The organism is Frankia sp. BMG5.60, from assembly GCF_059428125.1.
Genome location: NZ_CM182091.1, coordinates 5,466,892 through 5,582,234, shown reverse-complemented (window position 1 = coordinate 5,582,234; position 115,343 = coordinate 5,466,892). Strand labels below are relative to the sequence as shown.

The 115,343-nt window shown below is 73.0% G+C and carries 83 protein-coding genes and 1 tRNA gene (1 of these 84 running past the window's edge); 41 read left to right on the top strand and 43 right to left on the bottom strand.

Annotated features, from left to right (window positions below; translation table 11 throughout):
• Nucleotides 1-126 precede the first annotated feature (126 nt).
• The 9 genes from AC5R91_RS22860 to mfd all read right to left on the bottom strand — a co-directional run bounded on the left by AC5R91_RS22860 (nt 127) and on the right by mfd (nt 13,752).
• Nucleotides 127-951, bottom strand: coding sequence for a uracil-DNA glycosylase (locus AC5R91_RS22860; protein WP_495393367.1), 825 nt, complete (start codon nt 949-951; stop codon nt 127-129).
• A complete protein-coding gene (locus tag AC5R91_RS22855; RefSeq protein ID WP_495393366.1) occupies nt 948-2,309 on the bottom strand; it encodes a Ppx/GppA phosphatase family protein in 1,362 nt (453 codons plus the stop codon). Before AC5R91_RS22855 ends, AC5R91_RS22860 begins: the two co-directional genes overlap by 4 nt.
• Complete coding sequence (locus AC5R91_RS22850; protein WP_495393365.1) at nt 2,306-2,893, bottom strand: DUF501 domain-containing protein; 588 nt, start codon at nt 2,891-2,893, stop codon at nt 2,306-2,308. The genes AC5R91_RS22855 and AC5R91_RS22850 overlap by 4 nt, the downstream gene beginning before the upstream one ends.
• A gap of 123 nt (nt 2,894-3,016) precedes the next feature.
• On the bottom strand, nt 3,017-3,391 hold the full coding sequence (locus AC5R91_RS22845; protein WP_495393364.1) for an FtsB family cell division protein: 375 nt from the start codon (nt 3,389-3,391) through the stop codon (nt 3,017-3,019).
• Between the two features lie 5 nt (nt 3,392-3,396).
• Entirely contained in the window at nt 3,397-4,680 is a 1,284-nt protein-coding gene (gene eno, locus AC5R91_RS22840) for a phosphopyruvate hydratase (RefSeq protein ID WP_495393363.1), read from the bottom strand.
• An 807-nt stretch (nt 4,681-5,487) separates the two neighbouring features.
• Entirely contained in the window at nt 5,488-7,761 is a 2,274-nt protein-coding gene (sppA, locus tag AC5R91_RS22835) for a signal peptide peptidase SppA (protein ID WP_495393362.1), read from the bottom strand.
• Between the two features lie 67 nt (nt 7,762-7,828).
• Complete coding sequence (locus AC5R91_RS22830; RefSeq protein ID WP_495393361.1) at nt 7,829-9,226, bottom strand: nucleoside triphosphate pyrophosphohydrolase; 1,398 nt, start codon at nt 9,224-9,226, stop codon at nt 7,829-7,831.
• Nucleotides 9,227-9,284: 58 nt separating this feature from the next.
• The gene (locus AC5R91_RS22825) at nt 9,285-10,052 is read right to left on the bottom strand and encodes a SurA N-terminal domain-containing protein (protein WP_495393360.1); all 768 of its coding nucleotides are present in this window, start codon (nt 10,050-10,052) and stop codon (nt 9,285-9,287) included.
• Nucleotides 10,053-10,134: 82 nt separating this feature from the next.
• Entirely contained in the window at nt 10,135-13,752 is a 3,618-nt protein-coding gene (mfd, locus tag AC5R91_RS22820; protein ID WP_495393359.1) for a transcription-repair coupling factor, read from the bottom strand.
• A gap of 566 nt (nt 13,753-14,318) precedes the next feature.
• Here mfd and AC5R91_RS22815 point away from each other — a divergent pair.
• Entirely contained in the window at nt 14,319-14,756 is a 438-nt protein-coding gene (locus tag AC5R91_RS22815; RefSeq protein WP_495393358.1) for a MerR family transcriptional regulator, read from the top strand.
• 73 nt (nt 14,757-14,829) lie between these two features.
• Here AC5R91_RS22815 and AC5R91_RS22810 read toward each other — a convergent pair whose 3' ends face one another.
• On the bottom strand, nt 14,830-16,092 hold the full coding sequence (locus AC5R91_RS22810) for a glycoside hydrolase family 26 protein (protein ID WP_495393357.1): 1,263 nt from the start codon (nt 16,090-16,092) through the stop codon (nt 14,830-14,832).
• 3,035 nt (nt 16,093-19,127) lie between these two features.
• Between AC5R91_RS22810 and AC5R91_RS22805 the strand changes: the two genes are divergently transcribed.
• Genes AC5R91_RS22805 through AC5R91_RS22785 form a run of 5 tightly spaced genes read left to right on the top strand, consistent with a single transcriptional unit; the run spans nt 19,128 to nt 23,864 of the window.
• On the top strand, nt 19,128-19,958 hold the full coding sequence (locus AC5R91_RS22805) for a sugar phosphate nucleotidyltransferase (protein ID WP_495393356.1): 831 nt from the start codon (nt 19,128-19,130) through the stop codon (nt 19,956-19,958).
• Nucleotides 19,959-19,981: 23 nt separating this feature from the next.
• Nucleotides 19,982-21,385: a DUF4910 domain-containing protein gene (locus AC5R91_RS22800; RefSeq protein ID WP_495393355.1), complete on the top strand. Its 1,404-nt coding sequence runs from the start codon at nt 19,982-19,984 to the stop codon at nt 21,383-21,385.
• Nucleotides 21,378-22,205, top strand: coding sequence for an IspD/TarI family cytidylyltransferase (locus tag AC5R91_RS22795; RefSeq protein ID WP_495393354.1), 828 nt, complete (start codon nt 21,378-21,380; stop codon nt 22,203-22,205). The genes AC5R91_RS22800 and AC5R91_RS22795 overlap by 8 nt, the downstream gene beginning before the upstream one ends.
• The gene (locus AC5R91_RS22790; protein WP_495393353.1) at nt 22,168-23,094 is read left to right on the top strand and encodes a phytanoyl-CoA dioxygenase family protein; all 927 of its coding nucleotides are present in this window, start codon (nt 22,168-22,170) and stop codon (nt 23,092-23,094) included. The genes AC5R91_RS22795 and AC5R91_RS22790 overlap by 38 nt, the downstream gene beginning before the upstream one ends.
• Entirely contained in the window at nt 23,091-23,864 is a 774-nt protein-coding gene (locus AC5R91_RS22785) for an SDR family oxidoreductase (protein WP_495393352.1), read from the top strand. Before AC5R91_RS22790 ends, AC5R91_RS22785 begins: the two co-directional genes overlap by 4 nt.
• A 255-nt stretch (nt 23,865-24,119) precedes the next feature.
• Here AC5R91_RS22785 and AC5R91_RS22780 read toward each other — a convergent pair whose 3' ends face one another.
• A complete protein-coding gene (locus tag AC5R91_RS22780; protein WP_495393351.1) occupies nt 24,120-25,532 on the bottom strand; it encodes a glycoside hydrolase family 26 protein in 1,413 nt (470 codons plus the stop codon).
• Nucleotides 25,533-26,014: 482 nt separating this feature from the next.
• Between AC5R91_RS22780 and AC5R91_RS22775 the strand changes: the two genes are divergently transcribed.
• Together AC5R91_RS22775 and AC5R91_RS22770 are read left to right on the top strand one after the other, a co-directional pair.
• Entirely contained in the window at nt 26,015-27,370 is a 1,356-nt protein-coding gene (locus tag AC5R91_RS22775) for a hypothetical protein (protein ID WP_495393350.1), read from the top strand.
• Between the two features lie 64 nt (nt 27,371-27,434).
• Nucleotides 27,435-28,106: an O-methyltransferase gene (locus AC5R91_RS22770; protein WP_495393349.1), complete on the top strand. Its 672-nt coding sequence runs from the start codon at nt 27,435-27,437 to the stop codon at nt 28,104-28,106.
• A gap of 260 nt (nt 28,107-28,366) precedes the next feature.
• Here the strand turns inward: AC5R91_RS22770 and AC5R91_RS22765 are convergent, their stop codons facing one another.
• From AC5R91_RS22765 to AC5R91_RS22730, 8 genes are all read right to left on the bottom strand, one after another.
• Entirely contained in the window at nt 28,367-29,938 is a 1,572-nt protein-coding gene (locus AC5R91_RS22765; RefSeq protein ID WP_495393348.1) for a Wzz/FepE/Etk N-terminal domain-containing protein, read from the bottom strand.
• A gap of 234 nt (nt 29,939-30,172) precedes the next feature.
• Nucleotides 30,173-32,491 (bottom strand): hypothetical protein, encoded by a 2,319-nt coding sequence (locus AC5R91_RS22760; RefSeq protein WP_495393347.1) that lies wholly within the window; start codon nt 32,489-32,491, stop codon nt 30,173-30,175.
• 1,978 nt (nt 32,492-34,469) lie between these two features.
• Complete coding sequence (locus AC5R91_RS22755) at nt 34,470-35,789, bottom strand: methyltransferase domain-containing protein (RefSeq protein ID WP_495393346.1); 1,320 nt, start codon at nt 35,787-35,789, stop codon at nt 34,470-34,472.
• A gap of 294 nt (nt 35,790-36,083) precedes the next feature.
• Nucleotides 36,084-36,725 (bottom strand): dTDP-4-dehydrorhamnose 3,5-epimerase family protein, encoded by a 642-nt coding sequence (locus AC5R91_RS22750; RefSeq protein ID WP_495393345.1) that lies wholly within the window; start codon nt 36,723-36,725, stop codon nt 36,084-36,086.
• Nucleotides 36,722-37,750 carry an NAD-dependent epimerase/dehydratase family protein gene (locus AC5R91_RS22745; RefSeq protein ID WP_495393344.1) on the bottom strand — a complete coding sequence of 343 codons (1,029 nt, stop codon included), beginning with the start codon at nt 37,748-37,750 and terminating at the stop codon, nt 36,722-36,724. The genes AC5R91_RS22750 and AC5R91_RS22745 overlap by 4 nt, the downstream gene beginning before the upstream one ends.
• Nucleotides 37,751-38,177: 427 nt before the next feature.
• On the bottom strand, nt 38,178-38,930 hold the full coding sequence (locus tag AC5R91_RS22740) for a serine O-acetyltransferase (RefSeq protein ID WP_495393343.1): 753 nt from the start codon (nt 38,928-38,930) through the stop codon (nt 38,178-38,180).
• A complete protein-coding gene (locus AC5R91_RS22735; RefSeq protein ID WP_251747740.1) occupies nt 38,920-39,156 on the bottom strand; it encodes an acyl carrier protein in 237 nt (78 codons plus the stop codon). The genes AC5R91_RS22740 and AC5R91_RS22735 overlap by 11 nt, the downstream gene beginning before the upstream one ends.
• Entirely contained in the window at nt 39,156-41,327 is a 2,172-nt protein-coding gene (locus tag AC5R91_RS22730; protein WP_495393342.1) for an HAD-IIIC family phosphatase, read from the bottom strand. The genes AC5R91_RS22735 and AC5R91_RS22730 overlap by 1 nt, the downstream gene beginning before the upstream one ends.
• A gap of 561 nt (nt 41,328-41,888) precedes the next feature.
• Here AC5R91_RS22730 and AC5R91_RS22725 point away from each other — a divergent pair.
• Complete coding sequence (locus AC5R91_RS22725) at nt 41,889-43,511, top strand: S8 family serine peptidase (RefSeq protein ID WP_495393341.1); 1,623 nt, start codon at nt 41,889-41,891, stop codon at nt 43,509-43,511.
• Nucleotides 43,512-43,520: 9 nt separating this feature from the next.
• Nucleotides 43,521-44,810, top strand: coding sequence for a tyrosine--tRNA ligase (tyrS, locus tag AC5R91_RS22720; RefSeq protein ID WP_495393340.1), 1,290 nt, complete (start codon nt 43,521-43,523; stop codon nt 44,808-44,810).
• A gap of 40 nt (nt 44,811-44,850) precedes the next feature.
• On the opposite strand, the gene AC5R91_RS22715 is transcribed toward tyrS, so the two are convergent.
• Together AC5R91_RS22715 and AC5R91_RS22710 are read right to left on the bottom strand one after the other, a co-directional pair.
• A complete protein-coding gene (locus AC5R91_RS22715; protein WP_495398035.1) occupies nt 44,851-45,762 on the bottom strand; it encodes a glycosyltransferase in 912 nt (303 codons plus the stop codon).
• An 89-nt stretch (nt 45,763-45,851) separates the two neighbouring features.
• The gene (locus tag AC5R91_RS22710) at nt 45,852-47,075 is read right to left on the bottom strand and encodes a glycosyltransferase family 2 protein (protein ID WP_495393339.1); all 1,224 of its coding nucleotides are present in this window, start codon (nt 47,073-47,075) and stop codon (nt 45,852-45,854) included.
• 285 nt (nt 47,076-47,360) lie between these two features.
• Between AC5R91_RS22710 and AC5R91_RS22705 the strand changes: the two genes are divergently transcribed.
• Entirely contained in the window at nt 47,361-48,566 is a 1,206-nt protein-coding gene (locus AC5R91_RS22705) for a glycosyltransferase (protein WP_495393338.1), read from the top strand.
• Between the two features lie 13 nt (nt 48,567-48,579).
• On the opposite strand, the gene pth is transcribed toward AC5R91_RS22705, so the two are convergent.
• From pth to AC5R91_RS22665, 8 genes are all read right to left on the bottom strand, one after another.
• Nucleotides 48,580-49,173, bottom strand: a complete 594-nt coding sequence (gene pth, locus AC5R91_RS22700) for an aminoacyl-tRNA hydrolase (protein WP_495393337.1) — start codon at nt 49,171-49,173, stop codon at nt 48,580-48,582.
• A 68-nt stretch (nt 49,174-49,241) separates the two neighbouring features.
• On the bottom strand, nt 49,242-49,865 hold the full coding sequence (locus AC5R91_RS22695) for a 50S ribosomal protein L25/general stress protein Ctc (RefSeq protein ID WP_495393336.1): 624 nt from the start codon (nt 49,863-49,865) through the stop codon (nt 49,242-49,244).
• A gap of 178 nt (nt 49,866-50,043) precedes the next feature.
• Complete coding sequence (locus AC5R91_RS22690; RefSeq protein WP_495393335.1) at nt 50,044-50,637, bottom strand: alkaline shock response membrane anchor protein AmaP; 594 nt, start codon at nt 50,635-50,637, stop codon at nt 50,044-50,046.
• Nucleotides 50,634-51,398, bottom strand: coding sequence for a DUF6286 domain-containing protein (locus AC5R91_RS22685; protein WP_495398034.1), 765 nt, complete (start codon nt 51,396-51,398; stop codon nt 50,634-50,636). Before AC5R91_RS22685 ends, AC5R91_RS22690 begins: the two co-directional genes overlap by 4 nt.
• Nucleotides 51,399-51,606: 208 nt before the next feature.
• Nucleotides 51,607-52,005, bottom strand: a complete 399-nt coding sequence (locus AC5R91_RS22680) for an Asp23/Gls24 family envelope stress response protein (protein WP_495393334.1) — start codon at nt 52,003-52,005, stop codon at nt 51,607-51,609.
• Entirely contained in the window at nt 52,002-52,190 is a 189-nt protein-coding gene (locus AC5R91_RS22675; protein WP_495393333.1) for a DUF2273 domain-containing protein, read from the bottom strand. The genes AC5R91_RS22680 and AC5R91_RS22675 overlap by 4 nt, the downstream gene beginning before the upstream one ends.
• Before the next feature lie 654 nt (nt 52,191-52,844).
• On the bottom strand, nt 52,845-53,369 hold the full coding sequence (locus AC5R91_RS22670; protein WP_495393332.1) for a hypothetical protein: 525 nt from the start codon (nt 53,367-53,369) through the stop codon (nt 52,845-52,847).
• Nucleotides 53,366-53,884 (bottom strand): Asp23/Gls24 family envelope stress response protein, encoded by a 519-nt coding sequence (locus AC5R91_RS22665; RefSeq protein WP_495393331.1) that lies wholly within the window; start codon nt 53,882-53,884, stop codon nt 53,366-53,368. The genes AC5R91_RS22670 and AC5R91_RS22665 overlap by 4 nt, the downstream gene beginning before the upstream one ends.
• A gap of 532 nt (nt 53,885-54,416) precedes the next feature.
• Here AC5R91_RS22665 and AC5R91_RS22660 point away from each other — a divergent pair.
• Both AC5R91_RS22660 and AC5R91_RS22655 read left to right on the top strand, forming a co-directional pair.
• Nucleotides 54,417-55,451: a 4-(cytidine 5'-diphospho)-2-C-methyl-D-erythritol kinase gene (locus AC5R91_RS22660; protein WP_495393330.1), complete on the top strand. Its 1,035-nt coding sequence runs from the start codon at nt 54,417-54,419 to the stop codon at nt 55,449-55,451.
• A complete protein-coding gene (locus tag AC5R91_RS22655) occupies nt 55,448-57,364 on the top strand; it encodes an ABC-F family ATP-binding cassette domain-containing protein (protein ID WP_495393329.1) in 1,917 nt (638 codons plus the stop codon). The genes AC5R91_RS22660 and AC5R91_RS22655 overlap by 4 nt, the downstream gene beginning before the upstream one ends.
• 34 nt (nt 57,365-57,398) lie before the next feature.
• Here AC5R91_RS22655 and AC5R91_RS22650 read toward each other — a convergent pair whose 3' ends face one another.
• Entirely contained in the window at nt 57,399-58,430 is a 1,032-nt protein-coding gene (locus AC5R91_RS22650) for an acyl-CoA desaturase (RefSeq protein ID WP_495393328.1), read from the bottom strand.
• A gap of 848 nt (nt 58,431-59,278) precedes the next feature.
• Between AC5R91_RS22650 and glmU the strand changes: the two genes are divergently transcribed.
• The 3 genes from glmU to AC5R91_RS22635 all read left to right on the top strand — a co-directional run bounded on the left by glmU (nt 59,279) and on the right by AC5R91_RS22635 (nt 63,395).
• A complete protein-coding gene (gene glmU, locus AC5R91_RS22645; protein ID WP_495393327.1) occupies nt 59,279-60,922 on the top strand; it encodes a bifunctional UDP-N-acetylglucosamine diphosphorylase/glucosamine-1-phosphate N-acetyltransferase GlmU in 1,644 nt (547 codons plus the stop codon).
• Between the two features lie 370 nt (nt 60,923-61,292).
• Nucleotides 61,293-62,267, top strand: a complete 975-nt coding sequence (locus AC5R91_RS22640; protein WP_495393326.1) for a ribose-phosphate diphosphokinase — start codon at nt 61,293-61,295, stop codon at nt 62,265-62,267.
• A gap of 102 nt (nt 62,268-62,369) precedes the next feature.
• Nucleotides 62,370-63,395: a tryptophan--tRNA ligase gene (locus AC5R91_RS22635; protein ID WP_495393325.1), complete on the top strand. Its 1,026-nt coding sequence runs from the start codon at nt 62,370-62,372 to the stop codon at nt 63,393-63,395.
• A 140-nt stretch (nt 63,396-63,535) separates the two neighbouring features.
• Here AC5R91_RS22635 and rsmA read toward each other — a convergent pair whose 3' ends face one another.
• Together rsmA and AC5R91_RS22625 are read right to left on the bottom strand one after the other, a co-directional pair.
• Nucleotides 63,536-64,315, bottom strand: a complete 780-nt coding sequence (rsmA, locus tag AC5R91_RS22630; RefSeq protein WP_495393324.1) for a 16S rRNA (adenine(1518)-N(6)/adenine(1519)-N(6))-dimethyltransferase RsmA — start codon at nt 64,313-64,315, stop codon at nt 63,536-63,538.
• Between the two features lie 107 nt (nt 64,316-64,422).
• On the bottom strand, nt 64,423-65,247 hold the full coding sequence (locus tag AC5R91_RS22625; RefSeq protein WP_495393323.1) for a TatD family hydrolase: 825 nt from the start codon (nt 65,245-65,247) through the stop codon (nt 64,423-64,425).
• A 114-nt stretch (nt 65,248-65,361) separates the two neighbouring features.
• On the opposite strand from AC5R91_RS22625, the gene AC5R91_RS22620 reads away from it, so the two are divergent.
• On the top strand, nt 65,362-66,486 hold the full coding sequence (locus tag AC5R91_RS22620) for an ABC transporter substrate-binding protein (protein ID WP_495393322.1): 1,125 nt from the start codon (nt 65,362-65,364) through the stop codon (nt 66,484-66,486).
• A 284-nt stretch (nt 66,487-66,770) separates the two neighbouring features.
• On the top strand, nt 66,771-67,325 hold the full coding sequence (locus AC5R91_RS22615; protein ID WP_495393321.1) for a YdcF family protein: 555 nt from the start codon (nt 66,771-66,773) through the stop codon (nt 67,323-67,325).
• Between the two features lie 151 nt (nt 67,326-67,476).
• Here the strand turns inward: AC5R91_RS22615 and rsmI are convergent, their stop codons facing one another.
• Entirely contained in the window at nt 67,477-68,622 is a 1,146-nt protein-coding gene (gene rsmI / locus AC5R91_RS22610) for a 16S rRNA (cytidine(1402)-2'-O)-methyltransferase (RefSeq protein ID WP_495393320.1), read from the bottom strand.
• 40 nt (nt 68,623-68,662) lie between these two features.
• Between rsmI and AC5R91_RS22605 the strand changes: the two genes are divergently transcribed.
• Nucleotides 68,663-70,483 (top strand): dolichyl-phosphate-mannose--protein mannosyltransferase, encoded by a 1,821-nt coding sequence (locus tag AC5R91_RS22605; protein WP_495393319.1) that lies wholly within the window; start codon nt 68,663-68,665, stop codon nt 70,481-70,483.
• 378 nt (nt 70,484-70,861) lie between these two features.
• Nucleotides 70,862-71,062: a hypothetical protein gene (locus tag AC5R91_RS22600; RefSeq protein ID WP_009741926.1), complete on the top strand. Its 201-nt coding sequence runs from the start codon at nt 70,862-70,864 to the stop codon at nt 71,060-71,062.
• A gap of 33 nt (nt 71,063-71,095) precedes the next feature.
• On the opposite strand, the gene AC5R91_RS22595 is transcribed toward AC5R91_RS22600, so the two are convergent.
• Nucleotides 71,096-71,659, bottom strand: a complete 564-nt coding sequence (locus AC5R91_RS22595; protein WP_495393318.1) for a hypothetical protein — start codon at nt 71,657-71,659, stop codon at nt 71,096-71,098.
• A 416-nt stretch (nt 71,660-72,075) separates the two neighbouring features.
• Here AC5R91_RS22595 and AC5R91_RS22590 point away from each other — a divergent pair, with 416 nt between their 5' ends.
• The 6 genes from AC5R91_RS22590 to AC5R91_RS22565 all read left to right on the top strand — a co-directional run bounded on the left by AC5R91_RS22590 (nt 72,076) and on the right by AC5R91_RS22565 (nt 80,834).
• Nucleotides 72,076-73,860, top strand: a complete 1,785-nt coding sequence (locus AC5R91_RS22590) for a glycoside hydrolase family 15 protein (protein WP_495393317.1) — start codon at nt 72,076-72,078, stop codon at nt 73,858-73,860.
• A 234-nt stretch (nt 73,861-74,094) separates the two neighbouring features.
• On the top strand, nt 74,095-75,615 hold the full coding sequence (locus AC5R91_RS22585; protein WP_495393316.1) for an FHA domain-containing protein: 1,521 nt from the start codon (nt 74,095-74,097) through the stop codon (nt 75,613-75,615).
• A gap of 117 nt (nt 75,616-75,732) precedes the next feature.
• Nucleotides 75,733-76,734: a DUF305 domain-containing protein gene (locus tag AC5R91_RS22580; protein WP_495393315.1), complete on the top strand. Its 1,002-nt coding sequence runs from the start codon at nt 75,733-75,735 to the stop codon at nt 76,732-76,734.
• 321 nt (nt 76,735-77,055) lie between these two features.
• Nucleotides 77,056-78,693, top strand: a complete 1,638-nt coding sequence (locus AC5R91_RS22575) for a SulP family inorganic anion transporter (RefSeq protein ID WP_495393314.1) — start codon at nt 77,056-77,058, stop codon at nt 78,691-78,693.
• A 66-nt stretch (nt 78,694-78,759) separates the two neighbouring features.
• The gene (locus AC5R91_RS22570; RefSeq protein ID WP_495393313.1) at nt 78,760-79,971 is read left to right on the top strand and encodes a family 43 glycosylhydrolase; all 1,212 of its coding nucleotides are present in this window, start codon (nt 78,760-78,762) and stop codon (nt 79,969-79,971) included.
• Between the two features lie 104 nt (nt 79,972-80,075).
• On the top strand, nt 80,076-80,834 hold the full coding sequence (locus tag AC5R91_RS22565) for a YceI family protein (protein ID WP_495393312.1): 759 nt from the start codon (nt 80,076-80,078) through the stop codon (nt 80,832-80,834).
• 204 nt (nt 80,835-81,038) lie between these two features.
• Here AC5R91_RS22565 and AC5R91_RS22560 read toward each other — a convergent pair whose 3' ends face one another.
• Nucleotides 81,039-82,811, bottom strand: a complete 1,773-nt coding sequence (locus AC5R91_RS22560) for a regulator (RefSeq protein WP_495393311.1) — start codon at nt 82,809-82,811, stop codon at nt 81,039-81,041.
• 18 nt (nt 82,812-82,829) lie between these two features.
• The gene (locus AC5R91_RS22555; RefSeq protein ID WP_495393310.1) at nt 82,830-83,576 is read right to left on the bottom strand and encodes a cysteine hydrolase family protein; all 747 of its coding nucleotides are present in this window, start codon (nt 83,574-83,576) and stop codon (nt 82,830-82,832) included.
• 505 nt (nt 83,577-84,081) lie between these two features.
• Here AC5R91_RS22555 and AC5R91_RS22550 point away from each other — a divergent pair.
• Nucleotides 84,082-84,957 (top strand): acyl-CoA thioesterase, encoded by an 876-nt coding sequence (locus AC5R91_RS22550; protein WP_495393309.1) that lies wholly within the window; start codon nt 84,082-84,084, stop codon nt 84,955-84,957.
• A gap of 115 nt (nt 84,958-85,072) precedes the next feature.
• Here AC5R91_RS22550 and AC5R91_RS22545 read toward each other — a convergent pair whose 3' ends face one another.
• Nucleotides 85,073-86,698 carry an MFS transporter gene (locus AC5R91_RS22545; protein WP_495393308.1) on the bottom strand — a complete coding sequence of 542 codons (1,626 nt, stop codon included), beginning with the start codon at nt 86,696-86,698 and terminating at the stop codon, nt 85,073-85,075.
• A 120-nt stretch (nt 86,699-86,818) separates the two neighbouring features.
• On the opposite strand from AC5R91_RS22545, the gene AC5R91_RS22540 reads away from it, so the two are divergent.
• Entirely contained in the window at nt 86,819-87,652 is an 834-nt protein-coding gene (locus AC5R91_RS22540; protein WP_495393307.1) for a TetR/AcrR family transcriptional regulator, read from the top strand.
• An 87-nt stretch (nt 87,653-87,739) separates the two neighbouring features.
• A complete protein-coding gene (locus AC5R91_RS22535; RefSeq protein ID WP_495393306.1) occupies nt 87,740-90,490 on the top strand; it encodes a hypothetical protein in 2,751 nt (916 codons plus the stop codon).
• On the opposite strand, the gene AC5R91_RS22530 is transcribed toward AC5R91_RS22535, so the two are convergent.
• The 4 genes from AC5R91_RS22530 to AC5R91_RS22515 form a co-directional block, all read right to left on the bottom strand.
• Complete coding sequence (locus AC5R91_RS22530) at nt 90,477-91,022, bottom strand: hypothetical protein (protein WP_495393305.1); 546 nt, start codon at nt 91,020-91,022, stop codon at nt 90,477-90,479. The genes AC5R91_RS22535 and AC5R91_RS22530 overlap by 14 nt on opposite strands.
• Before the next feature lie 151 nt (nt 91,023-91,173).
• A complete protein-coding gene (locus AC5R91_RS22525; protein WP_495393304.1) occupies nt 91,174-92,553 on the bottom strand; it encodes a winged helix-turn-helix domain-containing protein in 1,380 nt (459 codons plus the stop codon).
• Between the two features lie 58 nt (nt 92,554-92,611).
• Entirely contained in the window at nt 92,612-93,592 is a 981-nt protein-coding gene (locus tag AC5R91_RS22520) for a zinc-binding dehydrogenase (protein ID WP_495393303.1), read from the bottom strand.
• 196 nt (nt 93,593-93,788) lie between these two features.
• Nucleotides 93,789-94,301 carry an NUDIX hydrolase gene (locus tag AC5R91_RS22515; RefSeq protein WP_495393302.1) on the bottom strand — a complete coding sequence of 171 codons (513 nt, stop codon included), beginning with the start codon at nt 94,299-94,301 and terminating at the stop codon, nt 93,789-93,791.
• Nucleotides 94,302-94,539: 238 nt separating this feature from the next.
• Here AC5R91_RS22515 and AC5R91_RS22510 point away from each other — a divergent pair, with 238 nt between their 5' ends.
• From AC5R91_RS22510 to AC5R91_RS22500, 3 genes are all read left to right on the top strand, one after another.
• On the top strand, nt 94,540-94,947 hold the full coding sequence (locus tag AC5R91_RS22510) for a TOBE domain-containing protein (RefSeq protein WP_044883345.1): 408 nt from the start codon (nt 94,540-94,542) through the stop codon (nt 94,945-94,947).
• A gap of 137 nt (nt 94,948-95,084) precedes the next feature.
• The gene (locus AC5R91_RS22505) at nt 95,085-96,149 is read left to right on the top strand and encodes an ABC transporter permease (protein WP_495393301.1); all 1,065 of its coding nucleotides are present in this window, start codon (nt 95,085-95,087) and stop codon (nt 96,147-96,149) included.
• On the top strand, nt 96,146-96,880 hold the full coding sequence (locus AC5R91_RS22500; RefSeq protein ID WP_495393300.1) for an ABC transporter ATP-binding protein: 735 nt from the start codon (nt 96,146-96,148) through the stop codon (nt 96,878-96,880). The genes AC5R91_RS22505 and AC5R91_RS22500 overlap by 4 nt, the downstream gene beginning before the upstream one ends.
• Nucleotides 96,881-96,922: 42 nt before the next feature.
• Here AC5R91_RS22500 and AC5R91_RS22495 read toward each other — a convergent pair whose 3' ends face one another.
• Both AC5R91_RS22495 and AC5R91_RS22490 read right to left on the bottom strand, forming a co-directional pair.
• Nucleotides 96,923-97,714 (bottom strand): DUF1918 domain-containing protein, encoded by a 792-nt coding sequence (locus AC5R91_RS22495; RefSeq protein ID WP_495393299.1) that lies wholly within the window; start codon nt 97,712-97,714, stop codon nt 96,923-96,925.
• 120 nt (nt 97,715-97,834) lie between these two features.
• Complete coding sequence (locus AC5R91_RS22490) at nt 97,835-99,367, bottom strand: phosphoribosyltransferase family protein (protein WP_495393298.1); 1,533 nt, start codon at nt 99,365-99,367, stop codon at nt 97,835-97,837.
• Between the two features lie 1,215 nt (nt 99,368-100,582).
• Here AC5R91_RS22490 and AC5R91_RS22485 point away from each other — a divergent pair.
• The 9 genes from AC5R91_RS22485 to dpdJ all read left to right on the top strand — a co-directional run.
• Entirely contained in the window at nt 100,583-101,281 is a 699-nt protein-coding gene (locus AC5R91_RS22485; RefSeq protein ID WP_495393297.1) for a hypothetical protein, read from the top strand.
• 96 nt (nt 101,282-101,377) lie between these two features.
• Nucleotides 101,378-101,451, top strand: a tRNA-Ala gene (locus AC5R91_RS22480).
• A gap of 1,389 nt (nt 101,452-102,840) precedes the next feature.
• The gene (locus AC5R91_RS22475) at nt 102,841-103,317 is read left to right on the top strand and encodes a transposase domain-containing protein (RefSeq protein ID WP_495393296.1); all 477 of its coding nucleotides are present in this window, start codon (nt 102,841-102,843) and stop codon (nt 103,315-103,317) included.
• Entirely contained in the window at nt 103,310-106,552 is a 3,243-nt protein-coding gene (gene dpdE / locus AC5R91_RS22470; protein WP_495393295.1) for a protein DpdE, read from the top strand. Before AC5R91_RS22475 ends, dpdE begins: the two co-directional genes overlap by 8 nt.
• On the top strand, nt 106,545-109,061 hold the full coding sequence (dpdF, locus tag AC5R91_RS22465; protein ID WP_495393294.1) for a protein DpdF: 2,517 nt from the start codon (nt 106,545-106,547) through the stop codon (nt 109,059-109,061). The genes dpdE and dpdF overlap by 8 nt, the downstream gene beginning before the upstream one ends.
• Entirely contained in the window at nt 109,061-109,990 is a 930-nt protein-coding gene (gene dpdG / locus AC5R91_RS22460) for a protein DpdG (protein ID WP_495393293.1), read from the top strand. Before dpdF ends, dpdG begins: the two co-directional genes overlap by 1 nt.
• The gene (gene dpdH, locus AC5R91_RS22455) at nt 109,983-113,018 is read left to right on the top strand and encodes a protein DpdH (protein ID WP_495393292.1); all 3,036 of its coding nucleotides are present in this window, start codon (nt 109,983-109,985) and stop codon (nt 113,016-113,018) included. Before dpdG ends, dpdH begins: the two co-directional genes overlap by 8 nt.
• The gene (locus AC5R91_RS22450) at nt 113,015-113,698 is read left to right on the top strand and encodes a hypothetical protein (protein ID WP_495393291.1); all 684 of its coding nucleotides are present in this window, start codon (nt 113,015-113,017) and stop codon (nt 113,696-113,698) included. The genes dpdH and AC5R91_RS22450 overlap by 4 nt, the downstream gene beginning before the upstream one ends.
• Nucleotides 113,695-115,343, top strand: the 5' end (the start) of a protein-coding gene (gene dpdJ / locus AC5R91_RS22445) for a protein DpdJ (RefSeq protein ID WP_495393290.1). The gene runs 2,788 nt beyond the window's last position; the window shows 1,649 of its 4,437 coding nt (coding positions 1-1,649); the start codon lies at nt 113,695-113,697; its stop codon lies off the right edge, out of view. The genes AC5R91_RS22450 and dpdJ overlap by 4 nt, the downstream gene beginning before the upstream one ends.

The following is a 115,343-nucleotide window of genomic DNA, read 5'->3' as shown; positions in this document are numbered from 1 at the left end:
GAGCCGGCCGGCCCCGCCTATTCCGTGACGCAGGACACCAATACGGACGACCTTCGGCCCATCTTGTCGCCGGCGGAAGAGAGTGCCGTGGCTCACGTGCTGTGTCCGTGGCCACAAGGCGTGGACTTAGTCGATCCGCCCAACCACTTCCGCCAGCGAGGCCGCGGAACCGAAAACCGTGTCCAGCATCACCTCGGTGACCCGACCGGTGAAGGTGTTCTGCTGACTCGGGTGATAGCAACCCACGACCCGGACCCCCGTCCCGGGAAGTTCGACCCAGGTCCCGTGGCCGAACGGCACCCGGGGCGCCGGGACGGAGTACCCGGCCTGCACCAGGGCCGGCCAGAGCGCCGTCCACGCGAACCCGCCGAGAACGACGACGACCCGCAGCGTCGGCCGGACGAGCTCCAGGTCCCGGACCAGCCACGGGCGGCAGGTGTCCCGTTCCGCCGTCGTCGGCTTGTTCGCCGGGGGTGCACAGCGGACTGCCGCGACGATCCGGGTGGCCGGCAGGCGCTGGCCGTCCCCGGCGGAGTGCGACGTCGCCCGGGTCGCGAGCCCGACCCGGTGCAGCGAGGCGAACAACCAGTCGCCGCTGCGGTCGCCGGTGAAGATGCGCCCGGTGCGGTTGCCGCCGTGGGCGGCGGGGGCGAGGCCCACGATCAGGATCCGGGCGTCGGCCGGGCCGAACGAGGACACCGGCCGCCCCCAGTACGGCTGGTCGGCGTACGCGGCCCGACGGACCACCGCGACCTCCTCCCGCCAGGTGACCAGGCGCGGGCAGGCCCGGCAGACCGACATCCGGGCGTCGAGCGCGCCCGTGTCGGCGGCGCCGGCGGCCAGCTCGCGCACCCGCGCGCCGGTCGCCGCGACCGGGGTGGTCGGGTCTGCGAGGTCCCCCGGCCAGCCGCTGCCCGGCCGCGCCGGACCGCGCTGCGGGCCGGCCGTCATCCCGCGGCGGGACCGGCCCCGGTCGGCAGGCAGGGCGCGGGCGGCAGGGAGAGCGCGGGCGTCGACGGCGGCGCCGCGAGGCTCCCGGCCGCCGAGCCGCTCGCGGCCGGCGGGGAGAGGGCCAGGGCCAGCGCGATCCCGTCGAGGATGTCCCGTTCGCTCGCGACGACCGCCGTGGCGCCGGTGCGTTCGACCAGCGTGCGCAGGACGAGCGCGCCGGACGCGATGACGTCCACCCGCCCGGGGTGCATCACCGGCAGTGCCGCCCGCTCGTCGTGCGTCATGCCAAGTAGCCGCTCGGTGACGGCGGCAACCTGTTCGGCGCTCGTCACCGACAGGTGGATGCGGTCCGCGTCGTACTCCGCCAGCCCGGCGGCGAGGGCGGCCACCGTGGTGACGGTCCCCGCGACGCCCACCAGGGTGGCGGCCTCGGTCAGCGGCACCGTCGCCGCGGCGAGGTCGAGCGCCGCGTGCACGTCGGCGACGATCGCCGCGGCCTGCGCCGGGGTCGGCGGGTCGTCGCGCAGGTGCCGCTCGGCCAGTCGGACGCAGCCGACGTTCACCGAGCGGGCCGCCCGCACGCCGCGCGCGTCCCCGAACACCAGCTCCGTCGAGCCTCCGCCGATGTCGGCGAGCAGGATCGGCGTGGCGACCGACGACGAGCCGCCCGTTCCGGACAGTCCGATCTTTCCGAGCTGGCCGATCTTTCCGAGCCGACCGGGCGTTCCGAGCTGGCCGGACGTCCCGAGCTCGCCGGACGTCCCGGGCTGGCTTGGCGTCCCGGGCTGGCTTGGCGTCCCGGGCTGGCTTGGCGTTCCCGCCGGGCCTGGCGCGCCGGGCTCGCGGCCGGATCCTCCGCGCGCGTCCGAGGGACCGGGATCGCCGGATGTTCCGAACTGCCCGGGTCCTCCCGACCGGTCGGATGCTCCCGGCTGGCTCGGTGCCCCCACCCGACCCGGCGCTCCGAACTGCCCGGATCCGCTGACGAGGTCGCCGATGGCGCCACCGAACGACAGCGCCGCCTCCTCGTCCCCGCTGATCACCTCGGGGTCGACCCCGAGGATCGCGCGGACGCCGGTGACCAGCTCGTCTCGGTTGCGCGCGTCGCGGGTCGCGCTCGTGGCCACCATCCGCACCCTGGTGGCACCCAGGCGTTCGATCTCGGCGGCGTAGTCGCGCAGCGCGGCGAAGGTCCGCGCCAGCGCCTCGGGGGCGAGCTCACCGGTGCGGTCCACCCCGGCGCCCAGCCGGACGATCTCCATCCGGCGGGTCAGCTCGTGCAGCCCGGACCCGTCGTAGTCCGCCACCAGCAGGCGGATCGAGTTGGTCCCGCAGTCGATCGCGGCGACGCGGTTCACGCCGGCACCTCCTCCGTCGTCCCCGCGGAACCCGCCGCGGTTCCGCCCGTTCCGCCCGCCGCGGCCGGGCTCGCGGCCACGCACGGCCCCCGCCGACCCCAGTCGTCGACGGCGGCGAGCGCCTCATCCCCGAAGGGGTTCACGCCCGGGCCCGCCGCCAGGCTGTGCGCGACGAGGACGTGCAGGCACTTGACCCGCTCCGGCATGCCGCCGGCGCTCGGGGTGCCGGGCAGGACCTCGTGGGCGTCGCGGCGAGCGAGGTAGTCCCGATGCGCCGCGGCGTAGGCGGCGGCGAGATCGGGGTCGTGGGCGAGGCGCGCCGTCATCTCCCGCATGATCCCGGCCCCCTCCAGCCGCGACACCGCCGCCGCGGCGCGCGGGCAGGTGAGGTAGTACAGGGTGGGAAACGGCGAACCGTCGGGCAGCCGGGGAGCGGTCTCGACCACGTCCGGCAGCCCGCAGGAACAACGATGGGCGACGGCCAGGACCCCGCGCGGCGCACGGGACAACTGCCGCCCGACGATCTCGACCTCCTCGGCCGTCACCGCCGTCACCGCCGTCGACACCACGTTCTCCTCCCGCACCGCGACGCTCTCCTCCCCGGGACGGCGACCGCGCACCGGCACCGCCGCCTAGCATCGCAGATCCACGAAGCATCGCAGCTCCACGGGCGGGCCCAGGACCCGGGCCCGCCCGCCGGCGCGCCGCTAAGGCGTCGCGATCTCCGACCACAGCCGCCCGTACCAGGCCGAGCCACCGGACGATCCACCGCGTTCGCCCTCGTCACCGGGCGCGGGGGTGGGCGCGGCGGGCATCAGGTACGCCCGCTCGCCCGGCTTGATGTAGTGCAGCCGGCGACGCGCCTCGTCGGAGACCCAGGCCTGGTCGTCGTAGCGCCCGACCGTGGAGCGCAGCTCGTTGACCCGGGCCTGGGTCTGCGCGTTCGTCCGCGCGAGCTCCGAGAGCTTGCTCTGCTGCTTCAGGTACAACCGCAGCGGATAGGCGAGGGTCAGGACCAGCACGCAGATCACGACGGCGAGCAGGGTCGCCCTCGTGGTCAGCGCGGCGCGCGGCGGCGGCATGCGGATCAGGCGGGCTGCCCGTGCCGCGGGAAGGCGGCTGCGCCGGCGAAGCGGGCGGCGTCGTCGAGCTCCTCCTCGATCCGCAGGAGCTGGTTGTACTTCGCGACCCGCTCGGTGCGGGCCGGGGCGCCGGTCTTGATCTGGCCACAGTCGACGGCGACGGCGAGGTCGGCGATCGTGGTGTCCTCGGTCTCACCGGAGCGGTGCGACATCATCGCCCGGTAGCCGTTGCGGTGGGCGAGGTTGACCGCGTCGAGGGTCTCGGTGAGCGTGCCAATCTGGTTGACCTTGACCAGCAGGGCGTTCGCGGCCTTGGCGGCGATCCCGCGGGCGAGCCGCTCCGGGTTGGTGACGAACAGGTCGTCCCCGACGAGCTGCACCTTGTTGCCGAGCCGCTCGGTCAGCGCCACCCAGCCGGCCCAGTCGTCCTCGGCCAGCGGGTCCTCGATGGAGACGATCGGGTAGGCACCGACCAGCTCCGCGTAGTAGTCGCTGAGGTACTCGGCGGTGCGGCTGCTGCCCTCGAAGGTGTACGAGCCATCCGCGTAGAACTCGGTCGAGGCGACGTCGAGGGCGAGCGCGACGTCCGAGCCGAGGCGCAGGCCGACCTTGTCGACGGCCTCGGCGATGAGGTCGAGCGCGTCGCGGTTGGTGGGCAGGCTCGGGGCGAAGCCGCCCTCGTCGCCGACGCCGGTACCCAGGCCTCGCGCCTTGAGCACGCTCTTGAGCGCGTGGTAGACCTCGGCGCCCCAGCGCAGCGACTCGGAGAAGGTGCTCGCACCGATCGGAGCGATCATGAATTCCTGGATGTCGACGTTCGTGTCCGCGTGCGCGCCGCCGTTGAGGATGTTCAGCATCGGCACCGGCAGCAGGTGCGCGCTCGGCCCGCCGAGGTAGCGGAACAGCGGCAGCCCGCTGGCGGCCGCGGCCGCCTTGGCCACCGCGAGGCTCACGCCGAGCAGGGCGTTGGCGCCGAGGGCGGACTTGCCCGGGGTGCCGTCGAGGTCGATGAGCGTCTGGTCGAGCAGGCGCTGCTCGGTGGCCTCCAGCTCGATGATCGCCGGGCCGATCCGCTCGATCACCGCGGCCACCGCCTTGCGGACGCCCTTGCCGCCGTAACGGTCCTCCCCGTCGCGCAGCTCCACGGCCTCGAAGGCGCCGGTGCTGGCCCCGCTGGGCACTGCGGCACGGCCCAGCGTCCCGTCCTCCAGGACGACTTCGACCTCGACGGTGGGATTGCCACGCGAGTCAAGGATCTCGCGGGCTCCGACAGCCTCGATGGACGGCACGGCTAGGACCTCCGAATGCGACGACTCGAACGCGACGACACGATGGCACCGAACGGACCGCCGCGGACCGGCGCCCAGCGAGCAGCACCGCGCCGGACCCCGCGGCACACCCGACGGCGTGGCGGACCCATACCGCGGGACGAGCAGGGCCGTCCGGACGAACCGGTCGGTGCGAGACTACCGTCGCGCCCCCGCGGGACGGCGCTGATCCCGGCGCGTCGCGGAAGGTTCCGGCGAGGCCCCGCCACGCGACCGGCCCTGGCCGGCCAGCCAGCCCCGACGCGGGCAACGCGGTGTCACGCATCCCACAGCCCCGCAGGCCGCGACCCGCCGCGGCCCCGGGCACCCAGGTGGGGTCGGGCGGGCGCCCGGCCCACAGCCGACCTGCCGGCCATCGTGAGGTTTCCGCGGAACCGTCCCGCCAGCCCGATCGATCATGGTGTTCCCGCGCCAGGCGCGCCTGTCCAACTCCCTCGGACGCGGCAGCGGCCTGCCCCGTACGACCCACGGCCGCCAGCCGGACGCCGCCAGCCGGACGCCGCCGGTTCGCGGCCTGCCGGCAGCCGCCCCCCGGCAAGCCCGGTTCCGGCCAGATCGAGGCCAGATCGAGGCCAGATCGTGCCGAGGCTTCGGTACGGTTTTCAGGCCAAAAACCGTACATACCCCTCGGCACGATTCTGTGCACAGAAGATTACGGAAAGGCGCGACGGCGGCGGCCCGGTAGCAGGGACGCCGAGCCTGCCCGGCAACCCCGTACCCGTCGCCCGATCAGACCGCAGGGCCACGGACCACCGTGGACCGAGTCCCCTAGTCGATACGCCCGAGCGGCGGCATCATCAGCGGCCCGCCGACGGGCAGGCCGAGCCGCGCGGCCAGCGGCGCCCAGGGTCCCCAGCCGGCGGCGAACCCGCCGAGCCCGCCCACACCACCGAACGCCCCGGAACCACCGAACGCCCCGGAACCACCGAGCCCGACGGAACCGAGGAGCCCGCCGAGCCCGCCCGCACCGCCGAACGCCCCGGAACCACCGAGCCCGGATCCGGCGCCGAGCAGGGCGGCCAGCCCCCCGGCCAGGATTCCCGGCCGGGCCGTCGCCGCGGCGCCGCGGTCCTCGCTGGACTTCGGCGTCCGGACCCGTTCCAGTACCGACGGCTTGGGCGCCAGCCGCACCCGCGGCGTGTCCCCCTCGGGCAGCCCGGCGCGCGTCCAGGCCAGCCTGAGCGCGTCCGTCAGCCCGCCGAGCTCGTCGACCAGGCCGTAGGCGTGGGCGTCGGCCCCCGTCCACACCCGGCCCCGGGCCAGCTCGTGCACCTGCTCCCGGGTCAGCCGCCGGGCCACGGCCACCTTGTCGACGAAGTCCGCGTAGACGCGGTCGAGGAACTCCTCCAGCTTCTCCCGTTCACCCACCGTGAACGGGCGCCGCGGCGACATCATCAGGGCATGCTCGCCCTCGGCGACCGCCCCGAAGCCGACCCCGACCTTGTCGAGTAGCTCCCGGACCACCTGCTTACCTGCGAACACCCCGATGGACCCGGTCAGCGTGCCGGGATTCGCGACGATGAGGTCCGCGGCGAGGGAGACGAAGTAGCCGCCCGACGCGGCGACGTCCCCCATCGACACGACCAGCGGGCGGCCGCTGGCCCGGAACCGCTCGGCCTCCCGGCGCACCAGGTCCGAGGCGACGTAGGAACCCCCCGGGCTGTTCACCCGGAACACCGCCGCCGCCACGTCCTCGTCGCGGGCGGCGGCCCGGAACGCCGCCGCGGCGGCCTCCGCGGCGAGCACCGGGCTGGCGAACGGCCCCGGGCTGCCCTGCCCGAGGATGACCTGGCCGGTGCCGTGGATGAGCGCGACGACCGACCGGCGGGGGTCGCGATGCGGCGCGGTGACCGACGGCGCCAGCGGGACGCCCTGGGTGTCCGCGGTGGCGCCGTCGTCGGGCGACCAGGCGCGGCCCCCCGCCGAGTCCGTGCCGGCGTCGGCGGACCGATGCTGCGGCGTGGGCGAGGTCTCGCGCAGAAAGAAGGCACCCGGACCCCGCGCGGTGAGGGTCGCGACCCGCCGCACCGGCGACTTCTCCCGCCGCTCGGCGAGCCGGCGGTACGCCGTGGCGTACATCAGCACCGGCTCGGCGCCTGCGTCCCCGGCCGCGGCCGCGGTCGCGGTCACGCCGCCCGGCGGGCCGGCGGCGGCGAGGTCGGTGTCCGTCGTGGGGGCGAGGTCGGGGTCGGCCGCGCCGACGACCGGGAACCCGCCGACGACCGGGGACCCGCTTCCCGCCGGGGACCCGCCAGCCGCTGAAGACCCGCCGCCCGCCGACGAGCGCCGGACCCGGGCCCGTGCGGCCGCGTACACCTCGTCGCGGTAGCCGAGGCGGTCGACGAGCCCCACGTCGAGGGCGACGGTGCCGGCCAGCGGGCCGAGGTCGATGAGCCGGCGGACGCGGTCGGCCGGCATCCGGCGGCCCTCGGCGATGCCCGCCACCACCTGCTCCGAGCTGGACTCGATGATCCGGCTCACCGCCTCCAGGTGCGCCGGCGTGAAGTCCCGCTCGACGAGCGTGTTGACCGCGTTCTTGTATTCGTAGCGCTGGCCGATCTCGACCGCGACGCCGAGCCGGTCCAGCGCGCCGCGCAGGAACGGCGTCTCCATCCCCAGGCCGGTCAGCCCGCAGTCCCCGGACGGGGCCAGCCAGATCTCGTCGAACGCGCAGGCGAGGTAGTACGGGCCCGTGCCGCCGCCGAACTCGCCGAACGTGTCCGCGTAGGCGATGGCGGTGCCGCCGGCGGCCCGGAAGTCGCCGATCGCCGCCCGGATCTCCTGGATGCGGGCCAGCGGCGTCCCGGCGGCGCCGATGTGCGCGACCACCACCGACACCCGCGGGTCCTCGGTGGCGTAGCGCAAGGCCTCCACCAGATCGCGCAGCGTGGTGCGCCGGTGGGCGAGGGCGAGGGTGACCGGGTCGCTGGGAACGCCTTCGAGCGGATCGACCGTCAGATCGAGTTCCAGGACGATCGGAGCCGTCCGCCGCGCCGCGATCTGGCGGACGTCGGCCAGCGCCTTACGTGGGGTGGCAGCCATGGTCAGAGGCTAGTACCACCGACCGTCCCAGTTCCTCGGTCGTGTCAACCTCACGGTCGTCCTGCCGTCACCCATCCGGCGCAACGCGCTCACCCGAGCCGGCCGGGGCGACCCAGAGTTCCCGCCAGCGCGCGCCGGGCAGCACCCCCGGAGCGAGGCCGTCCACCCGGGCCGCACGCTCGGCGGCGGCCAGCCGGTCCCGGAAACGGCGCGCCGACGTGCGCAGGGCCCGCTCCGGGTCGACCCGGGCCGCGCGCGCGAGTGCGACGGCGGCGACGAGCAGATCGCCGAGAACGTCGTCGGCGGCCACGCCCGGCCGGCCGAGTGCCGCGACGGCGTCGGCCGCAATCGCCGCGACCCGCTCGCCGGCCTCGGCTACCCCGCCGGACCCCGCCAGCCCGCCGGCTGCAGCCACCTCACCGACCGCAGCCACCTCACCGACCGCAGCCACCTCACCGACCGCAGCCACCGTGCCGACCGCAGCCACCGTGCCGCCCGTCCCATCGGTGACCCCGGCCAGCGCGAGGTCCGCCGGCACGCCGATCCCGCCGGCGCGCTTGAGCAGCTTGGCCGCGAGCGTCAGCGCCGGCTGGGACAGCGCCACCCCCTCGGTCACCGAGGCGCGGCCCTTCTCCTCCGCCTTGATCGCCTCCCAGTTGACGGCGACGTTCGCCGACCCGTCGACGACCACGTCGGCGAACACGTGCGGGTGCCGCCGGATCAGCTTCGCGACCAGCCCCGCCGCCACGTCGTCGACGTCCCAGCCGTCACCCGCGCGCTCGGCGGCGATGCGGGCGTGGAAGAGCACCTGCATGAGCACGTCACCGAGCTCCTCGCGCAGCTCCGCGAGGTCGCCGTCCTCGATCGCCTGGTACGCCTCGTAGGTCTCCTCGATCAGGTAGGGGGCGAGGGACTCGTGGGTCTGCTCGGCGTCCCACGGGCAGCCACCCGGGGAGCGCAGCCGGTCCATCACGGCCACGGCGTCGAGCAGGATGGACCCGGGCAGCTCCGCCGTGCCGGCGAGGGTGTCCACCACGACGCCGACGGCGGGCGGCGCGGCCGCACCGGCGCCGGCCGGCGAACGGGGCTGAACGAGCCGGTCGAACACCCGGTCGAGCGGCGTCGGCGCGGACGGGTCCGGCAGCCAGACGACCTCGGTCGCCGCCGGATCGGGCAGACCGGCCCGCAGGAAGGCAGCCAGATCAGCCCCTGCCGGATCGACCCCCGCCAGATCGACCGCGGCGAGATCGACCGCGGCCGTCTCGACCGCGGCCGGGTCCCACGCGGGCGGGTGGCCGTCGACGACGACGACGGTCGCGCCGGCGGCGCGCAGGGCGGCGAGCTGCGGGTGGGCCGGGGCGGCGGTCAGCACGGGCACCCGGCGCATCAGGTCCCACGCCGGCGCGGTGAGGACACCCGGCGCGACCCGCGGGCTGGTGACGACCACGGTGATCCGCAGCAGCATGACCTCATCCACTCGCTTCGGCTGATCGGGACGGGACAGGGCGGTCAGGACAGGGCGGTCAGGACTGGGCGGTGAGGTCCACCGTGGGGGTGGGCTCCGGCCGGCTGGCGATCGACCCGTCCGCGGCGATCACGGCGAACTGGCCGGTGTTCCAGGTGCCGAACCGCGGATTGATCGAGATCGGGTCCTTCTTCTCGGCCTGCGCGAGGACGGGCCGCAGCTTCGCGGAACGCTCCTGGCTGACGATGAAGCGGGCCAGGTACGGCTTCGCCTGCGCGTAGGTGAGCGGGATCCGGCCAACCTGGTCGACGATGCTGTCGTACTGCTCCCGGGTCTCCGCCTCGGTGGCGAGCAGGTGCGGGCTGACCCGGTCGCTCAGCGCCGACTCCAGCGCGCCGGAGCGCACGATCACGGAGACGTCGCGCGGCGCGAACCCCGCGGCGGCCGCCCGCCGCTCGAATGCCTGCACACTGCCGAACTGCAGGATGGCGTACGCCTGGTAGTAGGAGGCGACATCGCCGGAGCTGAGCGTGACGCCGCGCCGGTCGGCCTCGGCGGAGAGCAGTTGGAGCTGCACGAGGGTGGTCAGCGTGCGGCGTTGGAGGTCGAGGCGGTTGAGGGCGCTCGACGCGGTCTGCCCGGACTGCGAGACCGGGACGCCGTCGGCGGCCGCGAGCCCGCGATCGACGATGCCGCGTAGCTGCGAGGTGTCGATGGACTGCGATCCGACCTGGGCGGCGGCCCCGGCGTGCGTCGTGCAGGCCGTCCCGGCGGTCCCCACGAGCACGACAAACCCGACGCCGGCCAGGAGGCGGGAGAGCTTCACGACTCCAGACGCTATCCGCTCGCGTGTGGCGAAGCACACCTCACCCGCCCGACACCGCCGAATTCGCCGCCCCGGCCGCCACTCAGCCAGCGGCCGCCGCGGCGACCGAATCGCCGGCGACGGCGGTCAGGAGCTGGCCGGCCCACGCGAGCAGCGTCTGGTCCCGCAGCGGCCGGGAGCCGATGCGGCCGGTCTCCGTCGGGGCCGGCACCAGCACGATCCGCACCGCGGGCTTCACCACCGCGCCCTTGTAGAGGCGGGTCAGCCGCAGGGTCTGGCTCTCCCGCAGCTCCAGCGGCGCGAAGCGGATCTGCCGGCCGGCGGCGGTGATCTCGGTGACGCCGAAGCGGCGCGCGAGCACCCGCAGGCCGGCGACGGCGAGCAGGTTCTCCACCGGCTCGGGCACCGGGCCGAACCGGTCCACCAGCTCCCCGCGCACCTCGTCGATGTCGGCGTCGGTGACGGCGCCGGCGAGGCGGCGGTAGGCGTCCAGGCGCAGCCGCTCGCTGGGCACGTAGTCGTGCGGCAGGCTCGCGTCGACGGGGAGCTCGACCTTGACCTCGGGTGGCTCCTCGACCTTGTCCTGGCGGTACTCGGCGACCGCCTCGCCGACCATCCGCACGTACATGTCGAAGCCGACCGAGGCGATGTGCCCCGACTGCTCCCCGCCGAGCAGGTTGCCGGCGCCGCGGATCTCCAGGTCCTTCATGGCCACGGCCATGCCGGCACCGAGGTCGTTGTGCTGGGCGATGGTGGCGAGCCGGTCGTGGGCGGTCTCCGTCAGCGGCTTGTCCGGCGGGTACAGGAAGTACGCGTACGCGCGGTCACGGCCCCGGCCGACCCGGCCGCGCAACTGGTGGAGCTGGGACAGGCCGAACACGTCGGCCCGCTCGACGACGAGGGTGTTGGCGTTGGAGATGTCCAGCCCCGACTCGACGATCGTCGTGCAGACCAGGACGTCGAACTTCTTCTCCCAGAAGGAGACCATCACCTGTTCGAGGGCGTCCTCGTTCATCTGGCCGTGCGCGGTGGCGATCCGCGCCTCGGGGACCAGCTCGCGCAGCCGGGCGGCGGCCCGGTCGATCGACTCCACCCGGTTGTGGATGAAGAAGACCTGCCCCTCCCGCAGCAGCTCCCGGCGGATCGCGGCCGCGACCTGCCGGGTGTCGTAGGGAGCGACGGAGGTCAGCACCGGGTGGCGCTCCTCCGGCGGGGTGTCGATGGTCGACAGCTCCCGGATGCCGGTGATCGACATCTCCAGGGTGCGCGGGATCGGGGTGGCGCTCATCGTGAGCACGTCCACCGCCGTGCGCATCTTCTTGAGCTGCTCCTTGTGCTCGACGCCGAAGCGCTGCTCCTCGTCGACGATCACGAGCCCCAGATCCTTGAACCGGTTCTCCCCCGACAGCAGCCGGTGCGTGCCGATGACGACGTCGACGGTGCCGTCGGCGAGGCCCTCCTGGACCGCCTTCTGCTCGCCGGCCGAGTTGAACCGGCTCATCGCCTTCACGATGACGGGGAACGCCGCGTACCGCTCGGAGAACGTCTGGAAGTGCTGCTGGACCAGCAGCGTCGTCGGGACCAGCACGGCGACCTGTTTGCCGTCCTGGACGGCCTTGAACGCCGCCCGCACGGCGATCTCCGTCTTGCCGTAGCCGACGTCGCCGCAGATCACCCGGTCCATCGGGACGGGCTTCTCCATGTCGGCCTTGACCTCGTCGATCGCGGCCAACTGGTCGGGGGTCTCGCGGAAGGGGAAGGCGTCCTCCAGCTCGCGCTGCCACGGGTTGTCCGGGGCGAAGGCGTGCCCGGGGGCGGCCATCCGCGCGCTGTAGAGCCGGATCAGCTCCCCGGCGATCTCCTTGACCGCCTTGCGGGCCCGGCTCTTGCGCTTGGCCCAGTCGGCACCGCCGATGCGGTCCAGGCTCGGCGCGTCGCCGCCGACGTAGCGGGTGATCTGTTCGAGCTGGTCGGTGGGGACGTAGAGCCGGTCGCCCCGGGCGTACTCCAGCAGCAGGTACTCGCGCTTCGCGCCGGCGACGGTGCGGGTCACCATCTCGACGTAGCGACCGACGCCGTGCGCGTCGTGGACGACCATGTCGCCGGGGACCAGGGCGAGCGGGTCGATGCCCTTGCGCCGACGGCTGGGCATCCTGCGCATGTCCTTGGTGGTGACCCCACGAGCGCCGGCGATGTCGCTCTCGGTGAGAACCGCCAGGCGCAGCGTGTCGCTGGTGAAGCCGGTGACGAGCTGCCCGCGGGTTACCACGGCGACCCCGGCGGCGAGCTCGGCGTCCTCGGCGTAGCGGGCGCCGAGGTCGGCCTCCCGCAGCATCTCCACCAGGCGCTGGGCCGGGCCGTGCCCCTCGGTCACGAGCAGCACGCGCCACGACTCGGCCAGCCAGCCCTTGACGTCGGCGATGACGGCGGCGGTGTCACCGTGGTAGAGCGGCGCCGGCCGCAGGCTCGCGACCACCGTGTCGTCACCCTCGACGACGAGCCCGCCGGCCACACCCGCCACCGCGTCGGCCAGGTCGGGGCCCGCGGCCTCGGCGCCGGTCGGGGCCGAGGTGAAGGGGGTGACCGACCACCAGGGCAGCCCGAGCGCACCGGCGCGCTCGCGGACCTCCGCGATGGAGCGGTAGGCCGCGGCGCCGAGGTCGATCGGCGCGCCGCCGCCGAGCGCGGCGACGCTCCAGGACGCCTCCAGGAACTCCTGGCTCGTGCGCACCAGCTCGCTGGCCCGCGAGCGGACCCGCTCCGGGTCGCAGACCAGGACGTGGGTGCCGGCGGGCAGCTCGTCGAGCAGCAGCGACATCCCGTCGACGAGGACCGGGGCCAGCGCCTCCATGCCCTCCACGGGAATGCCGCCCGCGATCTTGTCGAGCATGTCCACGAGCTGGGGGTAGCGGGTCGCGAGCTCGGCGGCCCGGCCGCGGACGTCCGCGGTGAGCAGCAGCTCGCGGCACGGCGGCGCGAACAGCCCACGCCCGCCGGCGCCGGCCGGCCCGGAGTCACCATCCGGCAGCGCCCGCTGGTCGGCGACGGCGAACCGGCGGATGTCCTCCACCTCGTCGCCGAAGAACTCGACCCGCAACGGGTGCTCCTCGGTCGGCGGGAAGACGTCGAGGATCCCGCCGCGCACGGCGATCTCGCCGCGCCGCTCCACCAGGTCCACCCGGTGGTAGGCCATGTCCACCAGCCGGGCGACCACGTCGTCGAGATCGGCGGTGTCGCCCGCCGCGAGGCTGACCGGGGCGAGCTCGCCGAGCCCGGCGACCTGGGGCTGGAGCACGGAGCGAACCGGCGCGACGACGACCCGCAGCGGCGGCCGGCCGGTGCTCGCCGGATGGGCCAGCCGACGCAGCACGGCCAGGCGCTGACCCACCGTGTCCGCCCGGGGTGACAGCCGCTCGTGAGGCAGCGTCTCCCAGCTCGGGAAGACGGCCACCACGTCGGGACCGAGCAGGCCGGCCAGCGCCGCGGCCAGGTCCTCGGCCTCGCGGCCGGTGGCCACCATGGCGAGGACGGGGCGCCCGGCTCCGTGGGCGGCGGCGAGGGCGGCGGCGGCGAAGGGCCGCAGGGCGGCCGGACCGGCGAGGTCGAGCGCGGGTTCGCCCGCGGCGCCGATCGCCCGCCCCAGGGCGGGATCGCCGCCCGGCCGGGCGATCAATGCGTCGAGCAGCGGCGCGAGAGTCATGGTTGCGTCCGGTGTGCCTCTCGGAAACGAGCGGAACGGAACAGGCATGGAGCAGACGCCGCGGCACGAAACCGCCGCCGCGGAACACGACGACCTGGCGCGACGGGGCCCACCACGGCCCGGACCCGCTCGACCGAGGGGCCGGCCCGCCGCCCGACCCGCCCCCGGAGATGACCCGGACGGTCGGCCGACACCGGCCCGACCCCGTCGGCACAGACGATATGACCAGCCTACGACACCGATGCCCGCCCCACCGCCGCGCCGACCGCGCACCGCGACAGGATCCCGTCCCCGCAACCCGCCCGCACCCGCGCACACGCACCCACCCGCACAGCAGGATGCGTACCCCTGCCCCGGCACCCGCCCGCGCACCCGCACCTGTACCCGCAGTTACACCCCCGCACCGCCGCGGACCTGCGCCGACGTCCGCCGCCGGCGGCCGGGTGGGCGTCGGACGGGCCGGTAGGGCGAGCGCGCCCGGCCGGCGGGTCGACGTACAGTCGACTGCCTGGCGTCCAGTCCGGCCGCCCGATACCTACGCTGACGTTAGGGTCGAGTTGTCCAGCATGCGTCGCAACGTTTCGAGATCGGACGCTGCCCGCGGCGACGTCTACCAGATCGGAGACGTCGCCGAGCGGGTCGGCCTCTCCCTGCGAACAGTCCGCTACTACGAAGAAGCGGGCCTGCTCATGCCGGTGGGGCGGACCGTCGGTGGGTTCCGCCTCTACGACGTGGACGCGATCGAGCGGCTGCTGCTCATCAGGAAGATGAAGCCGCTGGGCTTCACCCTGGAGGAGATGCGCTCCCTGCTGATCCTGCGCGACGAGCTGGCCACGCCCGGCCTGGCCGCGGACACCCGCGCCGCGTTGCAGGAGCGGCTTGGCACCTGGGTGCTACTCGCCGAGGAGAAACTTTCGACGCTGCGGGAGCAGGTGAGCGTGGCGGAGTCCTTCGTCGGCGGGCTACACGACGATGCGGAGCGCACCGGCGGCGACGCAGGGTGACCCGCCGCCGGCTCGGCGCCCCGCGCGACCACGAGGGGACACGCGGGGACACGCGGGGCGCCACGGCGGAGCCTCAGCCCCAGAGCCGCTGGTAGACGGCCGCCGAGGCCGGATTGAGATCGGGATTCAGCAGCGAGGAGCGGACGTTGCCCTCCTCCGCGTCGGGGAAGTACGCCTCGTAGGCGAGGATGTCGGCGTTGCGCGAGAACGTCTCGTACATCTTCTCCATGTAGGCGGGATTGTCCCCGCCGGCGGCGCCGCCCCGCCCGGCCTTCGTGCCCTGCTGGCTGACCACTCCCCACTCGGGCACCGAGAACAGCTTGTGGTGGGTCCGCGCGAAGGTGATGACCTGGCAGAGCCCCGCGTCACCGTTGCACTGGTTGTCGAAGTCGGCGTAGGTGGGGCTGGGCGGGTACTGGTCGTAGCTGTCGATGCCGATGACGTCGACGTACTGGTCGCCGGGGTACAGGTCGAACGCGCCGACCGGCGTGGTCGACCCGTGGGCGTTGAGGTTCCAGTCGATGCGAACCTTCGGGCTGGTCGCCCTGATCGCCGACGAGGCGTTGCGGAAGCACTGGATCCACTGCTGTGGATCCGTCGCCGACCAGGCGAACCACAGGCCGTTGAACTCCCAGCCCAGCCGGACGAACGAGTCGCCCCGACCCATGTTCACCAGCCAGCGCCCGAACTGCCGCCAGTCGGCGTCGTAGTTGCCCGCCGCGCAGTCGGCGAGGTTGCCCTTCTCCGGCCCCGAGTCGGGGAAGAGCGGCTGAGTGATCACCCAGGTGCCGGCGTACCCGGAGAAGGTCGACGCGCTTCGCCCCATCCACGGGTTCGTGACGTCGCTCCAACTCGACCGATCGGTGTACATCACGACGACGTCGTTGGGCCGGCCGCGGAACCTCGCCCAGGCATTCGCCTGGGCCAGGGTGTGCGCGGCGACGCCGGTCGGGAACAGCCCGGTGGTCGCGGCCCGCTCGACCTGCGGGACGGCGGCCGCCGGCACCCCGCTCTGGGTGGGCCGGGCCGCTGTGCCCGGCCGACCGGTCGGCGACGCGCCCTGCCCCGCGGTGGTGGCGATGGGATCCGATCCCCCGTCGCTGCCGGAGGGCACCATCAGCAGCGCTGTCACGGCGACCAGGGTCAGCACCGCCGCGACCGAGACCGCGATGACGGGCAGGTGCGGGAGGCGGCTGGCGTTCCCGCCCCAGTGGGCGGTGATCCACGACGCCGCCCGGGCGCGCCGCCCGGAGGCCGGCGCCGCGCGGTCGTCAGACCGGCCGGTATGGCGGGCGCCGACTCTGGCGGCCTTGTCGGCCTTGGCGGCCTCGGACACACGCGCCGAGCCGACCTCGTCGGACCAGACCTCGTCGTCGGTCCAGGCGGCCCGGCCGCCCCGCCCCGATCCGCGCTTCTCTGCCGCGCCCCGACCCGAGCCGGCCTGACCCGAGCCGGCCTGACCCGAGCCGGAACGACCAGATCCGGCTACGACCGAACCCGACCGGCCTGCCCGAATCCGCTCCGGCGCGATTCGACCCGGCCCGACCCGATCCAACGCGACCCGATCCGGTACCCCCCGATCCGGCGCCCCGCGATCCGATCCCCGGTCCGCCCGAACCCGGTCGGACGCACCCCGGTCGGACGCACCCCGGTCGGACGCACCCCGGTCGGACGCAGCCCGGTCCGGCGCTGCTCGGTCCGGCGCTGCTCGGTCCGGCGCTGCTCGACTCGGCGCCGCCCGATCCGACGCCGCCCGCTCCGACGCAAGCCGGTCCGACGCAAGCCGGTCCGACGCAGGCCGGCCCGATCCGCCTCGATCGCTTCCGGTCCGATCCGAGCCGCCCCGAGCCAGGCCGGTCCGGGGGGCCCAGCCCTCGGCCTGCCGGCCCCCGGGACCGCTTCCGGCCGGGTCCGTCCGAGGGCGCGAGCCGTCCCCGCCGGGGCCGCGGGCGGCCGCGGGGCCGCCGGCAGCAGGGGCACCGAAGGCGGGACCGGACGGTTGTGACGGCGCCCACCGGCCGCCGCTGCGAGGATCATCGGCCAGCCAGGCGTCGCGGGCGGCAGACCAGGCGCCGGTGCGCGCAGTCCCCTGGGCGGGCCCATGGTCGTCCCGCCTCCCGGAGCGACGATCGTCGCGGTCCACGGCGTCGCGGCGACGACCGTCGCGTGGCGGGGGAGCGGTCTCGGACCAGCGCAGGGCGCCCGTCTCGTCCGCCGGGCGCACGGCGTGGGGTGGCGTCCGCAGCGGCGGGGTCGGGGGCGCATGATCCGGCGGGGACGAGGGCGGGTCCGCCCGATTGTCGCCCGGCCACCCGGGGTCATCGCCGCGCGCACCGGTCCGGCGGATCTGGAACAGCGCCGTGCCCTCGTCCCAGTCGGGCGGGGCGGCGGGGTTCACCGGCCGCCCGGCCGGAGGCCGACCGTTCACCAGGACGGCCCGCTCGGTGAGCGGATTGGTCGGCGCATCGAGGGGCGGGCCGACCGGTGGCCTCATCGGCGGATCGGTCGGCGCACCGATCGGCGCGGCAGCAGGGGCGCCAACCCGCGGGGCCGCCGGCGGACCCACCGACAGCCCGGTGCCGGGCGACCCCGCGTTGGCCGACGAGCCGACCGGACGGGAGTCCACGGACCACGGGTCGCCCGGACGGGAGTCCACGGACCACGGGTCGCCCGGACGGGAGTCGACGGACCACGGGTCGCCCGGACGGGAGTCGACGGACCCGGGGTCGGTACGGGAGTCGACGGACCCGGCATCGGGCGGACGGGAGCCGGGCAGGCGGAGGTCGGGTGGCCGGGCTCCGGGCAACCGGGAGCCGGGTGGGCGGGTGCCGGGCAGCCGAGGTTCGGCGGGTCGATCCGCACCGCCCGCAGACCGGTCACCGTCGCCGGCCGTCCTCGCCCCCCTCGCGGGAACGGTCATGGACGGAGGGAGGAGCACCACCGGCGGCGTCCGGCGCCGGCGCCCGGAACGGCCGGCGCCCGGCCGGTGGTCCACGCGAGCGCCGCCGGCGTCCCCGTCGGGCGGCTGAGCCCCGCCGGCGGAGTCGTCGCGGCCGGCGCGGTGAGGGTCGGTGGCACGGTGAGGATCGGTGGCACGGTGAGGGTCGGTGGCACGCAGCCGGTCGACCCGGGGTCCGCGCTGCCCGCCGTCCTCGTCGAACTCGGCGGACGGCGGCGCGATCCGCTCCCGGTCGCCGGCCGGAGGCTCATCCGACCAGGAGCGCCCACGCACCCGCATCACCCCAGATCGTGCTCTGTGCCCCATCGAAACATCTCGGCGTAGCCGGCGCGCAACTCTCACCCGGGGTGAGAATTCCTCCGCCCGGCCGACCTGCCAGGGGATCCGTCGGCACCGGCAACGCCACGAGCCGAGGCTCTTTCACCAATCCAGTAGTGACGGACGAACCGTAACAACAACGCGCGAAGAGCGATGTCGGCGGCCTCGGCCTATCACGGACAGCAACGATCATCCGCATCGGCACCAAACCCCTTCCGCTCTGTGGGAAGCAGCCGGCAGCCGGCGACCGCCGGCAGGCCGGACGCCCGCGTCATCGCGGGATCCACCAGTCAGGACGCGGTGCCGACCGGGCGAGTTGCCGGTCCTGCGAAGATCTGGCACTCTTGACCGCTCATTCGCCACGAAGGTGGGCCGCGGGGTGCCGTCTCCCCCGGCCGCGCCCGCCGGCCGTCGAGGCGGTCACGGGCCTGCCGGCCGGCGGGCGAGCGGCGCGGTGAATGACGCCGGCGAGCGGCCTGACCAGCGGAAACGAGTCCCGGCCGCGCTCCGGGGGAAACGGCGTTCGCGGGGGCAGCGCGCGGTGCGCCCGGCGGCGGCGTGGCGGGAATCTCGCGGGGGCGGCGCCACCCGTCGCGGAGATCACGTGCGGGCAGGGCGTGACGACGCGACGCCATGCGCGCAGGGAAGGCTACGCCCCGGCATGACCCGGCTGTCGGGCTTGCCCGTAGGGCGGCGTCGTCGCGCGGGTCTGCACCGGCTTGGAGGGACTCCCCCAGCAGGCAGAGGACCGTGCGGTACCGTTGCGACGGCAGTGCCGGGGGGCGCCGATGAAGGCGGTCCGTCGCCGGTATCCACCGAGAAGTGGCAGAACCGAGAAGTGGCAGAGGGGGATCACGCGCCCGCGCGCGCCATGAGCGCGGGCGAGCGAGCGACGTCCTCACGCGCGGGAGCGTGCCATCCCGCGCACCGGGAACGACCGGCGGCTGTCCCCGTCGGCCCCGGCATCGGTCGGCGAGTGGCAGCAGGCCGTTACGGGTCACCCGGAATGCACCGCGGTCCAGCGAGGACCATGCCATCAGCGGCCATCCGCCCCACCGAGCCCGACCGGGGCATGAGCACGGGAGACGCAAGCCTTGAGCACCGAAAGCGCCAGGACCACCGAGATCCCCGACGCTGCCGACATCCCGGTCGTCATCCTCTGCGGCGGGATGGGTACCCGGCTGCGGGAGGCCAGCGAAAAGCTGCCGAAGCCGCTTGTGGACATCGGCGGCAAGCCGGTGCTGTGGCACATCATGAAGACGTATGAACACTACGGCTTTCGCAAGTTCGTGCTCTGCCTCGGCTACAAGAGCGACCTGATCAAGAACTACTTCCTGGCCTACCGGGCGCAGGTCGCCGACTTCACCCTCACGCTCTCCGACGACCACACGCCCCAGTTCCACAACGCGGTGGGCGACGAGAGGTGGGAGGTCACCTTCGCGGAGACCGGCCTGCTCACCGGCACCGGCGCCCGCCTGCGCCGGGTCGCCCAGTACCTGACCGGCCCGCGGTTCATGCTCACCTACGGCGACGGCGTCGGCGCGATCGACGTCGGTGCCGTGCTGTCCGACCACGTGAAATCCGGCCGCCTCGGCACCGTCACCGGCGTCCGTCCGTCGAGCCGCTACGGCGAGCTGGAGACCGATGGCAACGCGGTCACGCTGTTCGCCGAGAAGCCGCCGCAGACCGGCTGGGTGAGCGGCGGGTATTTCGTCTTCGAGCGCGAGTTCATCGACAAGTACCTCGATGACGACCCGGCGCTGCTGCTGGAGCGCCACCCGCTGCAGCAGCTCGCCCGCGACGGCGAGCTCACCCTGCACAACCACGACGGGTTCTGGATGGGCATGGACACCTTCCGGGACTGGACCGAGCTCAACCAGCTCTGGGACTCCGGGTCCGCGCCGTGGCGCGTCTGGGCCGACTGAGAATTCCGGACGGATCCGCGACGATGACCGAATCCGCGAGCGTGGCCGGTACAGCCGGCCACTCCGGCCACGTCGGCGACGCCGGCGACCGCGACGGCACCGCGCTCCCGGCCGACCCCGGCCACTGGCTGCACGACCTGGTTGCCGACCTGTTGCCGCCCATGCGCAGCATCACCGGCGAGGGCGTGCGCACGACGCTGCGCACCGTCGCGCGGGCGCTCGGCCCCGACGTGCCGCTCACCGTGCACGAGGTGCCCAGCGGCGCCCCGGCGCTGGACTGGACCGTCCCCCGGGAGTGGAACGTCGGCTCGGCCCGGCTGATCGGCCCCGACGGCAAGACCGTCGTCGACGCCGCCGACAACCCCCTGCACCTGCTGGGTTACAGCACGCCGGTGCGCGCCCGGATGACCCTCGACGAGCTGCGCCCGCATCTGTTCTCGATGCCCGACCGACCGGACTGGGTGCCCTACCGGACCTCGTACTACAACGAGAACTGGGGCTTCTGCCTGACCGATCGGCAGCTCGGCGCGCTGCCCGACGGCGAGTACGAGGTCGAGATCGACACGACGCTCACCGACGGGTCGCTGACCTACGGTGAGATCGTGCTGCCGGGCGAGACGTCCGACGAGTTCCTGATCACCACGCACACCTGCCACCCGGCGATGGCCAACGACAACTGCTCGGGCATCGCCACGGCGACCCTGCTGGCGCGGGCGCTGGCCGCCGGGCCGCGGCGGCACACGTTCCGGCTGCTGTTCATCCCGGGGACGATCGGCTCGATCACCTGGCTGGCCCGCAACAGGGACACCGTCGGCCGCATCCGGCACGGCCTGGTCCTGACCGGCCTCGGTGACCGCAGCGACCCGACCTACAAGCGCAGTCGCCGGGGTGACGCCGCCGTCGACCGGGCCGCCGCGGTGGCGCTGACCGAGACCGAGCGGCCGCACCGGGTCGTCGACTTCTCCCCCTACGGCTACGACGAGCGGCAGTTCTGCTCGCCCGGCTTCGACCTGCCTGTCGGCCGGTTCGGCCGGGGCCAGCACGGCGAGTACCCGCAGTACCACACCTCGGCCGACGACCTTGAGTTCGTCACGCCCGGGTCGCTCGCCGACTCGTTCGCGATCCTGCGGCGCACGATCGAGATCTGCGAGCGGGACCGGACCTGGCGCAACACCGCCCCGTACGGCGAGCCGCAGCTGGGCCGGCGCGGCCTGTACCGCGCCATCGGCGCGACGATGAACCGTCAGGCCATCGAGATGGGTCTGCTGTGGGTGCTCAACCTCGCCGACGGCACCCGCAGCCTGCTCGACATCGCCGAGCGCGCGGGGCTGCCGTTCGACACGGTCGCCGAGGCCGCGGACGCGCTGGCCGGCGTCGACCTGCTCGCCGAGGCAAGCGCCGGCTCCGCGGGACCGACCGGTGGCTGATCTTGCCGCCAGCCCGGGCAGTGCCGGACGGCCGCAGCGGCCGCAGCGGCCCGGCAACTCGGGACCGGTCTGGACGATCGTGCTCGCGGGTGGCGGCGGCACCCGCTTCGGCGGGCCGAAGCAGTTCTTCGACCTCGGCGGCGAGCCGCTGCTCGCTCACCCGGTCGCGGCGGCCCGCGCGGCCAGCGACGGCATCGTCGTGGTCGTGCCCGCGGGAACGGCCGGAAGCTGGTCGCCCCCGCCCGGCGTCCGGCAGGTGACCGGCGGCGCCACCCGGGCCGAGTCGGTCCGGGCCGGCCTCGCCGCCGTTCCCGCGGACGCCGGCGTCATCGTGATCACCGACGCCGCTCACCCGCTGGCCACCTCCGCCCTCTACCGGCGCGTCGTCGACGAGGTCCGGGCCGGGGCCGACGCCGCCGTGCCCGGCCTGCCACTCACCGAAGTCGTCAAAGAGATCCGTGTCGCCGACGAGATCCGGGCCGCCGACGAGATCCGGCCGACGGTGAGCGGGCTCGGTCCCTCCTCCAGGCTGGTCGCCGGGGCTTCGCTGCCGCGGGAGACCCATCGGCTGGTGCAGACGCCGCACGCCTTCCGGGCGGACCTGCTGCGCTCCGTGCACGCAGGCGCCCGCGAGGCGGTGGAGGACTCGGCGATGGTCGCCGAGGCCGGCGGCCTGGTCGTCGTCGTACCGGGCGAACCCGCCAACATCCATGTCACGACGCCGGACGAACTCGCCATGGCCCGGCTTCTTCTCACCCACGTCCGTTCCGAGGGGGAATCCGATGAGTTCGGTACTGGTCGAGTCCACGCTGTCCGATGACGAGCGTCGGGCCAAGCTCTACCAGGGCGACCTGTTCGTCTATGCACCCAGGCCGGCGACCCGCGAGTTCGTCGAGTTCAGCCGCGCGCTGATCCGGGAGGCGTTCGGCGCCCTCGACCCGGAGACGGCGCAGTACCACATGCCCGTCGAGGAGTACGCCGCCCTGCTCGCGGAGCTCAAGCCGCGGTTCATCCACCATCCGACCTGCAAGGAGCTGCTGCCGGCGATCCTCGCCGAGCATGGCGCCGACCCGGCGAAGACCTACTTCGACGTGCCGCGGCTGCGTACCTCGACGTCGGACGACTACCTGACCTCCGGCATCGCCTACGCCTTCCACCCGCACCGCGACACCTGGTACTCGGCGCCGTTCTGCCAGCTCAACTGGTGGATGCCGATCTTCGACATCGTCCCGGAGAACGGCCTGGCCTTCCACCCGCGCTACTTCAGCCAGGGCGTGAAGAACGGTTCCCGCGACTACGACTACTACGAGTGGAACGCCAAGAACCGGGCGGACGCGGCGAAGCACATCAAGTCCGACACCCGCAAGCAGCCCAAGCCGGAGGAGGAGGTGGAGATCTTCCCGCAGACCCGGGTGGTCGCGCCGTCCGGCGGCATGCTGATCTTCTCCGCGGCGCAGTTGCACTCCTCGGTGCCGAACGACTCCGGACGCACCCGGTTCAGCATGGACTTCCGCACGGTGCACTTCGACGACGTCATCAACCACGTCGGGGCGCCGAACGTCGACTCCGAGTGCACCGGCACCACGATGCGGGACTACCTGCGCGGCACGGACCTCACCCGCATTCCCGAGGACATCTGCCTCAGCTACGACACCGCGCCCCCGCGGGAGGACGCCGTGCTGGTGTTCTCCCAGGCGTCGAGCGCGTGACGGCCGGATCCGCGGGCGGCCCGGCGGCGGACGCGGTTCCGCTCGCCGGGCACGTCGCCGTCGTGACGGGCGCGTCCAGCGGCATCGGCCGCGCCACCGCCCTGCGCCTGGCCGCCGACGGCGCCACCGTGCTCGCCCTCGGCCGCGACCAGGCCCGCCTCGACGGCCTCGGCAAGGAGGCGACCGGGCCGGGCACGCTGCTGCCGGTCCGGCTCGACCTGACCGACGACGTGGCCGTCACCGACTTCGTCGCCGAGGTCACCGCCCGCCACGGCCGGGTCGACCACCTGGTGCACAGCGCCGGGGCCTACGCCAGCGCCCGGGTGGACGCGGCGTCGCTGGCCGACCTGGACGCGCAGTACCTCGCGAACGTCCGGGCGCCCTACGCCCTGACCCAGCGGCTGCTGCCCGCCCTGCGGGTCGCGGGGGCCGACGGCGGCGCCGACATCGTCATCGTCAACTCGACGCAGGGCATTCGCGCGGGAGCGGGAGCGGGCCAGTTCGCCGCGACCCAGCACGCCATGCGCGGCTTTGCCGACAGCCTGCGCCAGGAGATCAACGCCGACGGGATCCGGGTCGCCACGATCCACCTCGGCCGCACGGCCACCCCGCGCCAGGAGACGATCTACGCCCGAGAGGGCCGAGAGTACGCGCCGGCGCTGCTCATCCAGGCGGACGACGTCGCCGACCTCGTCGAGTACCTCATTCGGCTCCCACCCACCGCCGAGATCACCGAACTGCACCTACGCCCGGCGAAGAAGAGCTACTAACCAGCGCGGCCGGCGGCGGCCCCGCGCCGCCGGGAGGCGGGAGGCGGGGGAGCGGCGCCCGCTGTCTCTTCCACAGGGATAAATCGGACGACGAACCCTGTGAAAGAGACATGGAGGCGCTCTCCCACGCATCTGCCGCTGACCGTATGAGCCGTCGCCCGTTCCGCGGTCGTCCGAGCGGCTCGCGGCGGTCAGCTCGCAGAGCGAGCCACCGACGCGCCACGGCCCGGCCCGCATGATCTCGGGCGGGGCCGGTCAGCGGGACGTGGGCTGCGTCGGTGGGGCGCCGAAGAGAGCTCGGTAGCGCTGGGCGGCGCGGGGGTTGCTCGGGGGATCGACCAGCGAGGACTGGACGTTGCCCGCATCGGTCGCGGTGAAGTACGCCTCGTAGGCGAGGTTCGCCCGGTTCGCCTGGAACAGCTCGTACATCTTCTGGATGTAGTAAGGGTTGTCCGCGCCGCCGCCCGCCGAGCGGACGACGCCCCATTCCGGCACCGCGAACTTCTTGCCGTGCTCGCGCGCGAACCGGGCGACCGTGCAGGCGCCCGAGTCCAGGTTGCACTGGGCGTCGAAGGTCGCGCGAGTGAACGACGGCGGGTAGGAGTCGTAGGCGTCGACGCTGACGACGTCGACGAACGCATCGCCGGGATAGGCGGCCCAGATGTTGTCGCCGCCCGGCATCGAGTCCCGGTGGGCCGAGATGTTCCAGTCGATGCGGACGCCGGGCGAGGTCGAGCGGATCGCCGTCACCGCCCGCTGGAAGCAGGTCCGCCAGGTGGCGGTGTCGCGCGGGTACCACCAGAACCAGTCGCCGTTGAACTCCCAGCCGAGCCGGACGTAGGCGTCCCCGCGACCGTTGCGTACCAGCGTCCGCCCGAACGTCGCCCAGTTGGCGTCGTAGTCGCCGCGGGCACAGGCGGCCTCGTTGCCGTCCTTCGGAAACAGCGGTTGGGCGACGGACACCTTCCCGGCGTAGGCGTCCGGGCGTAGCCCCGACAGCGGCCAGTCGTCGGCGACGATCTTCTGCCAGTTGTCACGGACGGTGAATACGACGGCAACATCGGCCCGGCGGCCGAGCCAACGTTCCCACTCGGCCAGGTCCTGGGGCGGGTTGGCGTTGGCGCCCGAGGGCCAGGCGACGCCGCGCGCCGGCGGGGCGGGCGAGGTCGATCCGCCACCGCCATGGCCATGGCCATCGCCATCGCCATTGCCACCACCGCCACCGAGCACGACCAGCCCGACGGCACCGAGCACGGTCACGAGGACCGCCGCCAGGCCGGTGACGGCCAACGCCCGTCCGCGTCGTGACGGCGGCAGGCGCCACCGCGATCCGCCCGAGTCGCCGGCTCCACCCGAGTTGCCGGCTCCGCCAGACCCGCCCGAGTCACCCGCCCCGCCGGTCGGGTCGACCCCGGCGGGCGCGTCGTCGGGCTGATCGGGCCAGATCGTCGAGCCGGACGACTCGGGGCCCGTGGACGCGCCAGAGTCCACGGACCCCGAGGTCCGGATGCCCGGCAGCGGCATGGTGCCGGTGTCGGCACCGGGCCGGCCGGGCCCGCCACCCCCCTTGATCGAGACGGCGCGGGTCGGCGAGGTGCCGCCCCGCTGCGGACCGAACCGGTCGGACGGGGGCGGACGCCCTCCCGGCACGATGCCGGAATAGCGCACGTTACACCTCCACGCTGAGGACAGATCGTCGCAGGCGCCGGAACGACCGGACGTCATCGCGACAGCAATGAACGACCGACCCCGCCGCACAGGTACGAGAACAGGCTTCGGCCGCGGACGATAACGCCGCACTGATACGAGGACGCGGGTCTTCACCCAAGAAGTTCCCAGGCCGGAGAACTTCTCCGACCGCGGCCGTCCGGGCGGCCCAGGCCATTATTCACCCGACGGCGCCAGGTTCCCGGAAGACACCACGAGGACGACTGCGGGCGGTGACGGACGGGCGACCGTACGCCCCGGGAATGGGCCGAAGACCACGGTGGGAGGTGTCCGATGGGTGCCGGTTAGACTTGCCGACGGTGCCGTCCACGCACGGCGCACCGGGCCGCCATGCGGGGCCACCCGGCTATCGTCCGCAGCGTTCACCGCCGCCCACCCGGCCGCGGCGCGCCCGCCGACCGAGAACGGGGGACGGGAAACCAGTGGTAACCACCACCCTCACGACCAGGATTCCGCGGTCGTGGGTGATCCCGACCCAGGAGGCGGGCAGCGGCCGGACGGTCAACGACGCGACGTTGCGGCTGCTCACCGTTCTGCTGTTCTTCGAGATCTTCTTTCAGCGGATCGCCATCCCCGTCGGCGGCTCACAGGTCCAGGTGATCCTGCCGATCACCTACGTCTGCGCAGCGATCATGGTCAGGCGCGGCGGCCTGAGCCGGAACTCGGGCCGGATGACCGGCTATCTGGTGGCGATGACGGCGTGCTCGCTGTCGGCTCTCGCCTCCTTCCTGCGGCAGAAGGACAGCACGTCCCTGACGTCGCTGTTGCTGCTGCTGGCGACGTATGTCCCGTTCGTCTTCGGCCTGCGCCCCGCCGACGCCCGGGCGCTGCTGCCCCGGCTGCTCGACCGTTTCCTCATCATGATCACGGTACTGGCCGGGCTGGCCCTGTTCCAGTTTGCGATTCAGCTCGTCGGCGTTCCGTACACCGACGTGGTCAAGGACGTCGTGCCGTCGAACTTCCTGATGCACGGCTTCAACACTTCCTACCCGGTCCAGTACGGATCGTCGCTGTACAAGTCGAACGCCTTCGTCTGTCTGGAGGCGTCGTTCTGCTCGCAGTTCCTCGGTTTCGGCATCGTGGTCTGCGTCCTGCGCAACGGCGGCTGGTGGCGGCTGCTCATGTTCGTGCTGGCGATTCTCAGCACCGTTTCCGGCACCGGTCTGCTGCTGCTGGCCTGCGCGGGCGTGCTGCTGGCCGTCCACAAGGGCGCCAAGTTCGCGTTCACCGCCCTGGTCGGTGTGGGCCTCATCGCCCTGGTCATCAGCTTCACCCCGGCGTCGAGCATCTTCGCGGCCCGGGCGACGGAGACGTCCTCGTCGACCTCCAGCGGCAGCCTGCGCTTCGTCCAGCCCTACCAGCGCACCTGGGACGCGCTCGGCAGCGATCCGGCGACGGTCGCGTTCGGCTCCGGCGCGGGCTTCGCCGACCGCGACGCGGGTGAGTTCTTCCGCCGTACCGGTCTGCCGCTGAACTACGCGCTCGTGCCGAAGCTCGTCCTCGAGTACGGGGTCCTCGGCACGGTGACGTTCCTCAGCTTCATCGTGGCGATGTTCGTCCGCGGCTCGCAGTCGTTCGTACTCTCCGGGTCGGTGTTGATCTTCTACACTGTGCTGTCCGGCGGCCTGCTGGCCCCGGTCGTCACCGGTCTGGGCCTACTGCTCGTCGCCTGGTTCACGGTCACGCCGGAGGAGTCGCTCCGGTTGGCGGACGATCCCGGACCACCGCCGCCGAGCCCCTCGGCCCCCGCGCAGCGCAGGTCCTTCGCGGGCATCTGAACCGCCTCGCCGGGCCCCGGCCGGGCGCTCGGCGCCGAGCTGGCGACCATGGAGGTGCCGACCGGTGGACGACCTGGTGCAGGGCTGGCGAGCCGTCGACGACTATCTCGTCGACACCCTCGTCGACGAGGACGACACGCTGCGGCAGGCGCGGGCCGCGAGCCACGCGGCCGGGCTGCCGCCCATCGAGGTCGCGGCGAACCAGGGCGCGTTCCTGGCCCTGCTCGTCCGCCTGGTCTCCGGGCGGCGGGTGCTGGAGGTGGGCACCCTCGGCGGGTACTCGACGATCTGGCTCGGGCGGGCCGTCGGACCAACCGGCCGGGTGGTCACCCTGGAGGTCGATCCCCGTCACGCCGAGGTGGCCCGGGGCAACCTGGAGCGCGCCGGCCTCGGCGCCGTCGCGGAGGTCGTGCTCGGTCCCGCCGTCGACTCGCTCGACGCGCTGATCGCGGCCCGGCCAGAGCCGTTCGACCTCGTGTTCATCGACGCGGACAAGCAGAACAACGCGCGCTACCTCGCCGCCGCGCTGCGCCTGACCCGCCCCGGCAGCGCGATCGTGATCGACAACGTGGTGCGCCGCGGGGCGGTCCTCGACGCCGGCAGCGCGAACCCCGACGTCCAGGGGACCAGGGCCGTGCTGGACCTGGTGCGGGCGGAGCCGCGGCTGACGGCGACCGCGCTGCAGACGGTGGGCAGCAAGGGCTGGGACGGCTTCGTCCTCGCACTCGTCGGCTAGCCGCGGTGATCTGACCGGAAACTCGCGGCCGGCCCATCGCCGCGCCTGCACCTGCGCGTCTGCCGCACCGCCGGGGGCAGGGCCACCGAGGGCAGGGCCACCTGCGGTGCGACCTGTACGGCCTGGCCCCCGAAACCGTACCGAACGCACCGCAACCGGCGCGGCCCCGCTCCTGGCGTGGAGCGGGGCCGTCGTTGTCGCTCTGGTGAGTGCCGCCGGGCAGCCGTCCTGCGGAGCGGGCTGCTGCCGGGCGGAGCGGGTTACCGGGCGGGGCGGGCGTAGCGGTCGGTGGCCTCCGGGTCCATGCCGCCGCGCTTGCTCGGCGGGCCTTCGCCGCCCACCGGCGAGTTCGACGTGATCGTGTCAACCGAGGAGCGACGCTCCGGGGCGGCGTTGCCGGTCACCCGGCGGATGCCGGTCCGGCCGTCGTGGACGACGCCGACGACGCGCTCGGCGAGCGCCGGCCAGTCCCGCGGCACCTGCTCCAGCTCCTTGAGGTGCGTCTCGGTGGACGTGATGACCACGACCGCGTCGGCCTGGATCGCCGACGCCGCGGTCATCGGCAGCTCGGCCAGCGCCGAGGTGACCAGGATGACCAGGTCGACGACGGGCGCGCGATCGGCGAGGATCGGCGCGAGGCCACCGGGGCGCGCGGCCCGGGCCGGCGAGACCCGGTTGTACAGGATGTGCCCGCGGCCGGTGCCGGACGAGCGGGCCAGGCAGGTCGGCTCGTGCGCCCAGCGCGGCAGCTCCCCGGAGGTCGCCCTCGGCAGGCCCTCCAGCGACGCCCGCACCTCCGAGGACGGGGAGGTGTCGAGGATCAGCACGACGCCCTGGTCGTCCGACCAGGCGGCGGCCACGGAGGAGACGAGGTCGGCGGCGAGGTCCCCGCGCGACGCCGGGGTGAACGCGACCACCTTGCTGGTCGGCGACATCACCGCCGACATCGCCGAGACGAGTGTCTCGGCCGCGCTCGCCGTCGTGCGCCCCGGCTCCAGCGCCGCGATGAGCGGGACGCCGAGGGTGTCCGACGGGTTGTGCGGGTCGAGGATCGTCGGCCGCCGCTGGTACATGATCCAGACGGCCGCGATGGAGCCGAGCAGGCCCACGATCACCGCGACGAGGACGTTGCGCAGCAGGTTGGGACCGCCCTGACCGTCGGCGACCGGCGGCTCGGCCAGCTTGACCGCGGAGCTGCCCAACACAGCCGCAGTGCGGGCATCGGCGATCTTCTGGTTCAGCTGGTTGATCTGGCTGGTGCGCACGCCGGCGTCGTTGGCCGCGGCTACATCCGTGCCCTGGTTCGCCGCGGTCCCCTCCTGGACAAGTTGGTCACGCAGCTGCTTCAGCGCGTTCACCGAGGCCTCGCTGTTGGCGCCGTAGCTCGTCAGCAGCGTGCTGTAGGCCGTCTCGGCCGACTTGACCAGGGAGTTCGCCGCCTCCTGCGAAGGCCCCTTGCCCTTGATGACGAAGAAGTAGCCCTCGTCCGACGGGGAGGTGCTCAGCCGGCTCGACACGTCCGCCTCGGACAGCTTGAGGTCCTTCGCGATCACCGCCACCGCTGCCGAGGACTGGGCGAACTGCGCCTGGGTCTGGACGAACCGGGTGGCGTCGACCGAGTTGGCGCCCAGCGTGCCCGAGTCGGTCGAGAGGAAGACCCGCGCGCTCGACGCGTAGCTGGCCGACTGCGCCTTGGAGTAGATGGCCGCCAGCGCCGCGAAGATCACAACCACGATGACGATGATCAGCAGCCGTGGCTGGACGATGCGGAACAACGAGGGAGCGGACGGGGCCCGGCTGGTCTCGCCACCCGCCTGTGCGTTGCGGCTCATGACGTGCCCGCCTCGGACTCAGGACGGGCGGACCGGGCCCGCACGCGGATCGGAGGGCCGGCGAGCTGACGCACCGACACCTCCAGCAGGACGTGAAGCGGACTCAAAGTGGCCCCCCACAGGAGCATCCGGCCCGATTGCCGGACCACGGTCTAGATCTGACGAACCGATTTGTGAGCATAGCCGATAGCGGATAGTAAACGGTCATAGCTATGACTGGCGCCGTGATGGCGCTCAGGTGTCGCGTCTGCCACGCCGCGGGCCGGTTGCGCGACGATGACCGTCGCGCTGACCTCCCCGGGCGAGACCCCTACCGTCCACATCATCCACCGGCCCGATACCGCGCTCGGATTCACCCGACTTCCCCCGCGGCGATGGACGGTCACGATCCGTGCGGGCCGGGCGCGGCCGCGGAAGTTCCCGTCGTAACTCTTCCGGGACGTCAGATTTCCGAACTTTTGTCGAGTTATTTCCGTCCCGTCGTTTTGCGCTGGACCTATCACGCCGCGCCGAACCTTCGGGCAACTCCCACCCGCCGGTCATTTCCGCCTCGTCGAATGCACCGGCGGCCGGGCGGCCGCCGGCCTGCCGCCGTCCCCCGGAAGAACGTTGGTCCTGGCGTGATCGTCCCCGTTCCGGCGACCAGCCGCCCGCGGGGCCGGGATCGGCGCCGCCGCGCGGCGCCCCGGCCGACACCGGCTCGGGCGGCCTCGCCCCCCGGTCCGACCACCCCGCGCGGCCACCCCGCCCCTCCCCTGGCCCGGGCCGCCGCGACTCGCGCCCACGGGCACCACCACCACCGCCGGATTCGCCGGTGCGCGGGCGCGCCGGATCGACGGCGGCTCCCGACTCGCCCTGCGCCGCGCGCAGCGCCGCCTGCTCGGCGTCGTGTTCGCGCCCGAGCCGGCGGAGCAGAACGAACCACACAGGAGCAATAGCCCAGAAAGCAATGTTGAATCCGATCACCGCGCCGCGGGCCTCGCCGAGAACCGCCCCGAGGATGGGGAATCCGAGCAGCATCGGGGCGAAGGCCGCGTTCAGCCTAAAAGTGATCTTGGTCTTTCCGAGCGCGTAGACCATGCAGGCCGGTCCCACCGGGACCGCCGCCGCGAGATAGTGCAGGATCGACAGGCCCAGGATGCCCTTCGTCCCGTCCCAGGTGTCGCCCAGCAGGGCCTGGCCATAGCGCTCCGGCAGGAAGTAGAAGATCAGGCTCCAGGCGGCGCCGATCGCGAGGACCAGCCCGGACAGGGCATACGCCGCCCGCTCACGGGCGTGCACGTTCATCGAGGTCCGCTTGGAGAACTCGGGTAGCGCGAAGCTGACCACCCCGACCCCGACGACCGTGGTCGGACCGAGCAGCGTCCGCGCGCCCTGCAGGGCACCGATCGTCGACAGCGACCCGACCGCCCCGATGGCCAGCATCGACGTCTGCAGGGCGCCCTGGACCGTGATGAACTCCGCCGCCAGGTACGTCGAGTCCGTCCTGTTCTCCGCCAGCCACCGCCTGGTCGCCCCGGGCGACGGCCAGAAGCCGGCCTGGACGATGCCGATGAGGGCGGCGACCAGGGCCGAGGCTCCCCAGGCCAGCAGCAGCGGGGACGACTCGGTCACCCCGCGGTGGACGAGCAGCCAGATCCCGAGCACCTGGACGGCGGCCCACACGAGGTCGTTGAGGAACGCGCCGAACGGCCGCCCCATGGCGAAGAAGACGTACCGCCAGGCGTCCTGCAGGAGCAGGCCGGGCAACACGAAGCCCATCGCCGTCAGTGACGATCCGACGGGCCCGCCGACGGCGAGACCGACGCCGACGAACCCGACGCCGATCCCGATGCCGAAGACGAACGACGAGCCGGTCGTGGCCGAGGCGGCCGACCGGAACGACGACGGCGTCGCGCCCGAGTAGTGCATGCTCAGCGGCATGCAGGTCGCGCCACGGGACAACCCGATCACAATGGCGAACAGCGTGTAGGCGATCCCGAACGCGCCATACTCGACATCGCTGACCTGGCGCGCGATGAGGAACGAGATCGCGGCGTTCGTCGCGCTGGAGATGGCCTGGTCGGCGAGGGTCCAGATCGCCTTCGAGCGGGTGCTGGGGCCGCCCCCGCCGGGGCCGGGCCCCCGCCCGGGATCGTCGACCTCGTCAGGATCGTCGTCGTCGACGCGGCGGGCCCGGTCGGCACGGCGGCCACGGTCGTCGGCCACCCCGCCGACGTCGGCCCGGCGCCGCGCCGTGCCGCCCGCCCCCGCGCCACGCCGATCGATGAGCCCGGTGTCCGGATCGTCGACGAGGCCCTTGTAGGCCGCGCCGGTGCCCGACGGATCGGACCGGGCGCCGGGACGCGGCCGGCCGGGCAACGACCCGCGGGAGACCACCTGGGTGGACTCCACGTCCGCCGGGGCGGCTCGCCGCCGCCGCCGGTGCGAGCGGGGCGCGGGATCCTCGACCCGGGCGATGACCTCGGTCTGTTCGACGCGGAGGCGGTGCTGCAGGGCGCTCAGGTCGATCGTCGAGGTGATCGTGTGCGGCAGCGGGCTACCGCCCGGCAACCGGCGCAGCCCGGGCAGCGCCGAGGTCTCCGGCGAACTCGGCCCCGCACCCGCACCGCCCCCGGCATCTCCCGGCCCCGGCTGCGGCCCTGGGCCTGGGCCTGCGGCCGGACTTGGGCCTGAGACTGCGGCTGCGGCTGCGGCTGGAGCTGCGGTTGGGGCTGGGCTTGGGGCCGGATAGGTAGGTCCGAACCCGGGCAGGCTGCCGCCCACCTCGGGACCGCCGGCCTCGACGGACCGGGTGGAAGCCCGCGGCGCCGTACTGACCGCGATCCAACCCAGACCGGCGGATTCCGCCGGCATCCGTGCTCCCGGCGCAGGCCGCGAACCATCTTGAGGGTCCGGACCCGACGGCACGCCAGGACCCGACGGCACGCCAGGACCCAGCAGCACACCAGGACCCGACGGCGCACGGCCTTCCCGCGACCCGCGCGGACCCGAGGGGGAGCCGGGCCCCGAGGGCCCAGCGGAGGCCGGCGGGACGGATCGCACCCCGGGTTCCACGGTGATCGGCGAGGGCACCTGCCCCGCGAGTGGACCAACGGGTGGCGCCGGGGTGAGTCGCGGCAGCCCGGCGGGGGTTCGTTCGGGTGGTGTGGGCGCCGGACCCGGAAGTGAAGCCCCCACGCCCGGCCGGGACGATGCGGTCCAGCCGGGCAGCCGGGATCCGGTCCTGCCGGGGGAGGTCGGGTTCCGGCCTCCCGGGACCTGGCCTGCCGGCCCGTGGCCCGGCGGCGTCCAGCCTGTCGGGACCTGGCCCGCCGCAACGTGGCCCGGCGCAGTCTGGCCCGGCGGGGGCTGGCCCGGCCTATTCGCCGAAGTCTGGCCCGGCGGAAACTGGCCCCGCATCTGGCCCGGCGGGGGCTGGCCTGGCGGGGGCTGGCCCGGCCTGACGTGGCCCGATCTGGCCTGGCTTCCCGGGGCGTGGCCCGATGGGGTCTGCCCTGCTGGCGCCTGGCCCGGCGAGACCTGGCCCGCCGGGCCGCGGGCCGTCGGGGCCGGTCCGGTGGGAACGCGTCTCGCGATCGGCGCCTGACCTGCCGGGTAGCCGGCCGGCGGCGACGTCGGGACGCGGCCCACGGCGGGAATCCGCCCCCGCCGGGTCCCATCCGGCGGCGACGGGCGACCAGGGGAGGTGCCCGATCCGGCGGGGTAGGCACCCGGCGACACCGGTGGCCGGTGATCCGTGGCAGGGGGCCCGGCGCCGGACGTCGGGGCCGGGGATGCGGTCGGGGTCCGACGGGGGTCGGGCGGGCCGCTCAGCGGTTGCCCCCCACCGGGCTGTCGCCCCGGACCGGGCGGTGGAGGCCACGTTCCGGACCCGGTGACCTGGGGGTGCGGCGGCACGGGCTGCTGGCCCGGCCAGGCCGGTACGCCGAGCGCCGGCTCGGGCGTACCGGGGTGCCCCGGGGGCTGACCCCACGGTCCGGCGCCGGGTCGGTCGGGTTGTCGGCCGCCCGGGGCCGGTCCCGTCCGGTCGGGGGGCAGGCCCGCGGGGGCCGCCGCGGGACGCCCATCCGGGCCGGTTTCCCAGCCGGGGCGGGGAACTCGGGAGACCGGAGGCGCAGGGTTGCCCGCAGACACAGGATTGCCCGCAGACACAGGGCTGCCCGGAGACGCCGGGTTGACCGGAGGAGGCGCCTGGGGAGGTGCAGGCTCGGCCCAGGTCTCCGGCGGGATCGCCGAGGACACTTCGAAGCCCACGAACGCCGGATCGTAAGCGCGCGCGGGGCTGCGCCGGCCGCCGGGCGCCGGAGATCCGTCCGGCGCCGGCGCGCCCAACCGGGGGACGTGCGGGGTCTGCTCGACGGGGTGCGGGTCCTCGGGCGGCGGATCTTCGGGCCAGCCCGAGGCCCGTAGGTCCAGATCGATGTCCGTCATGCTCGCTCTCCCGACCGACGACGCCGGCCCGGCGCCCGCGACCCGGATGGCCGCGGGCGGAGATGACGACGACCCCATACCACGATGCAGGACCCGCCTACAGCACGACCGGCCGGGGTACCGGCACGATGAAGGAACCGCCGCGCGCGGCGTACTCCTCCTGCTGGGCGATGATCTCCTTCTTCACGTTCCAGGCCAGTAGCAGCAGGTAGTCGGGCTGGCGCTCCAGCAGGACGGCGGGGTCGAGGATCGGCAGCCGCGCCCCGGGGATGTACTTGCCCTGCTTGTGAACATTGCGGTCGACCACGAAGTCGATGAGGTCGGTGGTGATGCCGCTGGAGTTCAGCAGCGTCGCGCCCTTGGCCGCGGCGCCGTAGGCAGCGACGGTCTTCCCTTCGGCCCGCAGCGACCGCAGCAGAGCGACCAGCTCCTCCTGCACGGCGCGCACGTCGTCGCCGAAGGTGGCGTACCGCGCGAACGCGTCGAGGCCCGCGGCCCGCTCGGCGCCGAGCACGGCCGCGACCGACTCGGCCGGCTCGGCGGCCGCAGCGTGCTGCATGCTCCAGCGCAGTGTCCCGCCGTGCAGCTCGGGGAACTCCTGGACGCCGACGAGTGCCAGGCCGTGGCGGCGCATGAGGGCGTCCACCGCGATGGTGGAGAAGTAGCAGAAGTGCTCGTGATACACCGTGTCGAACTCGGTGTGGGCCAGCAGTGCGCCGACGCCCGGGTTCTCGACGTCGACGAGCCCGCCGTCGGCGAGCAGGATCGAGAAGCCCTCGACGAAGCTGTTGAGGTCGGGGACGTGGGCCATCACGTTGTTCGCGATGATCACGTCGGCCCGCAGGCCCTCCGCGACGAGCTGGCGGGCCAGGTCCGCGCCGAAGAACTCCTCGCGGGTCGGCACGCCGGCCTCGCGGGCGGCGGCGGCCGGACCCGGCGTCGGCTCGATGCCGAGCACCGGGATGCCCCGCTCGACGAACGCCTTGAGCAGGTAGCCGTCGTTGCTGGCGACCTCGACGACCAGGCTGTCCGGGCCGAGGTTGCGGCTGGCGATCAGGTCGATGACGTGCTTCTCGGCGTGCCGGACGAGCATGTCCGAGAACGACGAGAAGTACGGGTAGTCCTCGTCGAAGATCTCCGACGCGGGCAGCTCGTGGGTGAGCTGGACCAGCGCGCAGGACTCGCAGAAGCCGACCTCGAGCGGGAACGACGGGTCGGTGGCGTCAAGGGCGTCGGCGCGCACCAGGCGGTTCGCGATGGGCGTCGCCCCCAGGGAGAGGAACAGCCGCGGGGCTGCCCCGCCGCAGGACCGGCACGCGGTGACCGGCGTGGCGATGCCGCCGGAGGTGGCCGGCGACTGGTTCGCGTCGGCCGCGACGGTTCCACTACCGCCCTGGGCCGGGTTTCCGGATGACATGCGCTCCCCTTGGTGAGATGTCGGCATCGATCTGCCCGCGTCGGTGCCTGGTGCACGGCCCGACGGGCCGGACGCGGGTGTACCGGTCGGCCCAGCGAGCCGAGCGGTGTGGCGACCGCACATCCGGCGCAGGGATGTGGCGGTCCGGGAAACAGCCTGATCTTCACGGCACCGGGGTCAGGTGCCGCGTCGCCCTCCGGGGCGGAAGAGTAGCGCCCGCATCCCCGCCGGCGTTGAGTTTTGCAGGCCCTGGGAGTGATCAGACAACGGGGGGCGGTTGCGACGACAACGGATTCAGACCGTGACGCCGGTGGCACCGAGGATGTGAGCCGCCTCATGGTCGGCATCCGCCGCCGATGACGCCGCGGCACCGTCGCCGGGCAGCCCGAGCGGCCCCCCGGCCGGCCCGGCCGCGAGCAGCGGCCAGGCCCGGTCCTTGTCGGAGATCACCGACACCGGCAACGGCCAGGCGATGCCCAGGCGCGGGTCGTCGAAGCGCAGCCCGCGATCGTGTCCCGGGATGAAGGGGACGTTCATCTGGTACGTCGCCTCGGTGGCGTCGGCCAGCGTCTGGTAACCGTGCGCGAGCCCCGCGTCGATGAACAACGCCCGGTGGTTGTCGGCGGACAGCTCGACCGCGACGTGGCGCAGGTACGTCGGCGAGTCCGGCCGGGGGTCGACCACGACGTCGAGCAGCGCGCCGCGGGTGCAGCGGACCAGCTTGGTCTCGCGAACGGGTTCGCCGGCCCAGTGCATGCCGCGGATCGTGCCGGCCGTGGCGTTGAAGGCCACACTGCACTGGGCCACGTCGACGGCGAGCCCGGCCGCCGCGAACTCCTCGGCGCAGAACGTCCGGGCGAACATGCCCCGGGCGTCGGTGAACGCCTCGACGTCGACGATCCACACCCCGGCGATCGCCGTCGGGGTGACGATCACGGATGCGCCCAGAACAGGTCGGCGTCGAGCTGGCCGGTGCCGATCAGGTACTGGAGCTGCTTGAGCCGGGTGTGCCCGCGGCCGGTGAAGGTCTCCGGGTCGAGCTGGATGCGGCTGAAGACCTCGTGGAGCTGCTGGGCGCCGCGCAGCGCGTTCCAGTCGCAGGAGAACCCGGGCAGGGTGCTCGCGATCTTGTCGAAGGACACCCGGTAGCTGCGGTTGTCGCCGCCGTTGTCGCCGAAGCTCAGCTTGCACCCGGTGAAGACGCTGGCGACCGCGTCGGCGATCTCCTTGACCTGGTAGTTCTGCTCGCTGTCGCCCACGTTGAAGACCTGGTTGTGGATGACGTCACGCGGCGCGGTCAGCGCGAGGCGGATCGCCTTCGCGATGTCGAGGCCGTGGACCAGCGGGCGCCAGGGGGTGCCGTCCGAGGTCATCGCGATCTCACCGGTCGTCCAGGCGACGCCGGCGAGGTTGTTCAGCACGATGTCGAACCGCTGCCGCGGCGAGGCGCCGTAGGCGGTGGCGTTGCGCAGGAAGGTCGGCGAGAAGGAGTCGTCGGCCAGCGGGGCGACGTCGCGCTCCACGTAGACCTTGCACTCGGCGTATGGGGTCTGCGGGTTGACCGGCGAGGTCTCCGTGACGTCCTCGCCGGTCGCCACGCCGTAGACGCTGCACGAGGACATGTAGACGAACCGTTCGACGCCGGCCTGCTTGGCGAGGTTCGCCAGCCGCACCGAGCCGAGATGGTTGACCTTGTACGTGACGTCCGGCGCGAGCGCGCCCAGCGGATCGTTGGACAGCTCGGCCATGTGCACCACGGCATCGACGCCCGCGAGATCCTCGACGGTGAGGTGGCGCAGGTCCTTGTCGAGAGTCAGCGGGGTCCGGTCCGTCCCGCGGTACAGCCAGCCGTACTTGTAGTAACCAGTGTCCACGCCGATGACCTCGTGGCCATCGCGCATCAGCTCGGGTGCAAGCAGGCACCCCAGGTACCCCTCCGTGCCCGTCACGAGCACCTTCATCCGCGAGTCCTCTCCATGTCGGCCGCGGGGTGGCCCGATCGGGCCAGACGGTCCGGCCTCAAACCGTACCGACTCGGTTCCGGCTCTCGTCCCGCGACCCGACCGCCGACATCCCGCGGAGTGCCAGCCGCCACGAGGCCGGCGCACTCCGCCACCCTTGTTCACCCCCCGACTACCGAGAAGCAAGCGGCGAAGCTGCCCGAGGCGGCAGACCCGGCACGGAGCAGGGGACACGGAGCAGGGGACAACGAGGCGCTGCTGGCGCGGCCGCAGCGGCGTCTTCGCCCCCGCGGGGAAGGTGGCGTGCATGGGAACGGCGCCACCTGTCTCTTCCACAGGGATAAATCGGACGCTGAACCCTGTGGAAGAGACAGATGGGCGCTTTCCCACGCAGCGGCCTCAGGACGACGGCGCGGATCTGCCTGGATCAGCTGGTCGGGGGGCGCATGATCCGGGCCGGGGCGGCGAAGACGGTGGAGCCCGGGGGCACGTCCGTCATCACGATCGAGCCGGGGCCGATGCGGGCGTCGTCGCCGATGGTGATCGCGCCGAGGAGGTGGACGCCGGGGGCGAGCTCGACCCGGGCGCCGATCTTTGGCACGTCCCGCGGTGACGCCGAGCCGCCGGCGTAGCCGATGGTCAGGTTGTGTCGCAGCGTGCAGTCGTCGCCGATCTCGCAGAACGGCGGGATCAGGATCGTCTGGTGATGGCCGATGTGGACCCGCCGGCCGAGGCGGGCCTTCTCGGAGAGCTCGACTCCGTAAAGGTTCCGGATGACGAGGTTGTTGAGCACCTTGTAGACCACCGTGAGCGCGGCGCGCAGCGGCTGGCGCCGGGTCCGCCGCCACTGCCCGAGGCGGTAGACCGCGAGCACGTGCAGGCCCGGATGGGCGAACGAGCCGTAATGCCGCCGGAAGTCCTCCCGCAGGATCTCCCGCAGACCCAGCTCGGACGCCTCCCGGCGGTCGGTCTCGGCATCAGCGGCCGGGGCTGGCGCGGCTGCGTCGTGCGGCGCGGTGACGTCGTCCGGTGCGGTGATCGGGAGGGCGGGTGACCCGATCACGGCACCGGTGGTTCCCGGGTCGGGGCCGTGAGCGGTGGAGCCGTTGGGCGTGGACGGGAGGCTCCCGGGTTCGCGGGGGGCCATTCCGTTGCGGGCGGAGCCGGCCTCAGTGGACACCGCTGAGCTCCTCGATGTGCTCGCGCATGTCACCGACGGTGGCGAAGCTGGCGAGCCGGTCGTCGGCGATCTGGATGGAGAACTCCCGCTCGACGGCGTAGATCAGGTTGATGTGCGCGAGCGAGTCCCAGCCGGGAACGTCCTCGGCCGTCATCGTGTCGGAGACGATGAGGTCGTCGTCGCTGAAGATCTCCCGGAAGATCTGCTGGAGTCGATCCTGCACCATCACCTTGGCACCTCTTCCATCCTGCGGTCCTGCGGCCGCGTCTGGGCGAACACGTGGGAGGACAGCTCGGCGGGCGGCACGCCCGGCATGCCCGGCATGCCCGGCCGGTCGGCCCCGTCCGGGTCGACGCCGGCCGCCGCCACGACGACGCGCACCAGGGCGGGCGGCGCATACGGCGCGTCCGCGGTACGGGACCAGTGGGTCGTGCCCGGCGCGGACGGATCGTCCGGCGCGTCCACCCGGGTGAAGCCCAGGCGTTCATAAAGGCCCGCGACCAGGGCGTTCTTCGGTGACGGGCGAAACTCGCCGACGACCCGGGCAAGCCCGCGCCGGCGCGCCTCGGCGAGGAGCAGCCCGGCGACCTCGTCCTCCAGGGTCCGGCCGATCACCCGGCAGCTCATCAGCCAGGTGTCGACGGCCAGGGCGTCGCCCGCCTCGACCGCGATGACCACGGCGACGAGGCCGTGGTCGGCGAACCGGTCGGCGAGGCGGACGCAGAGCACGGCCGTGCCGGGGTCGGCGGCGAGCCGGGCGATCTCGTCGGCGCCGCGGCGGCGCCCGGTCAGGTTGAACTGGTTGGTCTTGCCGACGAGCTGGGCGACCCGGGGCAGGGTCAGCTCGTCGAGCGGGACGACGGTGGCCGTCATGTCCAGCCCCCGGTGGAACTCCGCCAGTGAGGGCGCCGCGGCCTCGGCGGCGGCGAGTTCGGCCCGGGCCCGGTAGGTCGCCGTCCGCGCGGCGTCCTCCGCGGTGAGCGCCGCCGTCTCGAAGAACGGGTAGTCGGCCAGCGCCCGGACGTAGCCGTGCGGGTCGGCGGGCAGCGCGAGGACGTCGACCTCGCCGACGAGCTGACGCACCGCCTCGCGCTCGGCCGGGTTGTCGTCGACGAAGACGAGGGCGTCGAGACCGAGGCCGAGAGTGGCGGCGATCCGGCGCAACTGGGTCGGCTTGTCGTCCCAGCAGGCGCTGAACATCGCGATGTCGTCGAGGCGCAGCCGCATGCCGGGGTGGCGCTCGAACGCCTCCCGCGCGTCGGCGTCGTTGTTCTTGGAGCAGACGGCGAGCACGACGCCGCGGTCCTTCAGCTCGACGACGTAGTCCTGGAAGGCGGCGAAGGCCTCGCCGACAGCGCCGTCGCCGAGCGCGATGCCGGCGAGCCCCTCCTCCCCCAGCACACCGCCCCACAAGGTGTTGTCGAGGTCGAGGACCAGGCATTTGCGGCTGACGCCGAGCTGTGCGCCGATCACCGCCGCGGTGTGCCGGGCGAGCAGCGGTACCTGCGCGAGCGACACCGCCTGCTTGGAGCGATGCCAGTAGCGCGCGTCGAACCAGGCCCGCTTGCCGACGTCGGCGGCGAGGCGCTCGCAGTCGACCAGGCCGATACCGTCCCCGGCGGCGCGGCCGAGCTCGGCGTTGACCCGGGCGAGCAGGGTCGGGCGGGCACCGCCGGTGCGCAGCGCCAGATGCCCGAGGGCGACCTCGCCGGGCACGGCGAAGGTGTGCTGGACGATCCGGGCGCCGCAGCGGGCGCGGATCGTCTCCCACAGCGCAGTCCAGCGGCGCACCTCGGCGGCGACCGTGGCGTCCGGCCCGCCGGCGGCCGCCGGCTCATCTCCGACGGCCGGCGTACCCCCGACGGCCGGCTCATCCCCGACGGCCGGCTCGCCTCCGACGGCCGACAGGGCCGCCTCGCCGGCGTGCACGGCGAGCACGACCACGTCCGGAGCGAAGCTGTACAGCCCGCTGCCGGGGTCGAGGATCTCCTGGCGGTACTGCCCGTAGCCGCACTCGTAGGTCTCGATGGCGACGCCCGCCCGCGCGGCCGCGAGCGGCAGCAGCGCCGCGAACTGGGACGTCGTGTAGCTACCGAGGACGGCGACCCGGGCCGAGCGCGGCAGCGGCGCGACGGCGGGCAGACAGCGGCGCAGCACGCCGGCCGCCGCCGACCAGGCGCCGAGGTCGCCGTCGGTATCGGTGAGCGCCAGCGCCCAGCGCACCGCCCCGTCCGGGTCCCCGGCGCGCTCGTGTGCGACCGCGAGGTCGCGGCACAGCGCGGCGGTCGGGATCTCGCTCGCGGCGGCGAGCGCGGTCAACTCGGCGATGCGTCCGTCGCGCGGCGGCGCCGGCCGGTCAGGCCCCACCCCCGCGCCGGTGTCCCCACTTTCGGTCATCCCTGTGGCCCCTCTCGTGGTGACCCGTCACGGCCACCGCATCCGGCCACCCAAACTCTACCCTCACGTGAGAGTTGGTTCGAACGGAACGGCGGGGACGGGCGGCGGCGATATCCACCGGATATCCACGGCGGCCGCGGCCGTGGCGACAACAGGAACACCACGGATGTTCCGCCCGAAATCCGGCATCCTTCGCGGCTCGAGGCGGTCCACCGGAGGCGAACGCGACGGCGCCGAGCCGCCGCGACGGCCGGCCGACACAGCCAATCCGCAGCCGTAATCGCCAAATTACACACTGTAGTAGCCGTTCCGCCGCAGCGACGCCGCGCCGCCGCGTCCGGCACTCCGGCGCACCTCGGGTCCGGGCCGGAGACGCGCCGATGGTTGCGCCTTACCAGGTCAACAGGGGTGTATCTGTTTACTTCTCGACAACGGCGCGCATAGGGCCGGCAATATGGAAAACTGCCTCACACGGCGACGCCGATCGCGCCTTTCCGCTCGGCCACCCGTGATCCCCCTCAGCGCGCCGAGTGGCACGTCCCGGGAGGCAGGACCCCCCTCATGCAGCACCGCGCCATGCCCCGCGGTCCCGATGGGACGGTGCCCCGCGGTCCCGATGGGACGGTCGTGTCGCGCCGGGCCCTCAGGGCGGTGCTGGCCGTCCTGGCGGGGCTGGTTGGGTCCGTCCTCGGGGGGCCGCTGCTCGCCACACCCGCCGTCGCCGTTCCGGGCGTCGTCGTTCCCGCCCCCGTCGCCCCCGCGCAGGGCTCGCAGTGGTACCACGCGGTGCTCGGACTCGCCCAGGCGCAGCGGATCAGCGAGGGCGCCGGGACGGTGGTCGCGGTCATCGACGGCGGGGTCGACGCCGGCCACCCCAAGTTGCAGGGCCAGGTTCTGCCCGGCGCCGGCATCGGGCCGGGGGCGGCTTCCGACGGGTGGCGCGACGACGATCCCGACGGCCACGGCACGGCCATGGCGGGCCTGATCGCGGGGCGCAACGACAACGGCCGACCCGAGGTGCGCGGCATCGCCCCAGCCGCCCGGATCCTGCCCATCTCGACCGGTGCCGAGGCGGACTCGGCGGAGGTCGCCCGCGGCATCCACCGAGCCGTCGATCTCGGCGCGGACGTCATCAACCTCTCCCTCGGCTCGGCCGGCGCCGCGACCCCCGACGAGCGGGAGGCGGTGGCCTACGCCTTCGCCCACGATGTGGTCGTGGTCGCCTCCGCCGGCAACGTGGAGACCGGCGACAGCGAGATCAACTCGCCGGCGAACATCCCGGGTGTCGTCGCCGTGACCGGCTCGACCGCGCGGGGCGACTTCTGGCGCGGCTCGTCCCGCGGAGCGCGGGCCGTCATCGCCGCCCCGGCCCCGGGCATCCGGGCGCCGGTGCCGACGAGGGTCTCGCCGGACGGCCTGGACACCGGCGCCGGCACCTCGAACTCGGCCGCGATCGTCTCGGGAGTGGTCGCGCTCATCCGGTCGGCCCGGCCCGACCTGGACGCGCCCAACGTCATCAAGCGGCTCGTCTCCACCGCGCGGGACGCCGGGCCACCGGGGCGCGACGTCGAGTTCGGTTTCGGCATCGTCGACCCCGTCGCGGCGCTGACCCAGCCGGTGCCGGCCGTCGCCGCCAACCCCCTGCTCGCGACTCCGACCCGCTGGGGCACGGCCGGCCAGGCACCCGCCGATGCGGATCCCACCGAGGACGGGTCAGGCGACGACGGCCCGGGCGGGTCCGGCGGGTCCGGCGGCGCGGGCGGGTCCGGCGGCGCGGGCGGGTCCGGCGGCGCGGGCGGGTCCGATCCGAACGGCGGCGGTGACCTCGGCCCGCAGGCCGCCGCGTCGGCGGTGCCGCCGACGGCGGCCGGTGGGCGGGCGGAACCAGCGGACGGCACGGCCACGCCGCCGGGCCCGACCGCCGGCGGCCCCAACGAACCCGCCGGCGGCCCCGGGCACGGGCACGGGGCGGCCTCGGGTGGCGGGCAGGGCCAGAATCGGGACGGCGGCTCGGCGGCGGCCGGCGCCGGCGGCCCGGGTGGCCATCCCGGCATCCTGTCCGCGCTGGCCTGGGTCGGCGGGCTGGCCCTGGCCGTCTGGCTGGGCGGCGTGCTCGGCGTGGGCGCGCACCTGCTCTCCGTCCGGCGAGCCACGACGCACGGGGGCCCACGCGCCCACTCCTAACATGGCCACATGACACACGCGCTCCTGGACGAGCTGTCCTGGCGTGGACTCATCCACGACAGCACCGATCCCGCCGAACTACGGGACCACCTCGACAGCGGCGGGCGGCGTTGCTACATCGGTTTCGACCCGACCGCCCCGTCCCTGACCATCGGCAACCTGCTACCGATCACGCTGCTCATCCGGGCGGCGCGGGCCGGGCTCGGCGCCGTCACCCTGTTCGGGGGCGGCACCGGCCTGATCGGCGACCCGTCCGGCAAGTCCGTCGAGCGCAGCCTGCTCACCGTCGAGGACGTGCGGGCCAACGTCGCGCGCCACCGCGAGGCCATGGAGACGATCTTCGGGCGGGCGCTGGCCGCCGACCAGATCCCGGCCTTCGTCGACAACGGCGACTGGCTGGGCGGTCTCGGCATGATCGAGTTCCTGCGGGACGTCGGCAAGCACTTCCCCGTCACCGAGATGATCAGGCGGGACTCGGTCCGCCGCCGCCTCGACGACCCCGACGTGGGCCTGACCTACACCGAGTTCAGCTACTCGCTGCTGCAGGCGTACGACTTCCGCCGGCTGTGCGAGGACCACGGCGTGACGCTCCAGATGGGGGCGTCGGACCAGTGGGGCAACATCGTCGCCGGGATCGACTACGTGCGCCGGGTGCTGCGTACGCAGGTGCACGGGCTGACCTGCCCGCTGCTGCTGCGCGCGGACGGCACGAAGTTCGGCAAGTCGGAGAAGGGCGCGGTGTGGCTGACGGCCGACCGCACCTCGCCGTACACGCTGTACCAGTTCCTGATCAACCTGTCCGACGACGAGGCACGACGGTTCGCGCTGTTCTTCTCGCTCACCGACCGCGAGCCGCTGGAGCGGCTGTTCGCCGAGCACGCCGAGGCGCCCGGCCGCCGCGCGCTGCAGCGCCATATCGCCAGGGAGATGACCGCGCTCATCCACGGCCAGCCCGCCGTCGACGCCGCCGAGGCGGCATCCGCGGCGCTGTTCAGCGGCGACGTGAAGGCGATCGGGGCGGACCTGATCTCGGACGTCTTCGCCGACGTGCCGACGGTCACCGAACCGCTGGCCCGGCTCGCGGCCGACGGCGGCTGGCCCGCCGTCGACCTCCTGCTCGCCACCGGCCTGGCCAGCAGCCGCCGCGACGCCCGCGAACACCTCGCCAACCGCGCGGTGCTGGTCAACGGCGACCGGATCGACGCCGAGGCGACCGTCTCCGAGAAGGACCTGCTGCACGGCTCGGTGATCCTCGTCCGCCGCGGCCGCCGCGAGTGGCGGGTCGCCCGCTTCACCTGAGCGCCCGCCTCGCCCGGCCCCAGCCACGCCGGGCGGGGCCTCAGGGGGCGGGCGGACCGACGAGCAGCCCCTTGATGTAGGCGGCGTGCTCGTCGGCCACCGCCTTCTTGCCACGGGCGCGGGAGAGCACCGTGCGCCCGGCGTACCCGGCGACGAGCATCGAGCGCATCACGTTCACCCGGGCCGGAGCGTTGTGTTTACGCAGGTAGCGGACCATGGACGCGCCGCGCATCTGGAGCATCCAGGTCTTGCCCGCGCCGCTGCCACCGGCGCCGTGCGGGACCAGCAGATCGGTGTGCAGCTTCTGGCGCAGGCCGGCCTCGCGGATCGCCCGGCCGAGCGCCATGTCCTCGTTGTAGACGAAGAACGTCTCGTCGAAGCCGCCCAGATCGAGGAACGTGGCGCGGCGCACGGCCATGCAGGCGCCGGTCAGCCACTCGGGGTTCATCGGCCGACCGGGGGTCGGGCGCGCGAACAGCGCCGACGTCGGTGCCACCTTGTGCGCGCCGAGGACGTGCAGCAGCACCCGCCGCGGCGTCGGCTCCCACCCGCCGTTGCCGAGCTCGGGCCGGTCGTCGTGGCCCTTCATCGTCGCCGCGCTGGTGACCAGCTCCGGATCGGCGACGAGGTCGTCGACGAGCACGTCGATGACGTCGACGGTGGGCCGGCTGTCCGGGTTGCCCAGGACGATGTAGTCGTACCTGGACGAACGGATGCCCATGTTGGCAGCCTTCGCGAAGCCCTTGCCGCCGCCGGAGTCCAGGTAGCGGCTGTTGGGCCGGTCCACGAGCAGTTCGTCGACCCGGTCGGCGCCGTTGGCGTTGTCGATGACCACCACCGGCATGTCCAGCGGCAGCGTCGCGAACAGCTCTTCGAGCTGCCCTCGGCTGTGGTAGCTGACCAGCACGAGCTCGTACTGCCACGTGGACCGCTTGGATTGCTCGACCGACACGGCGGCACGCTCCTCACTGCGTGTGTTCACGCGAACTTCCGATGCACCGTACGGCCCGGCGCCGACGGTGCTGGCCTGCGATCCTCGGCTCAGCCGCCAGCCGAGGTCAGCGCACTGGACGAGCTGGAAGGGCTGGAGGAGCTGCCCGGACTCGCCGGGTCGGCGCCGGACGGCGGGGCGACCGGCTGGCGATCCGGCTTCGGCCACACGGCCGGGCGGTCCCGGGCGGCGAAGCGGCGCACTCCGCCGAGCGCGACGGCCTGCAGGAAGAACACCTGCGCGACCAGCCGGCTGGGCCCCGGCGGCGTCCGCCCGGTCATCAGCGCGGCCGCGCTCGCGGTGCCGGCGGCGTTGCCGGCCAGGAACACCCGGGCGGCCCAGCTGTGGCGGGCGGCCGGGACGGCCATGGCGACGAGGACGACGTGGGCCATCGGTCCGAACGACGAGCGGACCAGCCGGTGCCCCCACAGTTGCGGGGTGACCGGCAACGCGCCCGGCACCAGCGCCGCCCGGCGGCGCCAGAGCATGTCCAGGTTGCCGGCGACGATCCGGGTCCGCCGCTCCCACTCACCGGTGTAGTCGGGAGCCGCCGACTCGATCGAGTACGCCTCGGGCTCGTAGACGACCCGCAGCCCGCCCTCGAGGATGTCGAGGGCCAGCCAGGCGTCGTCAACCGCCGTGTCGGCGGGCAGCGGCCGGAACGCCTGCCGGCGGAAGGCCAGCATCTCGCCGACGACGCCGATGGTCGCGCCGGTCGCCGACTCGCAGCGCTTCAGCCACGACTCGAACTTCCAGTAGAAGCCCTGGGCGCCGTCGGGATCGTCGACCTGCTTCTCCCCCGCGACCGCGCCGACGGTCTCGTCGGTGAAGTGGCGGGCGGCGGCGCGCAGCGCGCCGGGGGCGAGCACCGCGTTCGCGTCGGTGAGCACGACGATCTCGTGGGAGGCGGCGGCGACGCCGCGGTTGACCGCGCGGGCCTTGCCCAGCCGCTCCCCCGAGGACAGCACTCGCACGCCCGGCCGGCGCGAGGCCTCCGCCGTCTCCGGGTCGTCCGCGACGACGATGACCTCCATCGGCCCGGGATAGTCCGTGCCGGCCAGTTCATCCAGTTTCGTGCCGATAACCGCGGATTCCCGGTACGCGGAGACGACGACACTCAGGCCCGGCCAGATCTCAGGGTCCGACGGTGTCGTCGGTTCCAGGCCACGGCTGCGCAGTCCGATATAAACCGGATACAGAACGTGACCGTAAACAGTTGCGGCTCCGAGCGCCGCAACGGCGGCTCCTCGACCGATGGTCCGGACACCTGTCATGACAGTAACCGTAGCGTTCCACCGGAACGCCACGGCGAACGGCTCCTGGCCCGTCGAATCACGCGATTGACCCCATGACGCTGCGCGGCCGTGATGCACGGACCCGACCTGCTCGGCAGTCCGGCGCGGCCACGGTCCGCCGATGAGGGCCGCAGGAAACCGCCCGGTTTATTCACCGCTACTCGACACCATCGTGACCACCCGGCCACGCGTCGCATTCCTCGGCCGGGCGACCGGGCGGACCCTCCCCCATGTGGGTGAACCCGGGTCGTTACAGTGGGACCGGTGAGCGACTCCACGCGCTGGATCGTCGTTGTCGAGGAACCGTTTCTCCCGGCGGACGCCGGCGGCCGGGTGGAGACATTCAGCTTCCTCACCGCGGCCTCCGCGGCCGGCATTCGGATGCAGATCCTGGTTCCCTCGCGCGAGGATCTGGACATCGCCGCCTACGAGGAGGCGGTTCCCGGTTCGGCGGTCATCCGACTTCCCCGGGACGACAGCCCGCGCGCCCATCTGACGCCGAGGCCGTTCATGCACGCCTCCCGGCCGGTCGGGCCGCTGCGCCGCGCGTTGGAGTCCACGCCCCCGCGCGCCGACGCCGTGATCAGTTATAGCTGCCGGTCGTCGCATCTCGGCGAGGAGATCGCCCGGATCTGGAAGCTGCCGCACCTGGTGCGCGCGCACAACGTCGACTCGGAGTTCTTCCGGGTGCTCGCCCGCAGCAGCTCCGGCCCCCGGGCCGTGGCCTACGAGCTGGAGTACCACAAGCTGCGCCTGGCCGAACTCGCGATGCACCATTCCCCCCTGGTCACCTGCATCGCCGACATCTCGTTGGAAGACCACGAGTGGCGGCGCACCCGGGCGAGCGTGCCCACGTTCCACCTGCCACCGTTCCTGCCCGTGGGGGCGCTGCGGGCGACCGCGTCCACCGAACCCGCCGCGGCCGCCGCGGCCGTGGGCGGCGACCAGCGGCTGATCTTCGTCGGTTCGCTGGACACCCCGACGAACATCGAGGCGCTGCGCTGGTTCCTCGGAGGATGCTGGCCGATGATCCGGGTCCGCCATCCGAAGGCCACCTTCCAGGTGGTGGGGCGGCGCCCGGAGGACGGCCTGGCCGCGTGGCTCGCCGGTTTCGAGGGCGTCGAACTGCACACCGACGTACCGAGCGTCGCCGGCTACCTCACCGCGGCGACGCTGTCGGTGAACCCGATGCGCTCCGGCTCAGGCGTGAACATCAAGGCCATCGAGGCGATGGCGACCGCCACCCCGGTGGTGAGCACCCCGACCGGCAGCCGCGGGTTGGACTGGGCCCCCGGAACCGACCTGCTGGTCGCCGAGGAGCCGGGCGCCTTCGCTGCCGCCGCGTGCGACCTGCTGGACAACCCGGTGCGGGCGGCCGAGATCGGCCTCGCCGGCCGGGCCTTCGTCCGCCGGGAGCTCGACCACGCGGCGCTGATCGGCCGCATCCAGGAGCACCTGACGCCGTCCTGACCGCCGCGGGCGGTCAGAGCAGGGCGTGGTAGCGGTTCTGCGTGGGCTCCAGGCCGTCCGTGATGAGCATTTCGACCGAGTCGGCGGCATGCTCCAGCAGCAGCGGCAGCTCGCGCCGCTCCGCCGCGCCGAAGTCCCGCAGGACGAAGTCGGCCGGGTCCATCCGGCCGGGCGGGCGACCAATGCCGACCCGGACCCGCAGGTAGTCGCGGGTGCCGAGAGCAGAGGAGATCGATCGCAGCCCGTTGTGGCCGTTGTCCCCGCCGCCGCGCTTGAGCCGAACGCTCCCGAACGGGATGTCCAGCTCGTCATGCACGACGATGACCCGGGCCGGATCGATCTTGTAGAAGGTGCGCACCGCCGAGACGGGCCCACCGGAGAGGTTCATGAAGGTCAGCGGACGGGCCAGGACCGACCGCGCGCCGGCGAGGCGAACCTCGGCGACATCCGCCCGGGACCGGTGCGACTTCAGCCGCGACCCGGCCCGCTCGGCGAGCAGATCGACGACCATGAAACCGGCGTTGTGGCGGTTGCCGGCATAGCCCGGACCCGGATTGCCCAGTCCGACGACGAGCCACGGCCCGTCGTCGGTCGGCACGTTCGTCATCGACAGCTCATCCGCAGGTCATCGGCAGGTGACGAGAGGCGAGGGGGTCGACAGGGAGAGCCGTCCGCCTAGGCGGACGCGCTCGCCACGCCGGCCTCCTCGGTCGCCTCGGTGGTCTCGCCGAGCTCGGCGTCCTGCTGGGCGACGGTTCGCTTGGCCAGGCACTGCACGACGGCCAGGTCGGGATCGGCGTCGAGTTCGGCGCCCTCAGGCAGCGCCAGCTGGCGGGCCAGCACGGCGGTGCCCGGCTCCAGGCCGGTGATGTCCACTTCGATCGCGTTCGGCAGACGCGAGGCGTCGGCCCTCAACGCGATCGAGGTGACCTGCTGATCGACCAGCGTGTCGGGGTGGGGCTCGCCGACGACCTGCACCGGGATGTCTGCGACGACCTTCTCGCCCCGGTTCACGAGAACCAGGTCGATGTGCTCGAAGCTGCCCTTGATCGGGTGCCGCTGGACGTCCTTCGCGAGCGCGAGCTCGGTGCCGTCGGCAAGCTCGAGCGTCAGCAGGACGTTCGTGCCGGCGTCGGTCTTGAAGGCGTGCAGCAGGTCGTGCGCGGGCAGGGCGATGTGGCGCGGCGGCTTGCCGTGACCGTAGAGAACAGCGGGTACCTTGCCGGCGCGGCGGGTGCGACGAGCACCGCCCTTACCGAACTCGGTGCGCGGCTCCGCGGCGATGCGGACCTCGGACATGGCGGCGCTCATCCTTTCCAGAACATGGGATTCCATCGCCGGAGGGCGGGAGGACCACCGCGGCGCGGTCCTTCACAGTACCGGACGCTTCGCGAGAGGTGGACGGCCACCCCGATCTGTCAAGACCCAGCGCAGATGCGGACCGCCGCGGGGCACCGGTCCCGACCGGACCGGCGCATCAGCGGACGCGGGGCCGGCGCCGGGCCGCACCGACGGGCCGGATGTTCACCTGAGCGGGCAGGTCGGGGCGGCCGAGGGCGCGCCGGGCCCGTCCCAGCACCGGGCCGCAGACCTCCCCGACCACGCCGGGCACGTCGGTGCCGCGGGTCACTCTGACCGCGATGTCCAGCGACGGTTCGCGCCTGCCCCGCAGCTCGGCCTGCGAGCCCTCGACGCCCGCGATCCCGGCCACGTCGTCCGTGACGGCGTCGGTCAGCGCGGCCGCCGGCAGGTGCACGTCGCCCAGCGCATCGTGGGTCACGTCCAGCCCGTGGGACCTGTCGGTGCGCATCTGCTGGGCCAGCCAGACCAGTGCCAGCAGGGCGACCAGCCCGCAGCCGACCCCGACGACCGGCCAGAACCAGCCGTGGTCCGCGGCGAAGTCACGGACGTCCGGATCGAGTACCGGCTGGTCCGCCAGGCGGTCCCCGAAGACGCCGACCCCGGCGAGCAGCGCGACCACGCCGGCCGCGGTGAGCAGCAGGCCCAGGGCGGCAAGAATGACCTGGTTGCGCCGGTCGGTGGGCGGCGTGCGCGGCCCGGGCCCGGTCACGGCGCCTCGCCTCCCCGCCGAGCCGCGGCACCCACACGGGTGCCGTCCGGTTCGGGCCCGACCCGCCGGCCGGGCCCGACCGGACCCTCCGAGCCGACCGGACCCTCCGAGCCGGCCCCGCCGTCACGCCCGGAGGGGCCGGCGTGCCCGCCCGGACCGCCCCGCTCGGCCGGGCCGTCATGCCTAGCCGGCCCGTTCCCGCCGGCCAGTTCGTGCCGGGCACCGGTCGACCGCACGGTTACCCGGACGATGGGGACGGGCGGCTCGGCCAACGCGAAGGCGTCGAGCTCCTCGCGCAGCGCGGCCTCCACCCGCTGCGCGACCTCCACCCGCTGCGGGGCGCCGCCCGCGATGGGCGAACGCAGGCGCAGCCGGACATCCGTGCCCCGCCGGTCCACCCGGACCCGGGCCCGCTCCACCCCGTCGACGGCGAGTGCCGTGGCCCGCAGGTCCCGGGCCAGCCCGCGCCGGTCCACGAACACCCCGGTCAGCGGGCTGTCCCAGCGGATACGCAGCCGGGCGGGCTTGCCGCGCCGAAGCGCGGTCCCGATCAGCAGCAACCCGACCAGGGCGACGAGCCCGGCGGTCAGCAACGCCGGCCCCTCCGACCAGGCGGTGTCACTCAGGCCGTCCGCCCAGCTCTGCCAGTCGACCACGATGTGACCACCGCCGGCGGCGGCAGCGATGATCTCGATGACGGCGATGACACCGGCAGCCGCGATCAGCGCGGCAAGCAGCCCAGCGACGATCCGGCGTCCCATCCGCACGATGTCCACCCCCCACCGAGTCCACCCCTACTCCACTACCTGTGCCCAGTTGAGCACTAACAGACACCATCCATTCAGCTCCCCGCCTTTCCGCCAGGACGAAACGGCACCGAACCCGTGAGGACAAGACGGACACCGAAGCCCGCGGAACGGCAGCCGGTTGACGATCAGGAGCGGGGTGACCGCGGGCACCCGCCGGGGATCAGCCGTCCGGTTCGCCGCCGCCGGGACTCAGGGAGGGCACCTCGATGTCGAGACGAGCGACCCGCACACCGGCGAGCGCCGCGACCCGTTCCCGCACCTCGCCCCGCACCCGCTCGGCGGTCTCGCCGACGGGGTTCGGGTACCGCACGGAGAACGTCATGGTCAGCCGCACCGTGCCGCCCTCGACCCGGGCGTCCACCCGGGGTCTGCGGGCATGCCCACGCCGCCGGAAACCCCCGCGCCGCGAGAGCCTCCGTGGCGGCCCGGTGACCCCGGACACGTCCGCAGCGGCCATCGCGGCGATCTTCTCCACGACCCGGTCGGCGACGCGAAGCGACCCCGCACCGGCCGCGCCCCCGTGGCGCGTGCGGGCGTCGGGCCGGGACGGGGTCGTCAACGCCGGCTCCGGCGCCGGTCCCCGCCCACGTAACGGGTGATGTCGAGATCACCGTCGACGACCTTGCCGACGACCAGCCCGACCGCGCCGAAGACGAGGACGATCAGAAACTCGCCGAACCCGCCGAAGGCGAGAGCGAGCCCGGCGATGAGGCCGGTGATCAGACCGAGTGCTGCAGCTCGCATGGTGACGCCCCTTCCGGTCCACGACCCGTCCGGTCGGGTGGTACGTCCGACGTGCCCCTCGGACGGGTCAGGAAGGGGCCATTGGTGCGATCGTCACATGGCGTAAGGCACCGCCACGCTCCATCCGGGGGGTGTCGCGTCAGCGGACCCGGGAACCACGCTGTGCTCTCGGAGCCTCTCGTCGGTGTACCCAGCGGACGCCGAGCCGATGGCCCCATCGCGCTCCGAGGACCTTCCATCGCCCCTCAACGCCCGACCGGGCCGCCCCGTGACCCGGCCAGCTCGCCCTGAGGTCAGGCCATCGCCGCCGCGCGGCGCCGCACCAGCCCCGGCCGCGGTCCGCCACCCAGGCGGCCAGGTGCTCGGGCACGGTGCGCCGGTGGTAGGCCGTGGGACGCGAGTCGGCCCTGGCCGGCGAGCCCGTAGCCGACCGGCCGGTGGTCGACCGGCCCGTAGCGGACCGGCCGGTGGTCGACCGGCCGGTGGCCGACGATCCCGCACGCAGCGCCCGCAGGCCCGCGGCGAAGGCGTCCGGGTCTCCGCCGCGGTCCGGGTGATGCGTCCGGACGAAGGCACGAATCTCCGCCCGGCGCCGGGCCGCGTCAGCGTCAGCCCGGGCATCCGGACGGCCTTCGTCTCCCGCGTTCCGGGGAGTCACGGCGGCCAGACCCACGGCTCCTCGCCATCCCCCGTCCGCGACGGATCGACCGAGGTTCGCCAGTCGCGCGAGGCCGACCCGGCCGGGGGGTCGAGATCGCGGATGATCACGTCCACCCGAGGGCAGTCGGGTGCGGCGCCGAGCACCTGGGCCCGGATTCGGCCGGCAAGATCGGGCAGCGGCTCGCCGTAGCGGCAGTCGACCTGCACGAGGATCCGGTCAGCCCGTACCCGTACCCCCACGACTCGGCGGCCCGGTAGGTACGTCGCCACCTCGGCCGCCCCGAACCAGCCCCGCGCCGCGCCCGCCCGTGGGCCTTCGGCCGTGGCGTCGTCGGTGCGGGCTGCCACGTCGGCATTGCCGGCGGGCGACGCACTGGGGCGCGCCGGGATGCTCAGGGCCGCGGGCGCGGGAGCGCCGACGAGCCGCGTCACCCCCGGGCATGCGGCCACCGCCGCCGCGACCCGGTCGGGATCCCAGCGAAACCAGGCGGCGGGATCCCCCGTCCTGACCGGGCTCACTCGACCCGCCGGGTCTCTTCCTGGCTGTCTTCGGCGATGTAGACGTCGTCGACCGCAACGTTGACCTCGGTGACCTCCAGCCCGGTCATCCCCTCCACGGAGCTGACGACGTTGCGCCGGATCGACTGCGACAGGTCGACGATGGAGACGCCGTAGTCGCAGACCACGTCCAGGTCGACGGCCGCCTGCCGCTGGCCGACCTCGACCGCGACGCCCTGCGCGACGCTGGCCGACGCGCCGGGGATGCGGGCCTTCACCGAGGCGACCGCCCGGGCGCCGCCGGAGCCCAGCTTGTGTACGCCGGCGACCTCGCGAGCCGCCACTCCGGCGATCTTGCGGACCACTACGTCCGCGATCGACGTGCGGCCCAGTTCGCTGATGAGCTCCGTCGCGTGCTTGCGGTCCGGCACAGTGCTCCGCCCGGGGGCGCCGGTCGCCGGCGAATCCGCATGGCCGGCGCTGGTCGAGGTCCCGGCGCCGGTCGTCGTGGTTCCGGAGCTGGTGGTCGTGGTCATGGTGCTCCCTTTCGTGGTTTACGACGCCCCCGATAGGCGGTGGTCGCGGGGCACCACCCGGTGTCAGGCTGCCGTCCGCCCGCTGGGGTCGGGTCCGACCGGGTCACCGCAGGCCAGCTAGGACTCGGCGGCGACGCACGTGCGGGCCGGACATCATGGGGAGCCGGGGAAAGGTGTGAAGGGCCAGGTCCAACCGGGCGGGGTAGCGCACAAAGCACGAGCGAGCCCTCCCCGACGGGGTCACCCACGCCGCGGACCGCCCGATTTCACCAGCCAGGCATCCCGCTCTCCCATGTACCCCGTGGGTGGACAGTCATACGCTCCGGACCCGCGGATAGGTTGGATCCGGCCGGTCGCCCCGCCCGTACGGGCGGGACCGCACGCACGAGTAGAGCCGCACGCACGAGTAGAGCCGCACGCAACGAGTAGAGCCGCACGCACGAGTGAGCCTGAGTGAGTCCGAGCGAAGGAGCATCCGCTGCCTCGATCCCACCCGGGCCCGCGCCAAGGCGCGGGAGCCGGCACCGCTGCCGTGACCGTCCGGGCCCCGGCCAAGGTCAACCTGCATCTCGGCGTCGGCCCGCTGCGGCCGGACGGCTACCACGATGTGATCACCGTGCTCCAGGCCGTCTCGCTGTTCGACGACCTGACCGCCACGGCACTCGATCCCACGGCGCTCGACGGGCCGCCCTCGACGGCCCCCGGTGAAGAGGACGGGGTCGTGGTCACCGTCGAGGTCTCGGGCGAGGGCGCCGACCCGGCCGCGCAGGGCCCGGCCACGACCACCCCCGACGTGTCCATCGTCCCCACCGGCCGTGACAACATCGCCGTCCGCGCGGCGCACCTGGTCGCCGAGGCCGCGGGCATCACCTCGGAGCGGGTGCACCTGACCCTGACCAAGGGCATTCCGGTCGCCGCGGGCATGGCCGGCGGCAGCGCGGACGCGGCGGCGGCGCTCGTCGCCTTCGACGCGCTGTGGCAGGCCGGCCTCGACCGGGTCGCCCTCGCCGGCCTCGCCGCCCGGCTCGGCAGCGACGTCCCGTTCCCCCTGACCGGCGGAACCGCGCTGGGCACCGGCCGCGGCGAGCAGCTCACCGACGTCCTCGCCACGGGCGAGTACCACTGGGTGTTCGCCCTCGCCGACGGCGGCCTGTCCACCCCGGCCGTCTACGCCGAGTTCGACAAACTGTCCGAGGGCCGGCTGCGCACCGGACCCACCCCCGCCGACGACGTGCTGGCGGCGTTGCGCACCGGCGACCCCGCCCAGCTCGGGGCGGCCCTCGTCAACGACCTGCAGCCGGCGGCGCTGCGGCTGCGGCCGGGGCTGCGCCGGGTCCTGGAGACCGGCCGCGAGCTCGGCGCCGTCGGGGCCATCGTGAGCGGTTCGGGGCCGACCTGCGCCTTCCTCGCCGCCGGGGCGACCGAGAGCATCGACCTGGCCGCGAGCCTGGCCGGAATGGGCGTCGCCCGGGCCGTGCGTCGGGCCTCCGGGCCGGCGGCCGGCGCCAGGGTGCTGGAGGGGCCGGACGACGCGGACGGGTCGGACGGGTCGGGCGGAGGGCCGTGAGCCCCGTCCTGGTCAGCCTGGAGAACGTCGACGCCGCCTTCGGCACCCGCACCCTGCTTGACCAGGTGAGTCTCGGTGTCGGCACCGGCGAGCGGATCGGTGTGGTCGGGCGCAACGGCGCCGGCAAGTCCACCCTGCTGCGGATCATCGCGGGCGAGGCGGAGCCGGATGCGGGCCGGGTCGTCCACGCGGGTTCGACCCGGGTGGGCTCGCTGGCCCAGGCGGACGTGCTGCCCGCCGACCGGACGGTCCGCGAGGTCGTGGTCGGCACCGGCGCGGAGCACGAATGGGCGGCGGACCCGCGCCGCCGCGGCGTGCTCGCCGGCCTCGGCCTGCTGGACCGCCTCGACGACGTGCTCGGCCCGATGTCGGGCGGCGAGCGTCGGCGGGTGGCGCTGGCCCGGCTCCTGGTCCAGGACCTCGACCTGCTGATCCTCGACGAGCCGACGAACCACCTCGACGTCGAGGGGGTGGCCTGGCTCGCCGGCCACCTCGCCGGCTGGCGCGGCGGCCTGCTCGTCGCCACCCACGACCGGTGGTTCCTCGACGAGGTGTGCGGCCGGGTGTGGGAGGTCGTCGACGGGCGTGTCGACGCCTACGAGGGCGGCTACTCCGCCTACGTCCTCGCCCGGGCCGAACGGACCAGACGGGCGGATGCGACGGAGGCCCGCCGGCAGAACCTGCTGCGCAAGGAGCTCGCCTGGCTACGCCGCGGGCCCCCCGCCCGGACCAGCAAGCCGCGGTTCCGCATCGACGCCGCCAACGCCCTGATCGCCGACGAGCCGCCGCCCCGCGACACGATGGCGCTGCGCAGCTTCGCGGCCTCCCGGCTCGGCAAGGATGTCTACGACGCGGAGAACCTCACCGTCCGGATCGGGGACCGCACCCTGTTCGACGGCATCACCTGGCTGCTGGGTCCGGGCGACCGGATCGGGCTGGTCGGCGTCAACGGCGCCGGCAAGACGACGCTGCTGCGCACCCTGCTCGGCGACGTCGTCCCGGACGTTGGGCGGGTGAAGGTCGGGGCCAGCGTCCGACCGGCGCTGCTGTCCCAGGAGGTCGCCGAGCTCCCGGCGTCGCTGCGCGCGCTGGAGGCCGTCGAGCAGGTCGGCCGGGTGCTGGAGGTCGAGCGGGGCCGGGAGCGCAGCGCAGGGCAGTTGCTGGAGCAGTTCGGCCTGCCGTCGTCGCGGCAGTGGACCCGGGTCGGCGACCTCTCCGGTGGCGAACGGCGCAGGTTGCAGCTCCTGCGCCTGCTCATGGCCCGCCCGAACGTCCTGCTCCTGGACGAGCCGACGAACGATCTCGACACGGACACGCTCACCGCGTTGGAGGACCTGCTGGACTCCTGGCCCGGCACTCTGGTCGTGGTCAGCCACGACCGGTATTTCCTCGAGCGCACCTGTGACGTGACGATGGCTCTGCTCGGCGACGGCCACCTGCGGATGCTGCCCGGCGGCATCGAGGAGTACCTGGCCCGCCGCGCCGCCGGGTTGGAGACCGCCGCCTCGGCCCCGCCGGCCCGGGGGGTCGCCGCGGGCGGGACGAGTGGCGCAGCTGGCCGGGGTGGCGCGGGTGGCACCCGGACCGGCGAGACCGCGCCGGGCGTTTCCGCCGCCGCGACGGCAGCGGCCGGCACGGCGGCATCCGGCACGGCAGCGGCCGCCGCCGGCACGGTGACCGGGCCGTCCCGGTCCGGCAGCGAGCTGCGGGCCGCCCGCAAGGAACTGACCCGCCTCGAACGCGCCCTCGACCGGCTGACCCGACGGGAGCAGGAGCTCCACCATGCCCTCGCCGAGGCGGCGACCGACCATGAGCGCCTGTTGGCGCTGGACGCCGAGCTGCGCGCCGTCGTCGCAGACAAGGACGGCACCGAGGAGGCGTGGCTGACCCTCGCCGCCGAGCTGGAGGGCTGAGGCGCCTGAGCCGCCTGAGACCGCCTGAGCCGGCTCAGGCGGTCGTGTCGGCGGTGACGCGCTTGGCGGCGAGGCGGGCCGGATCGGGCCAGCGCACGTCCCAGACCAGGTGCAGCGCCTCCATCAACTTGATGATGTAGAAGCTGGTGTCGATCTGCCAGGGGCGCACGCCGTGGCGGGCCGAGGTCGGCTCGGCGTGGTGCAGGTTGTGCCAGGACTCCCCCATCGACAACAGAGCCAGCGGCCAGACGTTGGCCGAACGGTCCCGCGACCGGTACGGCCGGGAGCCGAGCACGTGGCAGATGCTGTTCACCGACCAGGTGACGTGGTGGAGCGTGGCGACCCGGACGAGGCCCGCCCAGAAGAACGCCTGCGCAGCCGCCTCGAACGAGCCGCCCCAGAGGCCGCCGATGATCGCCGGCGCGGCGAGGCTGACGAAGGCGCAGCCGGCGAACGAGCGGCTGACCTTCACGATGTCCGGGTCATCCAGCAGGTCGGGGGCGAAGCGGCGCTGGTCGGTCTGCTCGACGTCGAACAGCCAGCCGACGTGGGCGTGGTAGAGGCCCTTCATCATCGACCACGTGCCGGGGCCGTAGCGCCACGGCGAGTGCGGGTCGCCCTCGGCGTCGCTGAAGGCGTGGTGGCGCCGGTGGTCGGCCACCCAGCGGATCACCGGGCCCTCGATCGCCATGTTGCCGGCGACGGCGAGCGCGATGCGCATCGGCCGGGACGTCTTGAAACCACGGTGGGTGAAGTAACGGTGGAATCCGACCGTCACCCCGTGCCCGCTGATGGCATAGAAGATCAGGGCAAGGACGACGTCGTGCCAGGAGATCCACCGGCCCCACAGCGCGGGTATCGCGGCGACCACCGCGACAAGCGGAACGACGATCGTCGTCACCATGATGATCTGTTCGGCCCGAGCCTTCGCCATCGACCTGGGCCTGGTGGCGTTGCCCCGGCTGTTGGCGGGATCGGCGCGGCCGACAGCCTGCCCCGCAGTCGTTTCCCGGTCGTCATCCGGCGCCCGATTGTCGCTCGGTGTCACCGTGTCGGTAGCGGTCATCGCCTCGTCCCGTCCATCGCGGCAGGTCCACTGCGCCGGCACTCCACCGGCCACGGTAGCCCGCCGATGTGACAACAGTCCCCATTGCCGGCGTCCACCACGCAAACGGGCCACCCGACACGGCGGCCCGGCCGCCCGGCCTGCCGGCACCGCCGTCGACCCACCGGCCGGCGCCGCCCGAAAGGTCTACGTCTCGTGGGGGTACCCGCCGCTCCGGGGCCCCCACCCGGACCACCCCGGAGGGCGACCGGCAGCCGTGCCCGGAACCTGTCCGGGCGACCGCGACGGCACCCGACGCCGCCTACTTCGGGCGGCATGCCCCGCAGCGGCGCGACGGTGGTGTGGTGCGCCCCGGTCGCTGCGGGAGCCCGATGCATCGGGCTGTGCCGGGTCGGCGGGGACCGCGGCGCGGCCCGACCCGCGGGACAGTGGTCCGCGACCCTACTTTTACCTTCCGAGCCACCCCACGATGGTAGAGTTGCCATGTTTTCCCCGCGGTCCGCCGTAGTGTAATCGGCAGCACAGGAGATTTTGGTTCTCTTAGTCCACGTTCGAGTCGTGGCGGCGGAGCACTATCGGAGCACTACCAGTAATACCATCACAAAGAATCGCCGGGAAGTACCGCCGCGCCGGCCGGACCGCCGTCGCACCCCATTCTCCGCGCTCGGCCGAGGGCTTCGGCGGGGATTCGGTCGGGTCGTTCCCCGCCGGCCGGCCGGTGTGTTCCCCCGCGGACGGCGCCCGGCGTGTTACCGGCGGTCGTCACCTCCCCAGGCCCGGCCAGCAGGTCGCGGTAGTGTGGTCCCCGTCGCCCCATCGTCGTGCAGGCCGAAGATTCGGGAGATCGCGTGACATCACCACGTCCGGCCGCCGTCATCATCCTGGCAGCGGGCGAGGGTCGACGGATGCGCTCGACGACACCGAAGGTGCTGCACAGCATCGCCGGGCGAACCCTGCTCGGGCACGTGCTGCACGCCGCCGGCACCCTGGCCGCGCCCCGCACCGCCGTCGTCGTCGGCCACGGCCGGGAGCAGGTCGCGGCCATGCTCGCCGAGCAGGCCCCGGCGGTCGTCACCGTCGTGCAGGACCGTCAGCACGGCACCGGCCACGCCGTTCGGGTCGCCCTGGCGGCGCTCGACGGGCTCGCCCCCGACGACACGGTGGTCGTGCTCCCCGGCGACACCCCGCTGCTCACCGGGGAGACGCTGGCCGCCCTCACCGGCCATCACCATGCCCAGGGCGCCGCGGCGACCGTGCTGACCGCCGTCCTGGACGACGCCACCGGCTACGGCCGGGTCGTGCGCGACGCCGCGGGCGGGGTCCGGGCGATCATCGAGCACCGCGACGCCGACGCCGCCACGGCCGCCATCCGCGAGATCAACACCGGCGTCTACGCGTTCCGCGCCGGCCCACTCCAGGCGGCGCTGGCCCGGCTGACCAGGGAGAACGCTCAAGGCGAGGAGTACCTGACCGACGTCGTCGGGCTACTGGTCGGCGACGGCAGCCCGGTCGCGGCGAGGGTCGTCGCCGACCCGGTCGAGGCCGCCGGGGTCAACGACCGGATCCAGCTCGCCGCCGCCGGTCGGGCGCTGCGCGACCGGCTCGTCGTCGCGGCGATGAAGGCCGGCACCACCGTCGTGGATCCGTCCACCACCTGGATCGATGCGGACGTGACCCTGGAGCCGGACACGACGATCGCCCCCAACACCTTCCTGCGCGGGCACACTCACCTGGCGCGTGGCGCCACCGTCGGGCCCGAGTGCACCCTCACGGACACGATCGTCGGCGCGGAGGCGAGCGTCGTGCGGACCACGGCCGACCGGGCCGAGATCGGCGCCGGCGCCGCCGTCGGCCCCTACAGCCACCTGCGCCCCGGCACCCGGCTCGGCCGGGAGGGCAAGATCGGATCCTTCGTCGAGACGAAGTCCGCCGAGTTCGGCGACCATACGAAGGTCCCCCACCTCGCCTACGTCGGCGACGCGGTCGTCGGCGAGCGGAGCAACATCGGCTGCACGACCGTCTTCGTGAACTACGACGGCGTCGCGAAGCACCGCACCGTCATCGGCTCCGACGTCCGCATCGGCAGCGACACGATGCTCGTCGCCCCGGTCACCGTCGGGGACGGCGCCTACACGGGCGCCGGTTCCGTCATCCGGGAGGACGTGCCGCCGGGCGCGCTTGCCATCCGCGAGGGGCGGCAGCGGATCATCGAGGGCTGGACGGAGCGGCGCCGACCCGGCAGCCCGGCCGCGCGGGCCGCGGCCGCCGCCGGTGCCTCGCCGGTTCCCGCCGTCCCCGACGCGGCGACGCCGGTCGACGCCCTCGCAGCCGACTCCCGCGCAGCCGACGCCCTCGCAGCCGACTCCCGCGGAACGCAAGCGCCCGAGGTCGGCACCCCCGACGCAGGCCCGCACAGTCGGGGTGACTTGACGCACACCCGCGGAGGCGAGGCCGGGATCGCTGGCGTTCCCGGAGCGGGAAGCAGAACGTAGAGGCGTCGGTCCAACCTTCTGACCAGCGGGGGGATGCACACCGCCCCATCGGTCCGGCCACGTGGGCAGGCCGGCGGGCAGCGCGGAGCAACACCCCGCGCGCAGGCGTGCCGCCGACGGCCCCACGGCGGCGGCGGACCCGCGACCGGCCGCGTCCCGCTTACGGGCGCCGGACCGGGTAAGCCCGAGACACGCCCGCCCACCACCCGTCCCCGCCCGCAGCCCGTACCGCCCGCAGCCCGGCCGACCCCGCGACTGCCCGCCCACTGGCCTGCCGGCGCCCCCGACCCGGCCCCGGCGTCGGGCGGCTCGACGGGCCGACATGTCGCGCACCCCAGCCTGATCATCCGTCACGTCCGAGGAGAACGCGGTGGCCTACCAGACCGAGAACCGGCGCAACCTGATGCTCTTCGCGGGACGCTCGCACCCCGGCCTCGCGGCGGAGGTGGCGGCCGCACTCGACGTCGAACCCGTGCCGACGAACGCCTACGAGTTCGCCAGCGGCGAGATCTTCGTTCGCTTCTCCGAATCGGTCCGCGGCTGCGACGCCTTCGTCCTGCAGTGCCATTCGGCGCCGGTCAACACCTGGCTGATGGAGCAACTGATCATGGTGGACGCCCTGAAGCGGGCGAGCGCCAAGCGGATCACCGTGGTAGCGCCGTTCTACCCGTACGCCCGCCAGGACAAGAAGCACCGCGGCCGCGAGCCGATCTCCGCCCGGCTCGTCGCCGACCTGTTCAAGACCGCCGGTGCGCACCGGCTCATGTCGGTCGACCTGCACACCGCGCAGATCCAGGGCTTCTTCGACGGCCCGGTCGACCACCTTTTCGCACTCCCGCTACTCGCCGACTACATCGAGAACAAGCTGGACACCTCGGAGGTCACCGTCGTCGCCCCCGACTCGGGCCGGGTGCGGGTGGCCGAGCGCTGGACCGACCGGCTGGGCTGCCCGCTGGCCATCATCCACAAGCGGCGTGACCCCGACGTGCCCAACCAGGTGAAGATGTTCGACGTGGTCGGTGAGGTCCGCGGCCGCACCTGCGTCATCGTCGACGACATGATCGACACCGCCGGCACGATCACGAAGGCGGCGGAGTCGCTCAAGGAGCACGGGGCGGCCCACGTCATCGCGGCGGCGACGCACGGCGTGCTGTCCGGGCCGGCGGCCGACCGGCTGAAGAACTCCGAGATCGGCGAGGTCGTCCTCACGAACACCCTGCCGCTGCCCAGCGAGGCACGGATCGACAAGATCACCGAGCTGTCGATCGCCCCGCTGCTGGCCGCCGCGATCAAGGCGGTCTTCGAGGACGGCTCCGTGACCGGCCTGTTCGGCGGGGACGCCTGACGGCCGTGGGTCGGCGGCGTCACGGGCTCGACCCGGGACGCCGCCCGACCCACGCGGCCTGCCGGGCCGGCGGCGCGGGCCACCTCCGTAGACTGCGCAGCCATGGCAGCGCAACAGCCGAAGGTCTCGCTGACCGGCATCAAGCCGACGGGCGAGCCGCATCTCGGGAACTACATCGGAGCGATCCGGCCCTCGCTGGAGCTCACCTCGGCCTACGAGTCGATCTACTTCATCGCCGACTACCATGCCCTCACGTCGATACGCGACCGCAGGGAGCTGGCGAGCTACACCCGGTCGGTGGCGGCCACCTGGATCACGCTCGGCCTCGACCCGGCGCGCACGATCTTCTACCGCCAGTCCGACGTCCCCGAGATCTTCGAGCTGTCCTGGGTGCTGTCCTGCGTCACCGGCAAGGGCCTGATGAACCGGGCGCACGCCTACAAGGCCGCCCGTGACCGCAACGCCGAGTCCGGCGTGGCGGATCTGGACGCCGGGATCAACATGGGCCTGTTCAACTACCCGATTCTGATGGCTGTCGACATCCTCATCATGAACACCGACGTGGTGCCCGTCGGGCAGGACCAGTCGCAGCACGTCGAATACGCCGCCGACATCGCCGGCTCGTTCAACCATCTCTTCGGCGACGTCTTCAGCCTGAGGATTCCGGAGGGAATCTATCCGGCCGGTATCTCGGCGCGGGCACTGCCCGGAACCGATGGGCGCAAGATGAGCAAGTCCTACAAGAACACGATTCCCCTGTTCGCCCCCGAGAAGCAGCTACGGAAGCTCATCCGCGGCATCGTGAGCGACAGCACACCGGTGGACCAGCCGAAGGACCCGGACGCCTCGGCGGCGTTCGCGCTGTTCGAGAACTTCGCCACCCCCGAGGCGATCAAGGAGATGCGGACCCGCCTGGAGCAGGGCGGTACCGGCTGGGGCGAGCTGAAGAACGCCCTGTTCGAGACCGTCAACGCCTGGCTGTCGCCGCTGCGTGAGCAGTACGAGGCGCTTGTCGCCCCCGGCAGCGAGCTCGACGCCATCCTCGCCGCCGGCGCCGAGCAGGCCCGCGACCGGGCCCGCCCCGTCCTCGAAGGCGTCCGCCGCGCCGTCGGCATCGCCTCCCTCTGACCGGACCTCTCCCCGACTCACTTCCTTGCCTTTTCCAGAGGGACGAGACGGACACAGAACCCCCGGAAAGGCAAGGAACCGCTAGCCGGCCGAACCAGGCCCCAGGACCCGCGACCGACACAACCCGATGCGCGCCGCCCTCAACACCCCGACGACTCGCGCTCGGCGGCGACGCGGGCGGTGGCGAGGCGGCAGAAGGCCTCGACGTCGAGGGTCTCGCCCCGGGCGCCGGGATCCACCCCGGCCGCCTCCGCCAGGGTCGTCGCGGCGGCGCGCGAGCCGGCCCAGGGGGCCAGCGCGGTGCGCAGCGTCTTGCGGCGCTGCGCGAACGCGGCGTCGACGGCGGCGAACACCTCGGCGCGCAGCTCCGCCGGCGCCGGCGGGGTCCGGCGCGTGAAGGCGACCAGCCCGGAGTCGACGTTCGGCTGCGGCCAGAAGACCGGGCGGGGCACACCGCCGGCCGGGCGGCTGCGCGCGTACCAGGCCAGCTTCACGCTGGGCGCGCCGTACACCCGGCTGCCGGGCGGCGCCGTCAGCCGGTCGGCGACCTCCGCCTGCACCATCACCAGGCCGCGGCGCAGCGACGGCAGCCGTTCGAGCACGCCCAGCAGCAGCGGCACCGCGATGTTGTAGGGCAGGTTCGCGGCGAGCACGTCCGGGGCGGGCACGCCCACGGGCAGGTCCGCCGGTCCCAGCCGCAGCCCGTCGGCGAGCACCACGTGCAGCCGCGCCGCGGCCTCGGCGGGCAGCCGGGCGGCGACGGTCACCGGCAGGGCGGCGGCCAGCGGCGCGTCCACCTCGACGGCCACGACTGCGCCGGCGGTGCCGAGCAGCCCCAGGGTCATCGAACCGAGACCCGGACCGATCTCCAGGACCGTGTCGCTCGGACCGACGTCGGCCAGGCGCACCAGGCGGCGCACGGTGTTCGCGTCGACGAGGAAGTTCTGCCCACGGCGCTTCGTCGGCCGCAGGTCCAGCGCGTGCGCCAGCGCCCGCAGCTCGGCGGGCGCGAGCAGCGCGTCGGTGCCTACCAGGGCCCGAACACCCGCTCGGCGTTGGCGGCGATCGACGCGCCGAGCTCGGCGACGCCCACGCCCCTGGTCTCGGCGAGCACCCGCAGCGTCAGCGGGATCAGGTAGGGGCCACCGGGCCGGCCCCGCCAGGGCACCGGGGTGAGGAACGGCGCGTCGGTCTCGACGAGCAGCAGCTCGGCCGGGGCGACGGCGGCCGCCTCGCGCAGGTTCGCCGCGTTCTTGAAGGTCACGTTGCCGGCGAAGGACATCACGTAGCCGGCGTCGGCGCAGACCTTCGCCATCTCGACGTCGCCGGAGAAGGCGTGGAAGACGACCGTGTCCGGAGCGCCCTCCTCGGCGAGGATGCGCAACGTGTCCTCGTGCGCGTCCCGGTCGTGGATCATCAGGGCACGGCCGGTCTCCTTGGCGATCGCGATGTGCCGGCGGAAACTCTCCTGCTGGGCGGCGTGCGCCTCCGGCGGGGTGCGGAAGTAGTCCAGCCCGGTCTCGCCGACGGCCCGGACCTTGTCCCGGCGGGCAAGCTCGGTGACGGCCGCGAACGTCTCCTCGCTCACCCCGTGGGCGGCCTCGTTGGGGTGGATGGCCACGGCCGCGTAGAGCTCCGGATGGGCGTCGGCGACGTCGGCCTGCCACCGGCTCGTCGGCAGGTCCACCCCGACGGTGACGGCCCGGGTGACGCCGACGGCGACGGCGGCCGCGATCGCGGCGTCCACCTCGGTGTCCATGAGGTCGAGGTGGCAGTGGCTGTCGACGACGGCCACCGGCAGGGGATCGGGCGGCGGCGGTGGTTCGCCCGCCCGGTCAGAGTTTCGCGCCACCTCACCCATCCTTCCGCGTCCGGTGAAGTCTACGGCCGCTGCCGGGCGCGCCGAAGAATGCGCCTATCAAGCATGGGACGCTTATCTGGTGAGCGACTGCGAGGATTCCTGCCGATGACGACGCCGTTGACCGTGGCCCTCGTCACCCCGCTGACCGGGCCGGACGCCGCCCAGGGCCTGGCCGGCCTGCGCGGCGTCACCCTGTGGGCGCGCGATGAGCGGCTCCCCGCCCCCTGGGACGAGGTGAGCCTCACCGCGTATGACGCCTACCCCGACCCGGCGGCCGCGATGCGCGCCGCCGTCGCCGCCCGTCCGGACGCCCTGCTCGGGCCCTACGGCCACCGGGCGGCCCTGGCTGCCTGTGCGGCGACCGACCGGGTGGTGTTCAACACGGGGGCGCCGTCGACCAGGTTCGTCCGGCAGGCATTCCCCAACGTCGTCAACATCGCCGCGGCCACCTCGACCTGGCCACGGGGGGTCCTCGCGGCGGTGCGGGCGGTCGACCGGCGGGCCCGCAAGGTCGTCCTGCTCGCCTCGGGCGACACCGCGGTCGAGATCACCTCGGTGGCCAGAGCCGCCGCCACCGCCCAGGCGTTCGAGGTCGCCTCGCACGTCTTCGCGCCGGGAAAGGCCACGCTCGCCGCGACCCGGCTACCCCCGGGCGACGTTCTCATCGTGCACGCGAGCCCCGACGACGAGCTGGCCGCGGCGAACATCCTGCTGCGCCGGCCGTGGCGGGCGGCGGCGTTCTCCACCGCCGTCAGCGCGCAGGCCACCGCCAGCCTCGGCGACCTGCGCGAGCAACTGCTCGCCCCGGGAAGCTGGATGCCGGAGAGCACCCAGCTGACCGCCACCGGGCCGACGGCGCGCGAGTTCACCGCCGACTACACCGCCCTGCACGGCGTCGCGCCGACGGAGACGGCCGCCTGGGCCTACGTCACCGGCCTGATCCTGGGGCGGGCGATCCGGTTCTGCGGAGGCGTGCAGGACGCCTCCGTGCTCGCCGCCGCCCGCGGCATCGACACGACGACGCTGCTCGGCCGGTTCCGGCTGGACGAGGCGACCGGGCTGCAGGTCGGCCACCAGATCCCGATCGTGCAGTGGCAGGACGGCGCGTCACGCACCGTGTGGCCACGGGAGGCCGCCCGGGCCACGTTCGCCCATCCTCGCCGGATCACCAGCCGGCCGGCCTCGGCGCCGCCGACCGCCCGGCCGACCTCCACCTCCCCGTCGACATAGGAGCTGCGTCGGCGAGGAGCGGCATCGGCGTGGAGCTGCGTCGGCGTGGAGCTGCGTCGGCGAGGAGCTGCGTCGGGGAAATGGGGCGCCGCGAAGTGCGGCGCCGACGGGGAGCGGCCGAGAGCGGGCCGGCCGCCGGCGCCGCATCCCGGTGTTGTCCGGGGCGGCGGGTTGCGGCGGGGGAGCCCACCCGGAGCGGGTGAGCCGTGGTTGGCTCGGGTCACGCGGCGGAACGAGGCGCCACGACGGCCACGGCGGCGCCGAGCCGCCACGAAGGGAGGTCCATGGCGGCGGGTCCGCTCGAGCGCGCGCCGACCGGCACGTCGCGCCGCCGAGCCATCACCATCGCCCTGGTCGGCGCCCTGGCGGTCGCGTTCACGGCGGCCACCGGGCGGCTGTTCGTCTTCCCCCATCGCGACCAGCCGGCGCCGGTCGACGCGATCGTCATGTTCGCCGGCAGTCCTGGCCGCCTCGAACGGGCGGTGGCTCTCGCCCGCGCCGGTTACGCCCCGGTCCTCGCCGTCTCGACCCCGACCGCCGGCGACCCCTGCCCAGGCGACATTCCCGGCGTGGAGGTGATCTGCTTCGCGCCCAGCCCGCTGACGACCCAGGGCGAGTCCCGCTGGGTGGGTGCCGCGGCGGCCCGGCGCGGCTGGCACTCCCTGATCGTGATCACCTCGACGTCGCAGAGCACCCGGGCCCGGCTACGGCTTGGTCGCTGCTACTCCGGCGAGGTCCGGATGATCGGGGTGCCGCCGCCTCGCCGCATGTGGCCCTACATGATCACCTACGAATGGGCCGCGATGGGCAAGGCCCTGCTGCTCCAGCGGAGCTGCTGAATTGCACCGCATTACACCGCGAGCCCTACTCCCGGCTCCAGCTCGCGCGGTCCTGCGGTTCCGCGGAACCGTGCTGCGCCTCCCGGAGGCCTCGCCCTCGACGTGCGGGCGTGGCCAACCGGCCGACGGCCGCGCTCATTCCTCGACGGCATCACTGGCGATGCACAGGACGGTCTGCCTGGGCGGGGCCGTCGGCCTGGGCGGGATGAGGCGCGCGGACGGCGAGTTCGGCGGCGTAGACGTCGTTGCGGGACACGCCGTAGTCGGCCGCGACCGCCCGGCGGGCCTCCTTGCGCGGCATGCCGGCGGCGGTGCGCCGGGCGACGTCGGCGGCGAGAACCCGAGCGTCGACCGACTCGGCGGGCCCCACCCCGGCGACAGGGGCTACGGGCTGCTCCGGCCCACCAGCAGCCGACCCCGCGGCAGCCGACCCCGCGGCGGGCAGGCCGCCGCCGATCGAGACGCCGGCGGACGAACCGGCGAGGGGTGAACCGGCGGCGGGCAGGCCGGCAGCGGGCGAGCTGGCAGCGGGCGAGCTGGCAGCGGGCGGAGGCGACTGGGCGAGCCTGGCCGCCTGGGCGGGGGCGAAGTCGACGGTCACCGGTCCGCGCCCGGCGCCGCCGGCGATCACCAGGGTGAACTCCCCGCGGATCACGCGGCCGTCGGTTGCCCAGGCGAGCAGGGCCGCGAGGTCGCCGCGGACGATCTCCTCGAAGGTCTTGGTCAGCTCCCGGCACAGCACCGCGGCTCGGTCGGCACCGAAGGCGGCGATCAGGTCGCCCAGGCCCGCCGGGAGCCGGTGCGGGGACTCCAGGAACACCATCGTGCGGGTCTCGCCGCCGAGCTCGCGCAGCCGGGAACGCCGGTCGGCGCCCTTGCGCGGCAGGAAGCCCTCGAAGGTCCACCGGTCGGTGGGCAGGCCGCTGACGGCGAGGGCGGCGGTCACCGCGGACGGGCCGGGCACGACGGTGACGGCCATGCCGGCGGCGGCGGCCGCGGCGACCACGCGGAAGCCTGGGTCGGACACCGCCGGCATCCCGGCATCGGTGACCAAGGCGACCGTGGCCCCCTCGCGCAGGTAGTCGGTCAGGAGCGCGGCGCGGGCGCCCTCCACCGCGTCGTAACAGGACACGATCCGGCCGGAGATGGTGACGCCGAGGGCGTGCGCCAGCCGGAGCACCCGCCGGGTGTCCTCGGCCGCGACCACATCCGCCGTGGCGAGGATCTCACCGAGGCGTGGGCTCGCGTCCCGGACATCACCGATCGGAGCGCCACACAGCACCAGGGTCCCGGACACCCGCCCAGTGTGTCAGGAGCCAGGACCTACCCTGATCGGTGTGACGGCGACGACGGCCCACGTGCCCTGGAGTGCGAGCAGAGGAGGCGACACGCCGCCGGTGACCGGTCCGGACCCACTCGGTCCGCGGCGGACGCGGGCCGAGGCGCTGCGCGAGCGGCTGTGCCCGCCGATGCCGGGCTCGCCGCTGGCCGGGTGGCTGGCGACCCTGTCGGTCGCGGTCCTGGCCGGGCTGCTGCGGTTCTGGAACGTCACCCAGCCGCGCGGGGTGTACTTCGACGAGGTCTACTACACCAAGGACGCCTGGGGCCTGCTCACCGCCGGTTACGAGATCGACTCGAAGTCCTGTTCCGGGCCGGCGTACGTCGTCCATCCGCCGTTCGGCAAGTGGTTGATGGCCGCCTCCGAGGGTCTGTTCGGGTACACGAACTGCGGGGGGGTCCCGCACGGCGACCCGGAGCTCGGCTGGCGGTTCTCCTCGGCGTTGTTCGGCACGCTGGCCGTGCTCGTCCTCGCCCGCGCCGCCCGGCGGATGTTCCGCTCGACCCTGCTGGGCTGCTTCGCCGGCCTGCTGCTCGCCATGGACGGCCTGGAGTTCGTGCAGAGCCGGATCGGGATCCTCGACATCTTCCTGATGACCGGGGTCGTCGTGGCACTGGCGTGCCTGCTGCTCGACCGCGACGACGGACGGGCCCGGCTCGCCGACCGCCTGAGCGCGGCACTGGCCCGAGGCTCCGGTCCGCCACCCCCGACAGCCGGCGGCTCGCCGGGAGCGGACGGCGCGGGCGCGGATTCGGCGGCCACGGCGAACTCCCCAGCCGCAGCGGACTCCATGGCCATGGCCGACTCCATGGCTACGACGGCCTCGGGGGCCACGGCCGACTCCATGGCTACGACGGCCTCGGGGGCTACGGCGGACTCCGGGGCCGCGGCCGGCCGTCAGGAGCGGCTGCGCGAGCTCTACGGGCCCCGGTTGGGATTCCGCCGGTGGCGACTGGCCTGCGGGGTTGCGCTCGGCCTGTCGATGGGCGTGAAGTGGAGCGCGCTCTACACGATCATCGGCTTCGCGGCGCTCGCGATCGCCTGGGACATCGGCGCCCGGCGCACCGGCGGCGCGCAGCGGCCCGTGCTGGGCGCGCTGCGGCGGGACCTGCCCGCCTGGGCGGCTACGTTCGTCGTCGTTCCGATCGTGGTGTTCCTGGCCACCTGGACGGGCTGGTTCGTCACCGACGGCGGCTACTACCGGCACTTCTACGGTGACGGGTTCGGCGCTGCGTGGCACGGCTGGTGGAAGTACCAGATGGCGGTGCTGAAGTTCCACGAGGGCCTCGACCAGGGGCACACCTTCGCCTCGCACCCCATGAGCTGGCTGGTGATGGCCCGGCCGGTGGCGTACTACTACTCGTCGCCCGCCTATGGGACGTCCGGTTGCCACGATCCGGCCGGCTGCTCGCGGGAGGTGCTGGCGCTGGGCAACCCCGCGGTGTGGTGGGTGGGCACCGCCGGGTTGCTCGGGATGCTCGCCTGGTGGGTGGCCCGGCGGGACTGGCGGGCCGCCCTGGTGCTGGTCGGCTTCGGCTCGGCGTTCCTGCCGTGGCTGCTGTTCCCGAGCCGCACGATGTTCTTCTTCTACGCGCTGCCGTGCCTGCCGTTCCTCGTCCTCGGGATCACGGCGCTGGCGGGGCTCGCGCTCGGCCCGCGGGATGCCTCCGACGCCCGCCGGCTGACCGGCGCGCTGACGGTCGGGGTCTACACGATCGTCGTGGTCCTGCTGTTCGCGTACTTCTACCCGATCCTGTCCGCGCAGGTGATCCCCTACTCCTCGTGGCGGGCCAGGATGTGGTTCCCCGGCTGGATCTGAGCCGGGAGCCCCCGCGCGGGCGCACCGACGAGCGGCGTGGGCTCGATGTGATCTCTCTCACGAGATTCGCCTCGACCCCCTACGCGGCCACCGACAGCGATGCCATCATCACCAATAGGTGTTCCTGTCCGGATCGACGCGCATTCGCGGGGGTCAACGAAGTTGACTGATCACCCAGAGTCGAAGCAACACACCGCTAGCAGCCTCACCGGTGGGGGCGACAGGGGGGGTCACGTACGGCGCGAGATCCCCATCGGGGATGGTGGGGCGGTCACCATGCCCCGAGGCCGCACGGCAGGCAGCGCCCGTGCGGGTCTCCCTCCGACCTCCAACCACCGGAGCCGGGTGTCGGGCGGACCGAGACTGGGAGGAACCACCATGGCCGATGTGTCGGTGCGCTTCGCGATGACCGATGACAGCGAGATCGTGCTGAACCTGTCCCTCACGCAGGCGATCCGGCTCACCGAGGCGATCGCGTCGAAGGTGAGCCAGGCGATGACCGAGCAGCCGCGGGCCGGGATGAACGGCAACGCCTACGGCCCGGGCGGAGTGCGCCCCGGGCCGTACTCGACCTCCTGACCCGGACGTCGCCGCGGGCACCGCAGGCACCCGTCAGCGGGGCTCGGGCGCGCCCCCGGTGAGCTGTGCGATCAGGGCCCGCAGCAGATCGAGGTCCCGCCGACGCAGCTCGGCCGCGGAGGCGGGGTCCGGCCGCGCCGGAGTCAGCGCCGCCCGCACCCGGCGCAGCTTGTCGCGCAGCGACTCCACGACCGCGGGCGCGACCAGGCCGTCGCGCAGCACCAGCACGACGTGCCCGCCGTGCTGCACCACATCCACCGGCTCGGCCATCGGCAGGGTCACGACCCGGACGCCGACGGGGGCCTCCTGGTCGTAGACGAGGCAGAGCTGATCCTCGGCCAGCACCTCGGCGCTGCCGTCGTCCCAGAGGACCGTCGCCCGCGCGGTGACCGGTGCCGCGCTGCGGGTCGACTCGACGCTTACCGGCCCGGGCTGCTCGGCCGGCTCGCGGCGCCCGGCCGCGTGCACGGCCAGCACGGTGCCGCGCCGCGACCAGATCCCGCCGCCGAGGTCGTCGACCGGGAAGACCCGGTCGCCCCGAGCGAACATCACCAGCGCGGCACGACCGTCCTCGGCAGTCGGAGGGTGGGCGGCCATGGCGTGATCGTAGGTGGCCGCCCCGACGCCCAAACGGCGAGACCCCCCACCGGGGTGCGAACGCCGGCTCCGCCGCCACCCGCGACCACCGCGGACCGCCGGTGGCGACGAGGGTTCCACCGACCCGGTGACCTCCGCCGACGCGGCGCGGACCCGGCGCCGACGCATCGCCGACATCGCGAGTTCACACGGCGCGTCAGGCCCGTTTTTCGGCTTGTCGGCAGTGATGGGCGCGCCACCGCCCCGGCGGGTTACCTTCGCCTGGTTGCCATCGCTCGGGTGGCGACCGGCGGCGGCCGGGAGGACGCGAGCGGCTCGGCGTCGGGTTGTGCTCGCGCGGTGGCGTCCTCCCTGATCCGTCCCCCGCAGAATCCCTGGTCGGACCCTCGGCCAATCACGCCTCGCGGAGCCTACGAATGCCCGACACCGACTACCCGCCCATCGAGGAGCACGCGGTCATCGGCGACCTGCGTACCGTGGCCCTGGTCGCCACGGATGGCACGATCGACTGGTACTGCCCGCAACGCTTCGATGCGCCGTCGGTCTTCGCGAGCCTGCTCGACGCCGACCGCGGCGGATCGTTCCGCATCCACTGTCCGGACTCCCGGGCGAAGCAGCTTTACCTGCCCGACTCGAACGTCCTGATGACCCGCTTCCTCACCCCACGGGCGGTCGGCGAGGTCGTCGACTTCATGGTCCCGGTGGACAGCGACGTCGCGGAGACGCCGCACGTCGTCGTCCGCCAGGCCCGCGCCGTGCGCGGGACCGCGACGTTCCGGCTGCGCTGCGACCCGCGGTTCGACTACGGGCGGGCCGCGCACACGGTGACGCTGGTCCCCGGTTCGGGGGCGGTGTTCGAATCGACGAAGGGCACCCTCGTGCTGCGCACCGCGCTGCCGCTGCGGGTCGACGGCACCGCCGTGTTCGCGGACTTCGACCTGCCCATGGGCGAGACCGCCGACATCGTGCTCGAATGGAACTCGACGATCCGTCCGCTGATCACCGGCGAGGCGGACACGCTGTTCACCCGGACGCTGAACTACTGGCAGGCGTGGCTGCGGCGCAGTCGTTACCACGGCCGCTGGCGGGAGATGGTCCTACGCAGCGCACTGGTGCTGAAGCTGCTGGTCTACCGGCCCACCGGCGCGCTGGTGGCGGCGCCGACCACCTCGCTGCCGGAGGAGCTCGGCGGCGTGCGCAACTGGGACTACCGCTACACCTGGATTCGGGACGCGGCGTTCACCACCTACGCGTTGATGGCGCTGGGCTTCACCGACGAGGCCGCCGCGTTCATGGACTGGTTGGAGCAGCGCTGCCACGAGGCGCCGAAGGATTCCGGGCTGTACGTGCTGTACAGCGTCGACGGCAACGCCCACCTGGACGAAATCGTCCTGGAACACCTCTCCGGCTACCGCGGTTCCAGGCCGGTGCGCATCGGCAACGCCGCCGCCGAGCAGCTCCAGCTCGACATCTACGGCGAGCTGATGGACTCGGTCTACCTGTACAACAAGAAGGTCCCGATCTCCTTCCAGCTCTGGGAGGCCCTCGGCCGCCAGCTCGACTGGCTGGCCAAGCACTGGGACACCCCGGACGAGGGGATCTGGGAGACCCGCGGCGGACGCCAGCGCTTCACCTACTCGGCGCTGATGACCTGGGTCGCCTTCGAGCGGGCCTGCCGCATCTCACGCCAGCGGGGCCTGCCCGGCCCGACGAACGACTGGAAGGACCTCGCCGGTCAGGCGTACCGGTTCGTTCAGAACGAGGCGTGGAACCCCACCCGCGGGGCCTACATGGAGTTCCCCGGCTCACCGCGGCTGGACGCGTCCCTGCTGTGCATGCCGCTGGTGAAGTTCTCCGGGCCCACCGATCCGCGGTTCCTCTCGACGCTGGACCGGTTCGGCGAGGACCTCGTCAGCGACAGCCTGGTGCGCCGCTACGCCGCCGACGGCAGCGACGGGCTGACCGGTGACGAGGGCACGTTCAACCTTTGCTCGTTCTGGTACGTGGAGGCGCTGACGCGGGCCGGCCGGGTGAGCGAGGCCCGGATGGTCTTCGAGAAGATGCTCACCTACGCCAACCACGTGGGCCTCTACGCCGAGGAGATCGGCTCCTCCGGCGAGGCGCTCGGCAACTTCCCGCAGGCGTTCACCCACCTCGCGCTGATCAGCGCGGCGATCAACCTGGACCGGGCCCTGGCGTAACCGCCGCCCGCCCGCGACCATCCGGCGGGCGGGTGGCGCGCCCGCGGCGCGCGCTCGCCTGTCGGACCCCGGACATCGCCCGCCACGGTGACGGTAAGGCGGTACCAGCCGACCCGCGGGCACGGCAGGATAGGACCGTACCGGACGGGCCGCACCGAGCGGCGAGGATGTGCCACGAGGCCGCCGGCGGTGATGGCCGGCGCGGCGCGGGGTGTGGGGACGAGGGGCGAGGTCATGGCGGGACTGGACCATTTCCGGGTGGTCGTGGAGTCCGGGCACCCGGATCAGACCGGGGTGGTCGTCCGGCTGCCCGGCGCGCTCATCGTCGCCCGGGCCGGCCGACCCGAGACCGCCGAGATCACCAGCAGGCTGCTCGGGCTGTGCGCCGAGGTGGCCGCGGAGGTGGGCACGACCGCGTCGACCATGGGCCGCCGGCTCGTGCGCCGGGTCGCCGGGGTCCTCGCCGACGCCGACCCGGACCGGGTGCCCGACTTCAGCCTGCTGACCACCGTCAACGACCGCGTCGCGGCGCTCGTCCACGGGGCGATGGACGTCGTGGCGTCCGGGACGTCCGGGGTGACGCTGTCCGGCGTGGACTCGGCCACCTGGGTCGACCGCCTGCTGCCGACGGAGATCGCCCGGATCGACGTCGGGCCGACCGGCATCGTCGGCCCGACCGGCTTCCCCGGCGGCCTCGGCGACCTCGGCTTCCCCCTCGACCTGCGGATCGGCGCGGTGCCCGGGATCGGCGTGAGCCTGCTGCTCAGCGACGCGCCCGCGCTGCCCGCCCCCAAGGCGTCGGCCGACCAGCTACTCGCCGGCTTCGATCCGCTGCGCGACCCGATGACCGGCGCCGCGGCGATCCCCACTCCCGGCTCGCGCGCCCCGGACCCGATGTCGACCACCCCGCCGGCACTGGCCCCGCTGCTCAGCGAGGAGGAGGCCCACCGTCGCCGCGCGGCGGCGGAGCCCACCCAGGCCGCCGACCTCGACGAACTCGACGAGGACCCGCCGACCGAGCTCGCCGGACGCGAGGCGATCGGCCACGCCGCGGTCGACTCCGGGCCGGGCGGCCACCTCGGCCAGCTCGGCGGCGGCCAGCTCGGCGGCGGCCAGCTCGGCGGGCACGCCGAGCCCCTGTCCGACGGCCTCGGCGACGGGCTGGGCGACGACCTCACCGACGACGATCACGACGCCATGACCCAGCTTCCCGGGCAGACCTTCACCGTCTCCGATCTCATCGAGGACGACGAGGCCCCGACGATGCTGCCCACCGGCTCCGAACCCCAGGTCGAGGGGGTGCTGTGCGCGAACGGGCACTTCAACCACCCGCAGGCGCCGTACTGCGCCGAGTGCGGCCTCTCGCTGGCCCAGCAGAGCTCCCGCACGGTGTGGGGGCCGCGGCCGACCGTCGGGGTGCTCGTGTTCGACGACGGGCAGACGATGAACGTCGACATGGACCTGGTCATCGGCCGCCAGCCCGACCGGGACGACGCCGTCCGGGCCGGCAAGGCGCGGGCGCTGCCGGTCGAGGACGGCGAGAGCGCCGTCTCCCGGGTGCACGCCGTGATCACCCTGACCGGCTGGGACGCCGTGATCACCGACCAGGGTTCAGCCAACGGCACCTACATCGCGCCGCCCGAGGCGACCGTGTGGACCCCCCTCAACCCGCACCAGCCCGCCCCGCTGGTGCCCGGCACCCGCGTCCAGGTCGGCAAGCGGACCTTCGTCTTCAACTCCCACCTGCACGTCTGATCCGGCCGCTGCCCCGGCCGCCCGGCCCGGTAGCCGGCTCCTTCCTTCGCCCGACGCGGCGAGGCCCGCGGGGGGTGGCGCACGAAACGTCGGCACCTACGTCAGACTTGACGGACGATGAGCGATTCAGAGCTGCGCGCCGGGGGCGGCCCTCCCGCCGTCCCCACCGCGCCCGCAGACGCCCCAGCCGAGCCGCGCAGGCAGGACGACCGGACCGCACGAGGCGAACCCGGCCCCGCCAGAGCCCGACCGAGCGCACTCACGCCGGATGCGCCCTCGCCCGATCCGACCGCGCCGGGCGGGACCGCGCCGAACGCGACCGGACCGGGCGGGGCCGACCTGGACGGCGCCGCCGGGACCGGGACGGCCCCGGCCACCGGGCCCGCAACCGGCGAGGCCGGTGCCCCGCGGCGTCGGCGCCGGGCGGCCCTGTGGTGGACCCCGGTCGTCGTGGTGCTGGTGGCCGGGCTGCTGGCGGCCGGCGCGGCGCTGGGCGACCTGCTCGACCGCCCGCCCGGCGAGAGCTCCGTCGACGTCGGCTTCGCCCGCGACATGTCCGAGCACCACGCGCAGGCTGTGCAGATGGCGATGATCGAGTTCGACCGCGGCGGCGACACGTCGACCCGCAGCGTCGCGCAGGACATCGCGCTGACCCAGCAGCGGGAGATCGGCATCATGTCGGCGTGGCTGTCGGGCTGGGGGCGGACCCAGACCGCCGCCGGCGCGCCGATGCGCTGGATGGGCGGCACCGGCGCGGCGGCCGGCACCGGGCACGACGGCCACGGCGACACCGGCTCGACGGCCATGACCGACATGCCGGGTATGAACGGCACCGCCGAGGGCGCCGCGTCGGCCGGCGACACCGCCCGGATGCCGGGCATGGCGACCCCGAACGAGCTGCGGCGGCTCGCGACGATCCACGGCCGCGACCTCGATGTCCTGTTCCTCACCCTGATGGTGCACCACCATCGTGGGGGGTTGGCGATGGCGCAGTACGCGGCGCAGCACGCCGATGCCGACCGTACGCGCAGCCTGGCCAGGGCGATGGTGCTCAACCAGTCGATCGAGATCGACCAGATGCAGGAGGCCCTGGCCCGGCTCGGGGCACCCCGGGCATGACCGGCCGAACCCGGTCGTCGCTTCATCGAAGCTGACTTTGTATCGTCAGATCTGACTAACCGGACCGTACCGCCGGTCGTACACCCGAGGCGTGGGGAACGCCGCCCCGCAGTCGTTCCCAGGGCGATGATGCCGCCACGCTGCGCTTTCCCGGGGATCCGTCGCGTCTGCCCACGGGTGCGCCGTCCCTCGATCCACGTGTCGCCGTCCGATCGATGCGTCGCGTGGTGGCGACGGGCGGCGGGCGAGTAGGGGTCCGGTCCCGCCACGGCGGCTTCGGCGCTGCGCCGACGCCACCGTCGATCCTCGAGGTCCGCTTCCATGACAGGTGTTTCGGCCCGTGAGGCCGCCGGCGCGGTGGCCGGGAGCCGTCGTGCGGTCGTCGGGGGGCTGCGCCTGCCCGCGCTGGCCCGACGCTGGCCCGGCGCGCGCTACGTCCGGGTGGAGCTGCTCGCGGGCCTGGTGACGGCGCTCGCGCTGATCCCGGAGACGATCTCGTTCTCGGTCGTGGCCGGGGTCGACCCGAAGGTCGGCCTGTTCGCGTCGTTCACCATCTCGGTGATCATCGCGTTCACCGGTGGCCGACCGGCGATGATCTCCGCCGCCGCGGGCTCGATGGCCCTCGTGGCCGCGCCGCTGGTCCGCGAGCACGGGCTGAACTACCTGCTCGCGACCACCGTCGGGGTCGGGTTGCTGATGGGTGTCCTCGGCGTGCTCGGGGTCGCGCGGCTGATGCGCTTCGTGCCGCGCACCGTGATGATCGGCTTCGTCAACGCGCTGGCCATCCTGATCTTCACCGCCCAGATGCCGCACGTCATCGGCGAGTCGTGGAAGGTCTACGTCCTGGTCGCGGGGGGCCTGGCGATCCTGCTGACGGTCCCCCGGGTCACGCGGGCGATCCCGGCGCCGCTCGTCGCGGTGGCGGTCCTGACGCTGGTCACGTGCGGTTTCCACATCTCGGTGCCGACGGTCGGGGATGAGGGCCGGCTGCCCAGCTCGCTGCCGGTGCCCGGCATCCCCGACGTCCCGCTCACCTGGGAAACCCTGCGGATCATCGCACCCTACGTGGTCGCGCTGACCGCCGTGGGCCTGCTGGAGACGCTGCTGACCGCCCAGATCGTCGACCGGATGACCGACTCCACCCACGACCCGAACCGCGAGTCCTGGGGCCTGGGCATCGCCAACATCGTCAACGGCTTCTTCGGCGGGATGGGTGGCTGCGCGATGATCGGCCAGACCATCGTCAACGTCAACTCCGGCGGCCGAGGCCGGCTGTCGACCTTCGCCGCCGGCGGCTTCCTGCTGATGCTCGTCGTGCCGTTGCGCGATCTCGTCCGGCACATCCCCATGTCCGCGCTGGTCGCGGTGATGATCCTGGTCGCGGTGATGACCTTCGAGTGGCGCAGCGTCGCGCCGTCCACTCTGCGCCGGATGCCCCGCGGCGAGACCGCGGTCATGGTCGTGACTGTCGCCGTCGTGGTGCCCACCCACAACCTGGCCTACGGGGTGCTCGTCGGCGTCCTCCTGGCCGCCCTGCTGTTCACCCGTCAGGTCGCCCACCTGGCCCTGGTGACCAGCGTGCTCGACCCGGAGGGCGGCGAACGGATCTACGCCGTCCAGGGCACGCTGTTCTTCGCCTCGACGGGCGACCTGGTCAACGCCTTCGCCTACGGCCGCGACCCGGACCGAGTCGTCATCGACCTGTCCAAGGCCGATGTCCTCGACTCCGCCGCGGTCGCCGCCCTCGACGACGTCCGGACGAAGTACCGCGAACGTGGCACGGAGGTGACCATCGTCGGGCTGAACCCGCGCAGCGCCGCCCTGCTGCGGGGACTGTCCGCCGAGCCGCCCGCCGACGCGACCGCCGAGGCGCCCTCCGTAGCGACCGCCGAAAGGACCGCCGGCGCGACTACTGAGGCGACCTTCAAGGCGACAGGGGGTGTCCGCAGAGTCGATTGACGCCCAACTTCACCCCACCGTGAATACACTCCGCCATCAGGTACTCACAATGAGGATGGTGGCGGCATGGGCGAGAAGGGCCTTACAGGTGGTCTGGTCGACTTCGCCCGACGCCAGCCGGCCGTGGTCGTCATCGTCATCGTCCTTGTCGGGCTGTACCTGTCCAAGGCGAGCTCGGGCGCCTCGACCCGGGCCGTGCTCGTCCCCGGCGTCGACTTCCCGGCGCCGTCCCTGCTGACCCGCAACCGGACGACCTATGCCGTCGGCGTGGACCCGCGTACCCCCGGCACGATCAGCCTGCTCTCCAGCCGGGACCGCCGGAGCTGGACCACCCAGCCCGACGCCCTGACGGCGCCACCGGGCTGGGCCGACCCGGGCGGCGGCCTGGGGCCGGCGGCGATCGGCGCGTTCGACGGCTCGTACGTCCTCTACTACACGACGACCGTGCGCGGGCTCGGCCTCCGCTGCATCTCGGCGGCGACCTCGGCGCACCTCGACGAGCCGTTCGTGGACACGTCGCTGGCCCCGTTCGTCTGCCAGACCGCCGACGGCGGCAGCACCGACCCGAGCCCCTTCGTCGACGACGCCGGGCGCGCCTACCTGACCTGGAGCAGCCCGGGACGGCCCGGCGGCACGGGCCCGACACTGTGGGCCCAGCGGCTGCGCTCGGACGGGCTGGTGCTCACCGGCGAGCCGGCGGTGCTGCTGCGCCCCAGCCTGCCCTGGCAGCAGAAGCGGGTCGCGAGCCCCTCGATGATCGTCGAACAGGGGCGCGACCACCTGGTGTACTCGGCCGCACCGGAGCTCAACGGGCGCCAGGTGGTGGCCAGCGCGTCGTGTACCGGCCCGCTCGGGCCCTGCCACCCGGCACCGAAGCCGATGCTGGCCGGCGGGAAGGCCGGCTTCGGCCCCGGGGGCGCCCACGCCTTCACCGACTCCCGTCACCGCTGGTGGCTGGGCCTGCACAGTTGGGACTCACCGCCGGCGGGCGCCTACCTGCCGACCGGGCGGTTCGTCGTGGTCCCCCTGCGGGTGCGCGACGACGGGCTGTCGGTACAGGTCAAGTCGCTCACCCAGGGCCGGGTCCGGGTCGACGACGAGCGCGACCACGGCGGCGGCGACCACGAGGACGGTAGCCGGCGTGACGGCCAGGATGAACGCGACGCCCCCGGCCACGGTGACGCCCCCGGCCACAGTTCGGACTCCGGTTCCGACGCCGGCCACGACGCCCGCGATGACGGGGGGGATCGACCGAGCCGGCAGGACGCGGGCGGGTGATAGCCCACAAGTGCCTTCCAAAGCGGCCGTCCATGGGATAACCAGCAGGAACGGACCTCGGCGGCGCCCGTCGCGAGGCCCACTGCGAGGGGGACGACCTTCCGATGACCGAACCCGACGCACCGGCCGCGCGGTCCCGACGCCGGCGTCCGCGCCTGTTCGTCGTCCTGATCGGCGCCGTCGTGGTGCTGGCGATCCTGGTCGTGGGCGGCACAGCCCTCTACATCAACGTGATCAAGAAAGACGCCCCGGAGGAGTTCTCCCTGGCCCAGCCGGGCGGCGGCGAGACGGTGGCGCCGACCGGCTCGCTGGCCGGCTCCTGGGCGATCGCGCCGGGCTCGGAGGTCGGCTACCGGGTCAAGGAGATCCTCTTCGGCCAGGACACGACGGCGGCGGGGCGGACGAAGCAGGTGTCCGGCTCGCTCACCATCGACGGCTCGCGGGCCTCGAAGGCGTCCTTCACCGTGCAGATGGCCACGGTGACCAGCGACGAGAGCCGCCGGGACAACCAGTTCCGCGGCCGGATCATGGACACCGACACCTTCCCGACCGCCACCTTCACCCTCGCCGAACCGGTCGACATCGGCGCCGTCCCCACCGACTCGCAGACCACCCGGGCCGTCGCGGCGAAGGGTGACCTGACCCTGCGGGGCCAGACCAGGCGGGTCACGATGACGCTGCAGTCCCGCTGGGACGGCACCTCGATCCGCACCGTCGGCCAGCTCCCGGTCGTCTTCGCCGACTACGAGATCCCGAACCCGAGCTTCCCCGGCATCTCCACGGAGGATCACGGGATCATGGAAGTCTCCCTGATCTTCACCCGCTCCGCCGCGGCCCCCGCCACCACCGCCGCCAGCCCCTGACCGCCCCCTCCCTTGCCCTTCCGGAGGGACGCAATGGACACGAAGCGTTCGGAACGGCAAGGTGGCGCAATGCAGCCAAGCCGCCACCCACCGACCGGGCCGGACGGCGGCATGCGCGTAACGGGAGCGAGCGAGAACCGCGCCGCCGGTCGGGGTGGGTGACCGGCGGCGCGGGGAAGACCTGCGCCTCGCTGAGGCGACCGGTCAGACGGTTCCGGCGCCCGCAGGTGCCGAGGTGGCCGGCTTGGGGCCGGTGGCCGAGGCGCTGGACGGGGTGTCCAGGTCCGGACCCGGGTCCGCGGCGGGCGGCTGCGCGGTGTCGGCGGCCGGCGCGACCTCCTCGGGAGCGCTGCGCCGCGTCTGCGACGGGATGCCGTGCTCCCGTTCCAGCGCGATCTCCTCGGCGTCCGGTACCCGCGGTGCGGGCCTGGTCAGCGCCCAGGCCACGCAGACCAGCGTGAGGAACAGGTAGCCGAGGGCAACCTGGCCGCCGCCCGCGTCCCACTCGACCTTCTCCGCGTGGATCAGCCCCACGAAGGACAACACCGCACCGGCGGCCGAGGCGATCGCGGCCGAGATGAACCGTTTGTCGATGATGAACGCGACGATGGAGCCGAGCACCAGACCGGCCAGCACCGCACCGTCCCCGAGCAGGTGCAGACCGTGCAGCAGCACGCTGTTGCCCTCGAGGTCGGCGTCGGTGACGTTCAGGTTGACCGCCGGGTTCATCTTCGACGCCACGCCGACGGCTGTCGTCACCGTGTTGTCGATCTGCCCGGCCGCCCAGGAGGCGATGTTCGGGATGATCGCGGCGATGACGGCGGCGCCGTGCGCCTTCGGCGAGGCCTGGAAGGCCTGGGCGCCGATGAGCAGCCCGATGTAGAGCAGGATCGGCACGATCGCCGGCAGCGGTAGCACGGCGTTGAGCAGGCCGAACAGGCCGAGGAAGCACAGGACCGCGATGACGATGCCGGTGGCCAGGGAGTAGCCGGTGCGACCACCGGCGGCCTTCCAGCCCGGGTGGCCGATGTAGACGGCGGGCGGGAACGGCGAGCCGAGAGCCGAGCCGAGGATGGCGCCGAAGCCGTCGGCGAGCAGGATCGGCCGCAGGTTGTAGTTGTCCCCGGCGGACGCGGCGCTCTCCACGTTGGACATGCCCTCGGTGAAGTTGTAGACGCCGAGCGGGATGGCCGTGGCCAGCAGCGGCGAGATGTCGGACAGGCCGTGGAACAGCTTGTCGAAGTGGAAGGTCGGCAGCGACACCGCGATGTCCTTGGCCGCCTCCGACACCGCCGGGGTGTCCATGAACCCGCCGATCCAGCCGATGGCGGTGCCCAGGGCCAGCGCGACCGCGCCGATCGGCAGGTTCCACGGCAGCTTCAGGTCGGTGAGCAGGCCGACGAGCAGCAGGCCGAAGACGGGCAGCGCGATCCAGGCGGCGTCCCACATCTGCGCGGCGGGCCGCATGGAGATGAACGCGATCGAGATGCCGGCCAGCGTGCCGAGCATGGCCGCCCGCGGCGCGTACTTGCGGATCATCGGCCCGACGAACGCGCCGATCACGACGATGATGCCGATGATGAACGCCCAGGCGAGGCCGGCCTGCCACGCCTCGACCGGGTTCTTCGTCTTCAGGTAGATCGGCAGCATGATGACGAACACGACGATGAACATGTGCGGGACGCTCGGCCCGTACGGCATCGCCGTGACGTCGTCACGGCCCTCCTTGGCCGCCAGCCGGCGACCCAGGTAGGCGTAGAACAGGTTGCCGAGCAGCATCGCGATCCCGAGCGCGGGCAGGATCGTGCCGAAGACGTCGTCGGAGGGGATGTTGACGACGAACAGGCACAGCGAGCTCAGGACGATGACGTTGACCAGCACGTTGATGCCCAGGCCGAAGAAGGCGTTGGTGTCGCCCTTCGTCCAGTAGGGCAGGGCCGGCGCGGACGAAGCCGGCCGATTCCCGATCTTGACCATGGTGGGACCCGTCCTCTTTCAGGAGGCCGTGACGGCGGGTGCGGACACGGTGGAGTCGGCCGCGGGGGCCGGGGAGGCGAGCGCGGCGAGGAAGTCGGCGGACGGGGCGACCCAGCCGAAGATCCCGCCCTGGGCGGCGACCATCTCCAGTGCCACCCGCTGGAACTCGGGGAAGTAGGAGCCCACGCAGTCACTGAGCACCAGGCACTCGAAGCCGCGGTCGTTGGCCTCGCGGACGGTCGTGTGCACGCAGACCTCGGTCGTCACCCCGGCGACGACGAGGCTGGTGATCCCCTTCTCGGCGAGGACGTCGCCGAAGGCGGTGGCGTAGAAGGCGCCCTTGCCGGGCTTGTCGATGACGTACTCGCCGTCGACCGGCGCGAGCTCGTCGATGATGTCCTGCCCGTACTCACCCCGGATGAGGATGCGGCCCTTGGGACCGAGGTCGCCGATGCGCAGCGCGGCATCGCCGCGGTGCAGCTTCGCCGGCGGGAGGTCGGACAGGTCGGGCAGGTGGCCCTCGCGGGTGTGGATGACGGTCAGCCCCGCGGCCCGCACGGCCGCCAGCACGGCCTGCAGCGGTTCGATCGTGCTCCGCAGTTGGCTGACGTCGTTGCCGAGGCTCTCCCCGAAGCCACCCGGTTCGAGGAAGTCGCGCTGCATGTCGATGACGACGAGGGCGGTGGTTGCGGAGTCGAAGGTGAAGTCGTACGGTCGGGCGCTCACGGTCAGGGGCGCGGTCGGGGTCGTTGCGGTTTCGCTCATGCCAGCTCTCGCCATCGGAGTCCACGGGTTTCGGGTCCGCGCAGGTCGGATCCGCGCGTCTGGAGTGCGTCGAGGGAGCTCGCCACGCCCGGCCCGGTCGTCCGGTGCCTCCCCCGTCGTGTCTGGAGACGAGGGTCAGGGGGCGTCGTTTCAGATCACCGCCCGGCACGTAACGCGTCGATGAACTCTGTATCCCGGTCCGTATCCGAACCCGTATACAGATCATGAGAGCGAGCTATGCGGCGTTTCGCGGCTTTTATGCTGGTCAGCGGCCCGTGGGGACGTGGCGTACGCCACTGCAAGTCGCCCACAGCGCCGAACGGGTCGATATTGACCCGCGAGGCTCCGCGCCGGGCGGAGTCGTGATCCACGCGCGACGGACCGTCGGCAGGCGCGGCGACCGGTCACCTGCCCGCGCCGAGCCGCGGCGCGGAGCGATCGCGTCCCTCGCGGCACGGCCCGCCGGCCGTCGCGAGAGAAGGGGTGCGATGTGGGTGGACGGTCCGTGGAGACCATCGATCCCCAGCGGGACGGTTCGGAATCCGCACGGCCCGAGCCGCTGGTACCGGTCAACGCCCCGGCGCCCGGCACGTTTACGCTGAGCGATCTGCTGGCGGTGCTGGACCTGGGCGGGGACGTCCCTCCGGTGCCGGCCCGATGTCTGGTGAGCGCGCACGGCGGGATCCTCGGCGCGCAGTTGCTCGGTCAGCAGATCGTCCTCGCGGAACGCATGGCGCCGGGCAAGACGGTGCACTCGCTGCACACGATCTTCTCCCGCCCCGGGGACTGCCGGCAGCCGCTCTGGGTCGACGTCGAACGTCTCGCGCACGGCGGTTCGATCGACGCGCTGGCGCTGTCCTTCCGGCAGGGCTCGCTGCACATCTGCCGGGCGGACGTGATGCTGCGGGCCACGGAGGCCGACTTTCTCAGCGTGCAGACGAGCCGAGTGGACCTGCCGGGGCCGGGGGCGGGGGTGCCGCGCCCGGATCGGCCGATGATGCCGTGGGAGGTCAGGGTGCTGCCGCGGGCGGAGCCGCACCGGCTCGACCAGTGGCAGCGGATCCCCGACGCGGGCGAGGACCCGACGGTCTGGCGGGCCCTGCTGGCATATTCCTGCGAGCTGCTACCGCTGGCCGATCTGCTCACGGCCGCGGGGATCCCGGCCATGCCCGGCGAACGGCCGCAGGTCGCCGCGGCGGTGCTGTCCCAGACCGTCACGTTCCTCGATGACCTGGACGTCCGGGACTGGCACCTGTTCCAGGTCCGCACGGTCCACGCCGGTCACGGCCGCGCGGTCGGCCGCATCGAGATCTTCGGCCCGGACGGGGTGCAGCGGGCCACCGCCGAGGTCGTCGGACTGCTGCGCTCGACCCGCCCCTGACGTCTCGGCCCGCCGGCGCCGACGCCCGCCGCGGCGGCGCCGGAGTTCCTTGTCCTTCCAGAGGGTTCCGTGTCCGGTTTATCCCTCTGGAAAGACAAGGCAGTCCGACCCGAGGTCAGACCTCGGCGGTGTGGGCGACTACCGGATCGTCGGCGTCGGCGAGCTGGGCGTCGGCGTGCTGGGCCGCTGCCGGCGGCCCGGCGGCGGCCGGCTCGGGCCGGCGCAGCCGCGGCAGAAGGAACGCCACCGGGACTCCCAGGGCGAAGACGCAGCCGCCGATGAACAGGCCGAGCGAGTACCCGGAGGTCAGCGCCTCGGGCGGCGCGATCCCATGGCGGAGCCGACCCTCGGTGTGATGCGTGGCGATCGTCGTCACGGCGGCGAGACCGACGGCCGCCCCGATCTGCCGCCCGGTGTTGATGAGCCCGGAGGCGAGCCCGGCGAGCCGGATCGGCACACCGGCCGTGGCCGCGGAGACCATCGAGACCATCGTGGTTCCCATGCCGAAGCCCATCACCGCGAGCGGGCCGAACACGTGCGTCCAGTACGAGCCGCCCGGCGTGATCGCCGACAGCCACAGCAGGCCCGACGAGCCCACGGCGGCGCCGAAGATGATGATCGGCCGCGGGCCGAGCCGACCGATCGTCCGCGTGACGAGCTGCGACGCCACGATGATCATTAGTGGCATCGGCAGCATCGACAGCCCCGCCCGCAGCGGGCTGTAGTCCTCGACCCGCTGCAGGAACAGGGTGAGGAAGAAGAACACCGCGAACATCGCCGCACCGAGAAGCGCCGCGATCACGTTGGCGACCGCGATCCCCGGATAGCGGAAGATGTTCAGCGGCACCAGCGGATTGGCCGTGGATGCTTCGATCGCGACGAAGGCGCCGAGGAGCACGACCGCACCGACCAGCAACCCGATCGTCACCGGCGAGCTCCAGGAGGAGGTCTCCGTGCGGACGATCGCGTAGACCAGCAGGACCAGGCCGCCCGTCACGGTCAGCGTGCCCGGCAGGTCGAGGTCGCGCAGGCGGCTGACCTGCCCCCGCGATTCCACGAGCACCACGCGGGCCGCGGCCACGAGCGCCACCCCGATCGGCACGTTGACGAACAGCACCCACCGCCAGTCGGCGACGTCGGTGAGGATGCCACCGACGACCGTTCCGAAGGCACCGCCACTGGCCGCCGTGGCGCCCCAGGCGCCGAGCGCCCTGGTCCGCTCTCGCCCCTCCGCGAACGAGGTCATCAGCAGGCTCAACGTCGCCGGGGCCAGCACGGCGCCGCCGAGGCCCTGCACCGCCCGGGCGATGATGAGCTGCGTCTCGGACTGGGCGAGGCCGCCGGCGAGGCTCGCCAGCGTGAACAGCCCCAGCCCGAACACGAAGACCCGGCGCCGACCGAACAGGTCCGCCGCCCGGCCACCGAACAGCAGTAGCCCCGCGAAGGCGAGGGTGTAGGCGTTCACCACCCACTGCAGACCGCCGGCCGACATGCCGAGATCGGTCTGCATCGCCGGCAGGGCGACGTTCACGATCGAGATGTCGAGCACCACCATGAACTGGGCCAGGCAGCACACCGCCAGCACGGCCCACTTCGCCCGGGGGGCCGGCGGCGCCGAACCGACCGCGCCCCGACCACTCTCGACGGAGGCCCCGACGGACGCGGTGCCCCCGGGCACCCCCGCCGCCACCTGATCGGAACCGCTGACGCCGCTCGCGCCCGTTCCCTCCGAATGTGCCATTCCCAACATCCCCTCCTAGCAGCCGTCGTACACCGTACGAGGACTAGGGGCCACCCTACGCCGTACGATGTACCAACGGCAAAACTGCTGTTCGGCTGCGTGTTCGGAGGTGATGAGGTCATGGCCGCGCCGACGGAACCGGCCGTCGGGCCGGGCGGGAGGCGCCGGGCGGGGCAGGGTCCCCCACCCGGGTGCCGGTCCACTCTGAGCCCCGAGCGGCTCGCGCTGGCGGCCATCGAGCTCGCCGACGCCGAGGGATTGGCAGCCGTGTCGATGCGCCGGCTCGCCGCGAGCCTGGGCGTCGGGACGATGACCCTCTACTACCACGTGCGCGACAAGGACGAGCTACTCGACCTGATGTGGAACGAGTTCCTCGGCGGGCACCTGCTCGACGACATCCCGGCCGACTGGCGCACGGCGCTGACCGAGATCGCCCGGCGGATCAGGCAGTCCTTCCAGCGTCACCCGTGGGCGCTGGGCGTCGCGGTCCGCCCCGCCCTCGGACCCAACAAGCTGCGCTACCTCGAGCAGTACCTCACCGTCGCGTCGCGCATCACCGACGATCCGGACGAGCAGTTGCGCATCATCCACTCCGTCAGCGACCTGGTCGTCGGCTGCACGCTGCGCGAGCTCAGCAGCGAGGCGTACCGCGACCCGGACGAACCCGCGGGCGACCATGACGATGGTCCTGCGCCGCTGCTGGAACCGCAACCGGATTTCGACGTCATCGTCGCCGCCGAGGAGCTGCCGCGGCTGCGGTCGCTGCGGACCGCCGGGTGCCGGCTACTGACGCCGCGCTTCGAGCAGGCCCTGGGCTGGCTGCTCGACGGGATCGAGGCCGCCCATCCGGGCGCCCGGCCGGCGCGCCCGCGCCCCGTCGAGGCGGCCACGCCCACCCCGGACCTCGTGGGCACGGCGGCCACGACCCGGATGCTTCCGAAGAAGGGGGCGTAGCAGCCTTCACGGACACGACCTGAGTAGCTACCGTCGGAGAGGTCGCACGCCGCCGGCCATCCGCGAGTCGCATTCGGGGCACCCACCATGACCGCTCGACTACCTCGCCACGTCGCACCGCTCGCCGCCGGCGAATCCTCGGCGCTCGGGCCTTATTCGCTGCTCGGCCGCCTCGACGCGGGCATCACGGGCATCGTCTACCTGGGCCGCGCGCCGGGCGGCGCCCAGGTGGCGATCCGTGCGCTGCACCCGGGCGACGCCCTGCGCGCCGACATGCGGGCCCGCTTCGCGGCGGCCGTCGACCGGGCCAGCGTGCTGTCCGGTCCGCACACCTGCGGCGTGCTCGACGCCGCGCCCGACGCGGACCGCCCGTACGTGGTCACCGAGTTCGTCGGCGGGCCGACCCTGGCACGCGAGCTCACCGAGCGGGGGCCGCTGTCCGCCGACGAGATCGACCGGCTCGCCCGCACCCTGCTCGAAACCATCGACGCGGCCCACCACACCGTCGGCGCCCTGGGCGACCTGACGGCCACGGACATCGTCCTGTCCGTCGTCGGCCCCCGCCTGGTCGACCTGGGGATCGCCGCCGCCCTGCGCCCGCTGCTGCTGTCCACGGCCGCAGCCGGCCACGGTGCCGCGACCGGACCCACGGCCGCCGGCGGCTACGTGCCCGGGTACGGCTACGGACCGGCGGCGGGCGGCTGGGACGGGCCGGCCGCCGACATCGTGGCCTGGGCCGGCCTCGTCGACCTGGCCGCCACGGGCAAGGCGTCCGGTTCGGTGGAGCCGGCGGGCCGCGGCGGCTGGCGGCGCGCGCAACGGCCCGAGCAGGACGGCCCGACCAGCCCCGGGGTGGCCCGCGCGCTGGCCCGGGTGCGCCAGGCCGACGGCGCCTCGTTGCCCGACGTCTCCGAACTACTGGCCCTGCTGGCCGGCCCGCGCCCTCGCTCTGGTCGCGCCGGGCGTGACCGCTCCCGTGCGATCCCCCGCCAGCAGGCCGTCCCCGCACCCGATCCCCGGCAGGGGACGCGGCGCGGCGTGCTCGCGGGTGGGGCCGCCGGGGACGCGGCGACAGCCCAGCGCCTTGGACCGGCCTCGGGACCGAGCCCAGCGGCCGGGACCGCCCCGATCTCGGCCCTCCCGTCGTCGCGGTCCGCGGGGACGGCACAGCCCGCGCGAACGGCGCGGTCCGCCGATCCGGCGCGGGCCGCCGGGCCCGCGCAGGCTCCCGCGCGACGCACCCCGCCGCCGGCCCAATCCGACGGCGGGAGCGGCGAGGTCAGGCCGGCCGGCGGTGGTCGCCACAGCGCGGCCCGCGCGGCCAGCCACGGGGACACGCAGACCCGAGGCGGCACGCAGACGGATGGCGGGGACGGTCGCGGCGCCGGGAACGGCCTTGGCCGGGCGATCAGGCGGGCCGACCCGTTCGGACGAGCCCGTTCCGCCGAGCGGCGAGGGGATGCCGGACGGCGGGGGGACGCTGCCGGGGGCGGCCTACCGGACCTGCCTGACCTACCCGAGGTCAGCCTTACGCTGCCCCCCTTGCCGACCCTGCCACCACCGCCGGTACTCCCCCCGCCGCCGCCGACGCCGTCGCAGCGTCCGGCGGGGCGCAGTCCCCGCCGGTCTGCCGCGGCAGACCGCTCGGAGCCGAGTGCCGGCCGCCCGCACCCGACGCGGATCCTCCCGCCCGTCCAGGATGCCGAGGTAGGCGGCCAGTCCACCCCGTCCGGACGTCCGGCGGCCGCGGCGGGGGTGCGGCGGTTGCCACCGACCTCGCCGGGCCCGGAAGAGGAGCGCCGGCGCCGTCCCCGGGTCCGCCCGGTCGCCGCGCTCGCGGTGGCGGCGGCGGCCGCGGTGGCGGCGGCGGCGACCGCCGCGGGGCTGGGCGGCTCCAGCGACGACGTGACCACCGGCGCACAGCCCCCCCTGCACGAGAATCGCGCCGGGGACGGCTCGGCCGGGAGCCGGTCCGCCGACCGGGTCGCGCCGGCACCGGCGCACCCGTCCGCGGCGCCCGCGCCGGCGGGCCCCGGCGACTCCACGGACTCCACCGATCCAGCCGCCCCGATCGATCCCGCCGAGGCGGGCACCGGCGCCCCGACCAGCCCCGGCGGCGGGGCGGCGCTCGCCCCGACCGAGTACGAGCAGCAGGAGGATCTGGCCGCTGAGGACTTCGCGCTGCACACGTTGCGGCTCGCCGCGGCCAGCCGCGCCGGGGACGCCGGTGCGGCTGGCGCGCCACTGGCCTCGGCCGATCGTCATCCCGCGCAGGGCACCGGGCAGGCCCCGGTGAGCGCCCCGAACCCGACCCTCCAGGCACCCGAGGGGCTCCTCGTCACCCCCCTCACGCCGACCGAACGGCCCGCCGCGCAGCCTCCGGCGGCCCGGGTCACCGCACCGACAGGGCAGCCCGGCGCGATCACGCCGGGCACGGCCGGCACGGACCGCGTTCCGGCGGCACCCGTGGCCGCCGCGGCGGGGCTACCGGCCGCGGGCGGCGGTGCGGCCCCGGCTGTCCGGCCGGCCCAGGCTCAGCAAGCACCCCCCCGAACCCAGGCCCAGAGCCAGCCGCAGGCCCAGAGCCAGCCGCGGAGCCAGCCAAGCCAGCCCGAGGGTCAGACCCAGGCGCGGACCCAGACCCAGGCGCGGACCCTGGCGCAGGGTCGGAGCCAGGTGGGGACGCAGGCCCCGGCCCAGACACAAGCGACGCAGGCCCCGGCCCAGACACAAGCACAGACACAGGCTCCGGCCGCGGGGACCGCCGGCACCTCCGCCGCGCCCAAGAGTGGTCTCACCCCGGTCCAGGTGGGCATCGTCCCGCTCACCCCCCGCTGACGGGGCCGCCGCCAGCCGGCCGGCCGTGCCAGTCCTCGTCGCCGGGTTCCGCCGGGCGACGCACGGCGCCGGCCGGCCAGATGATCTCCACAGGCCGGCGCCGTAGCCGGGCGTAATCGACGACATCGGCCGTGCCCCCGTAGCCGCGGGCCGGCAGACCGTCCCAGACCGCGATGATCCGGTCTGAGGCGTCGACGAGAACCCGGCTCGCCGCCATCAGGCTGGCCAGGTCCGGGGTCGGGCGGTCCTGCCGACGAACCTCTGCGGAGCAGCGCAGCAGCCGATCGAAGTCCCGGCGATGCGCGGCGGGTTGGAACTCGCGGTACCCGTCCGCCGGGATCACGGAGATCAGCCGGCCGCCGAGAGCGAGGACGACGTCGGCGACGATGGTGTCCGCGCCCTCGGCGAGGCAGGTGATCCCGGCGAAACCCGCGCCGGCGAGGGGCGTGAGCAGCCGGCGCGCCTGCGCGGCCACGTAGCGGGCCTGATCCCCGGTGAGCCCCCGGTGGCCCGTCACGCCGACGACGACCACGCCGCCACCCCTCCCGGCGACGGCCACGTGAGCAGGCCGCGAACCGGCTCGCGCCGGTCGGCATCGGCATCGAGGGCCACTATTGCAAAGTAGCGGCGCCAACCGCGATCCCAAGGCCGCGCTGCCAAAACCACCGGGAGGACCGGCGCGCTCAGCCGGCCGCGCCGAGGGCCGCGACCGCTCGGGTCAGCGCGGGGGCCAACGTCCCGTTCGCGACGACCTCGATGCGGTCGAGGCCCAGCCAGCCGGCGAGCGCGACGAGTTCGGCGGCGACCGTCGCCGGACTGCCCGGATCCGGACCGTCCGACGCCGAGCCGGCCGGATCCGAACCGCCCAGATCCCGACCGGCCAGATCCCGACCGGCCGGGACGACCGACGGCTGACCTGCCCGACCTGGCCGAACCGGACGGCGCGGGGCCGGGATGTCCGAGCCGGGATCGGGTTCGTGCCAGGCCGCCGCGACCCGCAGGACCCTCGCCGCCCGGTCCGCCTTGAGGTCGACCCGGGCCGCGAGTCGATCCCCGAGCAGGAAGGGCAGCACGTAGTAGCCGTACCGCCTCTTCGGCGCGGGCGTGTAGAGCTCCAGGACCAGATCCATCCCGAACAGGCGACGGGTGCGGGCACGCTCCCAGACCAGCGGGTCGAAGGGGGACAGCAGGGCACGAGCGGCGGCCCGGCGGGCGACGGTGAGCTCCGGGCGGGCATACGCCCGCGCGGACCAGCCGGCCACCCCCACCTCCACCAGTTCCCCGTTCTCCACCAGCTCGGCGAGACGGGGCCTCGCCACCGCAGCGGGCAGCCGGAAGTAGTCGGCGAGGTCGCCTGCGGTCGCCACCCCGAGGCGGTCGGCGGCGTGGCCGAGCAGGATCCGGACGGCCTCGTGCGAGTCGGGGGTCGGCAGGCCGAGAACGGCCGGTGGGATCACCCGCTCCGGCAGGTCGTAGAGCCGCTCGAAGGATGCGCGGCGGCCGGCGACGCAGAGCTGGCCCGTCCAGATGAGGTACTCCATGGCCCGCTTGCCGTCCGCCCATCCCCACCAGCCCCCACCGCCGCGGCCGGGTTCGGCCAGGTCGGCGGCGGCGAGTGGGCCGCGATCACGGACCTGGGCCAGCGCGTCGGCCACGTAGTCGGCGCGCTGCCGGCCGAACGCGGCGACCCCCCGCCACATGCCTTCGCCTGCCAGGGCCGCCGCCGCCCGCCAGCGGAACAGCGGTTCCCAGGCGACCGGGATGAGCGAGGCCTCGTGCGCCCAGTACTCGTAGGCGTACCGCTCGACCTGGACGAGCCGGTCGAACAGCTCCCGGGAGTACGGACCCAACCGCGACCAGCCGGGTATGTAGTGCGCCCGGGCCAGCACGTTCACCGAGTCGATCTGCACGACCCCGACCTGGGCGAACAGGGCCCGCAGGTGTCGACGATCGAGCCGGCCGGTCGGCCGTGGCCGGGCCAGCCCCTGGGCCGCGAGGGCCGCCCGGCGCGCCTGGGATCCGGTCAGCAGTGCCAGCGCGTCGCCCGTCCCTCGAACCGCCACCACCGCAACACTACGACCCTCGCCGGCTCCGGCTGGGGTTCAGTCGGGTCCGGTGCCTTCAGGGGAGCAGGACGACCTTGCCGGTCGTCGCGCGGGTTTCCAGGGCGGCATGCGCGGCCGCCGCCTCGGCCAGCGGGAAGGTCTGCACGGCTGGTACCAGGGTGCCGGCGGCCGCGGCGGCGAGCGCGGCCTCCTCCAGCGCCGCCAGCCCGCCGGGCCGGCGGAACATCCGCGGGCCGAGGACGGAGGCGACCAGCAGTCCTCGCTCCGTCACGTCCTCGGTGGTGATGGCGGTCGGCGACCCGGCCGACCAGCCGAACGTGTAGTAGCGGCCGGCCGGTCCGATCAGCTCCAGGGCGGCGCGGCCGGCGGCGCCGCCCACCCCGTCCAGTGTCACGGTCACGGTGCGGCCGTCGAGGGCGGCCCGGACGGCGTCCGGCCAGTCGGGGAGGGTGTAGTCGACGGCGATGTCGGCGCCGAGGCGGCGCGCCGCGGCCACCTTCGCGGCTCCCCCGGCGATGGCGACGACGGTCGCCCCGACCCCGCGGGCCGCCTGGACGAGCAGGGTGCCGATGCCGCCGGCCGCGGCCGTGATCAGGACGACGTCCGTGGCGGTCAGCTCGGCGACGTCGAGGATGCCGATCGCGGTGCGACCGGTACCGATCATCGCCACGGCGGCGGGGGCGTCGAGGCCGGGCGGGATGGGATGGACGCTGTCCACGTCGCGGACGGCAAACTGGGCGTATCCCTGGCCGGTCAGGCCGAGATGGGCGACGACACGCCGGCCGAGCCACCCCTCGTCGACGCCCGGCCCGACGGCGTCGACCGTGCCGGCGACCTCCCGCCCCGGGATGGTCGGCAGCTCGGGGCGCTGGAACGGCCCGCCGGCCCAGCCCTGTCGCAGGGTGGTGTCGACCAGGTGAACGCCGGCCGCGGCCACCGCGACGCGCACCTGGCCGGCCGCCGGCACCGGATCGTCGACCTGTTCGTAGCGGAGATTGCCCGCCGGGCCGAACTCGTGCAGCCGGACTGCGTACATGATCCGTCCTCCAGGTCGCGTCGGGGCCGGGTGGCCACGGACCGCGCCGACGCACCCACGAGGCGGCGCCGGCCCGTGGCCGAACGCTAGAACCTGAAGTCGGATTGAGGTCAACTACGCCGTGAGGTCACCTGTTCTCGAGTCCGACCAAGCCTTGAGGTCGACCACGCCTTGAAGGCCGACCACGCCTCGGCGGTCAGCGGCCGCTCGCCCCGTACCAGGCCGGTCGGGCGTGCAGCAGCCACTCGGGGATGAGCTGGCGCAGGGTGGCGGGGCGCAGATCCAGGTCGGGGAGGCTCACGAGGGACGCCGAGACGATGTCCAGGTCGTCGAGCCTGGTGCCGAACTCACCGGCCCAGGACCGGTCGACCGCGAAGACGACGTCGAGCACCCCGACCCGCTCGCCGCGCTCGATCGCGGTTCCCTCAAGGCAGCCGGCGAACGTGAGATGGTCGAGCTCGATGCCGGCCTGCTCATCAAGCAGGCGGCGCAACGCCCCCTGCACCGTCTCCCCGGCCTCGACCCGGCCACCGAGCAGGTGGAACCACGTCTGGCCGCGTTCGTTGGCGAGCAGGATCCGGTCACCCTCGACGAGCAGCGCGCGGACGTTGATCCGCACCGGCGCCGCGACCGGACCCGTGGGGTCGACGGCCGGGCCGTCGGCGGTGCTGGCAGTGGCGGTGGCGAACGGGCGAGCGGACGGTGTCACGGGCGCTCCAGGGACGGGGATCGGCGGACGGGGCGACCTCCGCATGGTGCCCCGTCGGGGTGGATGCTTGGGCGCCAACCGGTCATCCCGCCCGGGGCGGACCGGCCGAGGCCACGAACGGACCGACCCCCCCGCACCGGAGGAGCTCCGCGTAAGCGGAGGAAACGCCGCCGAAATCACCGCAAATTCGGGTTATGCGCGTCGAACTCGCCGAAGCTACCGGGCTACCATCACAAGCATGCCGAGATTCCGGATCAGTGAGGCGGCAGCGCTGCTCGGTGTCAGCGACGACACCATCCGCCGATGGGCGGACAGCGGCCGACTACCCACCGTCCTGGACGACGCCGGTCGCCGGGCGATCGAGGGCGCCAACCTGGCCGAGTTCGCCAAGGATATGGCAGGAGACCAGACCAGTACAGCCACGCCCGTCGTCGCCGAGTCCGCCCGCAACCGATTCCCCGGGATCATCACCCGGGTCACCCGGGACACGGTGATGGCCCAGGTCGAGATCCAGGCCGGCCCGCACCGGCTGGTCTCCCTGATGAGCCGGGAGGCCGCCGACGAACTCGGGCTCGAACCCGGCGTCCTCGCGGTCGGGGCGGTGAAGTCGACCAACGTCGTCATCGAGATGCCCGACCGCCGCTGACCGCCCAGCGGCCCGGGTCTCGCGGGTGACCCGCTCTGCAAGCGATCACCGGCTCTGCAAGCGATCACCTGCTCTGCAAGCGATCACCTGCTCTGCAAGCGTCACCAGAGTCACCAGGGAGAGGGGCCCCGCCGGCGATGACGAGTCCAGGTGATGCCTCGCTGCCGTGGGCCGCTCCGGCGCAGCGGGCCGTGACCGGTTGGCGGCTGTCACTGCGCTCGCGGAACCGTTCGAGGGGCGGCTCCGCGGGCGCGCCCGAGAGCCTGGTCGCTGGTCCGAACCGCGGCCTGGACCGCGATCCGGACCAGCGACCCCGCCTGCGGGCGATGGGCCGCACCGCCCGCCGGGAGACCCGCCGCCGGGCGCCGTGGGCGCTGTGGGTGCCGGGGGCGGTCGCCGCACTGTTCCTGCTCCTGCCGCTCATCGGCCTGCTCGTCCGGGCCCCCTGGTCCGGGCTGCCCGATCTGATCACCAAGCACAGCGTCCGCGAGGCGCTGTTGCTGTCGCTGGAGACCGCCACCGCGGCGACGGCGTTGTCGCTGGTGTTCGGCATTCCGCTCGCCTGGCTGCTGGCCCGGACCAGGTTCCCGGGCCGCTCCCTGCTGCGGGCGCTGGTCACGCTGCCGCTGGTGCTGCCACCCGTCGTCGGCGGCGTGGCGCTGCTGCTGGCCCTCGGCCGGCGCGGCATCGTCGGGCAGCGCCTGGACGACTGGTTCGGGATCACCCTGCCCTTCACCACCGCCGGAGTGGTGATCGCGCAGACCTTCGTGGCGATGCCCTTCCTCGTCGTCTCGGTCGAGGGCGCGCTGAACAGCGCCGATCGCCGCTTCGAGGACGCCGCCGCCACCCTCGGCGCGGGCCCCTGGACGACGTTCCGCCGGGTGACCGTCCCGCTGGTCGCGCCCGCCGTCGCCGCCGGGGCCGCGCTGTGCTGGGCCCGCGCCCTCGGCGAGTTCGGCGCGACGATCACCTTCGCCGGCAACTTCCCCGGCACCACCACGACGATGCCACTGGCCGTCTACCTGGCGCTGGAGACGGACAGCGACGCCGCCATCGCGCTGTCCCTCGTCCTGCTCGCCGTCTGCGTCGCGGTGCTGGTGGCGCTGCGCGCGCGGTGGTTCCCGGGCGCCCGGCGGCTGCTGCGGGGCCGGGCGTCCCGCCCGACACCGGTAACCGTCGGCCCTGAGGGAGGACTCGGGTGAGCGCCGGCACGCCGGGGAGCACGCATGCCGACCCGTCCGAGCGCGGGCCCGAACCGGCGTCGGAGACGGACGGCCTCGATGCCCGCGTGACGGTGCGCCGCGGCCAGTTCGTCCTCGCCGTCGACGTCCAGGTCGCCCGGGGGGAGACGGTCGCCGTCCTCGGCCGCAGCGGTGCCGGCAAGAGCACCCTGCTGCGCACGCTGGCCGGGCTGCTCCCGCTCGACGAGGGACGGATAACGCTGGCCGGGCAGGTCCTCGACGACCCCGCGCAACGCCGCTTCGTCCCGTCCGAGCGCCGCCCGGTGGGCGTCGTGTTCCAGGACTACCTGCTGTTCCCGCACCTGCGCGCCCGCGACAACGTGGCGTTCGGGGTGCGGGCCCGCCTCGGCCAGGGCCGCCGGCACGCTCGCGAACGGGCGGATTCGTGGCTGGAGCGGTTCGGGATCGGCGAGCTCGGCGACCGCCGCCCCGGGGCCCTGTCCGGCGGCCAGAGCCAGCGGGTGGCGCTCGCCCGCGCGCTGGCCACGGAGCCTCGCCTGCTGCTGCTCGACGAGCCGCTGGCCGCGCTCGACAGCACCACCCGGGGGGAGGTCCGTACGTTCCTGCGCACGGTCCTGCCGACGTTGTCCGCACCCGTGCTGATCGTCACGCACGACCCGATCGACGCCGAGGTCCTCGCCGACCGCACGATCGCCTTCGAGGCCGGCCATGTGGTGGACAGCGAGGCCTGACCCCTGACCCCGCGGTGGGTGCCGGGCGGCGAGCTCGTGGCCCTAGCGGGTGCTGTCCGCGGCCGCCCTCTCGCCGCCGCAACGGATCTCCGCGTCCGGGCCGGGGTACACGAAGCTGACGTGCCCGGTGTCGGACCAACGCACGGCGAACGGCGGGTCACCCGCGTCCGTCCGAACCTCGAAGATCTCCCCGAGCCGGTCCGGCGTCCTGGGTATGTGACTGTGCACCACCAGCGTGTCTCCGGGGTGCGCGTGCAGCGCGGTCCGTCGACGGGCGGGCGCGGCGAAATCGGCCATCCGGACGGCCGCGGTCGTGGTGGTGGTCGTGGTCGTCACTCGTTCCGTCACGACCGGCGCCGCCGCCTCGCGGTGCGGGGCGAACGTCTCCTCGCACAGCGGATGCACCAGGTCGGCGATCTCCCGCTCGCTGCGGATCAGCAGATCGTCGATGGAGACCAGGCCGACGATGCGCCGGCCGTCCAGCACCGGCAGCCGCCGGATCGCGTGATCCCGGAAAATCTCGTAGGCCCGTTCGACGCCCATGCCGGCGGGCACGGTGACGACCTCGGTCGTCATCAGCGCGTCGATCCGGCCGTCCGGCCCGATCCCCCGCGCCACCCCGCGCAGGACGATGTCACGGTCGGTCACGATGCCGACCAGTCGATCCCCGACCTGCCGATCCCCGGCCTGCCGGTCATCGGCCTGCCGGTCATCGTCGACGACGAGCAGCGCGCCGACGCCCGTTCGCCCCATCTTCCGCGCCGCCTCGCTGATCGTGGTGGCTCTCGCCACGGTCACCGGCGGCCCGCTGACCACCGAACCGATGTAGGCCATGCCTAGCCCCTCTCCGCCCGACGCCCCGCCCGGGTGGGCCATGCGCTCCCCTTGACGTCGTTCCCCCGTTTCGAGGAGCACGCACACGATTACGTACAGGTACTTGCCGAACGAGGTCGGTCAGGCCCGGTGTGCGTGGCCCAGCAGGGTGAGGCGGTCGACGAACCAGTCCCGGGCGAGCACGGCCACCCGCTCCAGCGCGCCCGGCTCGCCGAAGAGATGCGTCGCGCCCGGCACGATCTCCAGGCGACTCGCGCAGCCGGTAAGCCGCTCCCGCGCCCGCCGGTTCAGCTCGAGGACCTGCTCATCGAGCCCGCCTACGACGAGCAGGGTCGGCGCCAGCACCGCCGGCAGCGCATCCCAGGCCAGGTCGGGCCGCCCGCCCCGGGAGACGACGGCGGCGACGTCGAAGGCGGGTTGCTGGGCGGCCTCGGCCGCGGCGGACAGCGCCGCCGCGGCGCCGGTGCTCGCGCCGAAGTAGCCCAGCGGTAGGGCGGCGGTCGCGGGCACCTCCCGCAGCCAGGCGGTCGCGGCGAGCAGGCGCCGGGCGAGCAGGTCGATGTCGAACACGTTCCCGACGTCGCGCTCCTCGTCCGGGGTCAGCAAGTCGAACAGCAGCGTGGCCAGTCCCGCGGACGCCAGGGTGTCGGCGACGAAGCGGTTGCGCGGGCTGCTGCGGCTGCTGCCGCTACCGTGCGCGAAGACGACCACCCCGCCCGGCTGGGGGGGCAGGCTCAGCCGCCCGGCGAGCCGCACCAGATCCGCGGGAATCGACACCTCCACGACCCGCCCCGCCCCCGGCCCCCCGCCGTCGCGGGCGCCCTCCGCACAGCCACCCTCCGCACGGGCATGCTCCGCACAGCCACCCTCCGCACGGGCATGCTCCGCACAGCCACCCTCCGCTCGGTCGGCCTCCGCACGGTCGGCCTCCGCACGGGCACCATCCACGCGGGCGGCCTCCGCGCGGGCATCCTCCACCGAATCGGCATCGCGGGTCCCGGTCGTGCCCCCCGGACGGCGGGCGGCGGCCCGGCGCAGCAGATCGGCGACCTCCTCGTCCGGTGTCTGATCGAAGTCGGCGTAGAACTCGCCGATACCGAAGAAGCTCGCCGGCTCCTGGACGCAGATCACCTCGTCGGCCTGCCGGCGCAGCCACTCGACACGGTCACGGGCAGCGACGGGGGTGGCGAGCACGACCCGCCCGGCCCTCTGGGCCCGGACGACCTGGCAGGCGGCCAGCGCCGTCGAACCGGTCGCGATCCCGTCGTCGACGATGACCACCGTGCGGCCGGCGAGGGAGATCCGCGGCCGGCCGTCCCGGAAGCGCCGGGCGCGCCGCTCCAGCTCGGCCGTCTCCCGCGCCTCGACCTCGGCGAACGCCTCCGGACCGACGTTGGCCAGCCGCAGGGTCTCCTCGTTGACGACCCGCACCCCGCCCTCGGCGATCGCGCCCATGGCGAGCTCGGGCTGGAACGGCACACCGATCTTGCGGACGAGGATCACGTCCAGTGGCGCATCCAGGGCCAGCGCCACCTCGTACCCGACGGGGACCCCGCCGCGGGGCAGCCCCACGACGACGACGTCCTGGCCGCGCAGGTGGGCCAGCCGGGCGCCGAGCTGCCGGCCCGCGTCCACACGAGTATTGAAGATCACGGCTGTCTCACCGTCCCCCCCGTTCGGACTGGACGTCTGTGCCGTCGTGATTCCCGGGAAGGCCAGGTTCGATCCCCCCTGGGCCCCATCCACACCACCCGATCGGGATCCGCGCCACCCGATCGGGCGCCACCGAGTCCGACGCCCGCGGAGCAGCGCCACCAACCCGGCATCCCCTGATCGGACCATCCGGCCCCTGGTCGGACCATCCGGCCGACTGGCGCCGGTTCCGTCGAGCGCGGTGGCCGCCGGACAGGCGCCAAACGCCGGCCGCCTTGCCAGGCTGGCATGGGGGAACCCCCCAGGCGGGTCGACCGCGCGATCGGCCGTGCCCGATCCACCGCGGCCAGCGACCAGGCCCGGTCCGCCCGGTCCGCCCTGGTCGCCCGCCGCGGCCGGCCGCCGACCGCTGGCCGCCATCTCGGCTCGTCGCCGGACCGCGGGGACACGGCACGCGCCGGAACTGCGCGGACAGGTGCGCGCCCGCGCCGCCCCCACCGCCTGCCCTGAACTCGCCGGGCCGACGGGATGCCTCACGGGAGCTGTTACGGGAGGACCGCCGGGAGACGCCCGGCAAGGCCGCCGGACCATCGCGCCGGGCCTCGTCCCGGTCGCCCCCGAACCGCCCGCCCGGTGTCTGCGCGCCGGCACCCGAATCGGCCCCCATGCATAATGGAGAGGTGACGCTCCGTTTGCAGCACGGCGCCGCCCCTCACCGGGCGTGGCGAGTGGTCTGTCGTCCCGGGAGCTGTCCGTGTTGTCCCAGCCCTCGCGCCCACTGAGGCTCGCCGCCAGCGTGACGAGCCGGTCGGCCCGATAGTTTCGGGGCCGGCCCGGGTGCGAGGGGCCTCGGAGTTCGGTGCATCGAACCTGGGCGCAAGACCATCCTGACCGGCGAGCCGACCCCCGCTGATCGTCCGCCGCCCCGGTCACCGGCCCCGCACCGAGCCGGCAGCGCCCACGGACCGCCACCTGCGGTCGCAGTGGCGCGAGGCACCGCTCCGCCATCTCCCGCCGAACGCGGGCATCCGGCGTTCGCCGACGTCCCCGAGGATCCGCGACGTACCGCAGGCGACGGCGACCGATCCGGCTTCGGACCGGCTCGACGGTGGCATGCCGCGCGCGATGTCCCGGCCCCAGGTCCGGCCGGCAGTTCGCCGATCCTCCGGTGGGAGTCCCCCGACGTGCGTATCGATCAGGAAGGCAGCATCCGCCGTGTCCTTCGAGGCGTGGATGGCCCGTCTGCGGGACGAGGGATACCTCGTCTGCCCGGGCAGCTCCGCGGTGCCGGTCGAGATACGAGGCGTCCGCCCGGACGGAGTCGGCCTGCACTTCCGTTGCCGGGGCACGTCCATCCGGCTCGCCGTGTACCGGCCCGGTCGGGCGGCCTGGCAGGTAGCCGTCCGGGACGAGGGCTGGTGCCCCGAGGAGGCCCTGCAACTGTGGGCCCACCGCTCCCTCGACGGCCTGCCGCCGCCCGCCGACGCGCGGCTGACCTTCCCCGGGGACGCCGGACCGGACCAGGAACTCGTCGTCGACGGCGCCCGCGCGTGGGGCTGGTCCCGCCACGAGGCGGGCCTGCTGCGACCGACCGCCGCCGCCTACCTGTTCGACCACCTCCTCGCGACCCTCGTCGGCTCCGGGGCGCAGGAGGCCCTCGGCATCCGCGGCCACGGCGGCTGGGCCAGCCCCGATCATCCCGTCGGCGCCGGCGTGGCGCCCGCCCGCACAGGCTCCCCGACGCGGCGCCCAAGCACCCCGCTCCGGGCCGGCGCCACCGTCACGGCCGGCGCCGCGGAACACCCCGGCCGCCGCGCGGACCTCGCCGAGGTGGCCCTCCCCGCCGCCCGCTCCGAGAGGCGCGACGAGGCCCGCTCCGAGGCCCACAGCGACCGCACCGTCCGGATCGGCTGACCTCGCCGCGCGAGCCGGCGGACGGATGGCGATGCACTCCGGACGGGGGTGGTCGTCACACAGCCCCCGCCATCCTGTAAGCTTCGGTTACTTCCAGGGGGTGTAGCTCAGCCTGGTAGAGCGCCTCCCTCGCACGGAGGAGGCCAGGGGTTCGAGTCCCCTCACCTCCACCCCGCAGCGTGACGAACCGCCTGACCTGCAGAAACAGGTTGGTTCGCACGTTGTGGACGTGCTCGTGCCCGCCGAAACTGCAGGTCGGCGGGCCGGGCAGGTGGTTCGAGCCTCCTTTGGCTCTGTAGCAGTCGACTCCTGTCGGTAGTCACTGCTGCTGGGACTGGGTCAGCATGCGGGTCGTTCGCGGCCTTTGATCCGGACTGGAGACCGCGGAGCCGGACACACCACCCGCGCCCCGCGTCTCCCTCGTCCACGAACGCCGGTACCAGCAGGCGCTGGCCGACTACGACCGCCAGGTCGACGAATGGCACCGGCGTGCCGGTGGCACGGCTTCCGATCCGGTGACCGTCGAGCGGGCCAGGCTCGTCACGTGCCCGAAGCGCGGCGCCCCCGAGTCAAGCCCGTGTACGGACGCTGCGAAGCCCCGGAAGGAGAATCACCAGGAGCGGCTCCGGCGGTTCCGTGAGCGGATGCAGGAGACCCATCCCCGTTACCCTCGGCGCGAGACGCTCTGACCATGTCGGCGCGACCGGCCCGGCCGAGGCGCGCCAGCGGGCGGACACCGAGGGCGCGATGTCGCTGAGGGCGATGCGGAACGTCAGCCGGGGCGGCGCCGGGCCTCCGGCCCTACCGGTGTTCCTCCGAGTTGGTGGCGGCTGCGGTGGTGTGCTCCCAGTTCAGGATCAGCTCGGCGAGCGCCTCGACTGCTCTTCGCCGTTCCTCGGCCGTCATGGGTATGGTCTCGACCCGCTCGATGACCATGTGGCGGGCGACGGGTTGTCGTCGTGTTTTCCGGGACGGTCCCACGCCAGCTTGGTCGCCGGCTTCCGTTCCGGAAGGGTCGTCGCAGGCGGCGGCCTGAGGCGGGGCTGTGGTGTCATCGGATCTCGCCCGATCTCGCCGGGGTCCTGGTCGACAATATTAACGGCGATGTCCCGTCGGATGCCGATGGCGCCCACGCTGAGAAGGTTGACCTGGCGTCGCGACGCCGACCACGTGTAGAAAGAACTGGCCGCAGAGACCTCGCGGCGGCCTGCGGGGCGGCGGGTTTGGCCGGCGGCGCTTCGGCGGTCGAGGATGCCGCCCTGGTCGAGCGCTGTCGGCACCGGAGAGAGTTGCACGCCAGTGGAGCGAGGGTGCCGACTGGGCAGTCAAGGGCGTTGGAGAACATCGAACGCGGACCGTAGACGCTCCGGCGTGTCGGCATGCCTAATTGCCTGGCCGACTACGCACAGCGAGTATCGCATACTATGCGTTATTGCAGCGGGCGTACACCGAAACCAAACGTATCCTATTCTTGACTCTGAGCGAAAGGGCAATGGCCGTACTTGGAGTGATCATCGGATCGGTAGGCTTGGACTGTGGGGCATGACGGGAGCGAGGAGTTGTCGCCGGAGGGCTGGCTGCCGGACCAAGTGACGGTGGGTGCACTGACCCGGGTGTATCTGCCGGAGTTGGTGGACCAGGTGTTGGAGGAGACCGATACGGTGGAGGTCCGCCGCCAACTGCTGCCGTCGCGGCTGGTCGTGTGCTTCGTGCTGGCGTTGTGGCAGTTCCGGGGCCGCAACTGCGGCTATGTGCAGGTTCTGTCCCGGCTGGTTGGTGGGCTGTACTTCCAGCGGCGAGCCGCTGGATTGACGGCAGGCGGGCCGAATGAGGTGGGCTGGTCGCTGACGGCGGCCCAGTCGCGTGCCCGGGTCGGCGCGGACCCGGTGCGGATGCTCTTCGAACACGCTGCCGGCCCGGTCAGCGTGGACGGCCAGGCCGGGGTTTTCTTGCGCGGGCAGCGTCCCGTGCTGCTCGACGGGACGACCTCGGTTCCGCCGGACATAGCGGAGATCGATTGCGCCGCCGATGAATAAAGATCATGATGTGTCCACTCGGTTCCCGCCTGGAAGTTTCGTTCTGTGCCCAGGTATTCCAGGAATAGCGCGGGTTGTCGCCGTGGACGGCGACCGGTTGCGGGTCCAGTGCTTCGATTCAGTCTCCAACCCGGTGGCTCTTGATCAGTGGGTACTCGCGGAATTCTGCAGATCCCATGTCTTGGAGCTCCAGACTCGGGTCTTCTGGGTGAATCCGGATACTGGAGACTGGCGGGCCGGCAGAGCGATCGGCCGCAACGGCCCGACCTACTTCGTGCATCTACCGAACAGCGAACTTGATGAAATGATCCCGGAGGAGCAACTCCGGGTACGGTGGGACAGGCCGGTCACGGACCCAGTCGACGTACTGATTGCCGGAGGGAACGAGACCGGATTCTTTCGGGATGCGCGGCTTCCGCTCCTTAAGAACCTGGTGGCGCAGCGCGGAGCGTGTGCGGGCATCTCCGCGCTGCTGTCCTCGGCGGCCGAGATCTACCCGCACCAGGTGCAGGCCGCGCTCACGGTCCTCGGTGACCCAGTGCAGCGTTACCTGCTGGCAGACGAGGTCGGTCTCGGCAAGACCATCGAGGCCGGCTACATCATCCGCCAGGTCTTGATCGATAAACCGACCGCGAGGATCGCCGTCATAGCCCCGGATACCTTGCGTCGGCAGTGGCAACGGGAGTTGACGGAGCGCTTCTTCATCCAGGACTTCCCACGTGCCGACATCAGGATCTCCGCACATGAGACGCCCGAGAAGTGGGCGAGCTATCACGGCTTCGACTTGGTCGTCGTCGACGAGTCCCATCGTCTCGTCGAGGTCGGGGACCCGGCCTTGACGCCGTACGCGGAATTGGCGGTAGCGGCCCACTCGGTTCCCCGGATCCTATTGCTGTCCGCGACGCCGGTGGTGTGGCATGAACGGACCTACCTGGCGCTGCTGCACCTGCTCGACGAGGACGCCTATCGCTGGGATGATCTTGAGGGTTTCACCCGCCGCGTGCGAACCAGAATGGACCTGGCCCGAGCCGTGTTTTCGATGGACGCGTCGCTCGAGATGTTCCTTCCGGAGGCGATCGAGAACGTTGAGGCTCTGATCCCCGACGATCCTCGGTTCCGAGACCTGGCTGGCGCGGTCCTGGAACTGCTGGACGGCGGCATTCTCGTTGACGAGTCGAGGCGGGGAGAACTCGCACTGCGCGTGGAAGGCATGCGGGCCCACGTCGGTGAAACCTACCGCCTACACCGGCGTGTGATCCGCAACCGGCGCAAGCAGGTACTGCGCGAATCCGACGCGGCGGCGATTGAGTCTTACACCGTCACCGGTCGGCAGCGGCCGGTGAAAGTGGTCGTCTCGGACGCGGCAGTTGACGCTGGCCACGATCTCCTACTCTCATGGCAGTCGCACATCGCGAAGGACTTGGTTGATCGAAATGCCGAGGCGAGCGCCGAGGTGTATGGCCAGGCCCTGGGCGTCCTTGCTTCCCGGACCGGCGGTTCGCCGGTCGACCTCGTCGACACCCTTCGCTGGCGGTGGAACGCCGACGAGGCCGCCGCGCGGCGCGCCGGCCTGACCGCGGACGAGCGGGTTGCCCTGCGCGTTGCGCCCCTCGCGGCCGGTGAGGTCGACCTGCCGATCGGCGACCTCGAACGAGACGAGACCCGAGGTGACGCGGCCATCGCGCGGACGTTGCGAGCCCTCGCCCGCGAGCACCAGCATCTCCTGGTTTTCTGCGGCGCCGGGGCGTTGGCACACCGACTGGTCGGCCATCTTCGCGAGGTCCGCGACCTGAATGTCAGTGAGCACACCGCCGGAACGGGCGCCGCGGAATGCGAGACGCAACTGGGCGGTTGGCTAACCAAGGGTGGTCTACTGATCGCGGACGACAGCGCCGAGGATGGGCTGAACCTGCAGCAGGCCGACGCGGTCGTGCACGTGCGACTGCCTTCGTCGCCGAACCGGTTCGAACAGCGCTTGGGCCGGGTCGACCGATACGACAGGTCCGAGCGCCACCCCGCCCGGCAGATCATCGTGTCCAGCACGGATGGTGAGTTCACGTTGCTCGGCGCATGGGCGAAACTCCTCGTCGACGGCTTCGGTATCTTCACCGAGTCCGTCTCGACCCTGCAGGCCGGCATCGAGCGGGTTCAATCGAGGGTCTGGCAGGACGCTGTCATCCATGGCCCACGCGGCCTACTCGAGGCCGTCGGATCGGTCCGTTTGGTGCTCGATGACGAACGCCGGGACGTCGACACGGTCGACATGCTAGAGGCCATCTACGAGTCGACCTCGGGCCTGCGCGACATCGCCGCCGCCATGGGGGAGTTCGAGACCGGCTGGAAAGTTGCGCAAAGCGCGTTCACTGGCTATGTCGGCCGTAACCCAGGCGGCCTGGAGATGGCGCTGACAGAGTCGTCCTCGGTAATGCGGTTCGGCACCGGCGACCGCCCACCGCTAATGCCGCCTCGACTCCTGGCCCGCGCCGCGACAAGCGGGACCCCGATGAACGGCACCTTCAACCGAGAGGTTGCGCTGAGGCTGCCCGGGACGCGAGTGTTCCGGATTGGCCACCCCCTCGTTGATCTGATCGCAAGCGTGACCCGGATCGACGATAAGGGCCAGGCCACCGCCTACTGGCGCCGCCACCCGGGGGAGCCGCAGGCTTTCTTCGGCTTCGACTATCTGGTCGAGGCGGACATCCAGCCCGCGGTCGAGGCCACCGATGGCGGCGCGCAGGCGAAACGGGCCCTGCGCCACCAGGCTGACCGCCTGCTGGCGCCATTCATCACGCGTATGTGGGTGCACTCATCGGGCGCAGTCGTCCGTAACCCGCCTCTGCTCGACCTGCTCGGCCAGCCGTACAACCAGCGTATCGACGTGAACCTCAAGCCTGAACGGGCCCGCTTCCTCTTGGAGCACTTTGGCGGCCGGCTGCAGTTCGCCGAATCGGCGCGGAAGGCCGACGCGGCGGCCCGCGGCGAGATCATGGCGTCCGAGGAACTGACTGCCCGGTGCTCCGGCGCCAGCACGGCCGCGAGCCGTGCGCTGGTGATCGCGCGGGCCCAGGTCAGGGCTAGGCAGGCCGCCGGACGTCTGCTCAGCGATACCGAAAGCATGCTCGCGGACGTCGCCGTCGCTGAACTCCTGACCGAGGCGCTGCACAATCCGACAGTGAGTGCTGTTTCAGTGACGTGCTGCATCGCGGGCCTGCCCCCGGCGGGTCTTCGTGGCTGACGACCTGCCGACCGCCCATCAACTGCTCAACGACCTCCCCGCGGCCGAGCCCACGGGTACCTGCAGGCGGCTGCGGGATGCCCTGGCCGGGCTGCGCCTCGACGAGGCCGACTGGCGGGACGTCGCGGCCCTGGTCCGGCAGGTCCTGCTCGAGCAGCAGGCCCGGGTCGGCGGCGGCACCATGACGCTGCGCGCCCCGCTGCGGGTGGGGATGCCGACCGTCGCGCAATGGTCCGAGGCCGGCTGCGTCTGTCTCGGGCATGATGTGAACTCGGTGACCCTGGCAGCGCTGGAATGGACGCCGCCGACGGCCGACGACGAGGACCGGGAATCGGCGCGGCGGGAACTCGCCGACGTCTACGCGAGGAAGTCTCTCCGCGCGGACTTAGTGCCGGCGGACCCGTTCTGGAGCGCGACGCTGGGCCACGACTCGTACTTCTCGCTCGGCCAGCGACAGGCCGCACGAACGGTGGTGACCGCGCCGCCGGGAACGACAACGCTCCTCAGTTTGCCCACTGGGCAGGGCAAAACCGACGTGGTCTTGGCGCCGATCCTGGCCGATGCCTACCGGTTGGCGGTCTCCCTCGTCGTCGTGCCCACGGTCTCGCTTGCGCTGGACATGGAACGCCGCGTGCAGGAAATGGTGGCGCGCCGAGATCACCGGGGAAGCCCGAACGGCCGCTACGCCTACCTCGGTGGCATGGGCGACGAGCTCAAGATTGCGATGCGGGAGGCCATCCGGGATGGGGAACAGAAGGTCGTCTTCGCCGCCCCGGAGTCGGTGGCCCGCGGGCTCGGCCCCGCACTGAACGTCGCCGCGCGGAATGGATACCTGAAGTACGTGGTGATCGACGAGGCACACCTTGTCGAACAGTGGGGCAGCGAGTTCCGGCCGGATTTCCAGGCCCTCGCGAGCGCGCGCCAGGGCTGGAACGAGGAGGCGCCGGCGGGAAAGCAGCCCGTGACGGTCACCATGACGGCGACCCTGACCGACGATCAGATCGACTACCTGGTTGATCTCCTGCCGGGCCGCGAGACCGCGGTCGTGTGGGCGTCGGCGCTGCGGCCTGAGCCGAGCTACTTCGTCCGCGACTATCCGAGCGTCGGGGCGCGGGAACAAGCGGTAATAGAGGCGGTGAACATGCTGCCGCGACCGCTGGCCCTCTACGCGACCGAACGGAAGGACGTCGACCGCTGGGTGGAGTTGCTGCGCCAGACCGGGTTGCGGCGCGTCGGGCAGATCACCGGTGATTCCAATGACGATGCCCGCCGTGCGCTGATCGACGGCTGGCGAGGCGGCGACGGAACTGCCGCGACGCGATATGACATCGTCGTCGGAACGTCCGCCTTTGGGCTCGGCATTGACATGCCCGATGTACGCGCGGTTGTGCACGCGTGCTTGCCCGAGACCATCGACCGCTTCTACCAGGAGGTCGGCCGGGCCGGCCGGGACGGCCGGGCCTCGCTGAGTTTCCTGGCGGTCGCGCCGAAGGACTACGAACTCGCCCAGCGGCTGAACCAGCGGAAGATCATCGGCGTGGAGAAAGGCTGGATCCGCTGGAGCCGGATGAAGAACAGCCCCCAGGCCGGGCCCTTCATCCACCGTGTCGATCTGGCCTCGGTCCCGTTCTACATGCCTGAGGGGCATGAGCAGAACCGGGCATGGAACGTCCGCCTCCTCAACCTTATGGCGCGCGCGGAACTCGTCCGGCTTCGGCCCGCGCCGCTCGGCGCGCCGGATTCCGAGGACCCGTTCAGCGAGGACCTGATCGGCGTCGAGGTGCTTACTTCCGCGGCGATGGCCGAGGACTCGTGGTCGGAGGCCATCGGGCGACAGCGGAAGATCATCAAGGATGCCGAGCAGCGGGCGTACGCCGCCATGACGGCCGTGACCCACGGCCGCGACTGCGTGGGCACGTTGCTGGGCGACTACTACCAGGCGACGTGGGCTGGCGGCCGGCTGTCGACGGCGATCAACTGCCGGGGCTGCCCCCACTGCCGATCGCATCGGACGCCGCCCGAGTCCGGGTCATACCGCCGCGCGGTCAGCCCGCACCCAGCTATGCACGCCTGGCGTGGCCTCCCGGCCGACCCGCTTAGACGGGCCCGCAGAGGCTCGCCGGCGCTAGCGATCACGTGGCGGGGAGCGGACGAGTTCCGCGACCTCGTTCCGGACCTCCTGGAGAGCCTCGTCCGGCGGGGCGTGAGCGTTCTGGGGGGCCCCGGCTGCTCCACCGACCTGACTACCAGGCTCCAGCGGGCCGCGGCGCCATCGCCGCTGCTCGTGGACGCTGATGACGACCTGATGCAGGCCTACGGCGGGCCTGTCATCTGGCTGCTGGACGGCCCGGTGCCGGTTGGCGATGCGATTCGGGACAGATCCGACGCGGGCTGGGTCACGTATCTTCTCCACCCGGAGCCGTCCGCCAGGCCCGACGCCGGGCCGGCGCCGTACGGCTACGGCGATGTCCCCACTCTGCCCGTTGCGGCAGTTCTTGGAGCGCTCTGATGACGCTGATCCTTGAAGAGGCCTCGTTCCCGGCGCCGATGTGGGCGGTCACGCGCGCGCTGCTGTTCCTGGGCGAGCCGGTCCCGCGAGCGGACGCAAAGGCGCTACTCAGCCCGCCCGCCCTGTTCAAGGAGGGCAAGTCGAGCCAGCGGATGAAGACCTTCGACCTAGCCGTCAAGACCCTCGTGGAATACGGCCTCATGACGGCCGAGGACGACACGCTGGCGCTCTCGCTCGCCGCGTCCGAGCTTCCGCTCGATGACTACGACGCCTTTTGCGACCTGCTCCGAGCCGAGGTTCTAGCCATCGACCGAAACGAGGGCATCGGCGCGAACGACGAGGGCAAGGGCCCACGTGAGTTCGTGCGGGCCCTGTGTTGGTTCCTGACGCGCGATCCGGTGACGGACGAGCCGCTGAACGGGGTCGAGGCCGCTGACGCGCAGTCCCGCTATGGCGCGGTGCCGCTGCCTGCTCTACCTCTGGCGAAACCGATCAACAACGTCACCAACCGCTGGCCCAGGTTCGTCGAGTGGGCCTTGGCACTCGGGTTTGTCGAGCGACCGGCAGTCGGGGACACAAACAGCCGGATCATCCCGGACTGCACACGCGCCGTCAGCCGGGCCATCTGGCGGCTGTACCCCGTCGACAAGGAGATCGAAGGCCAGCAGGTGATCTCCGACCTGCTGCGCGAACTGCCGGTGCTGCCGGGGGGCGCTTTCAGCCGCGCGCTCGGGCTGGCTGAGCCGGAGTACGGCTGGATGTCACCGGTGATGTCCTTCGCGCTGCTCGGCGCCGCCGAGGATGACCGGGGCGGCTGGATCGAACTGAAGCAACCAGCCGACGCGCCGCGCGACGTCTTTGCGGTTGATCCGGGATCGGCCCCCCGGCGCATCTCCTACGTCGTAGTGAAGGAAGGTCTCCATGGCTGAGTTCAGCCGGCGGTTGTGCTGGGACCCGGTGGAGGCGGCGACCCTCATCAGCACGGAGGCGGTCAGCCCGTCGAGGTCGGTGTTCTTCGCGACGCACGCCCCACTGCAGATCTTCCGCAGGCACCCGAAGACCCTGCAGGTGGTCGACCACTCGCCCATCGACGAACACGCGGTCCGCGAGGACTTCCTGACCCGCCACACGAGCGATGGCGCTCTGGTCATGCCGGTGATTGGCGACTCCGGCGCCGGGAAGTCCCACCTGGTGCGGTGGATCAAGGAGTGCACGCCGAGCGATAACAAGCGGCGCGTGATCTATCTGCCGAAACTCGGTACCAGCCTGCGGACCGTGGTGACCGCCCTGCTGGACGGGGCGGAGGGCCCGGAATTCGACGCCCTGCGCGCCGAGGTCGCCCAAGTGTCCGAGCAACTCGACGCCGCCAGCCTCCAGAACCGGCTGATCAACAAGATCCAAGAAGCCGTGCTCGAATCAGAGCCGCTGCCTGGCAAGACCAAAGTCCTCACCATGCCGCAGGGACTGCCGGCGCTGCTGTCCGACCCGCACGTCAAGGAGCATCTGCTCCGGCCAGGCCAACTGATCCCGGAATTGGTCGACCGACTGCTGGCCGACCGCAAGGAGGGCGACTCTGAGCGCCCGGCCCAGTTCACCGTCGAGTCCCTACCATTGGACGTCGCCGATGTCCGCAAGGCGTCCTTTGTAGCGCAGCAGTTGCTTGGGAAGATCGTTGTTCAACCCGATCTGCAGTTGGCCGCAGTCGAGCTACTCAACTCGACCCTCGACGCCGCGGTGCTCAACGCCACTGTCGGCGTAGGCCGCCTACAGGATGCGATGCTCAAGATCCGCCGCCTCTACCTGGAACAGGGCAAGGAGATCGTCCTCCTCATCGAGGACTTCGCCCTCATCCAGGGACTGCAACGGGATCTACTGGAGGCCATTCTTGAGGTCGGGAACCGCGAGGGCAGGGCGACTCTCGCTCCCATCCGAACCTTGATGGCGATCACTGAGGGTTATTACAAGGGGCTTCCTGCCTCCGCGCACACGCGGATCGCGTCCGGAACCCCGTACCTATACGACCTTGACATGCAGTTCGACGACAGCCCAGCGGGTCGCGGTCGTCTGTATGCCTTCGTCGGCAGGTATCTCAACGTGGTGCGGTTGGGCCACGAAAAGCTGGCGAAGTTGGCCGGCGACGATCAGCAGGAAACCCCCAACGCCTGCGACGACTGCGCCTTCAAGGAGCCGTGCCACAGCGGCTTCGGCACGACGACGGACGGCCATGGTCTCTACCCGTTCAACAAGTACGCGCTACGGCGCGCCATCCGCGCGGTGGCACAGCCTGATAAGCCGGAGGCGATCGTCCCCCGGGCCGTCCTGGGTCAGGTGGTCCGCAACGTGCTGCGGGACCATGCGCAAAGCCTGAAGAACGGCGCCTTCCCTGGGCCGCGCTTCCGCGAGGACTACCCGGTCGTGAAGCTGAACAAGCCGCTACCCGGAGACATCCAGTTCCAGATCGAGCAGGTCGACCGCGTCGACGCGCAGCGCCGGAAGATCACGCTTGAGTTCTGGGGCAACGCACCCACCGAACTCCGTAGCCTGGCGCTGGAGATCCACACCGCGTTCGCCCTGCCGACATTGAACATCACGGATCCCGAGCCCGAACCCGAGGACGAGGGCGAGGGCGAGACCAACCCCGGGGTGGAAGACAAGGGTAAGGGCAAGGCGGACGACGGGCCGAAGATCCCGGCGTCTGTCCAGCACATCGAGGACTGGCTCACCAGGGGGGCCAGCCTGAGGCAGGACACCGCGCGGGAACTGCGCAGGACCGTCGGCGGGGCGGTCATGCTCAGGTGTGACTGGTCCGCTCCCATCGGGAAGACCCCCACGTCCGTCGAGGTCACGGGCGTCTGGCCTATTCTTAGGTCGACGACGGTATCCATCATGGGAGCCGACGCGGAGAACGCACAAGGTACGGCAAACGCGCCCATCCGGTTCGAGCGCAACCCCACCAACGCGCAGTTCCTCAAAGGCCTCGTCGCGCTCAAGGGCGGACAGGCCACCGGCAATGGGGCGCACCTGCGACGGCTGCACGCGATCGCCGACGCCAATGCGCCGGTGCTGAAGATGAAGATCATCGAGGCTCGGCAGTTCACGGACCCGCAACTCGTCACCGGCTTGCGGGCCGCGTTGATCGGTGCGTTGCTGGCCGGCCGTGCCTATCAGGGCCAGCCGGAGGCGGCTCTCGTCGACGTGGTGCTCGATGGCGGGTCCGACTGGCGGCTTGCTGACAAGCGGAGCCGCACCGACGCCTGGTATACGGCGTTCGCCAACCATCAGAAGGCCCGGCACGGCCTGACGGAGGCGTTGACGCAGGCGTTCGGCTACGCGCGAGGGACCGAGGCCGGCCTGATCGACGTCGCCCATCTGCTTCCCCTGCTGCGGCAGGCGACGACCGCCAGTTGGACCTGGACCGCCGAGGGGACACTGCCCCGGTGGGTGGCCAAGGATGCGATCGCGGGATTCAGCCAGTTGCCTGTCCTGGTCAGCAATCAGATGGCGCTGCTGGAGGAGCAGGTACGCGCGCTGCGTGCGCTTCTTCCCCCCGAAGAACGGGGCGTGGACGTCGTCAGGGAGGTAGCCGCGGCCTACGACGCAGGCCACCCGATCGGTGAGGCTCCGGACCCTCAGGACACCTACATGCGGGGGTTCGAGCGCGCACGCACGATCGACTGGGGTTCGATCAACCAGTTGGAGAAGGACCTGATGAAGTGGCGTGAACTGCCCGAGGGCCGGAAGAAGGACACCACCGCGCTACGGATCGTCGGTACCGACCACGGCCCGAGCCTCGCCGACGCCGTCGAGTTTCTGCGGACCAGCGATGAATGGCTGACGCCACGACTGGCGACGGTCAGAGACAGGGCGAAGGCGGAACTCGTCGACGAGCGTGAAGAGATCGAGAGATTGTTCGCCAAGTGGACGAACATCCGCAGCCAGGGGCGGTGGGGAGCATGACGACGCTGCTGGACCGGGCGACCGAGTTCCGGGTGAAGGCCGAACAGATCGCAGATCGAGAAAAAGGCATCGACAATCTCAAGCGGGTCCAGAGCCGGATCGCGGAGGTCGAACTCGCGCTGGCGAGGTTGGACCAGGCTCTGCTGGTGGCGCGGGCGGTGGCGACCCTGCCGGACGGCCTGGCGATCAACGCCACCGTCAACGACGACGGATACCGGGATTTCCGGCGCAAGGTCGACGACGACACGGTCAGTGATCCTTCGTTCCGAGCGGCGACGAAGAAGTTGGACGCCGCCGCTGCCAGGCTCAGGACCGAAAGTGAGAACGGCTGGCAGGTCTGGACGGCCGAGCGTCTGACTGGTCTGCGGAAGGACTGGAACCGGGTAGCCGGTCTGCCGGCCGATCGACGCGAGGCCGCTCGGGAGCGGCTATCTGACCTGGCGAAAATCGCGGCGAAGATGCCCGACCAGAGCGCGGTCATCGCGTTCACGACGACATTCGACGGTCTGCGAGAGGAACTCGACAAACTTCAGGATCTGCCTGGTGAGGTCACCGCACTCCTCGACCGCTTGAGGGGGAAGCGGCCGCTGACGCTCGCCGAGCTTACCGACGAGCAACTCCTCCTGCTGCGCGACTCGAAGATCGGCGAGCAGATCGAGTTGCGGCGGCGAGAGGCATGACGCCGGCGCTTCTACCGATGGCGCTGTCAGTGGTGCTCGACGCCCTCGAGGATCGGGAGATGCCCCTCCTGTCCTGGGGCGTGACGACCGGGGCGCTCGCCCATGACGAGGTCATGAGCCTGATCGGGGACCTGATCTACGCGGGCAATGTCGACGCGTCGCAGCCCGAGGACGTCTTGGAGCAGTTGCTCCGACAGGGCCTGGTGATGCGGATCCCGGCCTCATCGCCGCCGCGGTACCGGACGCGGCTCGCCGAAACGTTGCGCCTGACGACCCAGTTGCGTCAGTTGTTCGTGCCGCCGAGCTATCTGGACCCCACGGACCGGTGGTGGGACCGCGGGCGGCCGCTGGTCGCCGACTACCGTCTGCGCGTGGCCCCGCGCCGCTACCCGAAGCGAGACATCGAAGCGGCCGAGGCGCTCGCGAGACTCCGGGAGGCCGGCTGGTCGGACGTGCGGGCCGCGGTCGCGGTGGCTCAGATCGGAGACCGCAAGCTCTCCCGCTTCCAGACGCATGCCACCGAGGCCGTGTCGCGGGCACTCGCGTCGAACGCGAACCGCGGCGTGATTGTCGGCGCCGGGACGGGTAGCGGGAAGACGTTGGCGTTCTACCTGCCGGCGATGGCCGCGATCGCCGATTCAGCGCGGCGCGACCGGGTGCACACCCTCGCTGTATACCCACGCAACGAACTGCTGCGCGACCAGTTGCGCGAGGCGGTGGAGACAGCCGAGAAACTCAACAACACGCTGCGCCTGCACGGCCGCCGACACCTGCGGGTCGGCGCGCTGTATGGCGAAACCCCGACTAACCCGACCGACTATAGGCTTACCGCGCGGACCGGAAATGGCGTCTGGAGACCGCGCGGCAACGGCCGGGTCTGCCCGTACCTGAAGTGCCCGCGGTGCAACGACGATCTCGTCTGGCCGGACATCGAGCGGACAAGAACGCCCGCGAGGGAGGTACTAATCTGCGCTGGCTGCCAGTACCGCATCACCGGCCAGATCGCGCTGACCAGGCGGTCGCAGGTTAAACAGCCGCCGGACATCCTGTTCACCACCACCGAGATGCTCAACCGCAACGCGACCGAGGACCACTACGGACTAGGCCGTCTACTCGGCTGGCAGGGCGGCTCTGCGCCGTCGCTCGTCCTCCTGGACGAGGTGCACACCTACACGGGCGTGCACGGGGCACAGGTGGGGCTGCTGCTACGGCGCTGGCGCAACGCGGTCCGCGGCCATGTGACCTTTGTCGGCCTGAGCGCGACCCTGCGCAACGCCGCGGCGTTCTTCGCAGAGTTGACCGGTCTCGACGAGACCGCAATTGAGCACGTCGAGCCGGCAGCGGACGACTTGGAGAACGTGGGCCGGCAATACTCGATCGCGTTGCGCGGCGACCCCGTCTCTGGAGCCGGCCTACTGTCGGTGTCGATTCAGGCGATCATGCTTTACGCGCGGGTCCTGAACAAGCGGGGTAGCGAGGGGCTCTTTGGCTCGCGTGCCTTCGTCTTCACTGACGATCTTGATGTCAACAACCGTCTCTATGATGACCTCGGTGACGCCGAGGGTGTCACGCGTAGGTTTGGCCGTCGCCGAGGAACCCGCCAGGTGCTGGCCGGCCTACGTTCGCCGGACGCGCCCTTCCCGAG

Excerpts from the sequence above, each read along its gene's own strand:
- AC5R91_RS22860 (WP_495393367.1), bottom strand. The coding sequence starts at position 951 with ATGACGGCCGGCCCGCAGCGCGGTCCGGCGCGGCCGGGCAGCGGCTGG.
- AC5R91_RS22845 (WP_495393364.1), bottom strand. The coding sequence starts at position 3,391 with ATGCCGCCGCCGCGCGCCGCGCTGACCACGAGGGCGACCCTGCTCGCC.
- sppA (WP_495393362.1), bottom strand. The coding sequence starts at position 7,761 with ATGGCTGCCACCCCACGTAAGGCGCTGGCCGACGTCCGCCAGATCGCG.
- AC5R91_RS22830 (WP_495393361.1), bottom strand. The coding sequence starts at position 9,226 with ATGCTGCTGCGGATCACCGTGGTCGTCACCAGCCCGCGGGTCGCGCCG.
- mfd (WP_495393359.1), bottom strand. The coding sequence starts at position 13,752 with ATGACTCTCGCGCCGCTGCTCGACGCATTGATCGCCCGGCCGGGCGGC.
- AC5R91_RS22815 (WP_495393358.1), top strand. The coding sequence starts at position 14,319 with ATGCGTCGCAACGTTTCGAGATCGGACGCTGCCCGCGGCGACGTCTAC.
- AC5R91_RS22800 (WP_495393355.1), top strand. The coding sequence starts at position 19,982 with ATGACCGAATCCGCGAGCGTGGCCGGTACAGCCGGCCACTCCGGCCAC.
- AC5R91_RS22790 (WP_495393353.1), top strand. The coding sequence starts at position 22,168 with ATGAGTTCGGTACTGGTCGAGTCCACGCTGTCCGATGACGAGCGTCGG.
- AC5R91_RS22765 (WP_495393348.1), bottom strand. The coding sequence starts at position 29,938 with ATGAGCCGCAACGCACAGGCGGGTGGCGAGACCAGCCGGGCCCCGTCC.
- AC5R91_RS22755 (WP_495393346.1), bottom strand. The coding sequence starts at position 35,789 with ATGTCATCCGGAAACCCGGCCCAGGGCGGTAGTGGAACCGTCGCGGCC.
- AC5R91_RS22745 (WP_495393344.1), bottom strand. The coding sequence starts at position 37,750 with ATGAAGGTGCTCGTGACGGGCACGGAGGGGTACCTGGGGTGCCTGCTT.
- AC5R91_RS22735 (WP_251747740.1), bottom strand. The coding sequence starts at position 39,156 with ATGGTGCAGGATCGACTCCAGCAGATCTTCCGGGAGATCTTCAGCGAC.
- AC5R91_RS22730 (WP_495393342.1), bottom strand. The coding sequence starts at position 41,327 with ATGACCGAAAGTGGGGACACCGGCGCGGGGGTGGGGCCTGACCGGCCG.
- AC5R91_RS22725 (WP_495393341.1), top strand. The coding sequence starts at position 41,889 with ATGCAGCACCGCGCCATGCCCCGCGGTCCCGATGGGACGGTGCCCCGC.
- tyrS (WP_495393340.1), top strand. The coding sequence starts at position 43,521 with ATGACACACGCGCTCCTGGACGAGCTGTCCTGGCGTGGACTCATCCAC.
- AC5R91_RS22710 (WP_495393339.1), bottom strand. The coding sequence starts at position 47,075 with ATGACAGGTGTCCGGACCATCGGTCGAGGAGCCGCCGTTGCGGCGCTC.
- pth (WP_495393337.1), bottom strand. The coding sequence starts at position 49,173 with ATGACGAACGTGCCGACCGACGACGGGCCGTGGCTCGTCGTCGGACTG.
- AC5R91_RS22695 (WP_495393336.1), bottom strand. The coding sequence starts at position 49,865 with ATGTCCGAGGTCCGCATCGCCGCGGAGCCGCGCACCGAGTTCGGTAAG.
- AC5R91_RS22685 (WP_495398034.1), bottom strand. The coding sequence starts at position 51,398 with ATGGGACGCCGGATCGTCGCTGGGCTGCTTGCCGCGCTGATCGCGGCT.
- AC5R91_RS22675 (WP_495393333.1), bottom strand. The coding sequence starts at position 52,190 with ATGCGAGCTGCAGCACTCGGTCTGATCACCGGCCTCATCGCCGGGCTC.
- AC5R91_RS22665 (WP_495393331.1), bottom strand. The coding sequence starts at position 53,884 with ATGACCACGACCACCAGCTCCGGAACCACGACGACCGGCGCCGGGACC.
- AC5R91_RS22650 (WP_495393328.1), bottom strand. The coding sequence starts at position 58,430 with ATGACCGCTACCGACACGGTGACACCGAGCGACAATCGGGCGCCGGAT.
- AC5R91_RS22635 (WP_495393325.1), top strand. The coding sequence starts at position 62,370 with ATGGCAGCGCAACAGCCGAAGGTCTCGCTGACCGGCATCAAGCCGACG.
- AC5R91_RS22620 (WP_495393322.1), top strand. The coding sequence starts at position 65,362 with ATGACGACGCCGTTGACCGTGGCCCTCGTCACCCCGCTGACCGGGCCG.
- AC5R91_RS22615 (WP_495393321.1), top strand. The coding sequence starts at position 66,771 with ATGGCGGCGGGTCCGCTCGAGCGCGCGCCGACCGGCACGTCGCGCCGC.
- AC5R91_RS22600 (WP_009741926.1), top strand. The coding sequence starts at position 70,862 with ATGGCCGATGTGTCGGTGCGCTTCGCGATGACCGATGACAGCGAGATC.
- AC5R91_RS22595 (WP_495393318.1), bottom strand. The coding sequence starts at position 71,659 with ATGGCCGCCCACCCTCCGACTGCCGAGGACGGTCGTGCCGCGCTGGTG.
- AC5R91_RS22590 (WP_495393317.1), top strand. The coding sequence starts at position 72,076 with ATGCCCGACACCGACTACCCGCCCATCGAGGAGCACGCGGTCATCGGC.
- AC5R91_RS22585 (WP_495393316.1), top strand. The coding sequence starts at position 74,095 with ATGGCGGGACTGGACCATTTCCGGGTGGTCGTGGAGTCCGGGCACCCG.
- AC5R91_RS22580 (WP_495393315.1), top strand. The coding sequence starts at position 75,733 with ATGAGCGATTCAGAGCTGCGCGCCGGGGGCGGCCCTCCCGCCGTCCCC.
- AC5R91_RS22575 (WP_495393314.1), top strand. The coding sequence starts at position 77,056 with ATGACAGGTGTTTCGGCCCGTGAGGCCGCCGGCGCGGTGGCCGGGAGC.
- AC5R91_RS22570 (WP_495393313.1), top strand. The coding sequence starts at position 78,760 with ATGGGCGAGAAGGGCCTTACAGGTGGTCTGGTCGACTTCGCCCGACGC.
- AC5R91_RS22565 (WP_495393312.1), top strand. The coding sequence starts at position 80,076 with ATGACCGAACCCGACGCACCGGCCGCGCGGTCCCGACGCCGGCGTCCG.
- AC5R91_RS22560 (WP_495393311.1), bottom strand. The coding sequence starts at position 82,811 with ATGGTCAAGATCGGGAATCGGCCGGCTTCGTCCGCGCCGGCCCTGCCC.
- AC5R91_RS22555 (WP_495393310.1), bottom strand. The coding sequence starts at position 83,576 with ATGAGCGAAACCGCAACGACCCCGACCGCGCCCCTGACCGTGAGCGCC.
- AC5R91_RS22545 (WP_495393308.1), bottom strand. The coding sequence starts at position 86,698 with ATGGCACATTCGGAGGGAACGGGCGCGAGCGGCGTCAGCGGTTCCGAT.
- AC5R91_RS22540 (WP_495393307.1), top strand. The coding sequence starts at position 86,819 with ATGGCCGCGCCGACGGAACCGGCCGTCGGGCCGGGCGGGAGGCGCCGG.
- AC5R91_RS22535 (WP_495393306.1), top strand. The coding sequence starts at position 87,740 with ATGACCGCTCGACTACCTCGCCACGTCGCACCGCTCGCCGCCGGCGAA.
- AC5R91_RS22520 (WP_495393303.1), bottom strand. The coding sequence starts at position 93,592 with ATGTACGCAGTCCGGCTGCACGAGTTCGGCCCGGCGGGCAATCTCCGC.
- AC5R91_RS22510 (WP_044883345.1), top strand. The coding sequence starts at position 94,540 with ATGCCGAGATTCCGGATCAGTGAGGCGGCAGCGCTGCTCGGTGTCAGC.
- AC5R91_RS22505 (WP_495393301.1), top strand. The coding sequence starts at position 95,085 with ATGACGAGTCCAGGTGATGCCTCGCTGCCGTGGGCCGCTCCGGCGCAG.
- AC5R91_RS22495 (WP_495393299.1), bottom strand. The coding sequence starts at position 97,714 with ATGGCCTACATCGGTTCGGTGGTCAGCGGGCCGCCGGTGACCGTGGCG.
- dpdE (WP_495393295.1), top strand. The coding sequence starts at position 103,310 with ATGAATAAAGATCATGATGTGTCCACTCGGTTCCCGCCTGGAAGTTTC.
- dpdG (WP_495393293.1), top strand. The coding sequence starts at position 109,061 with ATGACGCTGATCCTTGAAGAGGCCTCGTTCCCGGCGCCGATGTGGGCG.
- dpdH (WP_495393292.1), top strand. The coding sequence starts at position 109,983 with ATGGCTGAGTTCAGCCGGCGGTTGTGCTGGGACCCGGTGGAGGCGGCG.
- AC5R91_RS22450 (WP_495393291.1), top strand. The coding sequence starts at position 113,015 with ATGACGACGCTGCTGGACCGGGCGACCGAGTTCCGGGTGAAGGCCGAA.